Annotated in this window: 87 protein-coding genes, 2 tRNA genes and 1 CRISPR repeat array; of the genes, 47 read left to right on the top strand and 42 right to left on the bottom strand. The window is 44.0% G+C overall.

The genetic code is table 11. The features are described 5' to 3' along the window. Positions 1–229: 229 nt before the first annotated feature. From yghU to arsB, 3 genes are all read right to left on the bottom strand, one after another. Entirely contained in the window at positions 230–1,078 is an 849-nt protein-coding gene (yghU, locus tag HJG39_RS15100) for a glutathione-dependent disulfide-bond oxidoreductase (protein WP_268410251.1), read from the bottom strand. A gap of 162 nt (positions 1,079–1,240) precedes the next feature. Then, the gene (locus HJG39_RS15095; RefSeq protein ID WP_268410249.1) at positions 1,241–3,841 is read right to left on the bottom strand and encodes a M1 family metallopeptidase; all 2,601 of its coding nucleotides are present in this window, start codon (positions 3,839–3,841) and stop codon (positions 1,241–1,243) included. A gap of 90 nt (positions 3,842–3,931) precedes the next feature. Next, entirely contained in the window at positions 3,932–4,963 is a 1,032-nt protein-coding gene (gene arsB, locus HJG39_RS15090) for an ACR3 family arsenite efflux transporter (protein WP_268410247.1), read from the bottom strand. Between the two features lie 674 nt (positions 4,964–5,637). On the opposite strand from arsB, the gene HJG39_RS15085 reads away from it, so the two are divergent. After that, the gene (locus HJG39_RS15085; RefSeq protein ID WP_268410245.1) at positions 5,638–6,534 is read left to right on the top strand and encodes a hypothetical protein; all 897 of its coding nucleotides are present in this window, start codon (positions 5,638–5,640) and stop codon (positions 6,532–6,534) included. 9 nt (positions 6,535–6,543) lie between these two features. Then, complete coding sequence (locus HJG39_RS15080) at positions 6,544–8,493, top strand: methyl-accepting chemotaxis protein (RefSeq protein ID WP_268410243.1); 1,950 nt, start codon at positions 6,544–6,546, stop codon at positions 8,491–8,493. Between the two features lie 100 nt (positions 8,494–8,593). Here HJG39_RS15080 and HJG39_RS15075 read toward each other — a convergent pair whose 3' ends face one another. From HJG39_RS15075 to HJG39_RS15050, 6 genes are all read right to left on the bottom strand, one after another. Continuing rightward, positions 8,594–10,315, bottom strand: coding sequence for an LA2681 family HEPN domain-containing protein (locus tag HJG39_RS15075; protein ID WP_268410241.1), 1,722 nt, complete (start codon positions 10,313–10,315; stop codon positions 8,594–8,596). A gap of 640 nt (positions 10,316–10,955) precedes the next feature. Next, entirely contained in the window at positions 10,956–14,084 is a 3,129-nt protein-coding gene (locus HJG39_RS15070; RefSeq protein ID WP_268410239.1) for an efflux RND transporter permease subunit, read from the bottom strand. Beyond that, complete coding sequence (locus HJG39_RS15065) at positions 14,081–15,562, bottom strand: efflux RND transporter periplasmic adaptor subunit (RefSeq protein WP_268410237.1); 1,482 nt, start codon at positions 15,560–15,562, stop codon at positions 14,081–14,083. The genes HJG39_RS15070 and HJG39_RS15065 overlap by 4 nt, the downstream gene beginning before the upstream one ends. After that, the gene (locus tag HJG39_RS15060) at positions 15,559–16,974 is read right to left on the bottom strand and encodes a TolC family protein (RefSeq protein ID WP_268410235.1); all 1,416 of its coding nucleotides are present in this window, start codon (positions 16,972–16,974) and stop codon (positions 15,559–15,561) included. Before HJG39_RS15060 ends, HJG39_RS15065 begins: the two co-directional genes overlap by 4 nt. Before the next feature lie 131 nt (positions 16,975–17,105). Next, positions 17,106–17,513 (bottom strand): hypothetical protein, encoded by a 408-nt coding sequence (locus HJG39_RS15055; RefSeq protein ID WP_268410233.1) that lies wholly within the window; start codon positions 17,511–17,513, stop codon positions 17,106–17,108. A gap of 226 nt (positions 17,514–17,739) precedes the next feature. Then, on the bottom strand, positions 17,740–18,525 hold the full coding sequence (locus HJG39_RS15050; RefSeq protein WP_268410231.1) for a class I SAM-dependent methyltransferase: 786 nt from the start codon (positions 18,523–18,525) through the stop codon (positions 17,740–17,742). A gap of 231 nt (positions 18,526–18,756) precedes the next feature. Between HJG39_RS15050 and HJG39_RS15045 the strand changes: the two genes are divergently transcribed. Beyond that, on the top strand, positions 18,757–21,138 hold the full coding sequence (locus HJG39_RS15045; protein ID WP_268410229.1) for a zinc-dependent metalloprotease: 2,382 nt from the start codon (positions 18,757–18,759) through the stop codon (positions 21,136–21,138). A gap of 111 nt (positions 21,139–21,249) precedes the next feature. Here the strand turns inward: HJG39_RS15045 and HJG39_RS15040 are convergent, their stop codons facing one another. From HJG39_RS15040 to HJG39_RS15030, 3 genes are all read right to left on the bottom strand, one after another. Continuing rightward, complete coding sequence (locus tag HJG39_RS15040) at positions 21,250–22,122, bottom strand: DUF3037 domain-containing protein (protein ID WP_268410227.1); 873 nt, start codon at positions 22,120–22,122, stop codon at positions 21,250–21,252. Then, positions 22,119–22,778: a HipA family kinase gene (locus tag HJG39_RS15035; protein WP_268410226.1), complete on the bottom strand. Its 660-nt coding sequence runs from the start codon at positions 22,776–22,778 to the stop codon at positions 22,119–22,121. Before HJG39_RS15035 ends, HJG39_RS15040 begins: the two co-directional genes overlap by 4 nt. Before the next feature lie 303 nt (positions 22,779–23,081). Next, the gene (locus HJG39_RS15030; protein WP_268410225.1) at positions 23,082–23,576 is read right to left on the bottom strand and encodes a hypothetical protein; all 495 of its coding nucleotides are present in this window, start codon (positions 23,574–23,576) and stop codon (positions 23,082–23,084) included. Positions 23,577–23,901: 325 nt separating this feature from the next. On the opposite strand from HJG39_RS15030, the gene HJG39_RS15025 reads away from it, so the two are divergent. Continuing rightward, complete coding sequence (locus HJG39_RS15025) at positions 23,902–25,713, top strand: winged helix-turn-helix domain-containing protein (protein ID WP_268410224.1); 1,812 nt, start codon at positions 23,902–23,904, stop codon at positions 25,711–25,713. Positions 25,714–25,804: 91 nt separating this feature from the next. Continuing rightward, a tRNA-Thr gene (locus tag HJG39_RS15020) sits at positions 25,805–25,880 on the top strand. A 36-nt stretch (positions 25,881–25,916) separates the two neighbouring features. On the opposite strand, the gene HJG39_RS15015 is transcribed toward HJG39_RS15020, so the two are convergent. The 5 genes from HJG39_RS15015 to HJG39_RS14995 all read right to left on the bottom strand — a co-directional run bounded on the left by HJG39_RS15015 (position 25,917) and on the right by HJG39_RS14995 (position 31,396). Further along, positions 25,917–27,320, bottom strand: coding sequence for an MATE family efflux transporter (locus tag HJG39_RS15015; protein WP_268410223.1), 1,404 nt, complete (start codon positions 27,318–27,320; stop codon positions 25,917–25,919). After that, complete coding sequence (locus HJG39_RS15010) at positions 27,313–27,882, bottom strand: DUF2239 family protein (RefSeq protein WP_268410222.1); 570 nt, start codon at positions 27,880–27,882, stop codon at positions 27,313–27,315. The genes HJG39_RS15015 and HJG39_RS15010 overlap by 8 nt, the downstream gene beginning before the upstream one ends. A gap of 154 nt (positions 27,883–28,036) precedes the next feature. Next, entirely contained in the window at positions 28,037–29,716 is a 1,680-nt protein-coding gene (locus tag HJG39_RS15005) for a bifunctional protein tyrosine phosphatase family protein/NAD(P)/FAD-dependent oxidoreductase (RefSeq protein WP_268410221.1), read from the bottom strand. A 10-nt stretch (positions 29,717–29,726) separates the two neighbouring features. Further along, positions 29,727–30,581, bottom strand: a complete 855-nt coding sequence (locus HJG39_RS15000) for an MBL fold metallo-hydrolase (protein WP_268410220.1) — start codon at positions 30,579–30,581, stop codon at positions 29,727–29,729. An 11-nt stretch (positions 30,582–30,592) separates the two neighbouring features. Further along, a complete protein-coding gene (locus tag HJG39_RS14995; protein WP_268410219.1) occupies positions 30,593–31,396 on the bottom strand; it encodes a sulfite exporter TauE/SafE family protein in 804 nt (267 codons plus the stop codon). Between the two features lie 137 nt (positions 31,397–31,533). Between HJG39_RS14995 and HJG39_RS14990 the strand changes: the two genes are divergently transcribed. The 4 genes from HJG39_RS14990 to HJG39_RS14975 all read left to right on the top strand — a co-directional run bounded on the left by HJG39_RS14990 (position 31,534) and on the right by HJG39_RS14975 (position 35,418). Continuing rightward, positions 31,534–31,986: an RrF2 family transcriptional regulator gene (locus HJG39_RS14990; protein WP_268410218.1), complete on the top strand. Its 453-nt coding sequence runs from the start codon at positions 31,534–31,536 to the stop codon at positions 31,984–31,986. A 175-nt stretch (positions 31,987–32,161) separates the two neighbouring features. Continuing rightward, positions 32,162–32,626 (top strand): redoxin domain-containing protein, encoded by a 465-nt coding sequence (locus HJG39_RS14985; RefSeq protein WP_268410217.1) that lies wholly within the window; start codon positions 32,162–32,164, stop codon positions 32,624–32,626. 165 nt (positions 32,627–32,791) lie between these two features. Then, positions 32,792–34,243, top strand: coding sequence for a RimK family protein (locus HJG39_RS14980; protein WP_268410216.1), 1,452 nt, complete (start codon positions 32,792–32,794; stop codon positions 34,241–34,243). Between the two features lie 50 nt (positions 34,244–34,293). Further along, the gene (locus tag HJG39_RS14975) at positions 34,294–35,418 is read left to right on the top strand and encodes a GNAT family N-acetyltransferase/peptidase C39 family protein (protein WP_268410253.1); all 1,125 of its coding nucleotides are present in this window, start codon (positions 34,294–34,296) and stop codon (positions 35,416–35,418) included. Positions 35,419–35,552: 134 nt separating this feature from the next. Here HJG39_RS14975 and HJG39_RS14970 read toward each other — a convergent pair whose 3' ends face one another. After that, complete coding sequence (locus tag HJG39_RS14970) at positions 35,553–36,503, bottom strand: PfkB family carbohydrate kinase (RefSeq protein ID WP_268410215.1); 951 nt, start codon at positions 36,501–36,503, stop codon at positions 35,553–35,555. A gap of 83 nt (positions 36,504–36,586) precedes the next feature. Beyond that, complete coding sequence (locus HJG39_RS14965; protein ID WP_268410214.1) at positions 36,587–37,888, bottom strand: hypothetical protein; 1,302 nt, start codon at positions 37,886–37,888, stop codon at positions 36,587–36,589. Positions 37,889–38,174: 286 nt separating this feature from the next. Between HJG39_RS14965 and HJG39_RS14960 the strand changes: the two genes are divergently transcribed. From HJG39_RS14960 to HJG39_RS14935, 6 genes are all read left to right on the top strand, one after another. Continuing rightward, positions 38,175–39,074 carry an AraC family transcriptional regulator gene (locus tag HJG39_RS14960; protein ID WP_268410213.1) on the top strand — a complete coding sequence of 300 codons (900 nt, stop codon included), beginning with the start codon at positions 38,175–38,177 and terminating at the stop codon, positions 39,072–39,074. Positions 39,075–39,309: 235 nt separating this feature from the next. Beyond that, positions 39,310–40,629: an ABC transporter substrate-binding protein gene (locus tag HJG39_RS14955; RefSeq protein ID WP_268410212.1), complete on the top strand. Its 1,320-nt coding sequence runs from the start codon at positions 39,310–39,312 to the stop codon at positions 40,627–40,629. 91 nt (positions 40,630–40,720) lie between these two features. After that, complete coding sequence (locus HJG39_RS14950) at positions 40,721–41,620, top strand: carbohydrate ABC transporter permease (protein ID WP_268410211.1); 900 nt, start codon at positions 40,721–40,723, stop codon at positions 41,618–41,620. 10 nt (positions 41,621–41,630) lie between these two features. Next, positions 41,631–42,467, top strand: coding sequence for a carbohydrate ABC transporter permease (locus tag HJG39_RS14945; protein ID WP_268410210.1), 837 nt, complete (start codon positions 41,631–41,633; stop codon positions 42,465–42,467). A 10-nt stretch (positions 42,468–42,477) separates the two neighbouring features. Then, positions 42,478–43,581, top strand: a complete 1,104-nt coding sequence (locus HJG39_RS14940) for an ABC transporter ATP-binding protein (protein WP_268410209.1) — start codon at positions 42,478–42,480, stop codon at positions 43,579–43,581. A gap of 68 nt (positions 43,582–43,649) precedes the next feature. After that, positions 43,650–45,107 (top strand): mannitol dehydrogenase family protein, encoded by a 1,458-nt coding sequence (locus tag HJG39_RS14935; RefSeq protein ID WP_268410208.1) that lies wholly within the window; start codon positions 43,650–43,652, stop codon positions 45,105–45,107. A gap of 42 nt (positions 45,108–45,149) precedes the next feature. On the opposite strand, the gene HJG39_RS14930 is transcribed toward HJG39_RS14935, so the two are convergent. Both HJG39_RS14930 and HJG39_RS14925 read right to left on the bottom strand, forming a co-directional pair. Continuing rightward, positions 45,150–45,611, bottom strand: coding sequence for a response regulator (locus HJG39_RS14930; RefSeq protein WP_268410207.1), 462 nt, complete (start codon positions 45,609–45,611; stop codon positions 45,150–45,152). 6 nt (positions 45,612–45,617) lie between these two features. Then, positions 45,618–47,534, bottom strand: a complete 1,917-nt coding sequence (locus HJG39_RS14925) for a sensor histidine kinase (protein WP_268410206.1) — start codon at positions 47,532–47,534, stop codon at positions 45,618–45,620. A 191-nt stretch (positions 47,535–47,725) separates the two neighbouring features. Here HJG39_RS14925 and HJG39_RS14920 point away from each other — a divergent pair, with 191 nt between their 5' ends. The 3 genes from HJG39_RS14920 to HJG39_RS14910 all read left to right on the top strand — a co-directional run bounded on the left by HJG39_RS14920 (position 47,726) and on the right by HJG39_RS14910 (position 54,915). Then, positions 47,726–52,717: an EAL domain-containing protein gene (locus HJG39_RS14920; protein WP_268410205.1), complete on the top strand. Its 4,992-nt coding sequence runs from the start codon at positions 47,726–47,728 to the stop codon at positions 52,715–52,717. Next, positions 52,704–53,444, top strand: coding sequence for a response regulator (locus HJG39_RS14915; protein WP_268410204.1), 741 nt, complete (start codon positions 52,704–52,706; stop codon positions 53,442–53,444). The genes HJG39_RS14920 and HJG39_RS14915 overlap by 14 nt, the downstream gene beginning before the upstream one ends. Before the next feature lie 322 nt (positions 53,445–53,766). Then, positions 53,767–54,915, top strand: a complete 1,149-nt coding sequence (locus tag HJG39_RS14910) for a gamma-glutamyl-gamma-aminobutyrate hydrolase family protein (RefSeq protein WP_268410203.1) — start codon at positions 53,767–53,769, stop codon at positions 54,913–54,915. A gap of 31 nt (positions 54,916–54,946) precedes the next feature. Here the strand turns inward: HJG39_RS14910 and HJG39_RS14905 are convergent, their stop codons facing one another. Beyond that, positions 54,947–56,053: an EAL domain-containing protein gene (locus tag HJG39_RS14905; RefSeq protein ID WP_268410202.1), complete on the bottom strand. Its 1,107-nt coding sequence runs from the start codon at positions 56,051–56,053 to the stop codon at positions 54,947–54,949. A 353-nt stretch (positions 56,054–56,406) separates the two neighbouring features. Between HJG39_RS14905 and HJG39_RS14900 the strand changes: the two genes are divergently transcribed. Continuing rightward, positions 56,407–58,104, top strand: a complete 1,698-nt coding sequence (locus HJG39_RS14900; RefSeq protein WP_268410201.1) for an ABC transporter ATP-binding protein — start codon at positions 56,407–56,409, stop codon at positions 58,102–58,104. Positions 58,105–58,109: 5 nt separating this feature from the next. Here the strand turns inward: HJG39_RS14900 and HJG39_RS14895 are convergent, their stop codons facing one another. Together HJG39_RS14895 and HJG39_RS14890 are read right to left on the bottom strand one after the other, a co-directional pair. After that, the gene (locus HJG39_RS14895) at positions 58,110–59,357 is read right to left on the bottom strand and encodes a nucleotidyltransferase family protein (protein WP_268410200.1); all 1,248 of its coding nucleotides are present in this window, start codon (positions 59,355–59,357) and stop codon (positions 58,110–58,112) included. Positions 59,358–59,409: 52 nt separating this feature from the next. After that, on the bottom strand, positions 59,410–59,871 hold the full coding sequence (locus HJG39_RS14890; RefSeq protein ID WP_268410199.1) for a lasso peptide biosynthesis B2 protein: 462 nt from the start codon (positions 59,869–59,871) through the stop codon (positions 59,410–59,412). Positions 59,872–60,008: 137 nt separating this feature from the next. Between HJG39_RS14890 and HJG39_RS14885 the strand changes: the two genes are divergently transcribed. The 11 genes from HJG39_RS14885 to HJG39_RS14835 all read left to right on the top strand — a co-directional run bounded on the left by HJG39_RS14885 (position 60,009) and on the right by HJG39_RS14835 (position 69,687). Next, complete coding sequence (locus tag HJG39_RS14885) at positions 60,009–60,284, top strand: lasso peptide biosynthesis PqqD family chaperone (RefSeq protein WP_268410198.1); 276 nt, start codon at positions 60,009–60,011, stop codon at positions 60,282–60,284. Between the two features lie 50 nt (positions 60,285–60,334). Further along, positions 60,335–62,245 (top strand): asparagine synthase-related protein, encoded by a 1,911-nt coding sequence (locus HJG39_RS14880; RefSeq protein ID WP_268410197.1) that lies wholly within the window; start codon positions 60,335–60,337, stop codon positions 62,243–62,245. A 2-nt stretch (positions 62,246–62,247) separates the two neighbouring features. Then, positions 62,248–63,210 (top strand): hypothetical protein, encoded by a 963-nt coding sequence (locus tag HJG39_RS14875; protein ID WP_268410196.1) that lies wholly within the window; start codon positions 62,248–62,250, stop codon positions 63,208–63,210. Further along, positions 63,200–64,114, top strand: coding sequence for a 2OG-Fe(II) oxygenase (locus HJG39_RS14870; protein WP_268410195.1), 915 nt, complete (start codon positions 63,200–63,202; stop codon positions 64,112–64,114). Before HJG39_RS14875 ends, HJG39_RS14870 begins: the two co-directional genes overlap by 11 nt. After that, a complete protein-coding gene (locus tag HJG39_RS14865) occupies positions 64,114–64,962 on the top strand; it encodes a sulfotransferase (protein ID WP_268410194.1) in 849 nt (282 codons plus the stop codon). The genes HJG39_RS14870 and HJG39_RS14865 overlap by 1 nt, the downstream gene beginning before the upstream one ends. A gap of 13 nt (positions 64,963–64,975) precedes the next feature. Next, the gene (locus tag HJG39_RS14860; RefSeq protein ID WP_268410193.1) at positions 64,976–65,545 is read left to right on the top strand and encodes an aspartyl/asparaginyl beta-hydroxylase domain-containing protein; all 570 of its coding nucleotides are present in this window, start codon (positions 64,976–64,978) and stop codon (positions 65,543–65,545) included. Positions 65,546–65,547: 2 nt separating this feature from the next. Next, complete coding sequence (locus HJG39_RS14855) at positions 65,548–66,510, top strand: aspartyl/asparaginyl beta-hydroxylase domain-containing protein (protein ID WP_268410192.1); 963 nt, start codon at positions 65,548–65,550, stop codon at positions 66,508–66,510. 184 nt (positions 66,511–66,694) lie between these two features. Further along, complete coding sequence (locus HJG39_RS14850; RefSeq protein ID WP_268410191.1) at positions 66,695–66,868, top strand: hypothetical protein; 174 nt, start codon at positions 66,695–66,697, stop codon at positions 66,866–66,868. A gap of 67 nt (positions 66,869–66,935) precedes the next feature. Beyond that, the gene (locus tag HJG39_RS14845; protein ID WP_268410190.1) at positions 66,936–67,796 is read left to right on the top strand and encodes a sulfotransferase domain-containing protein; all 861 of its coding nucleotides are present in this window, start codon (positions 66,936–66,938) and stop codon (positions 67,794–67,796) included. A gap of 13 nt (positions 67,797–67,809) precedes the next feature. Then, a complete protein-coding gene (locus HJG39_RS14840) occupies positions 67,810–68,712 on the top strand; it encodes a hypothetical protein (RefSeq protein ID WP_268410189.1) in 903 nt (300 codons plus the stop codon). Between the two features lie 75 nt (positions 68,713–68,787). After that, a complete protein-coding gene (locus HJG39_RS14835; protein ID WP_268410188.1) occupies positions 68,788–69,687 on the top strand; it encodes a glycosyltransferase family 8 protein in 900 nt (299 codons plus the stop codon). Positions 69,688–69,985: 298 nt separating this feature from the next. Here HJG39_RS14835 and HJG39_RS14830 read toward each other — a convergent pair whose 3' ends face one another. Both HJG39_RS14830 and HJG39_RS14825 read right to left on the bottom strand, forming a co-directional pair. Next, positions 69,986–71,581, bottom strand: a complete 1,596-nt coding sequence (locus tag HJG39_RS14830; RefSeq protein ID WP_268410187.1) for an ABC-F family ATPase — start codon at positions 71,579–71,581, stop codon at positions 69,986–69,988. A 357-nt stretch (positions 71,582–71,938) separates the two neighbouring features. Continuing rightward, positions 71,939–72,025, bottom strand: a tRNA-Leu gene (locus tag HJG39_RS14825). Positions 72,026–72,267: 242 nt separating this feature from the next. Here HJG39_RS14825 and HJG39_RS14820 point away from each other — a divergent pair. From HJG39_RS14820 to HJG39_RS14810, 3 genes are all read left to right on the top strand, one after another. After that, positions 72,268–72,891: an RDD family protein gene (locus HJG39_RS14820; protein ID WP_268410186.1), complete on the top strand. Its 624-nt coding sequence runs from the start codon at positions 72,268–72,270 to the stop codon at positions 72,889–72,891. Positions 72,892–72,897: 6 nt separating this feature from the next. After that, a complete protein-coding gene (locus HJG39_RS14815; protein WP_268410185.1) occupies positions 72,898–73,755 on the top strand; it encodes a 3-deoxy-manno-octulosonate cytidylyltransferase family protein in 858 nt (285 codons plus the stop codon). Between the two features lie 198 nt (positions 73,756–73,953). Next, a complete protein-coding gene (locus HJG39_RS14810; protein ID WP_268410184.1) occupies positions 73,954–74,616 on the top strand; it encodes a histidine phosphatase family protein in 663 nt (220 codons plus the stop codon). 16 nt (positions 74,617–74,632) lie between these two features. Here HJG39_RS14810 and lptG read toward each other — a convergent pair whose 3' ends face one another. After that, positions 74,633–75,691 carry an LPS export ABC transporter permease LptG gene (lptG, locus tag HJG39_RS14805; protein ID WP_268410183.1) on the bottom strand — a complete coding sequence of 353 codons (1,059 nt, stop codon included), beginning with the start codon at positions 75,689–75,691 and terminating at the stop codon, positions 74,633–74,635. Beyond that, complete coding sequence (gene lptF, locus HJG39_RS14800) at positions 75,684–76,820, bottom strand: LPS export ABC transporter permease LptF (protein WP_268410182.1); 1,137 nt, start codon at positions 76,818–76,820, stop codon at positions 75,684–75,686. The genes lptG and lptF overlap by 8 nt, the downstream gene beginning before the upstream one ends. A 354-nt stretch (positions 76,821–77,174) precedes the next feature. Between lptF and pepA the strand changes: the two genes are divergently transcribed. The 3 genes from pepA to HJG39_RS14785 are packed head-to-tail and all read left to right on the top strand — an operon-like array spanning position 77,175 to position 81,924. Further along, the gene (pepA, locus tag HJG39_RS14795) at positions 77,175–78,680 is read left to right on the top strand and encodes a leucyl aminopeptidase (RefSeq protein ID WP_268410181.1); all 1,506 of its coding nucleotides are present in this window, start codon (positions 77,175–77,177) and stop codon (positions 78,678–78,680) included. Then, positions 78,680–79,144 carry a DNA polymerase III subunit chi gene (locus HJG39_RS14790; protein WP_268410180.1) on the top strand — a complete coding sequence of 155 codons (465 nt, stop codon included), beginning with the start codon at positions 78,680–78,682 and terminating at the stop codon, positions 79,142–79,144. Before pepA ends, HJG39_RS14790 begins: the two co-directional genes overlap by 1 nt. A gap of 11 nt (positions 79,145–79,155) precedes the next feature. Continuing rightward, on the top strand, positions 79,156–81,924 hold the full coding sequence (locus tag HJG39_RS14785; protein WP_268410179.1) for a valine--tRNA ligase: 2,769 nt from the start codon (positions 79,156–79,158) through the stop codon (positions 81,922–81,924). Between the two features lie 329 nt (positions 81,925–82,253). Here the strand turns inward: HJG39_RS14785 and HJG39_RS14780 are convergent, their stop codons facing one another. Further along, a complete protein-coding gene (locus tag HJG39_RS14780; RefSeq protein WP_268410178.1) occupies positions 82,254–82,655 on the bottom strand; it encodes a hypothetical protein in 402 nt (133 codons plus the stop codon). A gap of 134 nt (positions 82,656–82,789) precedes the next feature. On the opposite strand from HJG39_RS14780, the gene HJG39_RS14775 reads away from it, so the two are divergent. From HJG39_RS14775 to HJG39_RS14765, 3 genes are all read left to right on the top strand, one after another. Continuing rightward, positions 82,790–83,122, top strand: coding sequence for a zinc ribbon domain-containing protein YjdM (locus HJG39_RS14775; protein ID WP_268410177.1), 333 nt, complete (start codon positions 82,790–82,792; stop codon positions 83,120–83,122). Between the two features lie 8 nt (positions 83,123–83,130). Continuing rightward, entirely contained in the window at positions 83,131–83,946 is an 816-nt protein-coding gene (locus HJG39_RS14770; protein WP_268410176.1) for a HesA/MoeB/ThiF family protein, read from the top strand. Positions 83,947–84,160: 214 nt separating this feature from the next. Next, entirely contained in the window at positions 84,161–87,610 is a 3,450-nt protein-coding gene (locus tag HJG39_RS14765; protein WP_268410175.1) for an ExeM/NucH family extracellular endonuclease, read from the top strand. A 126-nt stretch (positions 87,611–87,736) separates the two neighbouring features. On the opposite strand, the gene hemN is transcribed toward HJG39_RS14765, so the two are convergent. Next, positions 87,737–89,122 carry an oxygen-independent coproporphyrinogen III oxidase gene (gene hemN, locus HJG39_RS14760; RefSeq protein WP_268410174.1) on the bottom strand — a complete coding sequence of 462 codons (1,386 nt, stop codon included), beginning with the start codon at positions 89,120–89,122 and terminating at the stop codon, positions 87,737–87,739. 145 nt (positions 89,123–89,267) lie between these two features. On the opposite strand from hemN, the gene nhaD reads away from it, so the two are divergent. After that, positions 89,268–90,587 carry a sodium:proton antiporter NhaD gene (gene nhaD / locus HJG39_RS14755; RefSeq protein WP_326849265.1) on the top strand — a complete coding sequence of 440 codons (1,320 nt, stop codon included), beginning with the start codon at positions 89,268–89,270 and terminating at the stop codon, positions 90,585–90,587. A gap of 207 nt (positions 90,588–90,794) precedes the next feature. Here nhaD and HJG39_RS14750 read toward each other — a convergent pair whose 3' ends face one another. Beyond that, entirely contained in the window at positions 90,795–91,019 is a 225-nt protein-coding gene (locus HJG39_RS14750; RefSeq protein WP_268410172.1) for a helix-turn-helix transcriptional regulator, read from the bottom strand. Between the two features lie 587 nt (positions 91,020–91,606). On the opposite strand from HJG39_RS14750, the gene HJG39_RS14745 reads away from it, so the two are divergent. Further along, positions 91,607–92,056, top strand: coding sequence for a helix-turn-helix domain-containing protein (locus tag HJG39_RS14745; protein ID WP_268410171.1), 450 nt, complete (start codon positions 91,607–91,609; stop codon positions 92,054–92,056). Between the two features lie 2 nt (positions 92,057–92,058). On the opposite strand, the gene HJG39_RS14740 is transcribed toward HJG39_RS14745, so the two are convergent. From HJG39_RS14740 to HJG39_RS14720, 5 genes are all read right to left on the bottom strand, one after another. After that, complete coding sequence (locus tag HJG39_RS14740; RefSeq protein WP_268410170.1) at positions 92,059–92,307, bottom strand: hypothetical protein; 249 nt, start codon at positions 92,305–92,307, stop codon at positions 92,059–92,061. Between the two features lie 31 nt (positions 92,308–92,338). After that, a complete protein-coding gene (locus tag HJG39_RS14735; protein WP_268410169.1) occupies positions 92,339–92,482 on the bottom strand; it encodes a hypothetical protein in 144 nt (47 codons plus the stop codon). A gap of 64 nt (positions 92,483–92,546) precedes the next feature. After that, positions 92,547–92,927 (bottom strand): hypothetical protein, encoded by a 381-nt coding sequence (locus HJG39_RS14730; RefSeq protein WP_268410168.1) that lies wholly within the window; start codon positions 92,925–92,927, stop codon positions 92,547–92,549. A 172-nt stretch (positions 92,928–93,099) separates the two neighbouring features. Beyond that, complete coding sequence (locus HJG39_RS14725) at positions 93,100–93,387, bottom strand: hypothetical protein (protein ID WP_268410167.1); 288 nt, start codon at positions 93,385–93,387, stop codon at positions 93,100–93,102. A 486-nt stretch (positions 93,388–93,873) separates the two neighbouring features. Then, positions 93,874–95,247 (bottom strand): hypothetical protein, encoded by a 1,374-nt coding sequence (locus HJG39_RS14720; RefSeq protein WP_268410165.1) that lies wholly within the window; start codon positions 95,245–95,247, stop codon positions 93,874–93,876. A 167-nt stretch (positions 95,248–95,414) separates the two neighbouring features. On the opposite strand from HJG39_RS14720, the gene dgt reads away from it, so the two are divergent. Both dgt and HJG39_RS14710 read left to right on the top strand, forming a co-directional pair. Further along, entirely contained in the window at positions 95,415–96,875 is a 1,461-nt protein-coding gene (dgt, locus tag HJG39_RS14715; RefSeq protein ID WP_268410164.1) for a dGTPase, read from the top strand. A gap of 132 nt (positions 96,876–97,007) precedes the next feature. Further along, a complete protein-coding gene (locus HJG39_RS14710) occupies positions 97,008–97,739 on the top strand; it encodes a sulfite exporter TauE/SafE family protein (RefSeq protein ID WP_268410163.1) in 732 nt (243 codons plus the stop codon). Positions 97,740–97,760: 21 nt separating this feature from the next. Here HJG39_RS14710 and HJG39_RS14705 read toward each other — a convergent pair whose 3' ends face one another. Then, the gene (locus HJG39_RS14705; RefSeq protein ID WP_268410161.1) at positions 97,761–99,467 is read right to left on the bottom strand and encodes an EAL domain-containing response regulator; all 1,707 of its coding nucleotides are present in this window, start codon (positions 99,465–99,467) and stop codon (positions 97,761–97,763) included. A gap of 308 nt (positions 99,468–99,775) precedes the next feature. Here HJG39_RS14705 and crp point away from each other — a divergent pair, with 308 nt between their 5' ends. After that, positions 99,776–100,435 (top strand): cAMP-activated global transcriptional regulator CRP, encoded by a 660-nt coding sequence (gene crp, locus HJG39_RS14700; RefSeq protein WP_268410160.1) that lies wholly within the window; start codon positions 99,776–99,778, stop codon positions 100,433–100,435. Here crp and HJG39_RS14695 read toward each other — a convergent pair. Beyond that, a complete protein-coding gene (locus tag HJG39_RS14695) occupies positions 100,432–100,869 on the bottom strand; it encodes an SRPBCC family protein (RefSeq protein ID WP_268410159.1) in 438 nt (145 codons plus the stop codon). The two genes, crp and HJG39_RS14695, sit on opposite strands and share 4 nt — an antisense overlap. A gap of 113 nt (positions 100,870–100,982) precedes the next feature. Here HJG39_RS14695 and rssA point away from each other — a divergent pair, with 113 nt between their 5' ends. Beyond that, a complete protein-coding gene (gene rssA / locus HJG39_RS14690; RefSeq protein WP_268410158.1) occupies positions 100,983–101,969 on the top strand; it encodes a patatin-like phospholipase RssA in 987 nt (328 codons plus the stop codon). A 72-nt stretch (positions 101,970–102,041) separates the two neighbouring features. Here the strand turns inward: rssA and hslU are convergent, their stop codons facing one another. The 4 genes from hslU to priA all read right to left on the bottom strand — a co-directional run bounded on the left by hslU (position 102,042) and on the right by priA (position 106,946). After that, positions 102,042–103,373: an HslU--HslV peptidase ATPase subunit gene (gene hslU, locus HJG39_RS14685; protein WP_268410156.1), complete on the bottom strand. Its 1,332-nt coding sequence runs from the start codon at positions 103,371–103,373 to the stop codon at positions 102,042–102,044. A gap of 14 nt (positions 103,374–103,387) precedes the next feature. Next, positions 103,388–103,912, bottom strand: a complete 525-nt coding sequence (hslV, locus tag HJG39_RS14680; protein ID WP_268410155.1) for an ATP-dependent protease subunit HslV — start codon at positions 103,910–103,912, stop codon at positions 103,388–103,390. 243 nt (positions 103,913–104,155) lie between these two features. Next, positions 104,156–104,683 (bottom strand): SPOR domain-containing protein, encoded by a 528-nt coding sequence (locus HJG39_RS14675; protein ID WP_268410153.1) that lies wholly within the window; start codon positions 104,681–104,683, stop codon positions 104,156–104,158. A 67-nt stretch (positions 104,684–104,750) separates the two neighbouring features. Then, positions 104,751–106,946: a primosomal protein N' gene (priA, locus tag HJG39_RS14670; RefSeq protein ID WP_268410152.1), complete on the bottom strand. Its 2,196-nt coding sequence runs from the start codon at positions 106,944–106,946 to the stop codon at positions 104,751–104,753. Between the two features lie 237 nt (positions 106,947–107,183). Here priA and rpmE point away from each other — a divergent pair, with 237 nt between their 5' ends. Continuing rightward, positions 107,184–107,396: a 50S ribosomal protein L31 gene (gene rpmE / locus HJG39_RS14665; protein ID WP_268410151.1), complete on the top strand. Its 213-nt coding sequence runs from the start codon at positions 107,184–107,186 to the stop codon at positions 107,394–107,396. Positions 107,397–107,845: 449 nt separating this feature from the next. After that, on the top strand, positions 107,846–109,099 hold the full coding sequence (locus tag HJG39_RS14660) for a malic enzyme-like NAD(P)-binding protein (RefSeq protein ID WP_268410150.1): 1,254 nt from the start codon (positions 107,846–107,848) through the stop codon (positions 109,097–109,099). A gap of 439 nt (positions 109,100–109,538) precedes the next feature. After that, positions 109,539–111,056: a CRISPR direct-repeat array (repeat unit 31 nt; unit sequence GTCGCTCCTTCACGGGAGCGTGGATTGAAAC). Positions 111,057–111,181: the final 125 nt, after the last annotated feature.

Raw genomic sequence — 111,181 nt, 5'->3', positions numbered from 1 at the left:
GTTTTAAAAGGGTATTCACTCAGCATGGCGCAGCTAGCTTAGAGTGAAATGCAGCTAGCTTAGAGTGAAATTTGGCACCTGTCATGAATGACGAAAGCGTGTTTTAAAAGGGTATTCACTCAGCATGGCGCAGCTAGCTTAGAGTAAAATTCAGCTAGCTTGCTTCAATCCTGCCCAATCCTTTGAGAAGCATTAACCATGCTGCCCGCTTCGACCAGTAAAGCGCCTACTAAACGCGACCATCCAAATCGCTGGCACTATGACGCTCAGGACATTGCTCAATATCCTCGCCCCAATTACGGTTCACCAACCTGCCACGCTTAACCGCTTCCCTTGAGCCCACTTCTTCCGTCCAGCGAACCAAATTCTTATACTCATGAACTTGTAAGAATTCCGCTGCGCCATACAAAGTGCCGTTCACCAGCGTGCCGTACCAAGGCCAAATAGCCATGTCAGCAATACCGTAATCGTCGCCAGCAATAAACTGATTCTCAGCAAGTTGCTTATCCAATACATCCAACTGACGCTTCACTTCCATCGCATAACGGTTGATTGGGTACTCATACTTTTCTGGTGCGTAATTATAGAAATGACCAAAACCGCCGCCAAGGAAAGGCGCGCTGCCCATTTGCCAGAACAACCAGTTAAGCGTTTCTGTTCTGCCAGCGGCATCTTTTGGCAAGAAAGCATCAAACTTTTCTGCCAGATAAAGCAAAATTGCGCCCGACTCAAACACACGCGTTGGCGGGTTCGTTGTCGTATCGATTAAAGCAGGGATTTTCGAATTTGGGTTAGCAGCAACAAAACCAGAACCAAATTGGTCGCCTTCCATAATATTCACAAGATACGCGTCGTATTCCGCGTCTTTAAAGCCTTTTGCTAATAGCTCTTCAAACATCACCGTGACTTTTACGCCGTTGGGTGTAGCTAAAGAATACAACTGAAAAGGATGTTTGCCTTGAGGAAGGTCTTTTTCGAATCTCGCGCCAGAATCGGGGCGATTAATATTAGCGAATTTGCCGCCGTTTTCTTCGTCAAAAGTCCAAATCTTGGGGGGAGTATAAGTTGGGTCCGACACGTTACACCTCTGTAAAAATGCGTTAATAGGTTGACCAGTGACTTCAAACGCCTTTCGATAAGCCTAACTCGGCGCCACAAACTGATACAAAGCAAAATGAGGTCTTACGATAACGTATTCAATGTTGTGCGTAAGATTGCTTCCTTCTTTTATATAACGCGCTTATTTAATGGCGCTGAATATGCGCTCGAGGCCCGCGTGTTGCTTTTCTGCCGTATCGGCACACAAACTAATTTGGGAGACAATCTCTGATTGCTTTTCTGCTAAGCCATCAATGTGTTGCCATTCTTTGAACAGAGCATTAATTTTATTGATGTCACTGTACTGGCACCCTGTCATGAAATTAAAGGGAAACCACTGCAAGCTGCTGCTCTCTATGCGTTGAGATATTCTGGCTTTATGTTGCTTCAAATAATCAAATACCGCGGATCGAAGTGTTGAGTTAAAGAAAGGAAATTGGAATCGATAATCAATGGATTCGCCTTGGGTATCGTCAGAAAGTAGAAAATCGTAATAAGCGCTGACTTTCTCTTTTGAGTCCACAAATCCAAGCGCATCTATTAAATGTTCTTTCATCAAGCCTTGTGCGTTTTTATAAGCTGCTTGCATGGCTGAGTAGGTTTGTTTATCGGCGATATACGCCAGCACTTTTAGTTGGGCATAGTGAGCAGAGTTTGAAGGTTGAGGCGTTAACAAGTCGGCTTTCTTTTCCCGCACTATTTTCTGTACATTTTCATATTGTAAGTGAATGCCCGCTAACTCCACCCATATATCATAGTTGGCAACTTCGTTTGGGGTTTCCCAATAAATTTCCTGCAATCGCGCTGTCAATTGCTGCGTTAAATAGCGACGAAATTTGGGCAAGAGTGACACTGGAATGGTGGTGTAAAAATGATCAATAAAGCCATTTAATAAGTGTCTTTCCAATTGTGGCTTATTGACGGCATCTTTGAGTAGCGAGACTTCTTGTTTGATGATTGAGGCCAGCGATAATTTGCCTAATTTAGCTAAATGCTGCTGATTATCGAGCCACATTTTTTGAGTAAATTCATCTTGGGATAAATAATAATTGGCTTGGTTTTGCTCAACTAAATAGCGGTAATAACCCTGATGTTCTGGATTCAAAATGAGCAAGGCGTTGTTTGGCAGGGAATTTAGTTGGCTTGTTACTTCAAGAGGCAAAGCCATGCTGCTTTTAGTCAGCAAAAACTGAAAGTTGTGCTCGGCACTTCCTGCTTTTACGCGCAAATGAATGGGGACATGCCACAGAGGAGCCTTTTCGTTGATGGCGTTAGCATTAATAGGAGACTGTGTGAGTGTCCAGATGTTGTTTTCTTTTGTGAGGGTAATCAACGGATAGGCTGGCAAGTTAATAAAACTGTTTATCATTGCAGCATAATCGGGGTTGGCTTTTTGGAAATACGACAATAGCGTTTGGCTTGTTACAGTGCCATCTGCACTCTCTTTTAGGTAAGTGTTTATTAGCGTTTTGAATTCATCCTCGCCAATAAAATGTTCGAACATGGTGAGAATAGCATAGCCTTTTTCATACACAATTTGCCCGTAAGCTTCTACATCGGCATGGTTTTGAATAGCTCGATGTAGCGGCGCTTGGGTTTCATCATCATTAAGTGAGTATATTTTCGCACTTTCACCACAATGCGGCTGAGACAGATACTCAGACGCCAATTTAATAGCAATCCAATCGGCGAACGACTCATTTAGCCAAAGGTCATCCCACCAATCTGGAGTGACATAGTTACCAAACCACATGTGGGCGATTTCATGGGCAATCAAAATCGCTGCGTGGCATTGGGTAGAAGAGCTGAAACGCGATGAAGTGAGCACAGTGTTATCGCCCAAATAAATCAATCCTACGTTTTCCATTCCAGCGTTGGGAAAGTTTGGGACGGCGATAAAGTCCATTTTTTGAAAAGGGATCTCAGTATCAATGTACTCATTGAGTAGGTGATACAAGTCAGTTGCCATTTTAGCTGCTGTTTTAGCTTGGTCGCCCTGACCGGGCATGGTGTAAAAGGAGGAAGGCATAGGTAATCCCTCCACTTTTACGTGATCGAAATGACCAATTGCAAACGCCAGAACATCCGCTGGAATGCGCGCGGTTTGGGCAAAGGTGAGAGTTTGTGTAGCATCGTCGTTTTGCAGTTCATGGGTTATTGGGGTGCTATGCACAACGTCATAACCTTGTGGCAGTGTTAGTCGGAATTGGAAGGATGTTTTTAATCCCGGCTCATCCAATAACGGGAAAAGCGTACGTGCTTGCATGGGTTGAAATTGGCTAAATAAATAGGTTTCATCGTTATTTTGGTAGCGATATAAGCCAGCGGAATCATCCCTTAAGTTCCCTGAAAAATGGATTTCTAGGTGAATCATGCCACTAAACTGATGTGCTTTGTTGTTAGCAAGAATGTGTGCAATATCAAATGTGTTTGCTTGGGAGAGCGATACCTCTATGGGTTTGCCTTGCTGTGATACGCTTATTCGATGTAGCGTCAGCCCTTTGCTATGAAATGAGAGATGCGAGAGGGGGTTTTCTAGCTGCAACTCTATTTGTGTTGAGCCCGAATAAGCATCTTGAGTAGGATCTAATTGCAAAAATACGCGCTGTTGAAGTGGTTTAAGTGCGCTGTTGATTCGGTAATCTTGAGAGAGGAGTGCTGAATTAGATTGAGCGTAAGCCGGGAGCGTGACGAGTACAGAAAGTATCGTAAGTAAAAGATACGAAAAAAGTCGCAGTAACATCCCTAGCCCTCTTTGCTCATGCAATGATGATTTATCTTAGAATAGCAGCAGGTTATCAATAAGTATTTAGCGAGTTCACCGTGTTGAACGTTACTGGAACCAATGCCGTGTTCTATTAGCAAAGTAAACCAACGATAGCATTACAGGGACTTCTACCAACACGCCTACCACAGTGGCTAGTGCCGCGCCGGAGTGCAGCCCAAACAATGAAATGGCGACAGCAACTGCGAGTTCAAAGAAGTTTGATGTACCAATCATACAGGCGGGCGCAGCGACATCATGAGGTAGCTTCAACTTCTTGGCGACAAAGTACGCGAGTGCAAAAATGCCATAAGTTTGCAGTAATAGCGGGATTGCAATGAGGAGGATGTTTTCCGGTTGCGCCAAAATTGTTTCGGCCTGAAAACCAAATAACAGTACAACCGTTAGCAATAAACCGAGTATTGAAAAGGGCTTTAGTTTGCTAGTAAATGCATCAACTTGGTTGTTATCTTGCTGGCTTTTGGCATTCTTTTTATTTAAAGACGCCCGTGTTAATACGCCTGCTATTAAAGGGAATACCACATATAACACCACTGAAAGCAGTAATGTGCTCCAAGGTACTTTGATGTCGGTTACACCAAGTAAAAATGCGGTGATGGGGGCAAAGGCAAAAATCATGATGATGTCGTTAATAGACACCTGTACTAGGGTGTAATTTGCGTTGCCTTTGGTTAAGTGACTCCACACAAATACCATGGCGGTGCAAGGAGCAACACCGAGTAAAATCATACCCGCGATGTATTCATTAGCAGTTTTAGGGTCAACCCAGTCGGCAAAAATGCCTTTAAAAAAGAGCCAGCCGAGCAATGCCATGCTAAAGGGTTTAATTAGCCAATTAATGACCAGGGTTAATATGATGCCTTTGGGTTTTTCGCCTACGCGTTTTATCGCTGAAAAATCCACTTGAATCATCATAGGGTAAATCATTAACCAGATAAGAACGGCAACAACAAGGTTAACGTGTGCGTATTCATATCCAGCGATGATTTTAAAAACGGAAGGAAAAAGCGTACCAAATAAAACGCCAGCACCAATGCTCAGCGCTACCCACACGGAAAGAAATCGTTCGAACAGTCCCATAACTTCTACTCTTTAATCAACAACAAAAATGACTAGGTTTTGACTCCTAACTTGATGAGTGCCTATTTTAATTGGTTCGGCGAAAGCGAGTCCTGCGCTAATGCATTAATAGGCCCTTTAATAGTATCAATGGTTTGACGAAATGCCTCAACTTTTGATGGATCAGCAAGCCCTCAATGCAACCCCAGCGCATTTTCGAAGAAGACTGGGCGTTTTTATCCTGCCGTTGCGTATTGAAGCGGTCATGATCCCCTTTCCCTTGCGTCAGGTCATAAACACATAACTCGCCTTCTGTTGTGAGCAAAACAATGACTTGAGGCGAGCTTCTTCTGATAAGCACTTATAAAACAAATTTGGTTCGGGAGAGGACATCGCATATTTGCAAAAACGAAGGAAAAATATTTCTCTTTGCATTTGTTTCTTTCAGTGATGATTTTTGAATTTTTATTTCTGTTATAAAATTTATATGTAGGTGTATTAAAGTTTCCAACACTTTATTTTATATGGCTTTGATATACTTCAAAAAAGTAACAAGTTTCCTTTTTAATCATGGTATTGCTGTAATTTTTATGTTGTAAGAAAGTTGTATTTTAATAGGTCCATAAAAAACGCATAATGCGGGTGTCTTTGGTTTACTCTTGAGAGTAATAAAGGTTTTGAGGGAGAAAGTAACTTTGAAAAATTATGGTAAAAAAATATCTTCATGGGGTGGTTGTCTTTGCTTTTTACTATTCTCAATAGGTGTTTCAGCTAACACGCCAAATCACGTTTATCAGGCGGTGGATAACCTCGCAAACAACATCGAGGCGATACGAGCTCACTTAAACGTTAACGACACGCCAAGATTGCCAGGTGTGCAAATTGCAAAAACGCCTCTTCATGCATATACCAAAGGGTTAGAAGTATTTGAGAAAGTCATTCGCTTCAAAAAAAGCAAAAACTTAGCGACCATTGTCTTGCCTGATTTTCCAGATAAAGCTATTAAGCCAAGTGATGTGTTAGTGCTGGTGGAAACCATTTCCAAAGAAATTCAACAAGCTTCGAAACAACTGGGTGTTAGCTATGCCGAGCGCGCTAAGCTGCCGACAGGAAAAACGCCCTCCGATGTATACGAAAATATGTGGCGAACGTCTTACTTATTAGATGGTTTAGCAGGCGCGATTAGCCCAAAATACGTTTATCGAAATACCCTAAGAATCGAAAAAGCGTTGGAGGTGATCGCGCAGGAATTAAATACAAAAGTCGATAAGGAAGTACCTGAATTACCCGCAAATAAGAAGCCTGTTGATGCCAATATTGAAGGCTACAAGGTGTTATACAAAATAGCACAGTTGGAAAAACGCCTTAATATGGACGCATTGCGTGTTCCCGGCTTTCCCGCTGGAGACATTTCCCCTTCCGATGTTTACGACACCACTAATAATATTCTTGCTGAGTTAACACGTATCAATTTGTCGTTATCTCTGTCTTCTCCTGATGTGGTTGAGTTAGACGCAGAAACCGTGACCCCTAGTCATGTTGTGCGTCAGTTCCAATCGATCCAACATCAACTCGATATGCTTATCAACTAAGGATTGTTTATGTTTCGCAATATGCGTATCAGCAAGAAAATTGTGCTGGGCATGGTCCCCATGATTCTTTTGCTACTGGCTTATCTGGCCTATTCCAGTGTTAAGTTATTGACTGCTACTGAGCAATTAACTCGCTTAAAAAGTCACATTGGTGAGCAAGCTTCTTACGGTACTTCACTGTTTTTATTGAACAATATCAGTCGACGTGAGCAGTTGAATCAGCAGTATCTGGCAGAACCTCAAAAGCAAACTATCGAGATTATCGGGCTACTTGAACAAGACTTTGCCTTGCTAACCAGTGAACTGGAAAAAAAGCCTGATAATGAGGCGATGGTGCAGGAGCTTGTGGCGGGTGAGCAAGCTTATACTGACCTTTTGAAAAACAAACTTTGGGTTAATGCGAATAAACTCAGCGCGTTATTGGAAGAATATAACAATTACATTGGGCCTGAATTTGAAGCCCAAGCTATTATCGTGCGCGATTTGGGGATAGTAGAAAACGACATCTTAATGACCGAGGTTGGTAGCCGCCTGTCCGCTTCTGCGCTATCTGCCCGTGCGTATTTTAATCAATATATTGCTAATGCAACGGATACCAGTTTGCAGCGAGCGTTACTAGAATTGCTTGCTGCGCGTTCTGCTCTTGAAGAGTTTACCCCGGTAATGCAAGCGGATCCGAAGTTAGGATTTAAACATTTAAGTGAATTACTGAACGATATTGAAGTCATTGTTAAGCAGGGTGAAAAGTACGCTACGAACGTTTCAGTGTATCGTAAAGAAGCAGAGAATCTCAGCAATCAAATTACTAAAAATATGCTCAGCCAGCAGATTTACCAATGGCGGGATTTAGACTATCAAGCCAGCGAAATTCTGTCTTTTGTTAACGCTTATCAAATTCAAAGCATGAGTGTTTTGTTAATCTCGATTGCGGTGGGTGTGGGCATTTTATTGTGGATCTCACGCAGTATTGTTCGAAGCTTACAAGTCTTGCTTCAACGAGTGTCGGAAATTAGCGAAGGCGAAGGAGATCTCACCAAACGAATTGAAATTCAAAGCCAAGATGAAACCGGCATGTTAGCGACATCGTTAAATCGGTTTATTGATACCATTCATGGGATTATCAAAAACGCTCAGCACTCTTCACATGAGATGATCGATAAGTCTACACAGAATTTGGCTTTGGCAACGGAATCGAGTAATCAGTTAGTTGAGCAGCAATCGAAGAACGAAATGATAGCCTCTGCAATTGAACAATTGGCGCAATCTTCCATTGATGTGGCGTCCAGCTCGGCTAATTCCAGCCAAGCGGTAGAACTTACATTCGATGCACTCCAGCGCGGAACGGGCATTGTTGAACAGTCGGTTTCTTCTATTCACCTGCTCAACAAAGAAATGCAAATGGCGTCAGAGGTGAGTCAAGCATTGGCGCGGGAAAGTGAAGAAATCAACAAAGTGCTCATGGTCATTAAAAACATGGCAGAACAAACGAATTTATTAGCACTGAACGCTGCAATCGAAGCCGCAAGAGCGGGTGAGGCCGGGCGCGGATTTGCAGTGGTTGCGGGCGAGGTGAGAACGCTTGCTAATCGCACACAAGAATCCGCTGCCGACATTGAATCGAGTATTGTTCGTTTGCAGACCGAATCTCAGCGCGTGGTGGAATCAGTTACTTTGTGCCATAAGCACGCTGAAATGGGCGCAAATGCTTCCGATCAAACCCAAGATATTTTCCATCAAGTGCGTTTGTCGGTAGAAGAAATGCAAGCGATGTCGATGTCTATTGCCTCGGCGTCGGAAGAACAGTCGCAAGTGACCGAGCAAATTAAGCAAGATATAGAAAACGTATTTCACTTCAGTGAAAACATTTCCAAGGCCGCAGGTGATAGCCAAAAAACCAGCCAGCAATCCAGCCAATCTGCTGAGGACTTGAATAAAGTGTTGAGCAAGTTTGTGGTTTGATGAATCTGTTAGGTTTAGTCGCTGGAAGTTGAAGGTCTATATTCGAATCATCTTCCAGTGATTGCCTCCTCTCCAAATATTCCTTTATTGGGAGTGAGTGTTATCGTAAAGGCACTTTTTTCGACATGATTAATGCATCATTCTTTGGTTTACCTTTTTCCTCTAAATGAATAGCCATTGATAGATACATGATTGAGTTTCGAGCAAGCTTCATCAGCGTCATTAGTCTTGATTTGAACTCGGATTCAGGAATCAAAAGAGAGTGAGTAGACAGTTTTTTCTTCTCATATATCTGTTCATTTGCATCCTTCAATTTACTTTCAAGATCAAGCATCTCAGCTTCCATCTCTGACCTCATAGCACAATTCTTTTCAGTCTTGATCTTTAAATTGAGCTTACGAATTTCTTCTTCATAGCTTAGTGCACTACTTTCAAGTTGTTCTAGCTCCGACTGTAAACGTTCTGCATCAAAATGCAGTAGTGAATAACCAAAATCGTCCGCAATTTTCAATGAACGATGTTCCATAGCATTTCTCATTTCTGAAAAAGCTTTCGCATCAGGATCTAACCATTTAGTTACGGAAGTTGAATCTTTTACATCTCGTATGTCTTTCAAGATATAAAATAGGGCATGAATGAAATAGTTATTACTACTCTTAAGCTTCTCGTGGGGTTCCCACTCTTTTCTGTTTTCTAGTTTCCTGAAAATGCTATCAAAGCTGATCTTATGGTCTTTCCCAATATCATTGAGATCAAAAAAACGGTTCAATAAATAGGCAATCTTGTCAAAGAGAGAATAGAGAGTTCTAAATGCACTTTTATAATGATGGGCTTTTAGATTACTTATAGTATAAGACATGTCGTTTACGTGAGGATATGTTTGATTGAAGAAGTGAGTTTCATCATTGGGAATATTGCGAGCTGAAAAAACAAGATAGCGGGCATAACAGAAGTCATTTTTTAGCTCATCAAAGTTCCCATGATACATAAGCTCTTCATGCATGGATAAAGATGAATTCAACTTTTGCATCACTGAAGGCATAGTCATTATATCTTGGTAAACGATTTGTGATTTGCAAACGTCATTCAAATCATTTAAGAAAAGAACGTTTTTACTACACCAATCGAGATAATCTTGTTGTTCTCTTGTCTCAAATTCATCCTCATGAGACTCAAAATAATCAAACTCCTTTTTTGTAAAATTGTCCTCAAACCAAGACTTGAAATTCATTAGCTCACCATCCTGTGCAAAAGCCTCTCTTTGTTCAGGATAAAGTCGGTCAATATTTTCAAGACCAAGATTGATGAGGTTGTAAGCCTTAAAATAGTGATAAGCACTATGACCCTGATCGTAAAGACTTTGAGCGATAAATAGCTCATTCCTTGCCTTAGCAGTAATCGCAACTGGATTATTTTTGCGTTCAATAGCTTGATCCCAAACAGGAATACAGCAAAAGGATCTACCTTGTGAACTTAAGCAATTTCCCAAGTTAGTTTCTACGCAGCTCAAGAGATATTGCTGCTCGTCAGTTAAATACTTTTCTTGTTGCAGAGCATGGAGAGCTTTGCGATAAAAAATAACTGATTTACTCAAGTCATCAGAAAACCACTCTTGATTTCGATAACTAAAAAGGGTGCTAGCACAATTTCCTAGTAAATAGTAGTAATGAGCTTTATCAATCAGATTTTCAAATTGATATTCAGTGTCATTATGCAGATCAAAAAACTTCCTCAAATCTTCCATATTAGAACTAAGTATTAGTTCATCAGCATGCATAGAAAGATCGATGAGTTTTGCTGCATCTAAGTGTTTTTCAGGCATATAAGATATTTGAAGCTAGTTAAGTATTAAAAAGCGGATTGAGGTAATGTACCTAGCCAAATGGAAGATAGTCCAACACCTGCAATATATAAAATAATATTCACTTAATTTGTATTGAAAGCCGTTCAATACGAATGTACTTTATCCATTACCTTTTGAATCTCCTCCCTATGATGGCAGACATAACGCATCGTTACCCGAATATCACTATGACCAAGTTGCTGTTGCATGATGAAAGGGGATACATTGCTCTGTGAGAGCCTTGTAGCATGCGCGTTATGATTCGTTTGAATTCCCTCGAATTGAGAGGCTTTCCCATTTTGCGTGAGAATAATAGGAATGAACCCATACTGTAAAACTTTTCTGATCAATGACACATTTTCAGTGTTTCATTAAATAAGTCATGCAACAGTGCGTGCACTCATCAGGGAAAAATCCACGGTGATCTAACCCCGATGACTACGTTTCTTTAATAGAAAACAAGGTTGGGCTTAAAAGAATTCAGGTTCAAACTAATCTGACAAGACACCTTGCCTGAACGGATACCTGTTAGATCAGGTTTGAACTTCTGCATGACGACTCACTCTTTAAAGACTGCGCAGTGCTGTTTCCTTTTTAATCCCAACCTCCATAGCGAACGCTAATCCGCACTACTCAACTGCTGGCGTTTCCATAAGAAGTACACCACGGGTATTACAATCAGCGACAGCGCTAACGCGCTCGCCATGCCGCCTACCAGCGGCGCTGCAATTCGGCTCATCACTTCTGAGCCCGTGCCTTCGTGGTACATTACCGGCAACAGACCAATCATAACGGTGGCAACGGTCATCATAACAGGACGAACTCGCAGCACTGCGCCGCTTAATACCGCTTGAATAAGTTCACCTGTGCTGGGTTTGCTGTGACTAGCTTGATGTTGCGCTAATAATTGTTGGTAAGATTGATTTAAGTAAACCAACATGATCACGCCAATTTCCACGGCAACCCCAGCCAAAGCGATAAAGCCAACGCCCACTGCCACCGACATATTGAAGCCTTCCAAGTACAACAACCAAATGCCGCCAATCAGTGCTAACGGTAACGTTCCCATAATGATGGCAACCTCAATAAAGCTGCGGAAGCTGAAGTAAAGCAGCACCAAAATCACGGCAATAGTTAGCGGCAACACATAGGTGAGTTTGTCCTTGGCGCGTTGCAATTGCTCGTATTGCCCCGCCCAGCGTAAGCTGTAACCAGCGGGTAATTTTAGCTGTTCATTCAAAACCTGTTTGGCTTCTTCAGTGTAGCTGCCAAGGTCGGTGTTTTGTACGTCGATGTAGGTCCAGCCGTTAATACGTGCGTTCTCACTTTTAATTCCCGGTGGGCCATCTTCTAAGTAAATCGATGCCACATCGCCCAAGGTAATGTGTTGACCGATTGGGGTGACAATGGGCAGTTGTTCCAGCGCTTCCGGTGAGTCTCGATAGTGCTGTGGATAGCGCATGTTGATGGGATAGCGCTCAAGTCCTTCAACGGATTGCGCGATATTCATACCACCTACCGCCGTGGAAATGACCTGTTGCACATCGGCGATATTTAACCCGTATTGGGCGGCGCGTTGGCGTTTAATGTCAACTTTAAGATAACGGCCTCCGGAAACACGTTCGGAATACACGGAGGCCGTATTGGGCAACTTGCCTAAAATCGCTTCAATATCTTCACCGATGCGTTGAATAACGTCTAATTCTGCACCAGCGACTTTAATCCCGAGCGGGGTTTTAATACCCGTCGCTAGCATGTCGATGCGGGTTTTAATGGGCATAACCCACGCATTGGTTAAACCGGGAATGTTAACTAAGGATTCAAACTCATCGCGCAGTTTTTTACTGGTCATGCCATCGCGCCATTCGGATTTTGGTTTGAGCTGAATGAAAGTTTCAATCATGGTCAGCGGCGCGGGGTCGGTGGCGGTATCAGCACGGCCAATTTTACCAAATACATGACGCACTTCCGGGACGGTGGCGATGAGTTTATCGGTTTGTTGCAATAGCTCGCGCGCTTTCCCAATCGACAGGCCCGGATAGGTGGTTGGCATGTACATCAAATCGCCTTCGTCTAACTCAGGAATAAACTCTGTGCCAATTTTGTTTAGCGGATAAAAGCCGATAACTGCAATGATTAATGCAAGTATTATGGTTACTTTAGGGTAAGTTAGTGCTCGCTCAAGAACAGGACGATACAACATGATTAACAAGCGATTAAGAGGATTTTTGTGCTCGCTTAACACCTTGCCTCGTATGAAATACCCCATCAGCACCGGAATCAACGTTACGGCGAGTCCTGCTGACGCCGCCATCGCATAGGTTTTGGTGTAGGCCAAAGGCGTGAACATGCGTCCCTCTTGTGCTTCTAAGATAAAAACAGGCAAGAAACTAGCGGTAATAATCAGCAAACTAAAAAACAATGCGGGGCCAACTTCAGCGGCGGATTCTGCCACTACTTGCCAACGGTTTTCATTGGTTAGTGGTGTTTTTTCCATGTGTTTATGCATGTTTTCTATCATTACGATGGCACCGTCTGTCATTGCGCCAATAGCAATGGCAATGCCACCTAACGACATAATGTTGGCGTTAATACCTTGCCAATACATGACAATAAACGACATTAAAATCCCAAGCGGCAAACTCACCACTGCGACAATGGATGAGCGAATGTGGAACAGGAAGACGGCGCACACTAATGCCACCACTAATAATTCTGCACCAATTTTCCCCCAGAAATGGTCGATGGCGCGCTGGATTAAGTCGGAGCGATCGTACACGGGCACAATTTCCACGCCTTCGGGCAAGCTGGATTTTAAGCTTTCTAACTTGGCTTTTACCCCATCAATCACCTTTTGCGCGTTCTCGCCAAAACGCATCACTACAATGCCGCCAGCGACTTCGCCTTTGCCATCAAGTTCAGCAATGCCTCGGCGCATTTGCGGGCCAAGTTGAATGTTGGCGACATCACTTAACAATAACGCTTTGCCATTATGTATTTTGCCTAATGGGATGGTGGCGAGATCGTCGATGGAATCAATGTAGCCTGTGGCGCTGATCATGTACTCGGCTTCGGCCATTTCTATCACAGAGGCGCCGACTTCTTGATTGCCGCGTTGTATTGCTTGCTGCACCAAGGATATGGGAATTTGATACGCGCGTAGCTTGTTGGGATCGATCTCCACCTGATATTGCTTCACCATGCCGCCAACCGAGGCAATTTCCGAGACGCCGGGTAAGGCTTGTAGTTCGAACTTTAGAAACCAATCTTGCAGGGACCGAAGTTGGCTAATGTCGTGTTTTCCGGTGGTGTCTTGCAAGGCATATACATAAACCCAGCCTACCCCGGTAGCATCAGGGCCGAGTTCAGGTTTGGCGGCAGTGGGCAGTTTAGGTGCAACTTGCGACAAATACTCCAATACGCGACTTCTAGCCCAATACATTTCGGTATCGTCATCAAAAATCACATACACATAGGAGTCGCCAAAGAAGGAGAATCCACGCACGGTTTTTGCGCCGGGTACGGACAACAGCGCTGTGGTAAGCGGATAGGTCACTTGATCTTCCACTACTTGTGGCGACTGCCCCGGATAGCTGGTTTTTACGATAACTTGCACATCGGATAGATCTGGAATGGCATCTACAGGCGTGTTCTTTAATGTGAAAATACCTAAGCCAAGCACCACAAGTGTTGCAAACAGCACTAAAACCCGATTATTGATTGACCACCGAATAACTTGTTCAATCATGTGCTTGCTCCGTTATCTTTGGAACCAGTAAAGCGGGCGAAGTTCACGATCACGAAGTCGCCATTACGAATCTCAAACACGAAGCGCAATTTGTCGCTTTCGTTTAGTTGGCTGGGGTCTAAGCCTTTATCAAAAACAAATTCGACTGTGGCCGGTGGGCGTCCCCACTTTTCTATCGCACCTCGGTGAATATTGGCCACGCGTTGCTCAATATCCAACGACACTATCTCGCCTTCGACTTCTGCGCTTTGCAGCGGTTCGGACAAATCCGGTCCGCCACTTGAGTGTGAGATCCGCATGAAATCGGAGCTAATGCTGCTTTCGGAATCCAATAAGAATTGAGCGCTGGTGACGACAGCATCGCCCGGCATTAAGCCTTCGTGAATTTCCGTAAATTCTGAAGTCCTGCGACCAACATTGACGGCGATGGATTTAAACACGCCATTGCCTTTGGCCAGCACCACACGATTCATGTGAGGTGTGCGAATAACCGCGCTGCTAGGAACTAATAACCGAGGTGTGGTGTCGTTATCAATAATGTTCACTTGCGTAAACATATTCGGTTGCAACTGATGGTCATGATTGGGGAAGGTGGCGCGTAAGCGTAAGGCGCGGTTTTTAGGGTTTAGCGCCGGATAAATAAAGTCGACTTTTCCGACCCAAATACGGCTGGGGTTGAAATCGGCGGTTAACTCAATGGATTGACCAAGGTGAATCATGCCAGCTTGTTGTTCGAATACTTCGGCTTCCACCCAAATATCGTTCAAATCGCCTAACGTCATCATTGCCGTGCCAGGTTTAACAAAAGCGCCTTCGCGGATGTTAAGCATATCCACGATGCCAGAAGTCGGGGCGTAAAAAATCACGCTACGTTGTACTTGCCGGGTTTCTTTCAGTTTATTGATATTATCCTGTGGCATCTTTAACGCTTTTAGTCGCCCTTGAGCTGCGCTGATGAGGGTTCGGCTGTTTTGATGCAGTGCCAGCAACAATTCTTCTTGCGCATTCACTAATTCTGGTGAATACAGTTCATATAAAGGATCGCCCTGTTTTACGCGTACACCTTCAGTTTTCACATAAAGTTTGTCTATCCAACCCTCAACGCGTGGGTGGATATGGGTGAGGTTATCTTCGTTGTATTTTACGTAACCCACGGTTTGCACTTGTTGAGGTAAACTTTGGGTTCTGGCGTAAGCTACTCGAACGCCGAGGGATTGGATGATATCTGGTGAAATACGTACCGTTCCCGGTTCATCGTTCGCGCCACTTTCTTCATATACGGGAACCAAATCCATTCCCATTGGCGATTTCCCCGGCCCATCACGACGAAAATTGGCGTCCATAGGTGCAACCCAGTAAAGCGGCTTTTTCTCGTCTGAATCGGTGCTATCTTCCCCAGAATGAAAGAGGTTGGAGTAAAGGCTGGTTAGCACGATACCAATGACAATGCCGATGCTGGTGGTTTTTAAAGTGCTCATAAAGTAGGTTCTCCCTGATCTGTATCCGCAAAGAAATAAGCCAATTCAGATTGGGCTTTCAAACGTTGAGTTCGTAACTGAATTAAGTCGATTTGAGCATTGAGGTGATCGATGTGAGCTTGTATCGCTACATCAAAAATACCATTCGCGTGGGTGTAAGAAGAGGTTGCGGCTTCTGAGCGATGGTGCAATTGTGGTAACACGTTTTCGCTGTAAATTCGCTCCCTTTCAAGGAATTGTTGTGTGCGCTGATGCAATGAAAGTGCTTTGGCGATCATCTGCTGTAAGATCAAACGCTTTTGCGTGAGCATGGCTTCTGTTTTCATTTTCGCTGCTGATACTTCAGCGTCTTGTCGAGTTAAATCAAAAACGGGCACATCCAAAGTCAAACCAATGGAAAAGAAATCCGCGCGACTGTTGCCGTTGTCAGTGTCATCGCGATAGGCGTAGCTTGCATTGACGCCCCACTGCGGTTCGTAAACTTGTTCGGCCAAATTCACCTGTGTGCGTGACACTTTCACTTGTTGATCAATTGACAATAATGACGGATGTGCCGCCATTAATTGCGCCAAGGCGGTTTGGTCTCGCTGTGTTAAAGCGCGTAACGCAGCATCGGTAAGGGTGGGAATACCGGTTAAGTCTGCTAGGAAGGTATCGTTTTGGGTTTGCAAATACTCCGGTGTATCGCTAAGCCATTCCCCAAGCCGAGCCCACGCCTCGCTGTACTGACTTTCCAGCGCAGTGAGTTTGTCATCGATACGGGAAATTTGCACCTTGGCATTCACCATGTCTTGTAAACGCGTTTTGCCTTGCGTGGACTCATATCGCGCTTCCGATAAGCGTAAAAGCTCAACGAATAAATGTCTGTGTCGTTGAATAAGGTCCCGTGAAAGGTGGGCTTGATACGCATCCAACCAAAATTGAATCACTTGCAGCTTAACTTGCTCTTGGCGTGTGGCACGCATAAAGCGGTGTTCATCTGCTTGTTGTGACAACTGACGATTTTTTAAAGCAAGGCTTTCACCTCGAGGCAGTATTTGGCTGACGCCAAGTTTGAGTTGTGTCATGTCTTCTTGATCAAAACTGAATCCTGAAGTGGGTAAGTTCAGCAGACTGATTGAGAAAACGGGATTGGGTAAACGATCCGCCGCAGTGGCTTGGAAACGTAGAGCCCTTTCTTGTTGTTGGCTTTGAGTGAGCCAATGATCGTGTTGAGCCGCAATTTCAATGGCTTTTGTCAGTGAGAGTGTGGCAGAAGTCGGAGCGCTAAATAAGCAAATGAACAAAGACAAACTCAAGGTAAGGCTAACCACTAACCACGAGTAATGATGCTGCGTGTATTTCTGTTTTGCATTGCCTTGATGTAAGGGAAACAGGCGTAACAATAGCGAGTGCTTTGAATATATTTTCATTAACATGACTGTTTTCATTTTTGTGTTTGGCGCGCTATCGCAGTCGCTAAAATGGGCGATAAGCGCAGTGACGCACGGTTAAAGTCAAAGGCGTTGGGTTTATCCCAGATTTTGGATAGATCTATCCCGCGTTAAGCAGCAATGGGGGGGCGTTTAGGCAAAATAGGGTCGGATTCGTTCATGGAGAAACGATACACCGAGGAAAATAACATAGGGGAAACTTGAAAATCAGCTAAATGTAGGCGGTTTAATGCGTAAGTTGCACAAGCGCCCGGCGGGCAGTTGCAATCGTCACAGCAATCCATCTTCATTCCTGCTTTTTCCATACCAGAAGCATCGTTTCCGGCTGAGTCTGGCATGGTATGCTCTGCGTGTAACTTGTGCTCCATTGGCATATTAGATGTCATGGAGTGGTTTTCCATCGTCGCCATATTTGAACCAAAACCCATATGCAAACAAGGCATAGAAGCATAGGCAAACGACTGGCTGATAAACAGAACCAGTAATGTTGCTAATGCGATAACCTTGTTAAATTTCAAATGACGGTCACTCTTGGTTGTATATACGTTTTAAGCTTAGTGTAAAGCTCGAACATTAGGCGTTGTATCACTACGCAGATTGGTTGAACTATATCACGCAGCTTTATGGGTACAAAGTGAGTACGGTTACTACTCAATTCTAGCTTACCCCTTATCCCTATATAGAAAGGGGCGTCATCAGATAAATTTCATGTACATTCGGGCGTATATGTTTATGATAAACGCTCTACTTTTTCCCGAATTTATAAATAAAACGGCTGGTTTTGCCTCTTAGTTCGGGGTCAAACACACTTTTGCTTAAATCATCATCTGGGTTGCGCAAATAAAACGCTTCTTCCAACAATTCAAAGCCCATTTGTTGCATTTGATATTTTACAATGTCGGGGTCGATACGGTGAACTGTGTTTGCCGCTTCGTAGCCAGAGCCGGGCTTGGCAAAGTGATCCACAATCACGAAAACTCCATCATCTTTCATCGCTTTTTTCACATGAGAAAGTGCGGCTTTGTAATCAACCACCTCATCTCTGACTTTGCTTGCTTTGCCATTACGCTTGGTTTCGGTGAAAAATAAGTCGTGGTAATTCAACGCGGTGAACACAATGTCGAGGCTGTTGTCAGGTACATCAATATCAACAATCGGCATACCATCGAAACGAGAAACATTGGCGAGGCGATTGTCTTCGGTGCGCTCAATTAGGCCATCTTTTGCGAAGCGCCAAATGACCTCGTCGTTTTGTGCATACACTTTTCCTTCTGCGCCAACGGCGTGGGAAAATAACTCGGTGTACCAGCCGCTACCCGCGAATAAATCGAGAATATGATCGCCTTTTTCAATACCTGTAAACGCCATGACTTTGGCTGGTTTTCTGGCGTAGTCGCGTTTGGCGTCTTCTGCTGGGCGATCTTGATGGCTCAGTAATTGCGTGAGCTGCTGCTCGGTATAAGGTGCAGCGGATAAGTAATTAGATGCCGCTAGAGCAACTGCTGCTACGAAAATTAAGCGCTTTTTCATACATCTTTCCTTTGAGTGGATAGTCGCAAATGGAGTGATACCGCTTAAAGCAGCGGCTCAGTTGTTGCAAAAGACCTGAACAATCGCATTTTGATTGATAATTTTTTCATCAAAGTTGTAACAAAAAAAGAGGCAAGCAGACATCAACATCGAAACTTCACGCCGCGCATGTCATTATGACAGCGCATAAAAATAAGTGTTGTGAAGCACAAGTTAGTATAGAGGATGCAAATGAGAGTATTTTTCGGATTGGTATTCGCGTTCATGTTAACGCCAGCTTTTGCGGATGATGCAAAAGTAAGTTTGTCGGAATATGTTGCTAAATTGCAGAAAAAATCCGGCTTTTACGATGTATTTTATCGAAATGATGACGGCAAGTTGTATTTGCAAATTGATGCAAAGCAGTTGAATCAGCCTTTCATTTTCCAAAGTAGCTTGCCGTTTGGTGTCGGCTCTAACGACATTGGGTTGGACCGTGGTCAACTTGGCGAAACTCGCCTTGTGCAGTTCGAACGATTTGGAAAACGCGTGTTACTTAAACAACTCAATACGGGGTATCGTGCAGCCAGCAGCAACCCAGATGAAGTACAGGCGGTTGACCAAGCATTTGCCAGTTCAGTAATTGCAGGTTTGGAAATTGTACAGGAAGAAGAGGGTAAGTTACTGGTGGACTACACCGCGTTTTTACTTTCGGATATTCACCGCATTAGCGACCGTTTAAAAACCGGTAAACAAGGTAATTATAAAGTTGATAGCAAGCGAAGTGGCGTGCATATCGATAGAAGTAAAGCCTTTCCTGATAATACCGAGCTAGAGTCAATTGTCACTTTTGTCGGCTCGGAAGCGGGTGAGTTTGTAAAACAAGTTACACCTTCGCACGACAGCATTACTGTGCATTTGCACCACTCTTTGATCCGTTTACCCGATGATGGTTATCAAACCCGGACTTTTCATCCCATGTCCGGGTTTTGGAGTGTTGAACATAAAGACTATGCCACAGCCATTGATGAACCATTGGTACAGCGCGTTATCCCTCGACATCGTTTAACCAAAAAAGACCCAAGCGCAAAAGTCAGCGAAGCAGTTGAACCTATCGTGTATTACCTCGATAGAGGTGCTCCCGAGCCAATCCGATCCGCGTTAATAGATGGTGCAATGTGGTGGAATGACGCTTTTACTGCCATTGGCTATAAGAATGCGTTTCAAGTAAAAATGCTGCCAGAAGGCGCAGACCCAATGGATGTGCGTTACAACACTATTCAATGGGTACATAGAGCCACGCGCGGCTGGTCCTACGGGTATTCTGTGATTGACCCTCGCACAGGTGAGATCTTGAAGGGCCATGTCACGCTCGGTTCATTGCGTGTGCGTCAAGACTTACTGATTGCGCTTGGCTTAACCAGCCCCTACGACAGCAAAGACGCAGACATTAGCGCACAGAAAAATATGGCATTAGCCAGAATTCGCCAACTATCGGCGCATGAAGTCGGTCATACATTGGGGATTGCCCATAACTTTGCTGCAAGCGAAAACGGCCGGGCATCGGTCATGGACTATCCACACCCAATGCTTGGGTTAACCCGTGGACAAGTTGATTTATCCAATGCCTACGATACCGGCATTGGTGAATGGGATAAACACGTTATTGCCTACGGTTACAGCGAATTTTCCTCTCCAGCATCCGAAGTAAAAGGCTTGATGGCGAACATTAAAGCCGTGCAGAAAAAAGGCTTGGCGTATATGTCGGACCCTGATGCCAGAAATGCTACCGCTGCGAATCATCAAGGGCATTTGTGGGATAACGGCGAAGACCCCGTTCTAGAGCTGGAAAACGTAATGGCTGTGCGTAAAAAGGCGCTGGCAGACTTTGGTTTAAGCAGTATTCCAGAAGGTGCGCCACTATCGCAGTTAGAAGAAAACATCGTGCCAATATACTTGCTGCATCGTTTTCAGTTAGAAGCGGTGGCGCGTCAAATTGGTGGTGTGGATTACCAATACGAAACCAAAGAGCAAGGCAAAACGCCACATGGCTTAAAAGCCACACCAGAAGCGCAGCAAAAACGCGCACTAATGACATTAATTCAAGCCTTACAGCACGATAATCTTGCCTTAAGCGACGAGTTGCTGGCGTTAATTCCACCACAAGCTTACGGCTTTAGCCGCACAAGAGAAGCATTCAAAGGACAAACTGGGCCGGTTTTTGATGCCTTAAGCGCGGCGGAATCTTTAAGTGCCTATATCGTTAATATGTTGTTAGAACCTTCGCGCTTAAACCGAATGAGTTTGAATCGTGGGGCGAGCTTTGATGCTGAAACCGTGGTGCAAACATTGCTCGATGCTACAGTTAATAAGCACTGGGACACTGACATCCAAAAGCGCGTGAATCATGTTGTTATTAACGCATTAGTCACAGCGTTAGACAAACCTGAACTTGGTACGGAGTCCAAGGGCATTATCTTTAAACAACTGTTGAAAGTAATGGAAGGCGCAGAAAAGCGCGAGCTAAATGGCACACAAATGCTCATTTACGGCTGGTTAGCCCAATATATGGAAAAAGGTGAATGGAAGGGCAAGTTAGCCACTGCACCGTTGCCACCGGGCTCGCCAATTTAATCGGTTTCTATCGATTGAGTTACGGATGGAGTGTATTAGCTAAGTTTGTGAATTGAGAAAGCAGGGCTGTTTTTATAGCCCTGCTTTTTATTGAATCAAATATGTTATGGGTTAGTGAGTAAGAGGTGGGTTGGTTATTTTTACTCTGCTCTTAGCAAAGTCCACAACATCGTTTAGTTCAGAAAAGCTTAAGGCTTTAACGCCGATGTGCTCTATTTCACCCACTATATCGTGGTAAACCTGTGTAAACTCGGTATTCTCTTGCGGTTTTTCAAGGGTGAACAACGCATGTTCCGGTTTGATAAGTTCGTATTTGATTAACTTATCAACACGTTTTATCCACGTTTCACCATGTTCAGCCGCTCTCAGCGCCGTTTGCTGTTCAAATGCGAGAGGTTTAATAATGCATGTGCTGCTCTTATTAAGTGAATTCGGGGTTTCGCAGGTTAGCGGCATTTTGATATCGTAAATACCCGCGTTAAAGGTTTTTTCAGTGAATTTAACGGGAAGCGCCTTTGATAGCTTTTCTTTGAGCACTTTGACCATTTGCTGTTCTCTGTAGTGCTTAGTGACAAAGCTGCGAGCAACAAACCTTTCATACAATGCTTCAAGCGTAGTTACGATTTCCTCGCCATAGGTAATACCCATTTCGCCAAAATGAATAACAGACTCTCTTTTTCGAATGAGTTCTTGGAATCGGGTTACGAGATCTTTGCCAAACAGGTGATGGCTGATGAAATACTCTTGAACTCTATTAAGTTCATTGGTGAACATTTCAATGCCGTTTTTATAGAGTTCGCCGTTCAAATCATCGAAAAACTGCGTCACACGACCAAATTTTTTAGGGGCTAGCTTGAATAGAAACTTGCCTGTTTTGGGCTCAATGATAACAACGCCGATATTGGCGAATTCACGGGTTTCAATGAAAGGCATAAAGCGCACGACTGCATAGTGAAAAACAGCTTTTTTAGTCGCTTTTTTCATACTAGAGCCTCCCAAAATTGATCATGATTGAATTCCTCCAATACTAACCGCAATCGTGCTAACTCACCAGCGGCATCTGGTATTTCGTCTAGCCACTCTCTTGGGAGAGAAGCAACAACATTGTCGAATTCAGCATAAACAGTGTTTAAGCGGGATTGATAGGATGTAATATCGAGCGTTTGTTCAAATAAATCCTGCTGACCTTTCATTAAAAAAGAGGAGACATGTGTGTTTTTAAATGTTGTCAGATCGAAGTCCGTGTCGAATGCTAAATTATGGTCAAACACAACAAGTTTTTTAGTGGTTATATCTTGGAAAAGATTTGGGTTTCCACCATTTTCGGTTAAGTTTCTATCATCGTTTTTAATCCAATAATCAAAAACAAAGAGATCCTGTAATGCAGATTTGTTGGCAATGGTTAGCTCATGATAATTCACTTCATTGAGTGAGCTATGGTATTTGGACGCAAAGGCAATACCAGCACCAAGCTCAATTTGTAAATCAGCATCATATTCAACGAGTTCATCATCGATATTAACAAGCTCAACATCTGGAATATTTAAGCCAAACAGTCGACCTAAATTGCCTGCAACCCATTCATAAACACAGCCTTTAAACCCTGCGTTTAATCTCTTTACAACATATTTTTTGCCCATTGTCACCAACGCAAAGTCTGGGCTTAGTCATACCTTGTTCAAGTGTGCGTTGAATTTCAAAGATGTTAATCAATAGCGTTTATCCTATGGCTATTTACATGGGCTTGTTGGGATTTAGGTTGTTATACAACAACTCGAAGTGGCTATTTTCTGTGCTTTTCGGGCTGTGTGCAAGTTCGAGCGTTAAGTAGGCGAGGGTATTAAAAAGAAAAAGAGATAGAAGTTGGATCGGCTTCTATCTCTTTGGTTAGAACACTTTAGCAAGAAATGTATTTAGCTCATCTTAGACAAAGTGATTCTGAACTATTGCTTAGCCACCCATTGGGATTTGCTGACTAAGGCTAAATTACGGTTAACCAGCCGATTATTGTAGCTTAAAGATTGTGCTGTTTCTAAATCCACCAAGCATGCTTCCGACTTACCGGTAATGCAATTCAGCACGGCACGGTTGTTAAAATTAATAGGGCTTCTTGCATTGGCTTTAACGGCTGCGTTGCAATAGTTTTCTGCTTTTTCGAGGTGATTGGTTGCAATGTGGGCGACACATAAATTGGTGAGTAGTGGCGCTTTCAAGCCAGATGCGGAAGCGCGTGCTAAAGCGGCTTCTGACTTTCGAATACCAGCGGCATAGTTGCCAGCTTCAATTTCTCGCACACCATTCACTTCTTTGGCACTGGTTTTTAACGCTAAATGTGAAGTGTTACTCGCTTGAGCAACGCCCATAAATGGAACAAGGCAACATGTAGTGATTGCTAGCGCTTTAGCGCTTCTTTTGGCGGTTTGAATTAGTAGTTTCATGGGCGTAACCTCAAAACGTAGTTTTAACTCTTTGCAATTAACAAAAAAGCAAGCTGTGCTTTCCGGTGCCAACATTGCTTTTTCCAGTGCCTTTCTTCCCAATCTTTTCAAAGCGGCTTCTTTGTTTGCTCATTAAATGATTAAAAGAGCAGTCACGGCGTTTTTACAAAGACTTAACATTGAGTCGAAAGCTTGAAATCAGTATGGTGATAGTTCTGTGGTTTATGCCTGATGGTTACGTGATGAAATACCAACTTATTTCTAATGAAAAACCAATGAACGGAGTTCACTTATCCAACGTTTAGATAACAAAACACGATTCCTTGTGGATGAATACTTTGTGGATGTGGGGGCTAATCGAATTAGCTATCAAGATAAAGTTCATCAGGTGGAACCGAAATCAATGCAGGTGCTATATCATTTAGCATTAAATGCTGGTGATACAGTAAACCGCCAAGACTTGCTCAATGATGTGTGGCAGGGGCGTATTGTTGTGGACGAAGCGCTAACGCGCACCATTTCCCAATTACGCATTGCCTTTAACGATAATAAATCTAAGCAGGTGATTCAAACCGTGCCCAAAAAGGGGTATCGGTTAGTGCCAAAAGTACAATGGGTGGGAGCGGATTACATACCCAAACCAGCAAATTCACCCAATGATTCGATGCCAACCTTGAAGACTGAGGCTCCCTTTTCCTTAACTAACCAGAGTTCAGAAAACAATATTTCTAAAATAGATACAGTTCATCAAGGGATAGACTCGAATAATCAGGCGTTGTACCAACATCAATGGAATCGGCGTTACTGGGTGTCGTTAATTGCCGTGATCATCGTGGCTTTGGTCATCCTGAATTTAGAATACGAACCGAATTCACCTATTGCGTTGGAGGCAGAACAACAAAAACCACTGACACAAAATAAGCCGAATGCACCCCAAGAACCTTTGTTGGAACGCAGGGATAATGTTGAAGCTAATCAGCATTTTTCACGTGGTAACTATTGGTTGATGAACGGTAAAACCAGTGAGTGGTTTTTTAAAGCAGAAGCTGCGCTGAAAAAGGCCATTGAAAATGACCCGGAATTAGCACCGGCTTATGGGCGCTTGGCTTATATTTACGCTCGTTACAATTATCACGATGTATATATGACCCGAAACGAAGCAGAGTCAAAGGCACAAGAGGCCATTGATCGGGCATTAGCGCTACAACCTAACGAAGAAAACGCCAAGCTTGCTCAAGCCATATTGTTCACATCTAACATGCAATTTGCGCAAGCTAAAGAGGCCCTTGATAGTGTGTTAAATAAAGATGAAGAAAACGAATCGGCGAAAACGAATCAAGGTAGCTATGCTGATGTTGAGGGAGCAAAAAACATTACGGCTTTGTATTTGTACTCTGAATGGGCTCTCGCACAAAATGATGTTGAAGCCGCGTTACGGTTTGCCGAACAGGCGAAAAACGCATCGCCACTTTCTCCTTGGGTAAATGTAAATTTAGCCATGGTGCATTATTGGCGAGGGGAGTTCTCACTCGCGTTGCAATCTGCTCACAAAGCGATTTCAGTTGACCCAAAATATACGTGGGCTTACGTGTGGCAGGCGAAAATCTATCAACAGCAGAATCAGCTTGAAAACGCCATTAATGCAATGCTTGCTTGCATGGAAATTGATAATGGGTCGAAAATTAACAGTGCGTATTTAGGACTTTTGTATTTACAAAACGATGAGCCATCGCAGGCAGAACATTGGTTTGAACATACGGCGTCTTTATATGGCGATTCGCTGGATGCGCGCTTTTGGCAGGGAGCGGTGCGCTTCATTCATGAGAATCAGGCTCCCGAGTTAGGAATGACTTTGTTGCAGTCGCTATCTTTGTTAGATACACCCTTATTTACTTTGTTGCCGAATCTGGCTGAGGCTTTCCAAGTGGCAGATAAACAGAAGGAAGGCATTGCTTTTATTGAAGCTCGTTACCCAGAATTATTTCATAGCACGGCAGTGGTTAATCACCGCAACGTAAGCGCTGCACAAGCTTTCCTGCGGTTAACGGAAAGCAGTACAAATCAGAAGCGACAACTACAAACCCAGTCCCTAAAAGCGAAATTAAAAAGCTTTATGGAATCAGCATTTTTTTATTGACATCTGATCGGCGATGAATAGAATACATCGCCGCTCTAGAGTGCTTTTAAGTGAAACGCTTATCAGTGAAATAGAGCGAAGAAATTCGTGTGCCGACTTAGCTCAGTTGGTAGAGCAACTGACTTGTAATCAGTAGGTCGCCAGTTCGACTCCGGCAGTCGGCACCATTTCTCTCCCCTGTTCTAAAATCCCCTTCGCCATTGTTACCCGTTTGCTTTCGACTCAAAATCTACGTTGTATAATAAGCCAAAAGGATAGCGGCCTTTTTCGGCACGCAAATATAGAAGCGTGAGGGTCAGAATTAAGCCTAAAAATTCAGCGAGTGGCGCAGCGTACCAAATTCCCCACTCCCCAAAGTACAACGGCAATGTGAGGATTAAAGGCAAAGCAAACAAGTAGGTTTTGGCAACGCTAAGGATGCCAGCTCGCTTGGCATCCCCAATACTTTGAAAGTAGAAGTTCACCATTAATAACGGCCCCAGCAAAAAGAGTGCGAGACTCATTATCGGTAATAAGCGGGCGATTTCATTGACGACGAGAGGGTCGCTGACAAACACCTGACCGATTTGGTCGTTAAGCAACCATAAAAATGCTTCTAGAAGCACGCCGTAGCCCAAAGCAAGGCTAATGGCGATGCAAATGCAGGAGTTGGAACGCTGATATAATCCCGCTCCCACATTGTTACCAACTATACTTTGCATGGCTAATCCAAGTCCCATCAAGGGCAGAAATATGAAGGTCATGATCCGAGTGATGACACCGTAAGCGCTCATGGTGACAGAGTAATTTTCTAACTGCCATTGTTGGATACTGAAAATGATTGCAGCAGAAGATAAGGCAACACCAATATAAGTCAGACTTGATGGCGCACCAAGAGACAAAAACTCACGCCAGCGGTTACGTTCCCACGTTAGCGCGAATATTGGTAAATCAATACTATTGTGGCGAGTTTTCCGATACAGCCAAACGATCACAAGAGCAATGAATTGAGCCATCACAGTGCCCCAAGCAGAACCCGCAACTCCCCAATTGAGCCAGACAATAAACACATAATTGAGCAAACCATTGAGCACTGTAGTCGATAATGACACAAGCGCCATAAACCCCGCTTTACCTTCACTTCTGAGGCTGTCGCTACAGATCGCTAAAACAAAGAATAGTGGTGAGCTATAAATAATAATGCTGATGTAGTCATTACTCATTTGCGCTAAAGCGGTGTTTCCTGCGTTTGCAGCCAGAGTTAATGAGCTTCCAACTAAGGTAAACATTGTCATTAACAGGCTGCTTATCACAAATACCAAGGTAATTGCTTGACGGTAAGCCTGCCTTGCTTCCTCGTGTTTTTGCGCGCCAATCAAACGCGCCATCACGCTGGCAAAGCCCGCCGCTGCCCAACTTGATAATGCGACCATCATCATAAAGAGAGGGAACATTGCGGTAACAGATGCCAAAGCTTGTGGGCCAACAAACACACCAATGAAATAAGCATCCACCAGATTCAAAGAGCCACTCACCACCATCATAATAATGATAGGCAAAGCGGTTTTAAGGAAAACGCCAGCAATGGGTTGAGTCAAATACGGATTATTCAATGTTTGCTTAGTCATGAGACTCTGCCTCTTGTAAGGCTAGCATTTCGTGGAATTTCTGGATAAGGATGTCGCGAACCTCTGTTGACCAACGATGGCTGGCTTCGTCAAATGCTGCTAAGTCACATCGATATAATGCTCTGGAAGCCGCTTCAAAACCGCTATCGTCGGAAAACGGAGTCATGAGGTTATAAATCTGATTTTGTTTTATACGCATTTTTTCTTGGATGCTGACGTTTTGCATGGCGTTATCAATGAGTCGTCTTAGCGTGATGGAGGCCCCTCCGCGTTGCACAGACAACCACTCCCAATGTTCGGGTAACAACGTAACTTCTTTTGATTTCACTCCCAATTTTGGACGCCCTCGCTTTTTCTCTTTTGGGGACAGCGAGTCGGATAGCTTACTAATTACCTCTTCTTCTGTGCCGTGCCAATCAATATCAACACGTTTGCAAGCACTTAGCTCAAAAAGATACGGTTCTATCGTGTCGTTAAAAGCTTTCACCTTACGAATAACGCTGATGATGTCTCCTTTAGCGAGCAATGATTGTTTGTAGATCGCAAGATATTCGTGATGCATATTTAATCCTTTATTATTTTACCCGGGTAAAATAGAACAAATATGGCCCAAAGTAAATATTACCCGGGTAAAAAAGAGGAAGGATGTCGATATTGGTTATAATTTGGGGCAGAAAGTAAAAAGGCTCAAATAGAAACTTGAGCCTTTATGGCGTTTACTGAGTGTCTGTTTTCGGCATTTTTTCGGGTTTTGCCATCCATTCCCGACCTTTTAACATACCTTCCCAATATATTGGCGGGAGCAGTTTTTCTTTCAGATACCATGCAAGTCGAGAAGGGCGTGTCCCATCAAGTATCCAAGTAGGAATGCTGGGGAGGATTTTACCGCCATAGCCAAACTCTGCGAGCACCACTTTGCCACGCTCTACCGTAAGCGGACAGCTACCATAACCGTTGTAAATGGCTTTGTCCGTTTGTTCTCCGCGCTCATATAACAAGTTGTTGGCGACAATAGGCGCTTGAATTCTAGCCGCTGCCGCCGTTTTGGCATTCGGTGCATTAATCACATCGCCAAGCGCAAAAACATTTTCATATGTTTTGTGCTGAAGTGTGGATTGATCCACATCGATCCAACCATCCTTATCTACCAAAGGACTGACTTTTATGAAGTCCGGTGGTGATTGAGGTGGGACCGCATGTAACATATCAAACTCTTTTTCTACCAAAGCGGCATTCGGACTATTCACCTGCTTGAATTTTGCCACCTTATGCTTTCCGTCTACGGCAACCAACTGCTGTTCAAAATTCAAACCAATGTTGTATCGATGGATATACTTCATAAGAGCGGGTACATACTCTTTCACACCAAATAACACGCCACCCGTATTGTAAAATTGCACATCAATGCTTTTGAGCTGGTTGTTTCTTAGCCAATGATCACACGACATATACATGGCTTTTTGTGGCGCTCCAGCACACTTAATTGGCATAGGCGGCTGAGAAAAAATAGCCTTTCCAGATTTTAAATTTTTCACTAATTCCCAAGTGTAAGGCGCTAGGTCAAAACGATAATTAGAGGTCACGCCGTTTTCACCCAGCGTTTCACTCAAACCTTCAATTTTTCCCCAATCTAGTTTTATCCCCGGACAAACAATTAAGTGTTCATATTTAACGGTTCGACACCCATCAACGACCACTAAATTGTCTTTTGGAATAAAGGCCGCTGCGCCTGCTTTGATCCAACGCACACCTTCAGGGATGACTGACGCAACCGTGCGTACCGTTTCGTTAGCGTTAAATACACCACCGCCAACGAGTGTCCAGCCCGGTTGATAGTAGTGAACTTCGTTCGGCTCAATAATGGCTACATCTAAATTAGGGACACGAGACTTCAAACTTGATGCTACGGCAATACCACCGGCACCGGCGCCTACTATCACTACCGCATGAGAATAGTCGGCATAGTCTGAAGGCGTGTCACCCCCGTTTTTTAGGCGTCTGATTACCCCGCTCAGGTCGTAACCCGCTTTTTGCGATAAGGCTAGAATTTCTTCAAAACTGTGGGTTTTAACTGCGGCCATTGCCCAAAGTGTGATTGAGCGGGTGCCAGTTCGACAATAAGCGAAAATAGGGCCGGGTAGTGACTGTAAATTGTCTTCAAAGGTTTTGGCGTCCTCTGCGGTGACTTTTCCGCTAACCACGGGTTGATATTCGCTCCTCATCCCTAACGCTTTTGCCTTACTTTCAATTTCTGAAAACGTTGGTTGATCAGGGCCTTCACCGTTTGGACGATTACAAACAATGGATTTAAACCCAGCGGCTTTAATGGCGTCGACATCATCAGGCGATATTTGCGCTGAGACAGCGAGATGTTGAGTGACTGTTGCGTATTGCATAGCTTTCTCCTCAAAGCGCATTAACAGGGATTTTGATAAATTGTCTGCCTTTGGTGGACTTCTCACCAAACTGACCATTGCGTAAATTAGCCTGAATTGAGGGCAGCAGTAATTTAGGCACAGCGAGCGTTGCATCTCGCGCTTCACGTTTTTCTACATATTCTTCAAGCGAAACCTCCGGGCGAATTTGCGTGTTGTTTTGCTTGGCTTCTTTAATTGTCAGATGAGAAAGTGGTTGCTCACCACTTTGAGGGTAATCGTGAGCCAAATAGACAGTGGTCTCATCGGGCAAGGTGTAAAAACGCTGGATGGTTTGATATAAATCTTTGGCGCTTCCCCCCGGAAAATCACAACGAGCTGTACCAAGATTGGGGGCGAATAAGGTATCGCCAACAAAGATTTTTCCATCAACAAGGTAACTTGCACAAGCAGGAGTATGCCCCGGTGTATGCCAAACGGTGACTTCATAATCACCAATAAAGAAGGTATCTCCTTCTTCAAAGAGCACATCGAATTGGCTGCCATCTGGTTGCGTGTCATTAGTGGTTTCGAAAACGTCTAACCACATATCAAGCACGGTTTTAATGCCAGAGCCCATACCAATTTTGCCACCAATGTGTTCCTGCAAATAATGCGCAGCAGTTATATGATCCGCGTGGACATGGGTTTCCAAAATCCATTGGTTGTTTAGCTGATTTTCTTTAATAAACGCAATGACAGCATCGGCACTGTGCGTTTCCACTTTTCCTGAAAATAAGTCGAAATCCATGACGGAATCAATAACTGCCGATTCCTTTGATTTTGGATCGAATAAAACGTAGGTAAATGTTGATGTATTCGTGTCGTAAAATGTTTCAACTCTCATGGGATTCCTCACTACATAAGCTCTTTAGACATAATGAAAACGGCAATAACTAAGGTGAACAAAGCAAAGAATTTTTGCAGTGCGGCACCATCTAGTTTTTCCGCTATCTTCGTGGAGACAGCCATCCCAATAAAAGTGGCTACCAGCATGAGTGGTAACAGAGGCATCTCCAATTCAATTCCAGATTGCAAATCGCCAACAAAACCCAGTAACGATTTCAGGCCGATAATAAATAAAGAAGCACCGACTGCATTTTTCATCGGCATTCCTAAAAACAGCACCAGCGCAGGGATAATAAGAAAACCACCTCCAGCACCTAATATCCCAGTAACGATGCCTACTACCGCACCTTCTATAACGATGAGGGCGATTTTAGGCGACGTTGGTTCAGAAGGAGGGGCTGCTGTTATTGCTGATTTGCCATAAGCTTTTTTCAGCATCATTGCGGCAGATACCAGCATCAAAGTGGCAAATAACACCATGATGGCGAGATTTTTGGTGATTTCGATAGGCGCGGTTGTCAGTACATCGGGAATACTTGGCATCAAATAAGCGCGCGACAGGTATACCGCAATAATGGACGGTATCGCAAACATGATAGAGGCTTTTACATCAACCAGCCCTTCTCGAAAATAACGCACCGCGCCAAAAGCGGCTGTTGCACCAACAATCAGTAGGGAGTATCCAGTTGCGACATCGGGCGTTACATCCATGAGATAAACCAAAATGGGCACAGTAAGAATGGAGCCTCCGCCGCCAATTACACCTAAAACCATCCCCATCAGTACTGCTGCAAGGTACCCCAACACTAACATAGCCCCTCCAAGGTTTATTTCTAAAAGATATATAATATTCCAAACAGAGATTTAAAGTATATTCTAAATATATATTTAATCCATCATTTATCTTAAAATGTACCGATTGAGCCAATCAGTTTTTCCAATTAACCATCATGAAAATAAATTCCTTCACTAACCTAACGTTTCGTGCGCTTATCTATATGGCATTGAAAAAGAAGGAAATTGTGAGAACAAATGAGATCGCAGATGCGTATCAGGTGTCTTACAATCACTTAAAAAAAGTGATGGGAATGTTGGCAGATAATCAATATGTGAAAGGCACAAAGGGGCGCGGCGGCGGTTTTCAACTGGCTCGTCCTGCTGAAGCGATTAATATAGGTGAGGTATTTCGATTAACGATAGAAGATGTGGCTTTAGCGGAATGTTTTGCTTCGCCCACTAACCAATGCGTGATCTCTCCTGACTGTAAATTGCGACACATTCTTCAAGATGCCACTTCGCGTTTTATTGCCGAATTAGACCAATACACATTGGCTGATTTGGTAAAGGGAAGAGAAGGCGCGCTCTCATTGCACCTCGCAATAGATTTCATCGAACTAACATAATTCATCACGCTGTTTCTTAACGTCTTAGTTTTCATTTAGTTAATCATCTTATTAGATTAGCTAAGCTATAATTGATTACTAAAATCGAAAAAAACGATTTGCTAATGTCTATACTAGATGTCCATTATTTAAATGCATATATGAAATGCCTATTTAAGTAATTTGGAGATTTAACATGACTACCGAAACAACCGTAACATTCCCACAATTAAATCAACCTGCTCCTGACTTCAATGCAAAAACAACACATGGTCAGAAGTCATTGGCTGATTACAAAGGAAAATGGCTTGTTCTATTTTCCCACCCAGCGGACTTCACGCCAGTGTGTACTACCGAATTTATCGGGTTCGCAAACGCAAGTGATACATCCGCTGTTCGTGCCACCTTCATTATCGACCCGGAAGGCGTGTTACGCGCCATGGTGTATTACCCCATGAGTAATGGTCGTTCTGTCGACGAATTTGTACGTTTAGTGGAAGCCTTGCAAACCAGTGACACCAACCATTGTGCGACGCCGGAAAATTGGAAAAAAGGCGAGGAAGTGATTGTGCCGCCGCCTCACACAATGGAAGACGCCAATATGCGAGAAGCCGAGGGTTATCATTGTGTTGATTGGTACTTCTGCAAGAAAACATTATAGAAACATCGGAGTGTAAGACTCACTAACGCCAGCTTGTGCTGGCGTTTTACTTTGAGTTTTCTTCAGTTGTGACTTTTTTGCTCACAGCGATGTCAATACGCCATACGTAATCTAATCGTCTTTATCCCGAGTACATCGCTCAACATTTTACGAAGAAAACGCAACATGGCAAAAACTCTGATCGTGGTCGACAACAAACTTAACTTCCCTGCAATTGACGCGGAAGTGATCGACTTTTCTCAATATCTGGCCGATTTCCCAAAACAAGGGGAAGGAAGAACTCGCATCATTAATTTATGCGATACCGAAGGCTATTTAAGTCAAGGTTACTACTGTTCTTTGCTGGCAGAAGCGCGACAACACAAAGTGATGCCAAGCGTCAGCACCATCAACGATTTAGCACAAGCATTGAATAACGATAAAGAGGTGGTGATTCCTATTCCAAATGGCATGTTGAAGCACACCCATAACATTCAAGCTGACAGCTTTTATGTGTATTTTGGTTCGTGTGAAGCAGAGGTATATCAAAAATTAGCGAAACACATTTTCTTGCGTTTCCCTACGCCAATTTTACATGTGAAATTTCGCGACATTAGTGGTCAATGGTTTGCCGAAATCGATCAAATGAGCATGAGTCAGTTAGATGCTGATCAACAACATGTGCTGTTTTCACACCTAAGCCGTTTTACTAACAAAGTATGGCGTAGCTTACGTCGTAAAAAATACCGTTGGGATATGGCCATTTTGGTGAACCCAAAAGAAGCCACGCCGTCGAGCAATAAACAAGCGCTAACGAAGTTTGTCAAAGCAGCGGAACAATTAGGCATTAATGCGGAATTGGTGAGCCACGATCAAATTAACATGCTCAACAAATACGATGCCTTATTCCTGCGTGAAACCACGTCTATTCGTCATCACACCTATGCGCTTGCCCGCAAAGCAGAGCAAGAAGGCTTAGTGGTGATCGACGATCCGACCTCGATTTTACGCTGTTGCAATAAGATCTTTTTACACGATGCCTTTACCTACAACCAAGTACCAACGTTGAAAACCCGTTTTGTGTCATGCTGCAACGACGAAACCCTAGAAGACATTGAAAAAACCTTTAGTTACCCAGTGGTGCTGAAATTGCCGGAAAGCTCGTTTTCCCTTGGTGTATTTAAGGCGAAAAACCGCGAAGAATTAGTGCAATTGCTCAGCAAACTATTGCAAGAATCGGCCTTGGTATTGGTACAAGAATACTTCAGTACCGATTTCGACTGGCGTATTGGCGTGTTAAATGGCAGAGCTTTGTATGCCTGTCGTTACTACATGGCGCGTAATCACTGGCAAATTTACAATCATGCCAGCAAACGTAACACCTCTGGTGGCTTCGACACCTTACCCACGTTTGAAGTACCGCACACCGTGTTGCAAGCGGCAATGAAAGCCTGCCGATTTATTGGTAACGGTTTGTATGGCGTGGACATTAAACAAGCGGACGACCGTGTGTGCGTGATTGAAGTTAACGACAACCCGAGCATTGAACACAAAGTGGAAGATGCATATTTAGGCGACGAGCTTTACATGCAAATTATGCAAGAATTTGCTGACCGCCTTGAAGCCAGAGGCCGATAATGCGCGCTTTATCGTCCTCGGGACAAGTAGAAGGTCAGGCAGTACAACCCATGTCAGAAAGCGAAACAAACGGGCTGGTTTTTCGTCAGGCACAAAGCAAGGATTTAACCGCCTTGGTTGAGCTTGAAGGCCGTTGCTTTAACACCGATCGCTTAAGCAAGAGGCAGTTTCAACACTGGCTAAAAGCCAGCAACAAAGTGTTGTTGGTCGCGGAAAATCACCAAGGCAACATGCTGGGTTATGGCTTGGTGATTATGCGCAAAGGCACACGTTTGGCAAGGCTCTACTCGCTAGCGGTAGACAGTGCCGCGCGCGGCATGGGTGTGGGCAGAGCACTATTAGAAGCGCTGGAAGATCACACCTTGGCATTCAACCGCTTATTTATGCGTTTGGAAGTGGCGAGCGCCAATGTTGCCGCAATTCGCTTGTATGAAAGCTTGGGTTATAAGTCGTTTGGGATTTATCAAGATTATTACGACGATCATTCCGATGCCTTGCGGATGCAAAAATCCATCAAGCAAGCGCACGCGAATAAACACTTAACGTCTTATCCTTGGTATCAGCAAACTACCGAATTTACCTGCGGTCCGTCATCGTTAATGATGGCAATGGCGAGCTTACATAACAACACACCGCTAACGCAGGACTTAGAGCTGGATTTGTGGCGAGAAGCAACCACCATTTATATGACTTCTGGTCATGGCGGTTGCCATCCTATTGGCCTTGCTATCGCAGCCCATAAACGTGAATTACACGCCGAAGTGTATATCAGCCAAGCGCCGCCACTGTTCGCAAATGGTGTAAGGAATATTCATAAAAAACAAATACTTGAAGTGGTAGAGCAACAGTTTGTCAATAAAGCCGAGCAAGCCGGTATTCCAATTCATTACCAAGCTTGCGAGCTAACGCAAATTGAACAAGCTTTAGCAGATGGCGGGCGGGTACTAATCCTTATCAGCACCTACCAATTTGATGGAAAGAAAGTGCCGCATTGGGTCACAGTAACCGCTGTGGATGCAGAATGCATTTACCTGCACGATCCAGACGTAGACCCAGAAAAAGAGTCACCGCTGGATTGCCAACATATTCCTATTGCCAAGCAAGATTTCTTGAAACTCTCGTGTTACGGCAAAACACGACTGCGCTCAACTGTTATCTTGCGTAAGCTCGAATAAAGCCTTTTCTTTCTTAACTTACCCTCGCCTTTGCTAAAAAAGCTCGAAACTGATCTGAACCATTAAAACTGGACACTGCATTCAGCTACACTTAGTGGTTCAAATTTCTCAGGGTTGAGATAGCCAAGAGTGCTTTAAGGCATCGATAACTCAGCTAACCTTTCGTTGACTTGTTCAAAACTCGGTGGATGGCAGCCGGTTTTCTCAACATTCATGGTGGCGGCTAATGAAGCAAACTTGAGTGCATCTGCGAAGATTTCTTCTGATGCTGTTGCTATCTCAAACGCTTGCGTACGTAAAAGTTGGGACAGCATGGCTGAAAAGAAGGTATCCCCAGCGCCCACGGCATCACCGAAGCATTCTGGTGGGTAGCTGTGTTGTTCAATGCAGATGTTTTCAGTCAACAAAAATGCGCCTTTTTCACCTAACGTCAGCACCACAATTCCATTGGTCATCATCGTTAACATCGACTTAGCCAATGTTAATGGATCGCCTTTTAGTCCCATCAGTAATAAGTCTTCATCACTCACTTTCACGATGTCAGCGAGGGCAACACATTGCATGATGGCATCAGTATACGCTTGATGATTTGGCTCTACCCCTAAACGCACATTTACATCCAGTGAAATGGGGGTCCTTTGTTGCTGCAATGTTTGAATGACGGGAAGCAACACTGGCAACATGTGTGGGACTAACGCTAACGAGCCGGTATGAAATAAGCTCAAGTTTTGAGGCAGTGTGGCCAAGAGTTTTTGCGCTGAAATGTCTAAGTCCGCTACGCTTTGCCGATACAAACGATAATCAGGATTGCCCTGTTGATTTCTGTACACCAGTGCCAGCGAAGTGGGTTTTTCTGAGCGATTATTTTCTGGTACAAAAATGCCTTCTTCTTGAATTGACTGATAAATCTGCTTACCAAAACGATCAGAAGAAATGGGCGACAAATAGTGGCTTTCTAAACCTTGTCTCACAAAGCCTCGGGCAACATTGTATGGCGAGCCGCCAATGAAGGGCATAAAGCTGCCGTTATCTTGCTCAATTAAATCGAACAGGGCTTCACCCAATACTGCTACTTTTTGCTTCATCGCATACTCTACTTAGTGGGTTAAATAACAAAGTCAGGCGGGGATGCCTGACTCTACTTAGGTTGAAAATTTTATATTGAAGTTTAGAACTTCACGGCGATCTCGGCAGAGAAACCATCAAAGCCGCCACCAATTTGACCACCTGAATTAGCATCTTCATTTTGGTCTACATATTCCACTTTAACTAAAGTGTTATCGTAGAACCAATATCCTGCGCTCACCTGTATACGATCCAGTGTATCTTCATCATTGACACCGGGTGAATTGTTAGTGGAATTTGCGTATCGCGCTGCCACATAAAACTTTTCTGGAATGATATATTGCGTTGCTTCTACAACGTAAAAGTCAATTTTACTTTCTTGTTTGATGATACCCACAGCCCCGCCGGTTGCACCTTGGAAAGCGGTAATATCACCGTTTACATCAACAAATGAATAATCGTCTTTTGCCGTACCAATACGACCAATCAATGTCGTATTTTCAGTTGGCTTATAACGCACGTTTAGCGCGATAACTTCCAGATCGAGGCCGGGGCTTAATCCCACGTGAGTTTCTCGGGAACTGGTTGCCGAAGCAGAAAAGTTATAGTTTTCACCATCACCAAAACGATAACCCGGTGTTACTAAGCCATCTAACGAAGCAATTTCATCACCAGTAATGTCAACCTGATCGCCTTGGTCTGCTTTTTGATAATTTAAACCAATATCTACACCATAAGATGTTTCGATCGTGCCGGTAACGAACAGGTTATAGCCACGATCTTTCTGGAAAGCTTCACCAAATGAGGATCCTGTCACTGCACCAGATACTCGCCAACTTTCAATGGTTTGGTTAGGTTGGATTTTTGTGTACGCCAACTGTGCGCCAGATTCCGCGGTGGCAAAATCTACAGGAGAGTTACCAATAACGGGGTTACTTTGAGAAACGGCGCCATCTTGGAATCCGGTAAATTGAAAGCTGGATTGCCCAATGTTACCTACACTCAAAATCAACGTTTCATTCTCGGTTTCGTAACCGTTCATCCCTAACAATTCAAAGTCGATACCACCAAAGTCTTGGTTAATGGTGAAGCCAACGTCATCAGGATTACCAAAGTCATTTGGTTCCTCTGCTAAGTCGACATAAGCTCGGATATGATCGGTGATCTGGAAGGATAAATCTAAGTTGGCACGCAAGCGAAGAAAGTTAGATTCTTGCTCACGATCTTCTGGTCGAAAAGCCTCATCTTTCGCTTCAATGGATTGAAACCCTTGTGCCACATAAAAGTTCACTTTTAGTCTATCGTCAAAAAGTGTTGTGTCTGCATTTGCACTGCTACTTGCAAGTAAAAGTGCTATGGCGGCGGCTATATTTTGTTTGTTGAAATTACCACTATTTTTGTTCATAACTTAACTCGGCTGTGTTGCTGAAATATCAAAGCAACATTTTTTAAACATATTGCTTACATTTACTTCATCACAACCTGAGCAAATCGAACAAATACGCATACAAGCTTGTTTCAATACTATTTTGCCAAATTAGGCTAAATATTCAGGAAATATACGGCATTTATGACAAGAAAATAAGTGTGTAAAAAAAAGCGCTTGACACTTACAAAATAGAACGGATATATTTTTACTCAAATTAAGATTCACAATCCTTTAACAAAGGGTTGAATAACAAACAAAAACGATGTTGACAAAACGCAAAATCAAACCAGAAGTCGAATGCGTTTCGCAGTTCTCAACCGATTCTATTCGTTACCTCCAGCATGGGTATCCAAGCGAACTGGTGCGTTGGCATTGTCATGAAGAATACGAATTGCACTATATCGTTGAAACCCGTGGAAAAGCCTTTATTGGCGACTACATTGGTAATTTCTCGCCGCACAGTTTGTTTCTGGTTGGTCCCAATCTTCCCCACAATTGGATAAGCGAAATCGACTCAGATAAACACGTTCCCGTACGCGATTTAGTGGTTAACTTTAGCCATGATTTTGTGCTCAATTGCGAATCGAATTTTCCAGAAATGCAGAGCCTTCGTGGGCTATGGGAAAATGCTAAATACGGCATTGAGTTTTTAGACCCTGTGGTTATTGACGCGGCGCACCAGTATTTTCGAGAAGTGGGGAAATACTCAGGCTTCAAACGTCTTACCCGCTTTTGGAGTTTAATGGAGCTGCTGTCTACGTGTTCACAAACTCGAATGCTCTCTCGCGCTTCGCGTCACTCCAGCATCGACAAAAAAGTATTGAAGCAAATTAGCCTAGCCATTACCTATATCACCGATAACCTCGACGCCAATATTACCCAAGAAGAAGTGGCCAAATTAGTGAATATGGGCACGACTTATTTTTCAAAAGTATTTAAGAAAACCACAGGACATGGGTTTGTCAGATTCGTAAATGGTTGTCGTATTGATATGGCATGTGAGCTGTTAACACATAGCGAAGAGCCAATAACCGAAATTTGTTTCAAAGTAGGATTTAACAACATCTCTAATTTTAATCGGCAGTTTTTTAGCTTGAAAGGCATGACACCTTCAGATTATCGAAAGTCTGCTTTAGAAGGCATTTACCAAACAGTGAATTAACTCTCTACCTTTTAATTGTCTATGTAGCAAGGGGTAACTTTTGTTATCACTGTATTTTTTTTGAATTTTTAATCCCGATTAGCCTGAGCTTTCCCGTAAAAATTGGCAAAAAAGTACATGTTATTTTTTTGTTATGTATTTGTTTCCATGTTGTATCTCCAGTTTAATGTAATCAAGAACGCGATGGCCCAATGTCAGTTTGCGGCCAAGCAAAATAATTAATGGAGATGTCACCATGAAAAAACTGATTAAAAATGTCGCGCTAGCTGCTGTTGCTGCGTCATTGTTCCCTCAGGCGCTTGCTGCCCAAGCTAAGGTAACAATCGGTACGGTAAATAACGCTGATATGATCCGTATGCAAAAGCTGTCGGAAGTGTTTGAAAAAGAAAATCCAGACATTGATTTAGACTGGGTTATTTTGGAAGAAAATACCTTGCGTCAGCGTTTAACCACGGATATTGCGACCCAAGGTGGCCAATTTGATGTGGTGACGATTGGCATGTATGAAACACCCATTTGGGGGGCAAAAGGCTGGTTGGAAAAGCTAGAAAATTTGCCAGCTAGCTACGACATAGATGATGTATTTCCATCGGTAAAAGAAGGTTTGTCTGTTGATGGAACCTTGTATGCATTGCCGTTTTACGGTGAAGGTTCCATGACCTATTACCGCACCGATCTCTTCGAGAAACACGCATTAACCATGCCGCAACAACCCTCTTGGGATCAAATGATGGACTTTGCCAAAAAGCTACACGATCCCGACAATGGCGTATACGGCATGTGCTTGCGTGGGAAAGCCGGTTGGGGCGAAAACATGGCATTAATGACAACCATCGCTAATGCCTTTGGCGCTCGTTGGTTTGACCAAAAATGGAAGCCGGAATTAGACCAAAAAGCGTGGAAAGAGGCGATGCAGTTTTACGTCGATTTACTGGGTCAATATGGGCCTCCTGGTGCGTCATCCAACGGTTTTAACGAAAACTTAGCGTTGTTCAATAGTGGTAAATGCGCCATGTGGGTGGATGCGACGGTTGCAGGTAGTTTCCTGACCGATTCATCACAAAGTGTTGTTGCCGACAAAGTGGGTTTCTCACTCGCGCCATCGCAAAAAACCCGACAGGGTGCTAGTTGGCTGTGGGCGTGGGGATTAGCCATTCCTAAAACCTCAGATGCGAAAACTGCGGCACAAAAATTCACTCTTTGGGCAACCTCAAAAAAGTACGCGCAACTTGTTGCTGAAACGCACGGTGTTGCAGCTATGCCGCCGGGGACGCGTCAATCGACTTACGCCAATGCAGAGTATTTGGAAAAAGCGCCGTTCGCCAAAATGACTTTGTTATCCATGGAAAAAGCCGATCCCAAAAAACCCTCAATGCATCCGGTTCCTTATGTCGGCATACAATTCGCTGCCATTCCAGAGTTTCAGTCTATTGCAACACAGGTGGGCAAATTCTTATCAGGGGCATTGGCCGGTTCGATGACCGTTGAGCAAGCGGCTAAAAGCTCGCAACGCGCTACAGAGCGTGTCATGAAACGTGCGCGTTATTATCGCTAACGCTGCATTGCACACTTAATAACTATCACTTTTCGCGCAAATGTCCGAGCCAGTATCAACCCGATATTGGCTCCCCAACAAGGTTACTGACATGAGCTCACACGTTTCTAATCACGCAAAAAATAGCACTCACTGGATGAGTCGTTTATTAGTGATGCCATCGGTCTCCATGCTCTTATTATGGATGATAATTCCACTGGCGATGACACTGTACTTTTCAACAATACAGTACAACTTGCTGTATCCAGAAGATAACGCATTCGTTGGCTTTGAGAATTACAGCTATTTTATTGAAGACCCAGGTTTTTGGCCGGGTATTAGCAATACACTGATTTTAGTCGGCTCGGTATTACTGATTACCGTTGTTTTAGGCACTCTTATTTCGGTTTTAGTTAATACGCCGTTTTGGGGACAAGGTATTGTTCGTATCTTGCTGATTTCTCCCTTTTTCATCATGCCAACGGTTAACGCATTGGTTTGGAAAAACCTGCTTTTGCATCCTGTTTCTGGCGTTTTCGCACACGTTTGGCGCTTTTTTGGAGCTGAACCTGTTGACTGGTTCGCCCAATATCCGCTGTTCTCCATCATTATGATTGTATCGTGGCAATGGTTGCCATTTGCCATCTTGTTGTTAATGACAGCGTTGCAATCGTTAGATCAAGAACAACAAGAAGCCGCCCGGCTTGACGGTGCCGGAATTTGGTCAATTTTCTATCATCTTACTTTGCCGCATTTGGCGCGTCCGATTACGGTTGTGATCATGATCGAAACCATTTTCTTACTGTCGTTGTTTGCCGAGATATTCACTACAACAGGGGGCGGTCCGGGTTATGAAACGACAAACTTAGCCTACCTGATTTATGACCAAGCCTTGCTGCAATACGACGTTGGAATGGCATCTGCTGGTGGCGTTGTTGCTGTTGTACTGGCTAACATCGCCGCGTTTTTCCTCATCCGTGCTGTAGGCAAAAGCCTCACCGATCACAAATAAGGATGTCGCTATGCATTTAACACTTCGTCATCAAAAACAACTTAAAACGCTGGTTATTGGGGCGCTCGCTTGGGGTATCGCATTGTTGCTGTTTTTTCCCATTTTTTGGATGTTGCTCACCAGCTTTAAAACAGAAATCGAAGCCTTTTCCACGCCGCCGAGCTTTTTGTTTACACCCACATTAGAAAACTATCTCACTATTAATGAGCGTAGCGACTATTTCCACTTTGCGTGGAACTCCGTGGTGGTTTCTGTGCTTTCTACTTTATTGGGGATGCTAGTAGCTGTCCCAGCGGCTTACTCCATGGCGTTCTTTGAAACCAAGCGCACAAAGTCGACCTTATTGTGGATGTTATCCACCAAAATGCTGCCACCTGTTGGGGTGCTTGTTCCCATCTATTTACTGGTTAAAGATGCAGGATTATTGGATACCAAAGCGGCGTTAATCGTAATTTACACCTTGATTAACCTGCCCATTATGGTGTGGATGATTTACACCTACTTTAAGGAAATTCCGAAAGACATTTTGGAAGCAGCACGCATGGATGGCGCAACCTTGTTGCAAGAGGTCACTTCGGTATTGCTTCCCATGAGTAAAGGCGGTTTAGCCTCGACCATTTTGCTGTCGTTAATTTTGTGTTGGAACGAAGCATTTTGGTCACTCAATTTAACGTCTTCAGAAGCTGCGCCACTGACCGCATTAGTCGCTTCCTATTCCAGCCCTGAAGGTTTGTTCTGGGCAAAACTGTCCGCCGTTTCCACGCTCGCTTGTGCGCCAATCATCATTATTGGTTGGTTCAGCCAAAAGCAGTTGGTACGTGGATTATCTTTCGGTGCAGTTAAGTAAGAGAATTATTATGGCAAATTTAAAAATTACCCAATTACGCAAGGCTTATGGCGATGTTGAAATACTAAAAGGCATCGACTTAGACATTAACGATCACGAATTCGTAGTTTTTGTTGGTCCTTCTGGTTGTGGCAAATCTACATTGCTACGCACTATCGCTGGGCTAGAAGATGTCAACAGTGGTCACATTTACCTTGATGAACACGAGATCACCGAGCTAGCGCCAGCTAAGCGTGACCTTGCGATGGTGTTCCAAAGCTATGCCTTGTATCCGCACATGACCGTAAGAAAGAACATGTCATTTGCGCTCGATTTAGCTGGTGTCGACAAACACAGTATCGATGAAAAAGTGAAAGCCGCCGCTGACATTTTAGAGCTAACGCTCTTGCTCGACCGTAAACCCAAAGACTTATCCGGTGGGCAACGTCAACGTGTCGCGATTGGTCGCAGTATTGTACGTAACCCAAAAATATTCTTATTTGATGAACCATTATCAAACCTTGATGCTGCGTTAAGAGTACAAATGCGTTTGGAGCTCGCGCGTTTGCATCGCGACCTACGTGCCACCATGATTTACGTGACTCATGACCAAGTTGAAGCCATGACTCTTGCCGACAAAGTGGTGGTACTGAACCAAGGTCAGATAGAGCAAGTTGGCGCCCCTATTGAGCTTTATGAGCGCCCGAAAAATATGTTTGTAGCAGGCTTTTTAGGCATGCCTCGAATGAGCTTTTTAGATGCTAAAGTGAAGGATGTGCATAGCCAATCTGTTGATATTGAGCTGAATAACGGTACATCGCTGTCTTTACCAATAGCCACGCAAAACCTGAAAAGCCAAAGTCATGTCACCCTTGGCATCCGCCCGGAACACATCAATTTATGTGAAAAAGAGAGCGGTGATATGCAAGTAACCTTTGATGTTGCCGAGCACCTAGGGAGCGATACTTATTGCTATGCCAAAACCCATTCAGGGGAAAGCCTAACCATTCGAGAAAACAGTGAAACCAATGTGTCTGCTGGTGAGTCTCTTGGTGTGCGTATTAACACCGCGAAGTGTCACCTGTTTGATCAGCAAGGTAATGCTGTGGGTTATGCCGTAGACACTGAGCAATAGTCTCAAACGTTTGAGCTTAATGAATACGCTTTTCTCTCTTTAACTATGCACCTAATGAAAAGACCAGAATGAAACTTAATCGCAAAAATTTACCGTACATAGCCCAGCAGCAGGTTGCAGTTCCTCAATACAACGCGCCAACAAATAAGCCTGCGATTGTACATATTGGCGTAGGGGGGTTTCATCGTGCTCACATGGCAAGATATTGTGATCAGTTACTCAATAATAATGCTGAAACTGAATGGCATATTTGTGGTGTAGGAGTGATGCCGCAAGATAAAGTCCTACAGGAAAAATTACTCGGACAAGATTGCCTATACAGTTTGATGGAATTATCCGCTACGCCCCGTGTGTCTGTTATTGGGGCTATCAGCGATTTTATCCTTGCTCCCGAAAACCCAGAAAGCGTTGTCGCTAAGCTCAGTGAGCCAACCACCAAAATTGTCTCCTTGACCATCACCGAAGGAGGGTATCCTTACAACCGAGCAACGCAAACACTGATGCGGAATAATCCTGATGTAGCACATGATCTTGCCCATCCAACGCAACCCAAAACCGCTTTTGGTTACATTCTTTATGGGCTAATGCAGAGAATGCAAAAGGGCTTAAATGGGTTTACTGTGTTGTCGTGCGACAACCTTCCTCACAATGGTGATATTGCGCGAGCGGTGTTGTTAGCTTTTGCACGTCATCAATCTGAGGCGCTAGCCGAATGGATTCAAGATAACGTGACCTTTCCAAACTCAATGGTCGACAGAATTACGCCTGTTACAACCCCTGAGCATGTCACTCAGTTGGCAAGTCAGCTTGATATTGAAGATAGCTGTCCAGTTGTATGTGAACCCTTCAGCATGTGGGTCATGGAAGACAACTTTTGTGCGGGACGCCCAAATTGGGAAGCAGTGGGTGTGACCTTTACCGACAACGTTATTCCTTTTGAAAGCATGAAGTTGAGTTTGCTAAACGCAACTCATACCGCGATGGCTTATTTAGGAATAATGGGCGGTTTTACCTATACCTATGCCGTTATTGAGAACTCGGCGTTCCGCACCTTTTTACAGCAATTTATGGATGAAGATGTCACACCGATATTAGCGAGTGTTCCTGGCGTGGATTTAACAGCTTACAAGGCACAATTATTAGAGCGATTTGGTAATCGGCATTGTGCTGATCCTATTTCGCGCTTGTGCTTTGATGGTTCGGGGAAAATTCCGCAATTCTTGGTTCCGAGCATTGATGCTATGTTACGTGAAAAAATGGACTTAAATCGGGTTGCGTTGATTGTTGCCAGTTGGAGCTATTACTTAAAAACGCGCTCATTAGAGCATATTGCCGACCCAAGAGCGGAGGAACTTTGGCACCTTGCTCAGCAGCCTGATTTTTTCCATCGAATCATTGAGAAAACCGACATTTTCGGTAATCAGTTGGGCAAATCGCCCGCATTCAAAACCTCCTATTTATATTGGCTTGATTCGTTAGAACATAACAGCATCGAAGCTATTTTGGACAAAGTTAATCTGGGGTAACTTTATACGGTATCGTTCTCCTTCGGCTTATGAAAAAAGCCCTTACAATATTGGCTTGTTAGATGGCTGCTGAGAATGGGTTGAAGGATAACGTACGGTAAGTGAAAACTGGTCAACTAGGCTTACCAACGATAAAAAGTCATCGAGAACGTTTTGTTTGAGCAAATAGCCTGCGATGTTTTTCTCATAGGCTGAGACCATGTCTTTTTCGTCGTCGGAGGTTGTTAATACAAAGACGACGGCTTTTTTGAGTTCTTCGTCTTGTCTTAACTCTTCTAAAAATTGCAGCCCATTCATTCTTGGCATGTTGATGTCGAGCAAAATTAAATAAGGCCACACCACCTGCTTTCCTTCCCGCAGAATTTCTAACGCTTCTACTCCATCATGGGCAACAAATATTGGATTATCGAGTTTGCATTTTTTCAACGCCCTTTTAATGCTAAGAATATCGCCTTCATCGTCTTCTACGATAAGAATCGTAAGGTTTTTTTTGCTTTGTTGCATATGTTTTCACCTGTAGTCGTTTTCTAGATTATCAGGTATGGGAAACGTGATGTTAAAGCTCGCACCGCCGAGTTCACTTTCTGTTACCGAAATATCACCGTGAATGGTTTGCATAACTTTGTGAATCACCGCTAATCCCATACCGCTTCCTTCAACTTTATCTTTGGGTTTTAATGTGGAGAACATTTGGAAGACTCTCTCTCGAAATTCTTCTGGAATACCGGGGCCGTCATCTTCAACATGAACAATTAACCAACAGTTATTTTGTTCTGCCCAAACTCGAATATTGCCCTCCGCTTTATCATGGTGCTTTACCGCGTTCATGATCAGGTTTCGCAACACCAACTGGAGTAGAGTCTGGGGCAAATAGACTTTGGGTAAATCTGGTTCAATCTGAACATGGAAGCGATTGCTAGGTACATACAAATCGCAAATGTCTTTTAGGTTGGTATTGAGATCGAGCCATTCCGGCTTGGATTCCTTACGTCCAACACGCGAGTAATCCAATAAATCGACCAGCAGTTTTTCCAAACGATCAATACGCTGGCGTAGCAAATCCATAAACTTTTTTGTTTCCCCTTGGAGATGCTCGCTAATATCTTCTTCAATAAATTTCGCCATATTAGCCATTGTTCGCAAAGGTGAGCGTAGGTCGTGGGAGGCAACATAAGCAAATTGCTCTAGTTCTTTATTGCTGCGTTCTAGCTCCTTCATTTGTAATTGCAGTTGTGTTCGGTCCTGTAAAGCTGCAATAACGCGTTTACCCTCTGCGGTATTAATACGTACTAAGCCAATTTCGACTGGTATCTCGCGCCCTTTTTTTGAGAGCACATTGACTAATCGCCCACCATTCATAGCACGTTTTTCTTGCTCTGATGCATTATGTATAAAGCTATTTCGCTGTTCGATATGTGATTCCCGAATGGATTGCGGAATCAGTTTTTCAATAGTGAAACCATCTAGATCCTGCTCCGAATATCCGAGCAAATTTTTTAGCGCAGCGTTAGCCATCACAATTCTCCCTTTGTCATCAACCATGAGTTTTGGGATGGTGGAGAAGTTAAAGATATTTTTGAATTTGCTCTCATTCAGCATAGCGCGGTTTAACGCTGCTAGTGTTGATGCTTCTTGTTTGTTTAGCATCATTGCGGTAATGCATATTAGCGTTACCACAAACCAGGTGAAGGTCATTGTTGATATAGCCACTGAAAGGTCATGAAGTGCCATGTTAAAGCCGAACCTACCGGAAGCGAATTGAAACACCATAGGAAAGATAAATACGCTGATAATTTGGTACCGGGCAATTTGCCCACTTTTAGAATTCCCGAATAGCACTTTCACGATCCAGTGATTTGCTGATAAAAGTAAGGAGCCTACTGTTAATAGTATCCCCGAAACGCTGGTTAAAACGGCCATTTGCCCATAAAACGATTCGAGTCCTAAAACATGGCCTTTCAAGGAAAGAAAAGGCAGGAATATCGTTATGTAGGCAATGAGTTGTGAAGCTTTATAAGCGTGTTGTTGGTAAAGCAGACAGGACAAGGCAGTGCAGAAAAACATAAACGCGGTGTTTGTGCCCATTGATATAGTTAACGAGCCTTTTTGTCCCACATGTTCACTTTTTCCTACCAACGTCATGATGAAAATATCAAGCTGGTTGAAACCTAAGTCGGTCATTCGAAGTAAACACAATGTCATGACAAGCGAAGAGGTGATGATTATTACTCTTTGCTTCCGATAGTAAGCACCAATTAATGTTATACCAAGCAAGAAAATACACAGTGCTGTAATAGGGTGCGTTGCCGGACCGTTGGGCGTTAATCGGTACAGGATCTCTAAATTCAGTGGGTAGCTGATGAGTACCATAAGCGCAAAACTAACACCAAGTGCACCAATAACGGCTACAACTTTTTCCGATCTCAACTCGTCACCACTTAAATTTCGTTAAAAAAAACGTACTTAAATAATAAAGTCGTTGGAGAATTTGTTTTTTCTCATTTTTTGACAATGCTTATTTACACGTACCGAATAACAACGTAACCGATGTATGGGGGGGAAAGTCGGCTTACGTTCATAACCTATAGTTGGCTTTTAGTGCTCTTTCAAGGAAGCTTATGAACGAAACCTCGCAAATTGACCTCGAAAATACGTATTGTCCAGTTGTCGGCATTGGGGCTAGTGCAGGCGGTTTAAGTCCACTGCGGGAGTTGGTCCGGCATATTCCTCAGGATTGCGGTCTCGCATTTATTGTTGCCCAGCATTTGTCCCCAAGTCATAACAGTTTGCTTGTGGAGTTGTTGAGAAAAGAAGCGAAACTTCCGGTTGATGACGTAAATGAAGTTATGGTGATTGAAACGGGACGGATCTATGTTTGTCCTCCTAATTTTCATATTACGGTAAGCAAGGGACATGTTCACCCGGAGCCTATCGACTGTGATGTGGGTCCGAAACCGTCTATCGATAAGCTTTTCTTGAGCATGGCCGCGCACCAAGGGAAAAACTGTTGCGGCGTTGTTTTATCTGGCAGCGGTAGCGATGGTGCGCAGGGTTGCAGGGCCATTCGTGCTGCGGGAGGGTTGACCATCATTCAAGAGCCGGAAACGGCAGAATATCCTTCTATGCCAGCGGCAGCAATCGCACTGAGTGGTGCCGACTATCAAATGCAGCCGCACGAAGTGGGTGCCACGATTGAGGCACTACTACAAACTTCCCATCAACTCGACGCCAAAAGAGAAAGCACTGAAAATGAAGACGATGTGATTGCTAAAATCTTGGCAATTGTCTCGGAAAAAGGGAATTTGGATTTTAGTCGCTATAAAGTGGACACGCTTCAGCGTCAGATTGAACGCAGAGCCAGCGCTTCTCAGATGCAAGGGCTTAATCAATATGCCACGTTTTTGGAAAATAACGAGGACGAGGCAAGCCTATTAACGCAGAGCTTTTTCATCTCTGTAACCAACTTCTTCCGAGATCCCGAGGCGTTTGAAACTCTGAAAACCAGTTTGCAAGCGTGCATTGAAAGCAAGCCGAAGGAAGCTGAAATTCGCATTTGGGTTCCCGGATGTGCAACCGGTGAAGAAGCGTATAGCCTAGCGATGATTTTATGTGAGTTATTGGAACCTATTAATGCTTTAGAACGCTCACGCATTTTTGCCACTGATATTGACGAAAAGGCGTTGGATTTTGCTCGAAAAGGCGTGTACTCCACCGCTATTGCCAAAGATATAGATGAAACTCGATTAACGCGTTTCTTTACCAGTTGCAAAGAGGGGTTTCGGGTAAATAAAAACATCAGGGATAGAGTGATGTTTTCACCTCAAAATTTAACCAATAGCCCACCTTTTTTAAAGCTCGATTTGGTGTCATGTCGCAATGTGATGATTTATTTCAAACGAGACCTTCAAAAGCAATTGATTAGCTTGTTCCATTACGTGTTAAATCCCGGTGGTTTGTTATTTCTCGGGGAGTCGGAGTCTATAAACAATAGTGAGCTGTTTAAAAAACAAGGGAAATATCGGCTCTTTAAGCGCAACGACATAGCGAAAACATCGCACTTAGGCACGTTGAATAGGACAACATTAACAATGCCTAAGCTAAGAAATGCAGGTCACTACGGAAAAAGCGAATGTATTTCGTATCGACAAATTTTGCGCGACAACTTGCTAAAAACTTACGCGCCACCAACGGCGTTGATCAACGCTAACTTCAAAGTTCAAGAGCTGTTTGGTGATACGCAATCGTTCTTCCAGATAGGTGAAGGCAGTATCGACTTAGATATCACCAAAATGATACGCGAAGAATTCCGTTCCGGTTTGCGTATGTTATTGCATCGTGTTGGAGAAGTAAGTGAATCAGAGCCATGTTGTTTGTCGGTGGTCTGCGCCGAGGATAGTCATACACGTTATAAATTGCAGGTAACACCAATAAACAAAAAAGATGAACGCTTGTTTTTAGTGAGTATCTCTGTAGAAGCCAATGAGATAGACGCTGTTAGCATTGTGCCAGCTACGGACGAACATGCGTCTAGAGAAGGAGAGATCAATCAATTACAAGACGAGCTCAATATCACCAAAGAGCATTTAAATATTGTGATGCAGGACTTGGAAGCGACGCATGAAGAATTGCAGTCATTAAATGAAGAAATGCAGGCGTCAAGTGAAGAGCTGCAAGCGTCTAATGAGGAGTTGGCGACGTCAAATGAGGAGTTACAAGCTACAAATGAGGAACTGCGTACCGTTAATGATGAGCTGCATGAGAAGACGCAAGAACTGACTAGCGTTAATGCCGATCTAAATAACATTCAAGATGCGTCAGGCACGGGGCTGGTGGTGGTGAATCGCGATATGCTGATTCGCACTTTTAACTCGCAAGCGGTACGTGTTTTGGGATTAACCAAACACGACATTGGTCGAAACTTTACCTCACTACGCATTCGTGTTCCGGTATCGACATTGATGCAAGAAATGCAGAATGTGCTTTTAGACTCAACTCAGCGCCAATTTGAGTGGGAAATAAATGAGTATTATTACCGCGTTGAGCTCAAGCCTTATGAAAATGCACAGGGTGATACAGATGGTATTGTCATTGGTCTGGTGGATATTACCGAAATTGAGCGACAAAAACGGGTTCTGAAAAAAACCAATGAATTGTTTAACCTGTTTATCGATAACCCACATATTGTTTTTTGGGTGCAAGAGCCAAACTTTGGGAAGTTTACTTACGTCAGCAAGGGGTTTCGTAATGTGTTTGGCCTTGATCCCCAGCTTGCGTTACGTGACCCTCGTTACTTATTAAAAGTTATGGATGAGAAGTCTTCTGCGGCGCTGTTCAAGCGTTATTCGGAGGACAAGCAAGAAGGTTGGGTTCAAGAAATCAATATTGTGCACCCCGTTACCGGCCGACCACATGTTTTGAAAACGATGTCTTTTCCCATCAAACAAGATGGCGTGACTCAATATGTCACAGGACTGACTTACGATAACACTAGCAACATCGCCAAAGATGTACCGCATTCCGGTGCCACATTAAGTAATTTGTTATCCACTATGTTGCAGACCACACTTGATGCAATGGTCATAATTGACAAAAAACGCAACATTGTGTTTGCAAATCTGGCTATGGAAAAGCTGTTCAATAAAAAATTATCCAACTTGGTTGGGCATTCTGTGGACCGATACCTGAACGATGAAGAAATCAAATCGTTGTCCTTGATATTGGAATCCGACACGAACCAGCACAAGAACATCAAACGAGACACGACAAAAAGTAGTAAGAGTAAGGTGGTGGAAGTGCTACTGGCGAGTTGCCAATTTTTGAATGAACCTGACTCTCAGGCGGTGGTGGTGTTCCGTGAAGAATTCAGCCAAAGCAAAGCCTATAGAAAACTGCAACTTCAAGCGAGTGTATTTAATGCGACTCATGAAGGGGTGTTGTTATTGGATGCACAAACTCGATGCATTGCGGTTAATCCCGTGCTAATGGAAATGTTGGAAGTAGAAGAAAGTCAGGTTATTGGCAAGGTATTAGACATATTCCCTCTTCATCCACCACACCATGCTTTCAACGATGAGATCTCCAATTCTTTAGAAGAAAATGGTTTTTGGAATGGTGAGTTACATCTTACGGCAGGTAAAGATGGCCTTGTCGTGTTAGAGGCAGAAGTGCGCACAATGGAACTGGGGGGCTCATACAGTGAAGCTTCCTATATCATCATGCTGCGTAATATTACCGAGCGTCACGAATTTGAAACCACTATTCAGCGTCAAGCAAACTACGACCCGCTAACTGGACTCCCCAATAGAGTGCTTCTGCTGGATAGGCTTAATCAAGAAGTTCGCTTTGCTCGACGAGAAGATGCGTCCGTAGCGGTTATGTTCATTGACCTTGATCATTTCAAAGAAGTGAATGATTCAATGGGTCATGAGGCCGGGGATAAATTACTGATTGAAGTCGCCAGTAGAGTCAGTCGGCTCATTCGTAATTCAGATACATTTAGCCGGTTTGGTGGTGATGAGTTCGTTCTGTTGATGCCAAATTTCCATCGGGATCAAGCGCCAGAAAAGGTGGCGACTAATCTGATTAAAGCATTAGAGGAACCCATTATTATTGATGGTCAACAAATCTTCATTTCCGCTTCGGTGGGCATTGCGTTGTACCCGGATGATGGCGTTTCTTCATCAGAGTTACTCTCCAATTGTGATGCCGCCATGTATGACGTTAAAAAAACCGGCAGGAGTGGCTTTGCTTTCCATCGCAAGAATATGAATGTGGAAGCACGTCAACGATTGCAGCTAGAAGTGGATCTTCGTGAAGCTATCGAACACAACTGTATTGTGCCGTATTACCAGCCAATTATTGATGCTGAAACCGATAAGGTGGCAGGATGTGAGGCGCTAGCACGTTGGGAACATGAAGACCTTGGGATTCTAGGACCCAATGATTTCATTCCCCACGCGGAAAATAGCGGTTTGATCAGTGCTATTACCAAAAGTATGGCTTCTCTTGCCACGATTGATTTGATGCACTTTCGCACGGTGTGTGGTGCCAATTTCCGCGTGTCGATTAACCTCAGTGCTCGTAATTTATCTCGGGATAACATCAAAGACATCATTACAATGGATTCAAAAGGTCGCCACCTTGGTGATGTTATTGATCCCAATGACGCGGATTTAACGGGGCTAACCTTTGAGGTCACTGAATCGATTTTCTTGAAAAGTCACAATAACCGAGCGTTTAGTAACATTGAATGGTTACGGGAACGGGGCGCAAAAATAGCGTTGGATGATTTCGGCACGGGCTATTCGGCATTGAGTTATTTACGTACATTCCCGATAGACATCATCAAAATTGACCGCTCTTTTGTGTCTGAAATTGTTAATAACTCTACCGATAGAGCCGTTATAAAGGCGGCAATTGAAATGGCAATTGGAATTGGGGCGACTGTGGTCGCAGAAGGCGTAGAAACACTAGAGCAGAAAAAGCTGTTACGTCAGCTAGGCGTGCAATATTTACAGGGGTATTACTTTGGGCGTCCGATGTCGGAAGATACATTTTCGCACTTTCTGAAGATGTCGGTAAGGCAAGGAGTGGAGAATGTTGGAACATAATGCGCTATCAAATAAGACGTTATCGGTGTTACATGTTGAAGATGATTTGGCTGATGCCGCTGTGGTGCGGCGGTTAATTGGCAAAAAGTTTGAATTGACTCAAGCAGGTTCATTGGAAGAAGCAATAGATAAGCTCTCTGAAAATACTTATGACGTTTTGTTGGTTGATTTGAACTTGCCAGATAGTACCGGCCTTAATTCATTGCATAAGGTACTTGCCAAAGCACCTTCTTCTCCTGTGGTGGTGTTAACCGGAAATGATAACGAAGAATTTGGCTTACAAGCGGTTAATGATGGTGCCGAAGATTATGTTGTGAAATCGTATATTTCATCGGGCAATCTGCTGACAAATACATTGATGTACGCTGTGGGGCGTCACCAACGTCACAAGGAAGCTTCGCCCACATCCCCTCCAGAAGAAGAAGGCAGTTTATTTTCATCAAGTAATAGTTCGAATTTTAAAGAAATGCACCCAAATGAATACGATGATCTTGTTCAACGTTATCAAGCATTTTTGGTGGATAGCTGTCGTAATGAAGCTAATATGGATATGCTCGCTCAAGATACCACTTCGATGTTGAAAAATGCGGGGGCTCAAATAACCGATACCGTCGAGATACACAGCCAAGTGGTGCATCAATGTAAACATTCTTTTGAACTACGAGCTATTGTTACTGATGAAGTTGAGCACCGGTTTTTACTGAATGTCCTCACCTTTTTCTCCTAAATATCGATGTTTAATTGTCAGTCACCTCACAGATATTTATTGCAAACTCGCCGTGGATACTCCCTGTAAGCTCCACAGCCGCTTCCCTGTGGCTAAGGGGTGGCTCCTAACTCTCACAGGTGACTGATAGTTTGGAACAGGTATGTAGTACGTAGTCCGACACATTCCTGCTATCAATACGACTTAAACCTGTACAAGATGACATTAAATAGTGTTTGTATTTTGTACAAAAAAGTTGATATAAATCGATTTGGTCAAAAAATTTTTGTTGTATTTACTAAGGCAAGTTCGTAGTGAGTATAGTGAAGCCAAGGGATAAAATATGAAAGGGTACAAAGGCGATTCACCATCTTCCCCTAAACTGCAACAAAGCGCTCCTAAGAATACTGGCAGAGCGCAGCCTGCTAATGATTTACGCTCGCGAAAAGCGTTAGGTTTGGTCAGCAATGTGCTGAAAACTCCTGCTCCAAAAGCTACGCAAACTCGCGCGGTTAACATTGGTGTAAGTTTCCGAAATGATAGTCGAGGCAAGGTTCATGTGGAGCATGACAGAGAAGCCATTGCGAACATAGGAAAAGTAAAAGGAGTGACAGCGCCTAACCCACAAACACTGCCCAAAGGTGCAAGTGGGCCATCGACACCCGATAGAACTTTCGGTGCTGATACGTTAAAGGACATTGATATGCTCTATATTCCCGGTGGTCCTTACCGTAACGACACACAGACCGCCAGAGACCCGTCAGATAAGTTAGACCGAGATCTCAATCTACCAAGAAAAGCCTACCAAGTAGATGAGCATGAAAGCCGTGCAGCTTACGAAAAGCAGATGATTCAAAAAGCCAAGACATTAGGTATGCCGGTCATGGCTGTTTGTGCGGGTACTTGGCGTTTACTCGAAGCTTATGGCGGAGAAGTGGAAACACTGCCAGAAGACGAAAGAAGCTTCCATAAGGCAGAAGATCGAAGTGAAACTTGGTCGTTGAGCCATGATGTAGGTACACGACGAGGAACTTTGTTAGACAGTATCTCTAGAGGCAAAGAGGATTCTTCTTCGAATCGCGGCAACCGTAGAGCGCATACAGTACATGATGTGAACTCTACGCATTGGGCAGTTGCTAAAACCACGGGGAAAAGTAGTGGAGAGCGCTTGAGTCAAGCGCCTAACCAACCTTTGAACCCGAACGATTCTTTAGAAATTAGCGCAAAAGCGAAATCAAGAGATAAACGTGTCCCTGAAACGGTTGAAGGTGTGAGTTCCAAGCATGGCGCACCGGTTTTGGGTGTTCAGTGGCATCCCGAATCATATTTGCCGGGTATGCCGGGTCAGGATAAGGGGATGGGGAAAAAGGCGCAGGAAAGAACCGAAAACGCCAAGCGTATTTTCACGGCCATGGTGCAATCGGCAGAAACCTATCGAAATAGGAAGTCTGTCGTTGCTGAAATTAAGTCCCGTGTACCTAAAAGGGATTAAAGTCGTTGGGCATAAACGCTATTGATAAATGCTATTGAACACCGGTCAAAATAGCCTTTATACGCTGCTGTTCTTGCACGGTACACTGAGCTTCAAAAAATGATGGTTTAGCAAAATAATAACCTTGGTAATAATCTGGCTTGTACTGTTTTAACACTGCCAATTCGTCTTCGGTTTCAATGCCTTCTGCCACCACTTTTGCGCCATTAGCATGGGCAATTTGCACTAAGTGTTTAACAATGGCTTGCTTGTAGCTGTCGATATGAATATTCCGCACTAATTCCATATCGATTTTTACGTAATCGGGGCGCAATTTATGCAGCATGTTCAAACCAGACCAACCTGAGCCAATGTCATCCAGCGCCACACCAAAGCCCGCATTACGGTAAAAATTCAAAATCCCTTTCATCACTGATTCGTTGGTTACATTGTGGGTTTCGGTAATTTCAAAAACGACATTAGAGGGGGGGATGCCAAGTGCACTAATGGCAGAAGCCGTAGCTCGTAAACAATAGGATGGGTCGTAAATACTGGAAGGGTTAAAGTTGATAAACAACTTTCCGTTTAGCTTTGCCATGGCGTAGTGCGATACCGCTGAACGTCGTGCAGCTAAGTCCAATGAAAATAAAAGGTCGGAATGTTCAGCCAATTGGAAAGCCAAGCCCGGCGGCACAATGACATTGTTGTTATCGCGAATGCGGAACAAACCTTCCTGCCCATAAGCATGATGTTGACCTTGGTCATCGAGAGTGAAAATAGGCTGAAAGTGCGTTTCGTAGCGATGCTCGGTAATGGAGTCAATCATCCATGCGCTATTAAAGCGATTGACTAACACTTCCGCCGATACCATCCGCCCCATGTCTTCAAGGTTAGGTGCTGCGCCGGCGGTGGTCGTCACTTTGGTATTCGCGACTTCTGGCGGCTCAAACTCGCCATAAATTCCAAGCAGGAAGTGTTGAATTTGGGCGCGTGACACTTCAACACTCAAACAGTGAGATGATTGTTTTGTAACTGGATAGTTGCTCGACTGACAATAGGTTAGTGCTTTCCCAACGCTGTCTAATGTCGGCAAAAATAGCCAGAACGTTGTATTATCAAAAAAGTAATTTTCTAACTTCTCACAATCTGCACAGTACATTCCCACCTCGTTTTTATTTCAAGTTGAACACCGCTTACATTAAACGTATGAGTAGAGAAAAGGATCGAATATTATGATTGAGCGAACTAAGCGTCGCTACGGGAAGGTATCAGGTATGCCTAAATTAATCACCAAGTTTTCCATTCCGCGCATCAATCCGTCGATTAAATAGCTGGCTTATTTTGTCATTAGCGTGACAATCTAGATAGGTTGCTATGCTGCCAACTTCCCCACTATTGAATCTTTTATTTATATCTTATTGGTCTCTACAACGCGACTAAGTGCTACTATGGACGGGTTAATGTTTGCTTTAATATTCTGAGGCTGATGTAAGGATTAACAGAGGAGGGGAGTTGATTTTTCAATCGGTTAATGCATTGCTGGAAGGGTTTCGGCAATTTTATAGATATAACCCAAAAGAGCTGGTGAAAATCTTTTGTTTAATGCTTACTCAGAAAGTGACATCTGGTATCGGATTACTGCTGATTTTGCCTTTGTTACAAGTTATGGGCCTCACCACGTCGAATAGCCAAGAGCCTATTTCTCAATATATTGTAAAGTTCACTGGCACCTTGGGGATCGAAGTTAATTTTTTCAGTGTTGTCAGCATTTTTCTGGGGTTGATGTTGCTTGTAAGCCTCATTGATTATGTTGTGGAAGTGAATGGGGCGGCGTTAAGGCATTTTTATACTCATACCCTGCGAACTCAGCTTTATCGACAAGTCTTATACAGCCAATGGCAATTCCTAAGTGATCGTCGACTGTCAGAAATCAATCACACTTTAGCGTTACAAGTTAAGTCGATGGGGAATGCGACCAACTTGATGTTGGTGTGTTTGGCATCTTCGATTTCGTTAGTGGTGCTTATCTCGCTATCTTTCTTCATTTCGTGGTCGATGACGCTATTTACAATCGTCACCGGTTTGGCATTTATTGCTTTATTGTGGCCTTACTTTCGCCGCAGTCATCACAGCGGTGCCGCAGAGCTTAGCAGTTATCGGCAAATATTTAATGGTTTGTCAGACCAATTAAGGTTCTTAAAAACCATCAAGAGTCACCAATATGAAGAGCGCTTTTTAGGCGATATTCGAAACAGCAGTGAAAAGTTAGAAAAGCAAAGCGTTATGGCCGTTACCTTGCTTAGCCGAACAAAGTGGGTTTATAAAATGGGGGCGGCTGTTGTTTTTGTCACCGTCTTAACGGTTAGTCAAATTTGGCTGCACATTCCCATCGAACAGTTGATAGTTCTGTTGCTTATCTATTCAAGATTACTCCCCCAGCTATCCATGTTAAACAGTGCGGCACAACAGCTCACTCGAATGGTGCCGGTGTACTCCGATATTCAACGTTTACAGGCAGAATGCCTAGCCGTACAAGAACCTCCTGAAACAGGTAAATGTATCCGGTTTGAAGACGCAATATCACTAAAGCATATTGGGTTTACGTATCCCAACGCTGAAGTCCCCGTTTTGAGCAACATGAATCTGACATTAAAAAGGGGGCAGACTCTGTTAATTCGAGGGAAGTCGGGCATTGGTAAAAGCACTCTAGTCGATATTATATCGGGGTTATTACCGGCAACAGAAGGTCAGTTATTTTGTGACAATACGTTGATAACTTCTAAGAATATGAGGCAATGGAGAGGCAGTATCAGCTATGTTGCCCAAGAAACCTACTTGCTTAACGACACCCTTTATCGCAACTTAAACCCTAAGCATGAATCAATGGATGAAAGTGACATTTGGCAAGCCCTTGAACTTGCCTGTGCCAGTGATTTTGTTCGCGCACTTCCTCAGCAATTACATACAACAATTGGCGAACATGGCGTGTCGCTGTCAGGAGGAGAAAAGCAACGCATTGCTTTGGCTCGGGCGTTTTTAATGCGCTCACAACTTATGGTTTTGGATGAAGCAACCAGTGCTTTGGATAGGCAAACCGAAAACAAAGTGCATGAATCATTGGCGCGTTTACGAGGCCAACAAACGATGGTGATTATTAGTCATCGACCCAATGAAAAAGTTCTTGCCGATATGGTATTGGAGTTGGATTGAACTCACTACTTATTGAGCCAGCGGTAAAGCGCTGTCAGTTCATGAGTGGTTTTTGTATTCGTGTCTCCTCCCAAAAACTGTGTGCTCAGTAGCTTAAGTAAAAAAAGCCACCATACAGGCAAAAGTAGCCAATAATAACGCGATGAATTCAGGCCGAGATGTTGGTTCATTTTTTCTTTGCTAGGCAGAAGTAGCTTGGTTAAATGCGTGAATTTGTCTTTAATGCTCTTGCTTTGCAAGGCTGACGAAAGCCTTTCATATTGCTTTTGCTCAAGATCGCACAACATCAAATGCTTACAGGCGTTAATGAGTGTTGCGTCTGGAGTAATCGTAAATGATTTATTTTCATCCTTGCTCGCATTCAAACCCGTGCCAATTTCAATCTCGGGATAAAAGTAAAGTAGTAATGAAAAGGCAATTGCTGCTTCTTTGTGCAAATCCATATAGCCACAATAATCATGGAACTTATCCCAGCGAATAGGGTTATTCGTCATTAAAAAATAAAGATCAAAGATAAATACGGGACCATTGTTAAATGCATTTTCCCTCACTGAGTGATGGATAATGTGAGTCAACAGCATTTCTGGAGATTCGCATGGTAGTGACTGGTTGCCCACAGTGACAAGGTCGGATTCTTGCCAAAAATCTGGGTGCGCGGAGAGTTCACCCTTTACGGGTTTTAGATTCGGCCTGCAAAGCCTATGGTGCACTTCAATTATGATATTGAAATCCGGGTGGATTAAATGAGGAGCGTGTTTTGCCGAGGCAATATACGTGTCGTAGTTAATGTGTTGTGCGTTATTCCCGAAAACGTAACCATGCTCAAGCAGTAGTGTACAAGCCTGACTGAAGCACTGAGGTTTAACAATAATGTCAATATCTCGCATTCGCCTTATCGTGGCATTTGGGTAATATTTAAAAGCGAGAATTGATCCTTTAAGCACTTGATAGTCAATCTTGTTTTCACTCAATATTTTATGCAAATGCAATAAATTGGCTTGTATTTTTAACTGCCTGAGTGGCGCTTTATTGGCTTTGTTTTCAAGCTGTTCCAAATGGCTATTATGAAGCTTGGAATAAACCGCGTTTGATTGTTTTACTTTGTGTATAAACACATAAGTGAGACGATGTTCTTTGCACCATTTTACGATTGTCTGCCACTCATTTTCCGACAGCTTTTCGTCAAATAGTCGAGTATCCCCCCGTACTATAAAGTCTAAGAATATCTCTCTTAGTACATTGATGTTATTCATATCATCTCATTATTGCAGCAACTTAAAAGGCTACGCCCCAGAGTAATAAACCCTAGTAAAATGTTTTTAGTACCGTAAACTTTTTGTGGCCTACTTTGCCTGTGATAATCGTGTCTTCTACTTTTAACCACGCATGGGCCTTTATTGATGTTGGTTTGCTAAACATGGCATTTACAGCGTGTTCAGAAGGGGATGGCGCTGTATTTTTGGCAACACCCAAGTACATTACACTTTTAATATTTCGTCTTTGGCACATCCATTTCGCTGCGATGGCTTGCGGTAAACAGACGGTGTTCCACGGCATATTGTTGGCCGCGCGTGATATTGCTTTGCGAATAAGTAAGGCGTTATGAGTGCTAGCACTGTTAGAACGGTTATCCTGCGCTAACACATCAGGCGTGTCCGAACCCAACTTATCAACATACCATTTCAAGGGCAGAAAATAGATGCAGAATCGGGCCACAGCTAAATAAATAATGGCTTCAAATAGGAAGACAAATTCATGCCAATCCATTTTGAAAACTGCAATTATTTTTGTTCTTAGGGAAGTCAGCAAGGCACTACCATTTCATTTCAAATTAAGACTTTCTGATTCGTGACTTAAAGCGCTAACCATGCCATCCTACCTAGAGTTTTATCAGGGGGTATTGAATGAATTTAAGCTCTATAATACAGCAAACTGAAAATGCAGTTTCCTGTGAGATTGAGGATCAGACTGTATTACTTAATATAGAAGCTGGCAAGTATCATGGATTTAATGAAGTTGCCTCAAGGATTTGGCAAATTATTGAAGCTCCGATGAAAATAAGCCAAATATGCGATCAGCTTATGCAAGAATTCGACATATCAGAAGCACAATGTAAATCGGAAGTCTTAGGGTTTTTAAAACAGCTTAATGATGCGGGTTTGATAACAATAAACGACTAATCATTACGGTTAATGACGCCGATTCTTCCATTTTAAAATAAGCTGTTTATATGAGTATTATTGCTGGTAGTGTTGGTTTCTCTTATTGCACTCCCCATCGCTCCTCAGATGTTGTTCACCCATTTCGCCATGCCTTTGATGGGTTTAAGCATGATCATTATCGAGAATGGAATGATCACACCATCACATTAAGTTATTGGCATCGAATCATTTCACCTGAGTCGGTGTCCGACATGCAACCGATAGATGCTCACGACCTCGTACTCGTTGCCGATTTAAGGCTGGATAATCGCGCTGCACTTCTGGGTCAACTCAATGGTATCAGTGACCGCTCACCAGATAGCGAATTTGTATTGGCTGCGTATAAAAAGTGGGGAGAAGATTGTGTCAATTACATGTTGGGCGGGTTCGCGATTGCGATATGGAATAAGCAAACAGAAACGCTGTTTTGTGCGAGAGATCAGGTTGGAAACAAGCCTCTGTATTATGCCGATGTTCATCACGCGACTGAGCGTACTTTTATTTTCTGTACATCGCCCACAGGCATTCTAAATCATCCTAAATCAAGTAAAGATATCGACCCCGAGGGAGTATTTAACATTCTCATGGGGAATGTCTGTAATGAAGAAACCGCAACGTTGTTTTCCGGGGTAAAAAGGTTGGCAGCGGGCTTTTGCCTAAAAGTGAATAAACAGGGAATAAAGCTTTGGCGGTATTGGGAGCCTAAGCCGGGGAATCCGGTTCGATTTGCGAACGATAATGATTATGTGGACGGGTTTAATGAAAAGCTCGAACAAGCCATACAAGCCTGCATTAATACCGAATTACCGGTCAGTTCATTCCTAAGTGGTGGATTAGATTCCAGTACCGTTTCTTGTATGGCACATAAGCTGCTGCGTTGCTCTGATAAACGCCTGATCACCTCGTCATTTGTGCTTCCAGAGAATGAAGATGGCGTTGATGAAAGGCCATTTATCGACGAGATTTTACAAGACAATGATTTTGAACATTTCTATGTTACCCGGGAAAATGTCAGTTTTCGCGACTGTTTAACCGAGAGTTTCGATAAATATGGCGGTTTTCCATACAATAGTCATGTATTTTTGGCCAAGCTGTTGCCTAACCTGCATCAACGGAATGTAGGCGTTCATCTTTGTGGTTACGGAGGCGATCAGGTGGCGTCTTACCATAGCCAGTGGGTTTTAGAACAATTACTGCTAGAAGGACGCTGGGCGACATTATGGAAGCAAGTGAATTCAATTCGTCGTGGCAATTTAGGTGGAGCGGCCAAATTACTGTTAAGGACATTGCGTAATGTTGCAAAAATGGCAATGCCCAGTCGCCGACATTGGAATCAAAATTGGTACGCTAACAAAGTCGCCCAAAAAATGATCTCGCCTGCATTGGCTAACCGTCCGGGGTATCGTGAAAAAACTTTATTTGCCCCCTCCTTTGATGTACAGCCCTTTCCCCGCAAGGCTACCGACATCATGAAGCGCTTTGTTCAATACGATAAAACCTCGGTTAGGCTAGAGGAGCTAAACAGTGTATTTTTGCCTTATGGCATCGAATACAGAACCCCGCTACTCGATACTCGCTTGATTGAGTATTGTATGTCAGTGCCACCAGAGCAGCTTTATCTTCAGCGAAAACGCAGTTTGATGCGTCGAGCAACGAAAGGCTTAATTCCAGAGAATATTCGTAATGGACACAATAAGCATCTAGGCTCCCTCCCCAATCGTTTTCTGTCTCTTTGGGAGGAAAAACAAAAACTCATTGATGATTTAAAAAACTGTTCAAAAATGGCAGAAGTTTCTTCATTGTTGGATATTTCTGGTTTGGAAAAGCATTTGGCAAAAAGTCATGTTGATGAAAACATTAAGCCCAAGATCTATAGAAACATGGAATTGGCGCTTTATATCGCATGGTTTAAAAATCACTTCCGAGAGGCAGACGCCTAAAAATGACAAAAATTGAATCATTGCTCGGAGCCAGTTGTTACCCCACCCAATATCGATATCATGCATTCGGTCTTAACATCCAATCTGATATTCCTTTTCCAGAATTGCTTGAGCAACCTGCCAATACCCAAGATAGCGAGGCTGATATTCAGATTGTATTGAGTGAAAAAGACAGCCAGATTAACGCTCCTGTTAGCGAATCCAAGCACTTTGCCATTAACCATAATGAAGCACTTCTGAAAGGCGACGGGTTTTCGCTAACGGTTGTTGATGGTAAGCAAATAACCGTTCACTGCAATCAGATCGATCAATATCGGGCGCTGATTAGGCTTCGGATTCTCGGCGCTGGAATAGGGTTACTGCTGCAACAACGTGGTTACTTAGTGTTGCACGGCGCAACCGTTGTCGGCGAAAAAGGGGCTGCCGTGATTCTAGGAAATAGTGGAGACGGGAAATCGACTCTTTGTGCGCAATTAGTACAGCGAGGTTATCGTTTATTAGGCGACGATAAATGTGCTTTGAGATTCGACGGTAAGGCCATTTACGCTTTGCCTAGCCTCCCGTATATCAAGCTCAGCAAGCATGTTATAGAACAGCTTGGATTCTCCCTTCACGAAACCATGCCTATTGGAGCCTCACACAACAAGGTTTATGTTAATTTGAGCGCTGCATTTGAGGCTAAAGATGTGCCTATGACCACTGCGATTGTGTTGGGACGGGCAGATCAAGTGAGCTTGTCTGCATTAACGCAAATGCACACGTTTGATACGTTTATCCAACATTCCTATCGTCGGCAGAAGCTTATTGGCGCTGGATTGCACAAAACGCACTTTACTCAGTGTCACCAAATGGCGCAATCGATAACAATGTCTCAATATCTAAGGCCGTTATCTGAAAAAGGTATGAGTCATCTGAGTCCCGTGTTTTTGAAACACATTGAGGAGTTAATTGGCTGTGGTAAGTAAACCGCTGTTGAATTTTGAACAAATCGTCGCGAATCCTCAAATATTGCAATTGGCGGAAATGCAGCTATTAAAGTCGCTTGAGGCGCGCCCAAAAGCGCCTGAGATTTTGTGGCAACTTGCCGAAACGTATCGTAAACAGGGGCGGCTGGATAAAGCCGCAGTGCTTTACCAAAGATTGTCAGGACTATTGGACATAGGCGAACAAAGGCAATTGGCGCAGGACTTGTACGCCATCATGAGTGGCAAACTGGCGAACTTTGTGGGTCAGGATAAATGCTATCCTGTGCCCTTTGTGTTGAAGCATGACTATTTAACACAAGCAGACCTTTCCACTTTGCGTCACTATATTCACACCGAAGCGTGGGACAACCACCGTCGATCAGAAGTAGGTAAAGGTGAATACGATGAACAGATTCGACAGTCTTTTGATCTTCCGTTACCGCAATGGCTTAAGCAAAAAATGCTTATTGATGTTTCAATCAGCTTGCCTGAGCTAAGTCGCGCATTGCAAATCCCTCAAGTTGATTTTGGGCGTATTGACCTCTTTCTTCGAGGTTATGGAAATGGGCAATTCTTTAGTATTCATACGGATAAGCTTCCTAATGTTAACCGACATCTGAGTATGACGTATTTCTTCTATTTCGAACCACAGCAATTCACCGGCGGGGATTTACTGATATTTGACACGCACTTGAGTCAAAATGAAAAAAGAGAGTTCTCGGAGAGTTTTACCCGTTTGAATGCGGTTCAAAATACATTAGCTGTTTTTCCAAGTGCTTCTTATCATGCGGTGTCTACCGTTAATACCTGCATCGAAGATAGAGCCGCGTATCGTTATGCCATTAATGCCCATGTATGGGAAAAGGACAACAAGGAAGAGAATACCCATGGGAAAGAACAATAATGAGTAAAACCGATACGGCAACCACGAATTCAAATAACACCCTTTATCCCGGTGCGATGTACGACTTACATAAAAAAGTCAAAACCAACCTGTTTCTTATTTGTCCTAATAATAGTGGTTCTACCTTTTTGAAGGGGATTATGGCTCATTCGCGAAACACGTGGAATTTAAAACGGGAAGGGCAGCACATGGCAGGCTTTCAAGGTAATTCTACCAGTGGCATTGGTGCCGAGCTGTTATGGGCAACGGATAAATGGTTAAGCTATTTTACTGATGAAACGGCCTATAATTGGCCTAAAACCCAAAAGGCTTGGTATTTCACTGCCACCGCATTACACCCCGATGCATCCGTATTCTTCACTAAATCACCACCGGCAATTGTATGGGTAGAACAACTCAAGCAACATTTTTTCAACAGCCAATTCATTTTTATGGTGCGTAATCCTTATGCGGTGGTCGAGGGCATTGCCAGACGTAAGCGAGATAAGTTTCCGCGTCAGGAGATTCTTGGCATGGCTGCGGATCACATCATGAAATGCTTTGAATTACAGATCAAAAATATTGAAAAGCATCAGGACGCATTATTTTTTACCTACGAAGAGATGTGCTCAGCACCCGATAAAATTGCTGAGCAACTGGCGTCTTTTGTACCTGAGTTAAACGACTTAAATATGGATGTCGCAATTCCCGTAAAAGGTAATTACTGTGAATCGCTGCGAAATATGAATGACCAGCAAATTAGCAATTTAAGTCAGCATGATTTGAGCGAAATTAACCGAGTATTTGATAGATACCCAGAATACTTAGGTTATTTTGGGTATCAGCGAATAAGTTCATTTAATCAATAGCTGGGCAAAATGTATGAGTGATTTCCCGGGGCAAGTTAAGCAACTGATAACAATAGATAACAGTGATATTGATGCACTGTTAAACGCGTTGCATCAGCAAAGTCATCTTTGGGAACAGTGGGATGCGCTTAAGCCTAACAAGTTTAATGTGTTCGAAAACTGCGCACAGCATATTGTATTCAAATACCCTGTGGACTTACGTCATCATGATCTGTCTGTAACCTTCCCTCTTTGGCGGGAATGGCAACACCTGATTCAACCCCTTATCGACCAAGCCATTGTTTGTTACGGATATGAGAACGCCGGCATTGCTCGCATTATGCTTGCCAAACTGTTGCCCCAAAACACGATTCCAATGCATATAGACGCTTCTCCGTCTGCGGTCATGCCTCATAAAATACATATTCCATTGCAAACATCCGAAGAAGTTGTAATGAATTTTGCAGACAAAAACTGCCATTTGGCCGTTGGTTTTGCCTATGAAGTCAATAACAGAGTCCAGCATGGCGTGAGTAATCCAACAAACAGCGATAGAATTCACCTGATTTTTGATTACTTCGATAAGCCAGTAAGCGAGCAATGAAGATGAAGGCACAAACGCTTCCCCAATTCGCAACGCCCTTCGTGAGGCTTCCCTTTGCGTTGGATCTTGAGCAATTGCAAAGCGAAGTCAGCAACTTGATGGATATGGATTGGTTGGAGCATCCACAAGGCTTTGCGGGTAATTTAACCTTGCCTCTTGTTTCTGTTAATGGTCAGTACAATCATGACTTTGCAATATCGGGCCAAATGTTACCGACACCTGCTTTACATCATTGCCCTTATATCAGGCAAGTTTTAACGAGTTTGCAGGTGCCTATTTCGCGCACACGACTAATGTTGCTGGCCCCTGAGGCAGAAGTTCCCAAACATTTTGATGCCGGCTATCATTGGTATCGTCGCGTAAGAATTCACATTCCGGTATGGACGCATCCTGAAGTGATTTTTGGCTGTGCAGACCAAGAGATGCATATGCAAGCAGGAGAAGTCTGGTGTTTTGATCACAGGCAATGGCACTGGGTGAAAAACAACGCCTCCTTTCCAAGAATTCATTTAGTCATTGATACAAAAGGTTCTCCTGACTTTTTCGCTTATTTCTCACCCCAAAACGGTCATGCCGATAATTCATCGAGCCACGATGTGAGAAATACGAAATCCATTCAATTAGAGCCTTATCGTTTTGAAGTGCTGGACGCCGATGAAATCGCGCTTTTGCTCAACAGCATAATTGAACAATTTGAGCCGTTAAATGAGCCCCAAGTCATCGTTAACCTGAAAACACTCAGGCATAAATGGCAAACTGCGTTTAATCGGTACGGGCACAGTATTGAAGGTGAAAAAGCCTATGATGAGCTCATCAAAACATTGGCACAGAGTGTTGAAGAGGCAAAACTCATTAATCATCAAGCCTTGATGGCCTATGGCACCCTAGTCACCATGTTGAATAGAAATAACGGTATGCCGATAACGACCAACGCACCGATAGCAGAAAGACCTTGCTATCGGTGAAATTGAGAAAGAATGGATTGGCTTCGAGCTTGTTTTATTGAGGTTAGAATAGTAGGGTCAATGGCTAAAGCTAGAAGTGTGTGGTTAACACGTCACCTATTTGTCGTTGGTAAATGGAACTATAACGGAGTATGTTGACACTGGTTTAATTTCGAAATTTGCCCTTAATGAAGTAGAGATAAATATGAATAACAGTAAAGCGACTACAGAAAACTTACAAAACACACCTAGTGAAAATACTAAAAAAACGTGGTCGACACCGGAAATTGTTGATTATGATTACGCCAGTCTAACGCAAGGCGGTACTAACTTGAGAACCACTGACGATGTAGTTGGAGACAACTACCGAGCGAGCTAAGCTGTCGCGAGTGCTTCAGATTAGTTGCCTTAATTTACAACCCTTATTTGGGTGAACTTTCGTATCAATGAAGAATATTGTCTGGCTCGCCTCATTTCCAAGGTCAGGTAACACGTGGTTGCGTTATGTTATTTGCAGCTTACTCGATGAAGTGAATGAGGCACGAATAGATACGAATCCCACCTTGCACTGTGCTAACCGAAAGGCCATTGAGGAAACCCTCAGCTTTTCTGTTAGCCTTTTGTCTGTTGAAGAAGTTAATAACGTGCGGCCAGCGATCTACCGCCAATGGTCAAGAGAATGGACCCAAGAATCCCCCTTATTGATAAAAGTGCATGACTGCTATGCTACCAATAAAAATGGTCGGCACATTTTCCCGTCAAATGTAACGCAAGCGGCAATTTACTTAGTCAGAAATCCGCTAGATATTTGCGTTTCATACGCTCATTTTTGGGGGCTTGATAACTATGATGAAGCGGCTGACTTACTCTGTAATAAGACACACTCATTGCCTGCCAGTAACACAGACCTATTTGGTCAAATCTATCAACATATTGCCGATTGGAGCACGAATGTTGATAGTTGGTGTAATCAATCGGCAATACCTGTGAAAGTGGTCAAATATGAGGATATGAAGCACGCTCCCCTCGATACCTTTTCCAGCATTGTAAAATATCTCAACCTCCCTTATGCCGAAGACGAAATACAAGCAGCATTGCAGCATTGCGATATTAGCAAATTGCAGCAACAAGAAGCCGACATTGGATTTAGGGATCGCCCCTATGGTGGTGATAAATTCTTTCGTCAAGGGAAGACAAATACATGGCGAGACAAACTTGCTCAGTCGACAGCCGATAAAATCGTTAATTGCCATAATGTGATGATGCGACAATTTGGCTATTTAAATGATGATGGCCAGCCTATTTAGTGACCCATATAAAATGCAGACATATCATTACAATATTTGTGGTTTAACGGTCGAATTCCCATGGAAAATAGACGCGTTTCCACCGTCTACGCAAGCGCCGGATGCGCATATTCGATTTGGTCAAACTTCCCCGCCATCACAAGAAAACACGCGCTATCATGGCCCTTACTGTCAGGTTGCCCCTGAGCATTTTTTTCTGAAAATAGACAATGTTGCCCATTTCATGGTGCGTGACGGCAACCTCATTACCATAGAGCCACAAGGCAGCATTGATAGCGATTCACTGAAAACATTTGTGATGAGTGCTTGTCTCGGGGTCTTGCTAATTCAACGAAAGCAACTTGTATTACATGCCGCAGTGCTGAAAAAAAATGCAAAAACGGTGGCATTTGGGGGAGGCCCAGGATGCGGTAAATCCACATTATCTGCATTGTTGCTAAAAGCTGGCGCAAGTGTGTTGACAGACAATATTGCGGCAATACGCTTTGACAATAAAGCAACGGCAATGGCGTTGCCTTCATTTCCCAATATCCATCTTTGGCAGTCATCGTTAGATAAACTCGCGTTGGCTGGGTACACTCCTAAAAAGCTTCGGCCGACACTCAATAAATATGCGATAGACGTAAGCACGGATTTTATCGGTAGTCCTCAACCTTTAAGCTCACTATGCATTCTCTCTCCTTGGAATAAGAAAGAAATACAATTAGAGACAATCACCGGAGCAGAGAAAATATTCCAACTAACAAATGTTAGCTTTCGGACAAAAATTACCAGAGGCTTGGGCTTGGATAAGTTGCACTTTAAGCATATTAGTACGCTTTCACAGACGATAAATATCGTTCGGCTTTCGTATCCACAAGATTGGACATTCAATCACACGGTAATCAATTACATTGATGAATACCTATTCAACTAACGGTATTTAGAACCTCTGTAGTTATTATCTCTATCTAAATAAGAAGAAATCCGATTCAATGGAGCATTACCATTAATGAAACCTTTTATGTCTCCTCATTACTGTTTGGCAACGGTTACTACATTCTCCTTCTTGCCCGGAACCATGGTGCTGTTGTCCTCATTCCTAGAAACAAATCCTTGGTTTCATGGGGATGTTGTTATCTTCGTTGAAGCGCAGGCATTAGCACCGCAAGAATTGAATTTACTTAACACGTTCAAGAACCTAAAAATTGTTCATATCAAGCCAGAGTTACTTAAAAACATAAAGCAACTGACATCCTTAAATCCGGCAGTGAAAGGCAAATCATCGCACTTTTACTCTTTGGAAGTGTTTGGGCTGGTGGGCTACGACAAAGTGCTGTTTTGCGACAGTGACTTACTATTTTTGGGTTCAGTTGAACCGTTGTTTTCACAAGAACAGCCGCTCATTTGTTGCGGTGATGGAGCATATTATCAAGGATTAACTCGTCATAAGCAGTCGTTCGTCGTTGGCAAGCCCAGCACTCCCGAAGAAGAGCTTACCAATACGTTTAATGCAGGATTCATGTTGATCGACAAGTCTCTTATAAATAGCAACACTTACGCTGATTTGGTAGAGTTAACTCACTCAAAACACTGGATGGATAAAACCACTCCGCATACCGATCAGCGTATCTTTAACCAGTATTTTGCTGGGAAACAACACATTATCAGCCCAGTATATAATTACTTGTTAACACACAAGAATTCTATTGAAGCCATGTACCCATGTGATTTTAAGGACATCAATGTTTTGCACTTTAATGGGCCTAACAAACCGTGGCGGCTTACCCATACTTTATGTGCTATCACCCAAAGCCCCTTTCTACATTTGGCTTTTCAGCATTGGCATAAGCGGTATGGACAGTTAATGACTAAACTGCATCTTAATGGTTTGATTTCGAAGGAAAACTAGCAATGTGCCGCACAATGGCAACATTCTTTTAAAACCCGAATTCAAGAACATGGTATAGGCACAAAGCTGATGGTAATCGCTTTGGTGGGATGATGGACTTGAATCAAGTTAAAGATGTGTTGCCTCTTGAACAAAGAAAGTTTTACGTCTGCGGGCCTGCTGCTTTTATGGCGTATATTTGAGGACAACTTACGACCCTAGGCGTTTCATAAACACCGATGGTATTTGAAATCTTTGGGCCACATAAAGATATCTAAGTTGCAATCCGATGCCTTCAATAAACGTGGATAGAAACCAATTAGGCTTCTATCCCTTTTCTCGTCAGGTATTCGTCGTATGTGCCACGGAAATCTGTGATGTTGCCATCTTTGATTTCTAAGATACGAGTCGCCAAAGAAGAAACAAATTCCCTATCGTGCGATATAAAAAACAGTGTGCCTTCGTAGGCTTCTAGCGCCATATTTAAGGATTCGATAGATTCCATATCCAAGTGATTGGTGGGCTCATCCATTAAAAGAATGTTAGGCATCGCCATCATGATTTTGCCGAATAACATACGTCCTTGCTCGCCGCCGGATAAAACATCAACGGTTTTTTTGATGTCGTCAGCAGAGAACAACATGCGACCTAGAAAGCTGCGAATCGTTTGTTCATCATCGCCTTCACGACGCCACTGGCTCATCCAGTCAAATAGGGTTAACTCAGACTCAAAGTCACTGGAATGATCCTGAGCATAATAACCAATCTTGCTATTTTCAGACCACTTTACTTCGCCCGAATCCGGTTCAAGATCGCCCTGTAAACAGCGCATTAATGTGGTTTTACCGGCACCATTTTCACCGATGATAGCGACACGTTCCCCCACTTCGAATATACCATTGAGGTCTTTAAACAAAGGACCTTCGTCAAAGCCTTTGCTTAAGTTAGTAATTTCAAGCGCGTTTCTAAACAACTTCTTTTCTTGTTCAAAGCGAATGAAAGGATTAACTCGGCTGGATGCCTTCACCTCTTCTAATTTGATCTTTTCCATTTGCTTTTGTCGTGACGTTGCCTGTCGTGCTTTAGATGCATTGGCTGAGAAACGTGCTACAAAGGTTTTTAATTCGTCTATTTGCGCTTTTTTCTTGGCATTGTCAGCGAGCATTCTGGCTCTTGCCTGCGTGGCGGCAAGCATATACTCATCATAGTTGCCCGGATAAATTCTCAGCTCGCCGTAATCAAGGTCGGCCATATGCGTACAGACCGAATTTAGGAAGTGACGGTCATGGGAAATGATGATCATGGTGGATTCACGTTGATTGAGTATGGTTTCTAACCAGCGGATGGTGTCTATATCGAGGTTATTGGTTGGTTCGTCCAGCAATAAAAAGTCAGGGTCGGAAAACAATGCTTGTGCCAGCAATACTCGCAGCTTCCAGCCGGGGGCCACTTCACTCATCAAGCCGTAGTGTTGTTCCGTAGGAATCCCAACGCCAAGCAGTAATTCACCGGCAGCAGAATCGGCTTCGTATCCACCCATTTCAGCGAATTCGGTTTCTAAATTAGCGACTTTCATGCCATCTTCTTCACTCATTTCAGGTAAAGAGTAGATGCGGTCGCGCTCTTTTTTGATGTCCCACAGTTCTGTGTGACCCATAATAACCGTGTCGATGACGGTAAAATCTTCAAAGGCAAATTGGTCCTGATTCAGGATGCCCAAACGCTCATCCGGCCCATAGCTGACATTACCCGAACTCGGTGTAAGCTTGCCGCTTAGGATTTTCATAAAGGTGGATTTTCCGCAACCATTGGCACCAATCAAACCATAACGGTTGCCATTACCAAATTTTACAGAGATGTTTTCGAATAAAGGAGCAGAACCAAATTGCATGGTGATGTTTGCGGTTGTAATCACAGAGCGTATTTCCGAGTTAAATTAAAAATGACGGCGCGATTGTACAGGACATGCGCTTTCCTCGAAATCAATACTCAACTTTTGATGAGAATTTCCAAGTATTGGGTCAACTTATGGTTCACTGAAATGAATAGGTTATCTTTTCGATAAACTTGGTGAGTAGCCTGTTGGATTGCGTGATAATTTTTGCATCACCACTTAAAATTGTGTCGTTGCTGATACTCATGAAGATATTTTTGATATAAAAAAATGGTGTTATTTTGGGAGTTCGTTGGAATTGGCTCTTCACCATTAACAATAGGCACAAAAAAACCGACTTTCGTCGGTTTTGTCATGCTTAAAACCTGTGTTTAAGCATGGTACCAGAGGGCGGACTTGAACCGCCACGCCCGTGAAGGCAACGGATTTTGAATCCGTCGTGTCTACCAATTTCACCACTCTGGCATCAAATTTTAGCTGTTGCTACGGATGGGAATCCGTTGAAGCGGTGCATATTAAATGGATTCAGAGTCGTTAAGTCAACCTTTTTTTGTGTATTTTGACGTTTAAGTGACAGACTGCTGATAAAAGCATCATTTTCAGTGTAAAACGCTGGCAAATTGTGAATGTCATGCAAACTTGGTTCTCTTTAAATCGCGTTTCTTGCTAGAATTTGCGCAGTTTCAGTTTTTAAATTTGGTTACGCAATGCCCTCCCATAAAAGCGCCCACAAAGCTGCTAAAAAATCGTCTCGCAAGCCCTCTCATGCTGGTAATGCTCACGGCGCGCTTTCAAATAAAGACGCATTATCGAATGAAAATGAATCGCCTTTGTTTCCTCGGGCGGGATTTTTACGGCGTTTAGCGGCAATGATTTACGACTTACTGGTGGCGGTAGCTGTTGGCATGGTTGCGGCGATGGTGATGATTTTAACGCTGGTGGTGCTGTTTCAAACGCAAGTGCTCGACATGGGCCAATATCAGCATTTAAGTGAGCTTATTCAAGGTTCGCTGTTGTATCGCAGCGTGATTCAGGTTTGGGTTGCGATTTGGGTGCTGGGCTTTTTCTTGTGGTTTTGGCGCAACGGCGGGCAAACTATTGGCATGAGAGCATGGCGTATGCGTTTGTTCAGCACAGATGACCAACCTTTCACCTACAAGCGCGCCTTGTTCCGTGTTATTTGCTCACTTGGTGGCATAGGAACCTTGCTGGTGTTGTTCGACTTTAAAAACAAGCAATCGCTGCAAGACCGGCTCGCACATACCGAAATGTTGGTGTTAACCAAATCCGCAAATGACCACAAATCATGGAAAGAGATTCAACAGGATTAATCAAACATGGCAGACGTTCTTATTGTAATTCCCGCACGCTATGCAAGCACTCGCTTACCGGGTAAGCCTTTAATACCAATTGCGGGTATCGAAATGCTCAAGCGTGTCGCGCAAATTGCGGACTACGTGAGCCGCAAATTAGCCCATTGCGAATACGTTGTGGCCACCGATCATCCCGATATAGAAGCCTTTTGCGTACAGGAAAGTATTCCGTCGGTGATGACCAGCGAACAGTGCCAGAGTGGTACAGAGCGTTGTTGGGATGCGGTACAAACGCTAAAAGCAAAAGGCAACGCGCCTAAATTTATTGTTAATTTACAAGGCGATAACCCGTTGTGTCCGCCGTGGTTTTTAGAGCGTCTTATTTTGGATTGGCAAGCGCAACAAAAGACCGATTCCAGCAATAACAGCGCTTCAAGCTCTCAAGTATTCACGCCGTTTGTGCATTTGTCGTGGGATGAGTTAGATGCACTGCGTGAAGCGAAGAAGGTAACGCCTTATAGCGGCACAACGGTGCAAATCGACAAACAAAACTACGCATTAACATTCAGCAAAATTATCCTTCCGGCCATGCGCAAAGAAGACAAGCTTCGTGAGCAACTCGATAAGCCGCCAGTGCGCCGACACATTGGTTTATACGCTTATACTTACGATGCCCTTGAGCAGTATTTTAATTTGGATGCAGGGCAATACGAAGAACCTGAAGGCTTGGAACAAATGCGCTTTTTGGAGCACGGCATTCCGGTGAAAATGGTGCTAGTGGATTACCAAGGTCGTAAAGGTATGAGCGGCGTCGATAGCCCTGAGGATATTGCTCGCGCGGAAGCGGTTATCGCGGAGTGTGGTGAATTCGATTTGGGCTAAGTTAGCAGCGCTGTGAGTAAACATCTGAGGCAATTCAAGTTAACAACTGCCTATGGATAATTCTCGCAGACTCGTTGTGAATCCATCCGTGGAAACTCCGCAGCCGCTTCCCTGCGGCTGAGGGTCTGCTTCAAATTATCCATAGGCATTTGCTGGCGAGATACCGTATTAAACCTATTTCAGACAAGAGTCTTTACAATGACAACACGACTCATCATTGCCCGTCACGGCAATACCTTTACGCCCGAACAAACGCCAACGCGTGTGGGGGCCAAAACCGACTTGCCTTTGGTTGAACATGCGCGTGGCCGCAACATTGGGCGTTACTTGTTACAACACGGCTTGCCTGTTGATGTGGTGATGAGTGGCCCATTGCAACGTCATTTGCAAACTGCGTCCCTTGTGTGTGAAGCCATGGGGTTGGACGCAAGTCAGATTCAAACTCGTCACGACTTTAACGAGATAGATTACGGCCCAGACGAAGACAAAACCGAAGATGAAGTCATGTGTCGCTTAGGTAAAGGCGACTTAACGTTAGGGAAAAACATCATTGAAAAATGGAATCAGCAGGCAATAGTGCCACAAGGCTGGTTGGTGGATGTTGAAGGACTAAAACAAGCGTGGCTGGAGTTAGCGCAAACACTTTGTACAACGCATAAAGACCAAACCACCTTGCTGGTTTCCAGTAACGGCACAATGCGCTTTGCACCTGTGATTACCGGCGATTTCGACGGTTTTGTGCAACGTCACGATATTAAAGTGGCGACAGGCGGTGTTTGTCTTTTTGAAAAGGACGAAGACGACATGCATTGGCGCTGCACAGGGTGGGCGCTTAAGCCATCAAAGCTTCTTGACTGCTAAATAATGGCTCACCTTTTTAGCGTTTAAGCATTTGCACCGCAATAAAGGCAATCAATAAGCTCGGGGCCACAGCTCCAATGGCTGGTGGTAAATTGTACACCATACTCAGTGGCCCAAAGACTTCATTGACGATAAAGAAGCCAAACCCAGTCAATACGCCCATGATCACACGAGCCCCGGTGGTTACGCTCCTTAGCGGGCCAAATATAAACGACAACGCTAGTAGTAACATGACACCAACCGAAATGGGTTGCAAAATTTTGCGCCACAGCGCCAGTTGATAGCGGCCAGAATCCTGACTGTTGTTTTTCAGGTATTGGATATACTCAAATAAACCAACAATCGATAACGCTTCAGGTTTAACAATGGCAACACCGAGTTTGTCGGGCGTCAGTGTTGAAGGCCATTGTGCGGCACCATTTTTGCTGTAACCAACTTGCTCGCCAATACTGGTGTTACTTACGTCTTTTAACTGCCACTGTTCGCCTACGAAGCGCGCTGATTGGGCGGTGGTAATATGGCGTAAAGTCAGCTCATCGGAGAAGTGATAGATGGTAATGTCGCGTAGTTCATCGCGATTAACCACCTCGCCAATACTGACAAATTTGTCGCCGTCTTTGGCCCACGTTAGTCTATCGGATGCAAACAAATTACCGCCCGAAATGGCCTGCGCGCGGATCTCTTTAGCTTTAGTTTCAGTGATAGGGGCAACCCATTCACCCAGTGCCATAACAAATAGCACCATGAGCAATGCACTTTTCATAGCGGCACTGATAATTTGTAACCGGCTCATGCCAGAGGCTTGCATCACGGTTAATTCGCTAGTGCTAGCCAGCATGCCCATGCCAATTAACCCGCCGAGTAGCGTCGCCATAGGGAAAAATAGCTCGATTTCCCTCGGTAAACTTAGCAATACATACACAGCGGCTACCGTCATATCGTAGCTACCACGACCAACGTATCTAAGTTGGTCGATAAATTTAATTAAGCCGCTTAAACCAATGAGTACCGACAAGCTTAATAGCGTGGTGGAAAGCAGTGTTCGCGCGAGATACATCTCGATTAAATTAAACATGAGAGGCTCCCGAAGCATTATTTTTGGCATTGCCACGGGAGCGCCACCGTGCTCGAATCTTCACACCGAAGGTGCGATCTCGCATGATAAGTGTCGCCCCAATTATCAATATCACGATGTGGACCCACCAAAGTCCAAGTGCGGGTGGGATTTTGCCGTCTTCTAATACTTTACGACTTGCCATTAGCAGTAAGAAATAACCCAAATACAGCAGTAGTCCCGGCAGGATTTTGCCAAAACGCCCTTGCCTTGGGTCGACCGCACTAAGTGGCACGGCTATAAGAACCAAAAAAGGAATAGAAAGAGGAATGGCCAAGCGCCATTGGAATTCCGCGATAGCTGCTGTGGAATCGTCGTCCCACAGCTGAGAAGTTGAGAAGGCCGTCATTTTGCGACGTTGTTGTTCGGCTTGCTCCTCAGCAATTTGAATTTGGTATTCTTCAAACTCAACAACATGAAAATTAGTTTGACCAATTTCTCCCTCATATTGGTTGCCATTACTCAGTACAAGCTTCTGAGAGCCATCACTATTTTCCAACACGGAACCGCCTTGGGCATACACAATTTGAATTCGGTCATCGGAAGATTCGGCGTCGTGTTGTGCTAGGAACACTTTACTTAGCTTATTGTCGCTGGTGATATCGTGTACAAACATCACTGCTTGCTTATTGGCTGTTTCTTCAAAGCGTCCGGGGATGAGGCTGGCAAGGCCCGCTTCGGCAGCGACTTTATCTTCCATTTGATATTCAGTTTCAACGGCAAGAGGGGCGAGCCAAAAGGTGAGGGCTGCGGTAATGGTAGCGAAAAATAACCCGAGAATAAGCATAACTCGGGTGACATACCATTCACTTACGCCACAAGCTCGCATCACGGTCATTTCACTGTCTACGTAAAAACGGCCATGAGCCAACATCATGCCAAGAAAAAAGCTTAAAGGCAGAATAAGCGCGGCTAATACCGGCATTTTTAAGGCAAGAAAGTTGATGACAAGGCTGGCCGGAATATCGCCGTCAGATGCATCAGCAAGAACCCGAACAAAACGTTGCGTTACGAAAATTGCCATTAAAACCAAAAACACAGCAATTTGTGATTTTATGGTTTCTCTTAAAAGATAACGCAGTAATAGCACTTTGTTTCCTGACCTCTGAGATTTCGCGTTATTGGCAGTTAAAATTAGGTCGCTCGGAAAATAAGAAAACTTGGTTTTTTAGTGGAATACCGAGAGATTTTAAGTAAACTTACCGTTTTTGCATATTTCTATGGTGACACTTAGCCGTTGGAACGCTTATTCACCATAGATAAAATAAGGCTGCGGCACACCAAGCGAGGGAGATTATCTCTACCTGTTTAACGCATTGCAAATATAAATTCGACGTGTTGCGTACTCCAACGGCTAAGAAAACAAATAGTGACTAGAATACAGTTGTAATCTGTGTTTTCACGGTTTTCAAATGAATGACGCAGAAAATTTGAGGAATCCAGTATGGAATTCAGTGTAAAAAGTGGTAGTCCCGAAAAACAACGTAGCGCCTGTATTGTTGTTGGGGTATTTGAACCAAGACGGTTTACATCTGTTGCTGAGCAACTAGATAACATCAGTGATGGTTACTTGAGCAACTTATTGCGTCGAGGAGATTTAGAAGGCAAAGCAGGCCAAATGCTACTTTTGCACCATGTTCCCAATGTATTAAGCGAGCGCGTTTTATTGGTTGGATGTGGTAAAGAGCGCGAGCTTGATGAACGTCAGTATCGCCAAATTATTCGCAAAACAATCAATACACTGAATGAAACTGGCTCAATGGAAGCGGTATGTTTTCTCACTGAATTGCACGTAAAAGGGCGCGATACCTATTGGAAAGTGCGTCATGCAGTGGAAACCACAAACGACACGCTTTATAGCTTCACAACAATGAAGTCGAAAAAGGACGAAGCGCGTCGTCCACTGCGTAAAATGGTATTCAACGTACCTACCCGCCGAGAATTAACCACAGGTGAAAAAGCGATTGAACACGGATTGGCAATTTCAGCGGGTATCAAAACCGCGAAAGATGTCTCCAATATGCCGCCAAACGTGTGTAACCCTGCCTACCTTTATGAACAAGCTAAATCCTTAGAAACCGAATACCAGAACTTGTCTGTTGAAGCCGTGGATGAAGCCCAAATGGCTGAGCTAGGTATGAACTCGTATTTGTCTGTTGGTCGAGGCTCTGCCAATGAGTCCATCATGACTGTGATGAATTATAAAGGTGGTGTACCGGGGCAAAACCCTATTGTACTTGTTGGTAAAGGGCTAACGTTCGATTCTGGGGGTATTTCCATTAAACCGGGTGAAGCCATGGACGAAATGAAGTACGACATGTGTGGTGCTTCCGGTGTATTAGGCACTATGCATGCTATTGTGCAAATGCAGTTGCCCATTAACGTAGTGGGTGTATTAGCTGGGTGTGAAAACATGCCAGATGCCAACGCTTATCGTCCGGGCGATATTTTAACAACGATGTCTGGGCAAACAGTAGAAGTGCTTAACACAGATGCTGAAGGCCGACTGGTGCTTTGCGACGCATTAACTTTTGTTGAACGATTCGAGCCAGAAGCGGTTATTGATGTAGCAACACTTACCGGCGCGTGTGTTGTTGCTTTAGGTAAGCATGCTTCCGGTGTGATGAGCAATCATAACCCGCTGGCGCATGAGCTGATTAACGCTTCTGAACAGAGCAGTGACAAGGCATGGCGCTTGCCATTGTGGGATGAGTACCAAGAGCAAATTGAAAGCCCGTTTGCGGATATTGCAAACTTAGGTGGACGCGACGCTGGCACAATCACTGCCGCGTGCTTTTTATCTCGCTTCACCAAGAAGTATCATTGGGCGCACATGGATATTGCCGGCACAGCATGGGTTGGTGGTAAGCAAAAAGGTGCAACGGGGCGTCCGGTTGCCATGCTTTCCCAATACCTAATGAATAAAGCCGGTGTAGAAACAGAAGACTAATGCCTACAGCGACTTTCTTCCTGCTCTCTGAGCAAACCGATTCCGAGCAATCGGACAATACTCAAATGCGTGCCGATCCTTTGTTGATCGGCGCTTGCGATTTGGCGACACAGAGTTTCCGTCGTCGTCAGCGAGTTTGGGTGCATTGTGCCAACAAAACACAGGCAGAAGCCTTCGATGAGCTTTTGTGGCAGCGCCCTGTGGAGGCATTTGTGCCCCACAATCTTGCTGGCGAAGGTGCAGGCGGTTCGCCAGTTGAAATTGGCTGGCAGCAACCCACGCACAGCAATAGCCATTTGCTGATCAATTTAGCGGATGACTATCCCGAATTTGCACGTCGTTTTGGTCTAGCTTACGACTTCGTTCCAAGTGACGAAGCACGAAAACAACAAGCGCGCATCCGATACAAACATTTTAGAATGGCTGGGTTTGAACTGACAACGCAGCCCCTATCCAAGATTTAATGAGATTGACCATGGATAAAACCTTCAACCCCGAGAATATCGAAAAAGCTCGCTACAAAGAGTGGGAAGACAAAGGCTATTTTGAGGCCAGTGGCAGTGGCGACCCGTACTGCATTTTATTGCCGCCGCCAAATGTAACAGGAAGCTTGCACATGGGGCATGCATTCCAGCACACCATTATGGATGCGTTAACGCGTTATCATCGCATGAAAGGTGACAACACCCTTTGGCAAACGGGAACAGATCACGCAGGTATTGCCACGCAAATGGTCGTGGAACGACAACTGAACGCAGAAGATAAAACTCGCCACGATTTAGGTCGAGAAGCCTTCGTTGAGAAAATTTGGGAATGGAAAGCGCACTCAGGCGGCACTATCACACAGCAAATGCGCCGTTTGGGCGATTCATGCGACTGGAAGCGCGAAGCCTTCACTATGAATGAAGACTTGTCTAAAGCTGTTACCGAAGTATTCGTAAAGCTACACGAAGAAGGCTTAATTTACCGTGGTCAGCGCCTTGTAAACTGGGATCCAGTGCTGCACACCGCCGTTTCCGACTTGGAAGTGCTTAACGAAGAAGAAGCCGGATTCATGTGGCACATGCGCTATCCATTGGCGGATGGCAGTGGTGAAATGATTGTAGCAACCACGCGTCCTGAAACCATGATTGGTGATACCGGCGTAGCTGTTAATCCAGAAGATGAACGTTACAAGCACTTAATCGGCAAAGAAATCAAGCTGCCGTTAACCGGACGCTTAATCCCGATTGTGGGTGATGAACACGCCGACCCAGAATTCGGAACCGGTTGTGTAAAAGTGACTCCCGCGCACGATTTCAACGACTACGAAATTGGTAAGCGTCACAACTTACCTATGATCAATATCTTCACTGCCGACGCCAAAATGAACAACGAGGTACCAGAAAAGTACCGTGGTTTGGATCGCTTTGAAGCGCGTAAATTGATTGTTGCCGACCTTGAAGAGCAAGGCGTGTTAGTCAAAGTTGAAGATCACAAACTGAAAGTGCCAAGAGGTGATCGCACCGGCGCGGTTATTGAGCCATATTTAACTGATCAGTGGTACGTAAAAGTTGAGCCACTAGCCAAGCCTGCTATTGAAGCGGTTGAAAAAGGCGACATCAAGTTTGTGCCTGAAAACTGGAACAAAACGTACTATCAATGGATGTACAACATTCAAGATTGGTGTATTTCGCGTCAGCTATGGTGGGGACACCGTATTCCAGCGTGGTACGACGACAACGGCAATATCTATGTTGGTCGTGATGAAGCCGAAGTACGCAGTAAACACGGCTTAGCCGACGATGTGGCATTGCGCCAAGATGACGACGTGCTCGACACATGGTTTTCATCGGCATTGTGGCCGTTCGCGACGATGGGCTGGCCAGAAGAAACGCCAGAACTGAACACCTTTGTGCCATCTTCGGTATTGGTAACAGGCTTCGACATCATCTTCTTCTGGGTTGCCCGAATGATTATGATGACCCTGAAGTTCACAGGCAAAATCCCCTTCAAAGAAGTGTACATCACGGGGCTCATTCGTGACGAACATGGCGACAAAATGTCGAAGTCCAAAGGTAACGTGCTTGATCCAATTGATTTGATCGACGGTATTGAACTTGAAACCCTTGTAGAAAAACGTACCGCTGGCATGATGCAGCCGCAAAAAGCACAGAAAATTGCCAAGCGCACGCGTTCACAGTTCCCAGAAGGCATTGCTTCTTACGGCACCGATGCCTTGCGTTTCACCTTCTTGGCGATGGCATCAACCAGCCGCGACATCAATTTCGACATGGGCCGTGTTGAAGGTTATCGCAACTTCTGTAACAAGCTTTGGAATGCATCGCGTTTCGTGTTGATGAACACCGAAGAAGCGGATACAGGCAAAAACGGTGGTGACATTGAATTAAGCCTTGCCGATAAATGGATTTTGGCGAAATTCCAAAACACGCTAAAAGACTTTGAAAAGGCCGTTTCTGAATATCGCTTCGACATAGCGGCACAAGCCGTTTACGAGTTTACGTGGAACCAATTCTGCGACTGGTATTTAGAGCTTACCAAGCCAGTATTGAATAACGATGCTAGCTCTGAAGCGCAAAAGCGCGGCACACGTCACACCTTGGTGAATGTGCTTGAGCAACTTCTACGCTTGATGCATCCCTTCATGCCTTTCATCACCGAAGAAATTTGGCAGCGTGTTGCACCATTAACCGATGTAAAAGATGTGACCAGCATCATGATTCAACAATTCCCGCAGCAAAGCGCAGACATGCTAGACGAAAAAGCACTGCAAGATGTTGAGTGGATGAAGAGCTTCATTGTTGGTATTCGTAATATTCGTGGTGAAATGGACATCTCGCCAAACAAACCTGTGCCGGTGCTGTTGAAAAACGCCAGTGACGAAGACAAACGCCGCATGAAAGATTGCGATTTGTTCCTTGCCACAATGGCCCGCTTAGAAAGCGTTACCGTGTTGGCCGCAGATGAAAAAGCACCAGCTTCAGCCACTGCGCTTGTGGGCGAAATGGAAGTGCTGATCCCAATGGCAGGATTAATCGACAAAGACGCAGAGCTGGCGCGTATTAACAAAGCGCTAGAGAAAATCGAAAAAGATTACGCTCGCACAGAGGGTAAGCTTTCAAACGAAAGCTTTGTAAGCAAGGCTCCTGAAGCGGTTATCGCCAAAGAAAAAGCCAAGCTCGATGAGTTCAAAATGCAAATGGACAAGCTAAAAGAACAGCAAGCGAGCATCGCTGCGCTGTAGTCAACGCATTATGTAGATTGCCAGCAAAGCTGCTGAGCATCTAGGTAAAGCTAACAAAAACGGGAGTGTCGTCATGGCCTCCCGTTTTTTGTTTTAGAATAATAAAGTAGAAGTAAGTTGTTGAATAACTTAGTTAAGGTAACCAGGGCGAAATTTTTCGCTGATATATGGAATAAAAAGGTAATATTATTCAAAACAAATAATTAGTAGTTATCCAAACTAATTATGTAATTATTGAATTTTATAAAGATTTTATCTTATTGGCATAGAGGCTTTATTTTATGCAGCAAAGTACCAACTGAGCACTCTCTTTAAAAACAGTCATTGCTTTAATGATAAAGACTCAGTGAATTCTGCGAGAAAATGACTCTGTCTTCTTTCGTGGCAGATTCATTGCATTCTCCACGAATTTCGAAAATGCCGCGCTCTACATAGCTGCCTAGCGGGATGTAGCCTGTGCGGCAAAAGCCTGTCGACTCCAGTTTTTGTTCTAATCCTGCTTCCAATACAGACATCATATATTCGCGTCGGTCTCTTTGTAATTGTCGTCTGGAAGGCGAAGGAAGGGCGCCTAAACCCGGCACTTGTTGGCCTCTCCCAGAGGTAAAAACAAATAATTTTGTGCCATCGGGGCGGATGTTGGTGAGTAGGTTGCCGTAAACTTCTGGCGCGGAACGGGATACGCAAGCTGACAGGGCGATTAACAATAGTGGGGTTAAGCGTCTCAACATGAACATTTTCCTAAAATATCAGCGTTAAATGTGTCACTAAAACAATAGCTTCGCAAATGTTTTTTGCCCGCAGCTTTGGGAACGGCGAGGCTTGTGGCACAATTCATGTCCTCATTATTTTTAAGGAATAGGAAATGGCTGATTTACCCAATTGTCCGAATTGTGGCTCTGAGTATACGTATGAAGATGGCCCTTCTTTTGTGTGTCCAGAGTGTGCTCATGAATGGGCAAAAGATGGTACAGACGATAGCGACAACGTGATTAAAGACTCAAACGGTAACATTCTTCAAGATGGCGATACCGTTACCGTAATAAAAGACCTAAAAATCAAAGGTTCTTCTTCTGTGGTAAAAGTGGGTACAAAAGTGAAAAATATCCGCTTAGTGGATGGCGATCACGACATCGATTGTAAAATTGACGGGATTGGTGCAATGAAGCTCAAGTCGCAATTTGTGAAGAAAGTATAAGTCCTAATATGTCCTCCGACCTACCCAAACACTTAATGCACGAACAACCAAAAGAGCTAACGCGAGAACAAGCGAAACGCTACAGCAGGCATATTTTGCTGCCAGAAATGGACTGGGAGGGGCAAGAGCGACTATTGAATAGTCATGCTTTGGTGTTAGGTTTGGGTGGGCTGGGGTGTGCGGTTGCGCAGTACCTTGCCGCTTCTGGAGTCGGTACATTGACGTTGGTCGATCACGATAACGTGGAGTTATCTAACTTACAGCGTCAAGTGCTACATAATGAAGAACGGCTTGCTCAGAATAAAGCCGTTTCTGCAAAAATAGCGCTGGCGCAACTTAATTCTGATATTCAAATTCAAGCCATCCCTCGTAAACTTAATAAAGCCGAATTGCTTGAACTGGCTAATCACGTTGATGTGTTAGTAGATTGCACAGATAACTTACAGAGCCGGAATTTATTGAATGCGGTGAGTGTTGAAACGCAAACGGCTCTCATTACGGGCGCGGCGATTCGTTTTGAAGGGCAAGTTTGCTGCTTTTTTCCTAATGGTAACGGCCGCTCACCCGAGCCTTCACCTTGTTATGCCTGCTTAAGTTCGCTCTTTGGTGAGCAAGAATTATCCTGTATGGAGGCGGGAGTTTTGGCTCCGTTAGTCGGTATTATTGGTTCAATGCAAGCATTACATGTGGTCAAATACTTGTCTCAAATTGGGCATTTTGCTGTTGGTAAACTCTGTTTATTTGATGCTATGACGGCTCAATGGCAAGAAATGAAAATACGAATTAACCCACAGTGTCCGACTTGCTCATCAAAAGTCGAATGAAAAACTTACCAGATGGTCAATTCAATTTACCCTTTATTTATTACCTGTCGCCTTGAGTAAGCTTATTTGTTGTTTGTAACCATTTGTAATCAAAGTATTAATAACGAAATATTATGAATTTTGTTATGCCCTTTCTGACTTAACTGACCTCGTTAACAATAAGTAATCGAATTTGTTCGATAACGAGTGTTTTGGTGAGATAAAGGGTAATATAATGAAAAGACAATTAAATGTCATTGCGCTATCTGTGTTAGCAGCAACGCAAGCACATGCGGTAACCGCAAACTTTGGATGGGAAGATGGCAGTACCGTATTAGGTCAATTCGGCGCAGCGCATATCCAACATGGCAATAGCTTAGTGCAAGCAAGAACGGGTAGTTATTCACTGTCTGTTGAAGACATCGATCCTATTAACAATGGTACGCCACAAAGCTTCCTCGCTTGGGTGAATGGGCTAACAGATGGCGACGTTGTTACGGTGAATTTCTGGGTTTACGATGATGCAGCAGAGCGTCCCGCAGGTCGCGTCTGGGGTCATTACACCGATGATGTTACAGACATCAACGCCTATGCAGGCTCAGCTGGCGGTAATAGTGCCTACACTGACGGCAGTGGTTGGCAGGAAGTTTCTCATTCTTGGACATTCGACTCTAATTCAAATAGCCGCGATGGCCTAGTTGTTGAGTTTCGTTTATATGATGATTCAACTAATACAACGGGCGGTCTTTTCGTAGACGACATTGAAATCACCTCAACAGGTGGTTCAATTACATTGCCTTCCGGTGAAGTGGTGACCGATAACACGGGTGGCGATACCGGTGGTGGTGACTCAGGCAATACAGGCGGCACTGGCGCAGAGATCTACATTTCAGAATACATTGAAGGCAGCTCAAACAATAAAGCGATTGAGTTGTATAACCCCACTGGCGCGAGCATCGAATTAGGCGCTGGAAATTACGTACTCAGTCGTTACTCTAACGGTGGTACAAGTCCTTCAAATATTACACTTTCGGGTTCAGTTGCTGCGGGTGATGTGTTTGTTATTGCTAACTCTTCAGCGAATGCAACCATCCTTGCACAAGCAGACCAAACCACCGGTTCCATTAGCCATAATGGCGATGATGCCTATGTTCTGACAAAAGGCGGTGTGGTTATCGACTCGTTCGGTCAAGTCGGCAACGACCCCGGTTCTGCTTGGGGAAGTGGTTCAACTACCACAGCAAACAATACTTTACGTCGTTTAAGCTCTGTAACAAGCGGCGACACAGTTATTGATGATGCTTTCGACCCAGCACAAGAATGGGCTGGCTTTGGTAATGATCAATTTAATGACTTAGGTACTTACAATGGCTCAACGGGGGGCGACAACGGTGGTGGTGACAACGGTGGCGGTACTAGCCCTGTTGTTTGTGCGACGAGTTTCACGCCAATTCACGCCGTTCAAGGTTCTGGTGCGAGTACACCAATAACGGGCGAAATTGAAGTTGAAGGTATCGTTACGGGTGACTTCCAGTCCGCGCTTGATGGTTTCTATATCCAAAGCGCGCCGGGTGAAGAAGATGCAGACGCACTGACTTCTGAAGGTGTGTTTGTTTACACGAACGCTTCTCCTCAAACGGTTAATGTGGGCGATCGCGTTCGTGTTCGTGCCAGTGCCGCAGAATTCAATGGGTTAACACAATTAACCGCAGTAAATGGTTTTGAAGTGTGTGCATCAGGGCAAACATTACCAGCGCCTACAAATGTAACGCTACCCTTCGCCACAGCAGATAGCGCAGAAGCGGTAGAAGGCATGTTGATTAGCTTTAACGGCTTAATGGTGAACGACGTATTCAACCTTGCACGTTTTGGTTCAGCAGGTTTATCTAACGGTCGTCGTATGACACCAACGCAAGTTGCCACACCGGGCGATGAAGCGAATGCAGTGGCAGCGGCAAATGCATTAAATCTCCTTATTTTAGATGATGCATCTAACGCGCAAAACCCAGAAGTTGTGCCATATCCAACGGGCGGTTTGTCGGCGTTAAATACATTACGTACTGGCGACACCGTGTCACTATCAAGCGGTGTTATGCATTACTCTTTTGGTGATTACCGTGTGTTCCCTGTTGATGCGCCGCAGTTTACGGCAACTAATCCACGAACTCCTGCTCCTGAATTAGTCGCAGAAGGCAACGTGAATATTTCTAGTTTCAATGTATTGAATTACTTCAATACGTTAAACCTACGTGGTGCGGATACCGCAGAAGAATTCGAGCGTCAGGAAGCCAAAATCGTATCTGCTTTGGCTGCGTTAGATGCAGACATCATTGGTTTGATGGAAATTGAAAATGATGGTTATGGCACGGATAGCTCTATCAGCGACTTAGTAAATGCTTTGAATCAGGTTGATCCCGGCTCGGAGTGGCGCTTTGTTGACCCAGGTTTGAACCAAGTAGGTACAGACCAAATCTCCGTTGGAATGTTGTACAAAAGCATCGTTGTGGCACCATCTGGCGCGACTCGTATCTTAGATAGCAGTAATTCAGCAGTAGATGAAAACGGCAATCCGTTATTTATCGATACTAAGAACCGCCCAACAATGGCGCAAGAGTTTTCACTTCTTGAAAATGGTGAGTCGGTTGTTGTTGCGGTAAATCATCTTAAATCTAAAGGCTCTAGCTGTGCATCGGATGGCGACCCAGATTTAGGCGATGGTCAAGGTAACTGTAACTTAACACGTACTAAAGCCGCTCAAGCACTAGGATTGTGGCTGAATCAAGAGTTTGCTGATAAGCCTGTATTGGTTATTGGTGATATGAATGCTTACGCAAAAGAAGATCCAATCATAGCTCTTGCTAACGCTGGTTTTGCTGAATTGTTCGAGCACCTAAACAAAGAAGGTGCTTATAGCTACACGTTCCAAGGTGAGTTTGGTCAGTTAGATCATGCGTTAGGGAATGCGGCGTTATTGAGCAAGATTGTTGATGCAACTGAGTGGCACATCAACTCAGATGAGCCGCGTGCGTTGGATTACAACACAGAGTTTAAATCCGCTAGCCAAATAGACAGTCTCTACTCAGTTGACCCTTACCGTTCATCTGACCACGATCCGGTTGTGGTTTCGTTGAACTTAGACGTGCCAATTGATCCTAACCTGACTGAAATCACAGTTGTTTCACAAGACAATCTATCAAGGCTTGATAGTTTTGGCTTCAAAGTCAGAGCGAAGGCATGGGAATTCCAAGTGTCGATTTGGGAAAGACGCATGGCTCGTTTAGAAGCCATCATTGCCTCAATGGATCCAGTAACCCAAGCTGATGAAATTGCGAGCAAGCAAGCGGTATTAGCAAATACTCAAGCGAAGCGCGTCATTTTCATTAACTTGATGGAGACGGTAAAAGCTGCGGTAAGCGGCAGCGGCGAGCGAGTATTGGAAGTGGCGCGTCAATTAGCGCTTTCTGATGATGCAGAAACTTTCTTGCTACGTAAGCAAATGCGTTATGAAAATCGTGCGGACTCCGAACGTGCTGCTCGATATGAAGCGCGTGCAGCAGAATTTGAGGCAAGAGGAAAAACCCGCCAAGCACAACGATTCATGCAAAAAGCACTTGAGTTACGTGCCAGAGCGCAAGTTTACGGTTATTTAGCCGAGGTATTGAATGCCTCATTGGTGGCTGAGTAAGCGTGGAATATTGAGCGTTAACTGGTTTAGCGTTTAATTTGTTTCAAACAAAGCGCCCGATGTTATGCACTTTTATGTGGCAGCATCGGGCTTTTTTGTGCGTGTTAGTTTGAACAGAATTCAGCGTTAAATCACTTTAGAGAACGTTAAGTTGCGTTGATATTTGGGGAGATACTTATCGAAAGTCATGCAAATGGTGCGTGAAAACTGTCGACCTTGCTCCGCAACTTCGATGGCGTTGTCTGTGATACTCAATAAACCATCTTGCATCATAGGTTCAAGCATATTCAATTCTTCTGCGAAATACGCCGTAAAGTGAATGCCAAATTCCGCTTCAATGGATTGCATGTCTAAATGACAGTGGCAGATTAACTGCTTAATTACCGCAGCACGAATCAAATCATCAGTGGAAAGCCTAATGCCTCGTTCAACCACACTGGCTGTTTCGCCAACGTCTAACTTATCTAGTTCGCGATAGTAGTCGTGTAAAGTTTTGCAATTCTGTGTAATCACGTTGCCTACTTGGCTGATAGAGGTGATACCAAAGCCCAGCAGATCGGCGTCTGACAATTCGGTGTAACCTTGGAAGTTACGATGTAAGCGGCCTTCGCGCTGAGCAACACTCAAACTATCATTGGCTTTAGCGAAATGATCCATGCCAATGTGTTGATAACCGATAGCGAGTAAACGGGCTTTTGCCGCATCTTGCATCGCGGTTTTCATGTTGGCTGAGGGCAACCACTCATCCTTAATTTTGCGCTGTGCAGCGAAGCGGTCCGGCATATGAGCGTAGTTGAAAAGTGAGACTCTATCCGGTTGCAGCGTGGCAATGCAGTCTAGGGTGTATTCAGTGGTTTCAACAGATTGATGCGGCAAGCCGTAAATCAGGTCCATATTGACAGAATCGAAACCAATGCGCCGTGCGTCCTGCATAATTTGTTCAACATCTTCAACTGTTTGCACTCGATTAATGGCCGTTTGAACCTGATTATCGAAGTCCTGTATGCCCATGCTGATGCGGTTGAATCCGATGTGGTGTAGTGCGTCAAGATCCCCTTTTTCTACTAAACGCGGGTCAAGCTCAATGCTAATCTCCGCATCGTCTTTTAGCGTGTAATGAGCGCGAATGGTGTCTATCAGAATGTTGAGTTGATTTGGGCGTAAGTAGTTTGGTGTGCCGCCACCTAGATGAATCTGACACACTTTTTGAGACGAAAATACGCTGCTTCGTTGCGCAATTTCTTTGAAAAGATAATCTAAATAACGGCTGACCTTTTGTGCTTGTCGTGTCACCATTTTGTTGCAGGCACAGTAATAGCAAAGTTGATGACAAAAGGGGATATGGATGTACAAGGAAAGCTCGTTATAGCGGGAATGTTGCACGGCATCAAAAAGATCGGAATCATAGGTTCCTTCAGCCAATTCCATTGCCGTAGGATAGGAAGTATAGCGAGGGCCGCTTCGGTTATATTTTTGGATTAAGTCTGCTGTGTTATTTACGGGCCCATTCATTTCTATCACTCCGGTCAATTTTTTAGGAATTAATTTTACCCCTTTACTTCGTGGTAGGGGTTGACGTACATCAAGAAAAAGAGGATTTCAGGTATTCATGGTTAAATTTGAGACGAATGCAAGCATGGCTCAAGGAGGGGAGCTAATGATTGATTTAACACATCATTGGGTGGGAATTCTGTGCTTGATTGTCTTCACTGCTAGCTATTTATTGGTTTTTTTGGAAGACAAGATAAACCTCCGCAAATCCAAACCTATGTTGCTTGCGGCAGGTATTATTTGGGGCTGTATTGCCGTGTATTATACCGCTACAGGCAATAATGAAGCCGTGGCAGAAGGAATGCGCCACAGTTTCTTGGAATATGCTGAGCTATTTTTCTTCCTACTCGTCACTATGACGTACATTAATGCCTTGATGGAACGAGGCGTATTCGACGCCCTTCGATTGTGGCTTGTGGCCAGAGGTTTCACCTATCGGCAGTTGTTTTGGGTCACAGGGGGATTGGCATTTTTACTATCACCTGTTGCTGACAATCTGACCACCGCTTTAATTTTATGCGCGGTTATTTTAGCGGTGGCGAATGGGCACAAGCAATTTGTTCTTGCATCCTGTGTCAATATTGTTGTTGCGGCTAATGCTGGAGGGGCTTTTAGTCCGTTTGGTGATATTACGACCTTGATGATTTGGCAAAAAGGCATGGTCCCGTTCTGGGAGTTTTTCCAGCTGTTTTTGCCTGCACTCGTGAACTTTCTAGTACCTGCTTTGATTATGCAGTTTTCAGTATCAAAAGAAGTGCCACCGCAGCATGGCTTGTTAGATATTCAGGTAAAAATTGGCGGGCGTTTTATGGTGGTGTTGTTTGTGTCAACCATCATCACCGCAATCTTGTTTCATACCATATTAGGGATACCGCCAGTATTTGGCATGTTAACCGGGTTAGCTTACTTGAAATTGTATGGTTTTTTCCTCAATCGCCGAGCGCGCCACTGGCAACATAAAAATGACAACCCACCAGTAGGTGAAGATGCAAATGAGTTTGATGTCTTTTCCCGCGTTGCTCATGTTGAATGGGATACCTTGTTTTTCTTCTACGGTGTGATCATGGCGGTTGGAGGGCTGGGCTTTGTGGGGTATCTAGCACTTACATCGGAACTGATCTATAACCAATATGGGTTTACCGCAGCGAATACGGTAATAGGAATGGTTTCGGCAATTATTGATAATATTCCTGTTGTCTATGCCATTTTAACGATGAACCCTCAGATGCCCCATGAGCAGTGGTTGCTGATTACCCTAACCGCTGGGGTAGGGGGAAGCTTATTATCGATAGGCTCTGCCGCTGGCGTGGCGTTAATGGGGCAAGCGAAAGAGCATTACACCTTTATGGGGCATTTAAAATGGACGCCGGTTATTGCGTTAGGATATTTTGCGAGTGTTGGTGTTCATTTAATGATAAATGGCTAACGAAGAAGCTGCTGAAAAGTGGTAATTGTGTTGAGATGAGTAAAGGTTGAGATCAGGAAATGCGCTTCCTCGACATTTCCTGAGCATTGCGTAGTAGAGTCACTGCATACGGCTTACATCTATTTTTTTCCGTAATGCAGTTTGTAAAAGCCACTCTTGCATAACGCTAGAGTTCGCTCTTTCAAGATCTCCTTCTACGCGGGACTTTCAAGCAGCGCTGCTCAACTCGATATGAGAAATTAAGTCTGCCGCACTTAGACCACACGCTTGAGCCATTGAGATAAACTGGTTAACACTAGGCGTTCCAATATTTTTTTCCCAGTTTTCGTAAGTTTTTCTCGTTTTTACCCCTGCTGCAGATGCCATATCTAACGTCCGAAGCCCTGCAACCATTCTCATAGCGCGTAGATCACTTCCTTTCACTAATCTCATGATTCACCCCTAAGTTGATTTTTTGATTTTAATAATTTCGAAAATTTAACCAGGTGATCGATATCTCCTGTCAGCCAGCAATCTTTATTTGTAATGCGGCTGAAAAGCATAAATTAAGAGGCATAAAGAATCCTCTGAAAAAATGCGCGGTGAATTTACTTATTATTTTTGTATAGATCAAGCTGAATTTTCGAAAATATATAAGTTAATTGTTTGTTAAGGTAAATAAATGGTTTGTGTGTTTAATGCTGCCCATAATTCAAGTAAGTGACTATAAAACAGCTAGTTATAGGTTTTCTCTTCTTTTGCTGTGTGAAGTTAATAACTCTGTATTATTAAATATTTACCTTTATAAATTTTCGATATTTGTAATGCTATTAAGGTTGGAATTTGTCATTTCCTTTCTTAGGTTGCCTTCTTCTGCTTTCAGCTTGTATTTGAGTGGGTAAAGCGATTATTTATTTCAATTTTTTGCAACTTTGTTCAGGTAACAATCTTACTCCTCTCTAAGAAGTGTAAAAATTTATTGTTTAATCGGTGTATTAGGGCGAAAATTCGTAAATATTTTGACTCAAAGGCAGGCAGGTATGACTGAATTCGATGTAACCGCAATTTTTCAGCGAATGCATAAAGCATGTGGTGTAAAAAACGATTATCAGTTGAGTAAGTTCTTAGCGGTAAAAGCGAGCACTGTGAAGGGATGGAAGGACGCAAAACATCCACCCTATAAAGCATGTTATGAGATTTACGAAAGAACCGGGGTATCGGTTGAATGGTTGTTATCGGGAAAAACGGTTAATGAGCCAATGATTGCCAGTAAGAGTAATGGAAAGAATCAAGGCGCTGACGCATTACCCGACTTCGAGGCTTTCGCATCAAAATACCTTAAATCTATTGAAGCTGGACTGATTTCAGGGTTTATCCGTTTAGAGTCCCAAACCACACAAGATGAGATTATTATTATGGCCCGCCAGCTGTATGCAGAGCTGGTACAAGATGAGTTAATTCCAAAGGGAAAGAGCCGAAAGGCATCTTAACGTTAAACTTCCCTTAAGCCATTTTTTCGTCCTTTAATTTTCTTAACGTACTGGCACCATTTTTCATCTTCTTGCACGCGTTCAACAATATCCTCTATCGCTATAATTTCTTGTTGCCAGCGCGCTGCCCGTTCGTACATAGCTTCCGGGGACTCTTGGACTTGCACTGGTTTTTGCGCGATCTTGAAGATGGCAACGCCTAGCAAGATGAACAGAAAAGCGATGCTATGTGTTAACAAAAGTATAAGCATGTAAGTTCCTGTAATGTCGGCTTTCAATGAGTTACTTAAGTAGCTTCAAGCGAGATTGTTGCTTATCCGGTAACGCTTTAATGAATGTTTTCCATTCTTCTAACTGACGGCATTTTTCAATAAAGTCGTCCATTTGTTGGATTTCCATACGCCAGTTAACAACGCGTTCGTACACAGATTCGGGAATATCTTCTCGCTTAATAGAGCGATTCGCGAGGAAACATATCAGTAGTCCTACGCTAAAAAAGATCCCGGCGAAGAGAAATTTTAATATTAAAGTTAACATCAACGGTTCCTTTTAAAAGAGTGGCTAATAGGCTGATACCAATACAAATATTTAAAGCGGGAATACCGTATTGATAGGCTTCACGGATCACAGGTGATTGAACCGTAATCGCGCTGATATATCGTAGGATTTGTAGGCTAGACAGCGCGCATAAGAACCATAATACGCGCTGTGTACTTGGGGTTTTGCTGATGTTACTCCAAAGGTGTAATTGCGTGATGGCAAACACCATCATTAGATAACAGAGCAGCCAAGTGCCCGTCCAATAGATAACGCCTACAACTCTGTCCCCATTGAGCGCGAGCTCTAAGAGGGGATTTCTAATATCATTCATTATATATTCTCCAAACCCTATCACCGATGTGGTGATAAGGATGGAGCTTATCCGCTGGTAAATGCCTAAACTGATAAAGAAAATCAGCGTATAAATATACGGAAGGCAATTGTCCAAGGTGAATAAATATTCAATCAAAAGCGTTTTCTCTATTCACTTTCTATTTTCTTGCTTATGGCAAAGTTACGGTCAAACAAAAACCTGCCACACAGAACGTTTTAACGTTAGAAGCGCTTGCTAAAGATGGGTCTGGTGGGAATACACCGCCGCCGCCACCTTGTGCAACGTAAGTTCTACTGCTAGTTGATGAATCTTGATTCGATGTTGCTTTTGTAGAACTAATACTACTGCTTTCAACTAAGGTGTTCACATTTGCGCTATTGCTTTCTGTGGCATGTGCTAAGAAAGATAGAAAAAAGGTGGTTACAATGATGGATAATATTTTATGCGATAATTTCATTTTTTCAACTCCTAAAGGTAAATTAAGGCACAATTAAATGTGCTAATCGGCATTATACACATAAGGTAATATTGTTGTCACAAATATGAATGCTTATTAAGACAGTCGTTAAAGTCAATTTTACGTATATGTGAAATTGATTACTCTGGTTTTTTCAAGACGTTGAGTCTATGCGGAATATAGATTCTCAATGGGGTAAAATGGTTTTACTTATTAAGGTTTCATTAGTAACTAAAAGTTCTTTACAAAAAAAATTATTCATAAGAAAGAAGCAAATTAGTTATGTTTTGTTAAAAGTGCAGGTAAGTTTTGGGGTAGTAAAAGCCTTATAAATCGAGTTGAACAAGAGTTTTTGTGCAATATTATTTACGTTTACGGAGAAATAAATTCGGTAAAGCCTCGTTAATACGCCTCTTTTTCAAGAGTGGTTGTCACTTATGTGATACTAAAAAACTCAGGCAAATGTTCGTATAAAGGAAAAGTGGGTTATCCTTTGGTTAACGCTACTTTACCTGTTGTAAAAATAGCGTCGAGTCGTTCTTTTTGATTTAAATTTAACGCTGCCTCATGAGGTTTTGATAAAGGGAACTGGCGCAAAGATGCTTCTTTCTTTAAGAGTTGTGTGAAGACGGTGGTATTGGAAAGTGTGTCTAGCTGTTTAGCGACTCTTTGAGGGGACCATCGCTCAAAACTGGGCAAACAGCAACGACTAAACGCCTCAAGTACCTTATCAAGGGAGCTGCCCTGCTTTCGTAATGCAATGTCAGCCAATAAAAAATATGCCGCCCCTCCCCAATAAACATGCATGGTCTTATTGGCGCGGATAAGTGCTCTTTGATTAAAGTCCCTTCTGCCACGTTCAAACCCCTGTGTCAGCTTACGCCATGCGGTGTGAGGTGTAATAAGCCCTGTTCGTGCGCGCGCGACATATTGATAATAGCTGGCAATGCCTTCAGACATCCAACGAGCACCTGGAATCAACTTAGGCAGAAATAAATGGCTGAGTTCGTGGCTTCCCGTCCAGTCGGCGATGAATTCTTCGAGTGGGCGGGTTTGGTCAATAAAAAAGTGAACAGAAGGATAACCACCTCGTTGAACCTCTCCCCAAGGAGTTGGCCCAGAGCGTTTACCTATGGGGATGATTAACACTTTTACATTGGTCTGAGGGAAGCGACCATATACCGATTCAATGGCCTGCGCGGTCACGTTTAACCACGATAACCAATCGTTGGATCGTGATGTAGCGGAACCCGCAATAGCGACATCTAACGACGTATTATGTAGGTGTAGTGTTTCAGTTTTGATCTCACCTAAAAGCGTTCGACTATCCCATTCCAAGCCCGTCTCGGAAATTTGATAATGCATCCCCACTTTTTTAAACGGCAGGAACGCCTGAATACGCTCTCCCGTTTTGTCGGTGATAGTGAATTCAGCGTGACGGAAAGCCGGGTCGAACCAAAACCAGCGTTTTGTATTTAGTACAATCGCGCCATGACTTTTGAGCGTGTTGCGCCAATCGCTCGTTGTGCTTACATCAACTTCGTAATACACACATTCATTGGGTGACGCTTTTCCATGAGTTGTAACTTGAGACCCATGAATGTTTAAGGTTGTTCCTGCTTGGATAAATGAGCGGGTGTAAGCCGATTGTTTAGTGCTGTGATTGGTTAAGGTTATTGCAGCAAGACCTCGATAACATAGCGCAACTTGCAGAGTATCGTTGGCTTTGTCCCACATGAGATGGTAGTGCGCATCCACTGACTCACTGGGCAAAATGGCTTGATGTTTTGCGCCATAAGCAGGATTCGCTGAAATAAACAACGCGAACAAAATAAAAAGGAAGCAGTGATGTTTAAGCATAAGTGAGTTGACGAATTAAGCACTAATATTACCGAACGGTACCGTTGGTAGGTTATTTCACTTGGATATGTTTCCGATTGTTGCGAGAATCCTTACCAGACAATCAACACATTAATGAAGACTATCCAAAACACTAAGCTGCATGAATTTGGAAGCGGGATAACTGAATGATTGATTTTAAAACTAAAATAAACCCGAAAAGGCCAGAGAATACCAAAGAGTGCAAAGATGCTGATGCGCTTCTCAGGCAGTTTGAAAGCGATCGTGGGCGAATTATCAATTCTGCTGCGGTGCGGCGTTTGCAGCAAAAAACACAAGTTTTCCCGTTAGAGCGCAATGCAGCGGTGCGCTCCCGACTAACGCATTCGTTGGAAGTGCAGCAAGTTGGGCGTTTTATCGTACAAAGTATTTTTCGAGCGCTCAGTCAAGAAGACGTTAAAAGCTATGGTTTAGAAGGGTTAGAGCGCCATGTGGAATCCGTAGTTGAAATGTCCTGTTTGATGCACGATATTGGCAATCCGCCTTTTGGGCATTTTGGTGAGCAGGCGATTAATGATTGGTTTCAGCGTAATCTTCACGACTCATTACCCGCTGCAACGGACAGTAACGAGAAACCGCGTTTGAGCGAAGAGTTGGAACGCGACATTTGCCATTTCGAAGGCAACGCGCAAGCAATTCGCTTAGTCCACACTTTGCTTAACTTGAATCTCACCTACACTCAAACCGCAGGGATTCTGAAATACACTCGCTGTGGCAGTGAGGAGAAACCCGACAAAGAAGATGAAGGTGCGTATATTCGAAAAAAAGTAGGATATTACGACAGTGAAAAAGTCTTTGTTGAAGAGCTATGTAATGCGCTTGATATGCAGATAGGCAACCGTCATCCATTGAGCTATATCATGGAAGCAGCAGACGACATTTCTTATTGTATTGCTGATTTAGAGGATGCGGTAGAAAAACACATTATTGATTTAGAACGTTTGAGTGAAGAGCTCAGCAAAGCGTTTGCAAAACAACTTAAAGACTTTAGGTTATCGGAGGAAGTGTCTTCGGCACATGACCTAAATAAAATGCTGAAAAAGGCAAAAGAGCAGGCAAATTCAGACCCTATCGCTCCATCTAGTCAGTTTTTTGTGAGCTTACGCGTTAGTGTTATCCACCCTCTAGTGAAGCATGCGGTGAAGCGCTTTATCTCCAATATTGATGCTGTATACAACGGCCATTTCAACCAAGCGTTGTTAGAAGATAAAAGTGAAGCTCATGCGATTACGGAAACCTTAAAAATAGTGGCAAGAGAATTTGCGTTTTGCCATCGAGAAGTGGAATCCATGGAACTGAAAGGCTACAAGGTTATTTCCGGTTTATTAAATGCGTATCAGCCTCTGCTGAAGCTTTCACGAGCGCAATTTGAAGCGGTTGCTAAAAACGAGAAATCGGCGAAGCTGCTTGAGTCTCGATTGTACAAAAAGCTCTCCAATAAGCATGTAAGAGCGTACCAACAAGCAATAGAAGGGCAGAGCGACACCACAGAGTTTTATTATCGTTGCCGATTGTTACAGGACTATATTAGCGGCATGACGGACCAATTCGCTTTGGATGAATACCGTGCGCTAATGGTCATTGATTAGCTTTGGTCGTTTAAAAACGCGTTTACCAGTAGGCGTTTATCGGGATAAATCAGCGTTATGTCGTGAATTGAAAGCATAAGCTGGCTGTCTGCCTTTCTTTAAAGGATAATCGCGACTTTTTGAGGGCAATGCGTGGACTTTCTTTCCGTTATTGATTCAACCTGGTACTGGGCCGCACTCGCGTTGTTAGCTGGTTGCACCATACAAACTGCTGTTGGTTTTGGTATGGCGTTAATTGCCGCACCTATTATTGTGATGGTGAATCCGCTTTGGGTTCCTTATGTATTAACCGTAACTGCCCTAGTATTAAGTGTCAGTAACGCATGGAATCAGCGTCATGATATTCAGTGGCAGCAGCTTGTTCCCCCAATGATTACACGTATTCCCGGCACTGTTTTTGGAACGTGGATTCTGGCGTTGATTGCGATGCAATGGTTACAGGTAATTGTTGCCGGTATGGTGTTGCTGACTATCTTTGTCACTATGCGTATAAAACCCTTTGCTTCTACGCCTGTGAATATGGGTATTGCCGGTTTTGTTTCTGGTATCACCGGTACAACAACTAGCATTGGTGGACCGCCAATGGCGTTGGTTATGCAGCACAGTGAGGGTAAACATGCCCGAGCCAATCTTTCCATTTACTTTGTTTTTAGCTGCATTATGTCGCTAATAGGCTATATGTGGGCAGGATTAATGTCTCAAGAGCAATGGGTAGTTTCCCTGACGATGGTGCCCGTTGCCTATTTAGGTTTCTATTTAGGAAAATTGTTGCGTCCGTGGGTGGATAACCGATTCCGTCCGGTACTGTTGTTAACTTGCGGAGGGTCAGCAGTGGTCGCCTTGCTAAATGTGTTTTTGTGGTAGTAAACCGTGGCCTTACTACCGCTATACCGTTTCGGCATCAAACTCTAACGAAGCTAAAACATCACTGGGAACAGGTTTACTAAAGTAATAACCTTGTAACCGTTCAACCCCTATTTTCTGACAAAACACCATGTTTTCTTGCGTTTCGATCCCTTCTGCAACAATGGAAAGGTGCATCGACTTCAGCATTGAAACTAACCCTTCGAGTAACGAAATGGATTTTTTCGAGCTGTTTTTATGTGGCATCAGGCTTTTATCAATTTTAACCGTTGATATTGGGAAAGAATGTAAATGCTGAATGGAAGAAAAGCCGGTACCAAAATCATCTAGCGCAATCTTATACCCTTGTGAAGAAAGCGCGTTGAGTGTTCTCATCACATCAGTAGTATTTTTCAGTAGTACGGTTTCTGTTATTTCAATTTCAATTTGTGATGGCAGTAAGCTGTATTGCTGACGTTTGCTATTTAAAAATTGAACGAGATGGGGGTCGTGCAACTGCCGAGGCGAAATGTTAATCGACATAACGAGGTTGTCGTCGAGTAGGCTTTGCCACTGGTAAAGTTGATGTAATGCTTCTTCTATAATCCAGCGCCCTAACTCCAAGATTAACCCTGACTCTTCCGCCTCATGAACAAATTGGTCTGGAAAAAGCAGTCCTTGGGTGGGATGCTGCCAGCGTACAAGGGCTTCACAACTGAGTAAGTGGCCTGTTTTCGCAGAAATCATGGGTTGATAATGCAAAACAAACTCACGTCTTTCCAAGCCCAGTTTGATGTCTTCTTCAATTTGGTAACGACGCATAAATTGCTCTTTAATATCGTCGTCAACAAAGCAAATCGTATTGCTCCCGGTTTGTTTAGAGCAATATTCTGCAATACCTGCACTACGTAACAGCTCTGCTGCGTTACGAGCATTTTGAGGGTAAAAGGCCACGCCCATAGTGACATTGATTTTGAGCTTTTGATTCCCCACTTGTAACGGCTTTTTAAGCTTTTCAAGTATGCGCTGTCCGATGTCATCAATATGTGCATAGAGTAAGCCCGTTAAGAGGATGGCAAATTCATCTCCTCCTAAGCGAAAAACTTCTTCGTTATCCTGTGCTAAATGACGGAGTGTTTGTGCAAGGTGCTGAAGAACTTGATTACCAACCTCATGACCATAGGCATCATTAACCCATTTGAAATGTTCAATATTAACCATGACTAAGCCAATACAAAAATGTTGGCCTTGGCTTTGTTCAACGGCAGTGCGTAAAGCATTATCGAATTTGTATCGATTCCCTACATTGGTTAGTGAGTCGTGCTCTGAAATGTGTCGCATTTTTTCATAACTTCTCCTTAGCTTACTGTCTAGGTCGCAGTGCGCTTGAGCTTGCACAATTGCATGACTCATGATTTTGGCATCCAATTCCTCTTTTGCTACCACACTGTGTGCGCCTGCGTGAATACACTTGAGGATGTACTCTTTGTCCGAGCTATCGCTCATCAGAATAAGCGTTACCTGTAGGTTGGCAAGTTGCTCTTTTATTTTCGAAATAAGCAAAAAACCATTTAAATGCGATGTGCCGTCAGACACCAAAACAACGTCAAATTGCAGTTCATTAAGTAGGGCAATAGCGGATTCGAGTCCTATAGCGCTTTCAACATAAGCAGTGGGGTAGGTTTGCTTGATTAGTGCCTCAATGGTTTGGCAATAGTCTACTGACTCATCAATGACTAATAGATTCATAAATTCATCATCCTTACACAACCTGTGGTAGCCTTTGTCTTGATGTCACTATCACTGCTGCAAACACAGACAATACTTGGCTGTATAATGACCTTAGTCTAACTCAATAGAAATTTCCCGCTACCGACGAAAATTCAAGCAGTTTGGGTTGTACGTGGTTGTCATGGCGTGTTTTTTTTTGGCAAATTGTTGACGAAGGAATACACTGGTTTGGGGCGCGAGGTGTTACGGTGTCGTTATGTTGTTGCGTTACCAAACCAATTTCAAACCAAGTAATTGTTGTACTTAACTCAAAGAGTGAGAGAGAAATGGGTCCAGAATCGCCCTCTTATTTTGAATCAGAAATCGATATTGAAGACTTTTTATCCCACTGTACGATAAAAGATTACCGTCGACAGAGTATTGTTGTCAGACAAGGTGAAAAGACGGATCGTTTGTTCTTCCTATTGAAAGGTTCAGTGTCTGTTATCCGTCAACATGAAAACGACAAAGATATTGTTCTTGCGTATCTGACTCAGGGAGCTTTTTTTGGTGAAATGGGATTGTTTGACAAAGGTCAGTTGAGAAGCGCAACGATACGCGCCCGTACAGCATGTCAAATTGCCGAAATTAGCTATACAAAGTTCACTGAGTTGAGCACAACGCGTCCGGGATTGATGTTTACGTTGTCCCAACAGCTAACTCGTCGTTTGCAATCAACATCGAAAAAAGTGTCAGATTTAGCTTTCTTAGATGTCACGGGTCGGGTGGCTGCGTGTTTGCTTGAGTTATGCAATCAACCCGATGTGGTAACACATCCTGAAGGTGTGTTACTGAAAGTAACGCGTCAAGAATTGAGCATGGTTGTAGGTTGTACTCGAGAAATGGTTGGGAAAGTTATCAAAAGTCTTGAAGAACAAGGGCTTGTGGCAACAGTCGGTCATAGTATCGTTGTATTACACCAAGACGAAGACAATACTAATACCTAATGCTGGGCTGATAAGCCGCCTAGCACGACGGAAAGTTCCTCTAAACACATAATCCAAGCTTGGTAATGCAGGTTATAATCTTCTTCGTCGTCGAAGTTACTGTGTTTAAGCTGGATTTGTGTGGTGCCTTCATTGATTTCTGTAAAGTTAATCTCCACTTGGCTTTTGTGATCTTCATCCAGCCAGTGCCAAGTAAATTGCAGGCGTTGGTTTGGTATCACTTTTAAATAGTAGCCTTCTAGGGTATGAATATTATTCATGTCGTCGGACAAGCGTAGAACGAATTTACCTTCTTCTGTGGGGTTCGACATGGCTTGCTGAACCGTCATTCCAAGTGGGCGAAACCACTGTTGTAGTAATTCTGGTGAGATGAAGGCATCATAAACCGTTTGTAGAGGGATGCTAAGTGTGACGTCCAGGATTAATGGGCGCATAGGATTCCTTGTTTAACCGTTGGGTGTCGTATCGGAACAACCCCCCACGTTCTTTGGTCAGATATTTAAGCATTTTATAGCGTTATGTATCGATTATCTATCGGAACTCTAAGATGAAGTTAGGAATTGTATTCGGAAGTGGCGCTGCTCGTGGTTGGGCGCACATCGGTATCATGAATGAACTGCACAAAATGGGCATTAAACCCCATGTGGTTACAGGGACTTCTATCGGTTCACTTGTTGGAGCCGCTTTGGCTGCTGGTCGACTTGAAGAATTAGAATCGTGGGTGCGAGGCTTAACTAATTGGCAAGTGTTAGGCTTGTTAGATTGGGGGTTGGGAAAAGGGGGCCTTGTGAGCGGTCAGCGGGTATTTGATAAGGTCGCACAAACCATTGGTGGCTTAACCTTCGACCAGCTTGATATTCCATTTGGAGCCGTGGCGACAAATCTAGAAACTGGTCGTGAAGCGTGGTTAACACAAGGGGAAGTGAAATCCGCCATCCGCTGCTCTTGCGCTATTCCGGGATTGTTAGCACCTGCTAGGCATCAAGACCAATGGTTAGTCGATGGAGCAACGGTAAACCCCATTCCGGTTTCATTGTGCCGAGCATTGGGCGCGGATTTTGTAATTGCTGTTGACTTAAACTCGGATAAGTCCCACAAAGTGGTGCGCCGTATTGAAAATGAAGCTCGAAACAGGAAAGCCAAAGAACAGCGCCTACAAGAAATTGAAAAAGAGCAAAACGAGCTTGAAGAAGAAAACCAACAACGAAACGCATTCGCACGCCTGTTATCGTCAAGTAAAGAATATTTACATCAAGTAGCAGAAAGGCCAAAAGAAGATAAAGCCCCCGGCGTATTTGCAGTGATGGCGGGCTGTATCGACATTATGCAAGATAAGATCACACGCTCACGATTAGCGGGGGAGCCGCCCGATATTTTGTTACAACCCAAAGTCGGAAGTTTCGGGATCATGGAGTTCCACCGAGCAAGTGAAATTATTGCTGAAGGTGAGCGTTGCGTGGCAGTATCAAGGAATATGCTTGAATATGAGCTTGAGCATTTCTCTCATACCTTGAGTGAGTTTGCAGATGAATAATCAAAAGAAAACCCCGAAGAGTCGGGGTTTTTTTAGCGTGTTCTTGGAATGAGGTTAAAACTCAGTTCACATTTACAGAATAAAGCGACTAAGATCTTCGTTGTCGACTAAGGCATCAAGGTGATCGTCAACGTATTTCGCATCCACGACCAATTTCTCGCCATCTTTTTCAGAGGCATCAAAAGAAATATCCTCCATTAAACGCTCCATCACCGTATGCAAGCGACGAGCACCAATATTTTCAACTTTTTCATTCACTTGCCATGCAGCATGAGCAATACGATCGATGCCACCTTCAGTGAAACTAACGTCCACACCTTCGGTTGCTAGTAATGCCTCATATTGCTCGGTTAAGGAAGCATTGGGCTCTGTAAGAATGCGTTTAAAGTCTTCCGTAGTCAGTGGTGATAACTCTACACGAATGGGTAGTCGCCCCTGTAGCTCTGGAATCAAGTCGGATGGCTTTGACATTTGGAAGGCGCCGGAGGCGATAAACAGAATATGATCTGTTTTTACCATGCCATGTTTGGTACTCACGCTTGATCCTTCGACTAAGGGAAGTAAGTCGCGCTGTACGCCTTCGCGCGAAACATCCGCACTTGTCGTGCCTTCTCGCTTACAAATTTTGTCGATTTCATCAACAAAAACAATGCCATTTTGTTCAAGCGATTCAATGGCTTTATCTTTTAGCTCTTCTTGGTTAACTAATCTTGCAGCTTCTTCTTCAATTAACAGCTTCATCGCTTCTTTAATTTTAAGCTTCTTCTTTTTCTTTTGAGAGCCACTTAGATTCTGGAACATGCCTTGAAGCTGATTGGTCATTTCTTCCATGCCCGGAGGGGCCATGATTTCAACGCCTACCTGTGGTAATGCCACATCAATTTCAATTTCTTTGTCGTCTAGGCTACCTTCTCGTAACTTCTTACGAAAAACCTGACGCGTACTGGATGAGGTGTCCGAACCTTCTTTTTCACCCCAAACATTTTCTGCTGGTGGAATAAGCGCATCTAACACGCGATCTTCTGCTGCTTCCTCAGCACGGAAACGCACTTTTTGCATTTCCTGTTCTTTGGTCATTTTCACGGCAATGTCGGCAAGATCGCGGATGATAGTCTCGACTTCTTTACCTACATAACCTACTTCGGTGAATTTGGTCGCTTCAACTTTAATGAAAGGCGCATTGGCAAGTTTTGCCAAACGACGAGCAATTTCGGTTTTACCCACGCCTGTTGGGCCAATCATTAGGATGTTCTTTGGGGTTACTTCTTGACGTAAATCTTCGTTTAGCTGCATGCGGCGCCAACGGTTACGAAGTGCAATGGCAACAGCGCGCTTGGCGTCTTGTTGGCCGATAATATGGTTGTCCAACTCGTGAACAATTTCTCTAGGAGTCATTTCAGACATGTAATTGTTCCTACTTAGTAATCTAGAATTTCAACGGTTTGACTGTGGTTGGTATACACACAAATATCACCGGCAATGGTTAGCGCTTTTTCAGCAATTGTTTTTGCATCTAGGTCAGTGTTTTCTAACATCGCTGTAGCTGCTGCTTGGGCGTATGGACCCCCTGAACCGATAGCAATAAGATCGTGCTCAGGCTGAATCACATCGCCGTTACCTGTGATAATCAGCGATGCTGTGGAGTCGGCTACGGCTAACAGCGCTTCAAGTTTTCTTAACATTCGGTCGGTACGCCAATCTTTAGCGAGTTCTACCGCCGCTTTAGTTAAATGCCCCTGATGCTGCTCAAGTTTAGATTCAAAGCGCTCAAATAAGGTAAAGGCATCAGCTGTGCCACCAGCAAAACCGGCAACCACTTGCTCTTTGTACAAGCGTCTGACTTTGCGAGCATTGCCTTTCATTACCGTGTTGCCAAGTGATACCTGACCATCACCAGCCATGACAACCTGATTGCCTCGACGAACGGATACGATAGTAGTCACGTTAATTCCTGTTTTCTGGGTAAGTGAGCGAAAAACACACTTACTAACTAAAGATGATTTTTCTCAAGTGGGGATGATTTGTGGCTTTTCAACCCTAACAACCCGCAATACCGGTTGTATTTGAGTGCATTGATTGTTGAGGTCTCAGGAAGTGGAAATACCCCCCTACAAGAAGAAAAACGCCCGAGTTTATCGAGCGTTTTAGTTACTATTTCTAGTTGTGATAACTTATGGCGTTTGTATTTAGTTATCCAACCAAATTTGGCATGTGGTGATGGATGCGCGTCGTAATTTATGACGATCGCGTTCTCCGTCACGTTTGCTTGAATATGGACCCAACACGACACGGTGCCATACACCATTTTTGCCGTCTGTGGTTTTTACCTTAGATTCTAAACCTTGGAACGCAATAGTGGCGCGCATTGCCTCGGCCTGTGCAAGTTTGCGGAAAGAACCACACTGCATGATGTAGGTTTTATTGCTTTCTGGCTGATCCGGCACTTCCACTTCTACGGTGGTATTCGGGTCAGGTAGGATTTTCATAAACTCCCACTTTTCTTTTGGCTTTTCCGGCAGAGGGTCTTTTTTCTGCGTTGGCGTAGCACGTTGCTTCTCAACGACATCTGCCTGTTTATCTTGGATATACCAAAGAAACGCCACAAACCCGATGATCAAAATCAGGGTAATGCTTAGTCTGATCCAGGGAAAAGGCTGGCGTGGTGGAGGCTGTTTTTTAGACTGCCCGCGACTAACGTAATCTTTAGGGGCCATATCTCATCGTTTGCGGTTAGAATTTGGTTAGCCATTCTACTGCTTGAATTTCGAAGGTAAACACTCGTTAGTAAAATTCTTGTGGATCAACATCTAACGACCAACGCACTTTCGCTGCCAAGGTATGCGACTCAATAACCGGCAAAGTATGATGTATAGCCGCATGAAGGTTAGCGCGTGACGGACTTTGTACCACAAGTTGGAAACGATAACGCCCTTGTCGCTTTTCTAAAATCGCGGGTACTGGGCCAATGGCTATTACTCCATGAGTTTGGCGTAAAGGAGCGAGTTGAGCTTGTAAAAAGCTGTAGGCATCTTCTGCATGCTTTGCTTCTGCTCGCAATAACGCTTGATACGAGAACGGCGGAAGGCTAGCGTATTGGCGCTCCATCAGCAGTAAACGTGAAAAATGTGCATAACCGTTGTGAATGAGATCTTCGATGAGTGGATGCCCGGGGTGATGTGACTGTAACCACACTGTACCGGGTTTACTTGCGCGTCCTGCGCGTCCAGCAATCTGCGTTATCAACTGTGCTAACTGTTCTGCGCCACGAAAATCGGCACTAAATAGGGCGCTATCAATATCAACCACCACCACCAATGTGACGTTGGGGAAATGGTGGCCTTTAGCAAGAATTTGTGTGCCTAATAACAATTGATGTTTGCCACTATGAATCGATTCCAGCGTTTGATTCAAATTCTGCTTTCCGCGCATGGTGTCGCTATCAATACGCACGGAAGAATATTGTGGGAATAGCGTTTGCAGCCCTTGTTCTAATTGCTCCGTCCCCATACCTTGAGGCGAAATATCGTGACTTTGGCAATCCTGACATTGATTTGGCAAATAGCGGTGATGTCCGCAGTGATGACAGTGTAACTGCTGAGATTGCCGATGAACGGTGTACGGCCGTTCACAATGACGACAAGTTTCGACGTGACCACAGTCATGACAAATTAGCGCAGGTGCATAACCGCGTCGATTCAGAAAAACCAACACCTGATTGCCTTGTTGTAAATGATGCAGCATTTGCTTGATGGTCTCAGGCGCCAGCCCAAATTGCAGCGGCTGTTGGCGTAAATCCAGCACATGATAATTGGCTTTAACTGCATTGCCTGCACGCTCATGCAATTGATAGTGCTGATAACGTTTGCTTAGTGCATTATGCAGGCTTTCTAAAGAGGGCGTGGCAGAGCCTAACAGTAGCGGAATATTTTCTTGCTTGGCTCGCATAATGGCAAGGTCGCGGGCATGGTAGCGAAAAGTATCATTCTGCTTATATGAGCTGTCGTGCTCCTCATCAATGATGATCATGCCTAGCCCATTAAATGCGGTAAAAACCGATGAACGGGTGCCAATAATTAAACCTAGTTCGCCATTTTGAGCCCGCTGCCAAACAGACAAACGCTCGTTGTCGGTCATGCCTGAATGTAAAACGCCTACTTCTATCTGAAAGCGATCTTGAAAGCGGGACACAGTTTGAGGCGTCAAACCAATTTCCGGCACCATAACCAACACTTGTCGGCCTGCACTAAGCACGGGCTCAATGGCTTGCAAGTACACTTCGGTTTTGCCGCTTCCGGTTACGCCTTCTATTAAACTGACACTAAATTGCGAAAGCTGTTGTTTAATCGCACTAATAATCACTGCTTGAGCCGGCGAAGCGAAGGGTTTGTCTCCAATACTGAGCTGGCTTTGCCATTGCGTATTGGGCTTAGGAATAATGTCTTCGGATTCAATAAGCGCCTTTTTACCAAGCTGCTTTAACACTGCGGTATTAAATTGCTCACGCAGTTGTAGTTCTGTTGTTGCGCCTTTTTGTAACGCCAACAACACCTGTTGCTGTTTTGGGGCGCGTTTTAAGCTTGAGACTTCAGTTTGCTCACCGAGTTCGGTTAGCTTCCAATAAGTAATGCTGGGGCGAGTATTGGTATCGCCTTTACGTAATTTGGCCGGTAAAGCTGTGCTAAAAACCTCACCAATTGGGTGTTGATAATAACCTGATGCCCAATGCAACAAAGTGCGTTGTTCTTCATTTAGCACCGGTGTTTCATCTAAACATTCTCGTACCGCTTTTAGTTTGGCTCTATCCCATTCGCTGGTGTCTTTCACTTGCAATATCACACCAATTAATTGCCGAGAACCAAACGGGACAATAACCCGCATTCCGGGGGATGGCTGCACTTCAGCAGTGGTTAACCAGAGATAATCGAATCGTCTACGGAGGGGGACTGGCAGGGCAACTTCAACGATAGGGCGGTACATGCATTCCTCAAATGAAAGTTGATCAAAAAAGCACCTTAAAAGCTTGAACAACTGAGGCTGATACATTAATATGCGCGCCTCTTTGCGGCAAGCCTAATTCTTAGTTTGTTAGGTTGTGCAAGCACGAATTTATTAAAAACGGTGCGCTATGTTGTTCCAGCGAACCTTTGAACTTAACAACGTATGGTGGCCAGCTTCGGGTTGGTTGGCGATGCGGCCTGATTATTGAGGTTATCCATGAAAGAAGGTATTCATCCTGAATATAACGAAATTACTGCTAACTGTTCTTGCGGTAATTCTATGAAAATCCGTTCTACTTTGAACAAAGATTTGAACCTAGACGTTTGCTCTGCTTGCCACCCTTTCTACACAGGTAAGCAAAAAATTGTTGATACAGGGGGTCGTGTTGACCGCTTCAATAAACGTTTTGGTGCGCTTAAGTCTAAGTAAGCAAAACCATTGCTTAGAAAAAGCATCCTTCGGGATGCTTTTTTTATGTCTGCTATTTCCTTCATGTCGCTTCGATATTCCCAGAATAGAGTCACTTCTAAAAATAAATGAGCATCACTACGATTCTCCGCAGAACATCATTGATTCAACTCCAGTAAAGCGATACCAACTGTTTGCTTTTATTAAACGATTAAGCTTTTTGATAGGTAAATATTGGTCTAAGTTGGTGCAAAAATTTATATTCTGCATACATTAAATAAATGGATCTTTTACACATATCCCATTAGATTTATGAACATAACGAAGTAAATAATCGAGAACCTATTGGGAGTATAAAAAAGGGCAAAAGACTCTTCGCAACTGGTAGGACATTGGTTCGCTAATTAACTGTTATTATTCGTTATTTGTCACCCTCATAAACACACATTGTAACACCTATAGGCACATTTATGTCCGATAAAAGAGCAGAAGCGTTACGCTATCATGCGGAACCCGTACCAGGAAAAATTGGTATTTCCATCACTAAACCTGCTGAGAGTGCCCAAGATCTAGCCCTAGCATACAGCCCCGGCGTAGCCGAGCCCGTTAGAGAAATCGCAAGCGATCCAGAAAATGCATATAAATACACAGCAAAGGGCAACTTAGTCGCTGTTATCTCTAATGGCACAGCGATTTTAGGGCTAGGCGATTTAGGCCCTCTTGCTTCTAAGCCGGTTATGGAGGGCAAAGCACTGCTATTCAAACGTTTTGCAGGGCTAGATTCCGTCGACATTGAAGTGACCCATAAAACCACAGAAGAGTTTATCGACACGGTTGCGAATATTGCTGATACTTTTGGTGGTATTAATTTAGAAGATATTAAAGCGCCCGAGTGCTTCGAAATCGAAAAAGCGCTAATTGAACGCTGTAATATTCCCGTTTTCCATGACGATCAGCACGGCACGGCAATTGTAACCGCCGCGGGCTTGTTAAATGCATTGCAAATTCAAGGCAAACGCATCGGTGAATCTGTGATTGTTTGTTTGGGAGCCGGCGCAGCCGCGGTTGCTTGTATGGAAATGTTGGTGAAGTGTGGTGCGCAGCGTGAACATATTTATATGCTCGATCGTCAAGGCGTGATTAACACTCGTAGGGACGAGTTGCCAGCGCACAAACGCCTATTCGCTAACAACACAGACAAACGTACGCTGGAAGATGCATTAGAAGGCGCAGACGTCTTTGTTGGCGTTTCTGGCCCGAATTTGTTGCCAGTTGAAGCCCTATCAAAAATGGCGCCAAACCCCGTTATTTTCGCGTGCTCGAACCCAGACCCAGAAATTAAACCTGAGTTAGCGAAAGGCGCTCGTGATGATTTAATTATGGCTACGGGCCGCTCGGATTACCCTAATCAGGTTAATAATGTATTGTGTTTTCCGTTTATTTTCCGTGGCGCAATGGACGTCCGAGCATCGGTCATTAACGATGAAATGAAGCTAGCGGCTGTTGAAGCGATCCGTGCATTGGCGCAAGAAGAGGTTCCGGCATCCGTTTTGACTGCGGCGCAAGTGGAAAGCTTATCTTTTGGTAAGGACTACATTATTCCAAAACCAATGGATCCACGTTTATGTTCACGTGTTGCAACCGCAGTTGCAAAGGCAGCAATTGAAACGGGGGTCGCCGCAATTACCTCGTTACCGGATGATTACCTAAACGATTTAGCTTAATACTTGTCAGTTAAATGAGTGATTTGTGGATAGCGAGTGAAAACTGGCTATCCATTTTCATTTTGATTTTCTAGTCCGTTCTAACCTCCAAAAGTCGTAGCTTTGAAAGGGCGTTCACTTAACGCAATGCTGCTAGATTTTGTGCGAGGCTTTGAAAGGTTAAAGCAAGCCAAAGTCGCTTTCGCATCCCTGCGCGCTCAGACTTTTCATCCCTGAAAAATATGCTTTGCCTTGCTCCAATCCTTCCAAATCTTTTCAGATCTGCGCTAACCCTTGGTTCACATGAAAACCCTAGGGGTCTAGCGCATACTAAATTCATATTAAAAACAGTAAGTTATAATTTTTGGCTAAATTTTGAACGCTGAAAAAGTGCGTAAAATTCGAGGTTAGCGCAAAATGCCATTTCGCCCCCTGCCAGTTCTGGCTTGCAGAAGGGGCAGTCGCTCCTTCACGGGAGCGTGGATTGAAACACAAGCAATGCAAATCATGTAACGGTGGTGGCGGGTCGCTCCTTCACGGGAGCGTGGATTGAAACTGTGCCTTGGGCAAGGATGGCCCCAGCACGGGTAGTCGCTCCTTCACGGGAGCGTGGATTGAAACATCTCACCGTCAAACAGCCTGTAATCAAGCTGTTGTCGCTCCTTCACGGGAGCGTGGATTGAAACTACGGCTTGCGAAAGCTGTGAAATTTGCTGCTTCGTCGCTCCTTCACGGGAGCGTGGATTGAAACCAAATGATTTTTTGAGGATGTCGCCAAGCATGACGTCGCTCCTTCACGGGAGCGTGGATTGAAACAAATCAATGTTTCTTAACTTTAAAATGTCTCCGTCGCTCCTTCACGGGAGCGTGGATTGAAACAGGGGACATATATTCACTTATAAATCGACCAGTTGTCGCTCCTTCACGGGAGCGTGGATTGAAACATAGCCGTACTGATATAGCTAAAGGTGCTTAAATGTCGCTCCTTCACGGGAGCGTGGATTGAAACCAAAGGTTGTAAGCGTCATGATCAGTTGTCGAAGGTCGCTCCTTCACGGGAGCGTGGATTGAAACAAGGTTTGTTAACATTAACCAATAAAACCGCGCAAGTCGCTCCTTCACGGGAGCGTGGATTGAAACAAGCAAATGAGTTGCCAAATACTTAACGGCCCCGTCGCTCCTTCACGGGAGCGTGGATTGAAACCTGATTATCATCAGCAATCTTGCGCTTGCTGATGTCGCTCCTTCACGGGAGCGTGGATTGAAACCCGCTGATTGAGCAAAAAAAGAAGCGCTTTATGCGTCGCTCCTTCACGGGAGCGTGGATTGAAACCGGTATTGGCGGCATAGTCGCCGTTATATTCCGTGTCGCTCCTTCACGGGAGCGTGGATTGAAACATCCCCTGACAAACCCTCAAAGCTGACATCACCAGTCGCTCCTTCACGGGAGCGTGGATTGAAACAAAAGATCTCGCTAAGGTGGGCAACACCGGAAGGTCGCTCCTTCGCGGGAGCGTGGATTGAAACGGGTAAATCGCCTTTTTGAGCTTTTTAAGGTCCGTCGCTCCTTCGCGGGAGCGTGGATTGAAACTTAAACCGCGCAAAAGCGCATTAACCAAACGGTGGTCGCTCCTTCGCGGGAGCGTGGATTGAAACATCAAAAAACGAAAATCGGGAAGAAGATGAAGGGTCGCTCCTTCGCGGGAGCGTGGATTGAAACAAATTTAGGATGTCCCCACTCCTGCAACATGTCGTCGCTCCTTCGCGGGAGCGTGGATTGAAACAAAAATGCGCAAATTGAGCGACCACGAAGCATTGTCGCTCCTTCGCGGGAGCGTGGATTGAAACGTAGGCGTCTACCTCATTGTAGATTGCCATATTAGTCGCTCCTTCGCGGGAGCGTGGATTGAAACGTCTCTTTGATGTTTTCCGGCTTTGCGGCTGGTTGTCGCTCCTTCGCGGGAGCGTGGATTTATCACTAGAAGCGATGAGTGATATGCCCTTTTAAAACGCTCCGAGACAGGACGTCGAGGTGCAGCGGTCATGGATGACGAAAAGCGTGTTTTAAAAGGGTATTCACTTAGCGCAGAAGCACCACTTAGC

Source organism: Alteromonas sp. a30 (assembly GCF_026788005.1).
Taxonomy (GTDB): domain Bacteria; phylum Pseudomonadota; class Gammaproteobacteria; order Enterobacterales; family Alteromonadaceae; genus Paraneptunicella.
Note: the sequence above shows the minus strand (reverse complement) of the source record. Positions and strands in the feature narration are given on the sequence as shown.

Excerpts from the sequence above, each read along its gene's own strand:
- HJG39_RS15095 (WP_268410249.1), bottom strand. The coding sequence starts at position 3,841 with ATGTTACTGCGACTTTTTTCGTATCTTTTACTTACGATACTTTCTGTA.
- arsB (WP_268410247.1), bottom strand. The coding sequence starts at position 4,963 with ATGGGACTGTTCGAACGATTTCTTTCCGTGTGGGTAGCGCTGAGCATT.
- HJG39_RS15080 (WP_268410243.1), top strand. The coding sequence starts at position 6,544 with ATGTTTCGCAATATGCGTATCAGCAAGAAAATTGTGCTGGGCATGGTC.
- HJG39_RS15075 (WP_268410241.1), bottom strand. The coding sequence starts at position 10,315 with ATGCCTGAAAAACACTTAGATGCAGCAAAACTCATCGATCTTTCTATG.
- HJG39_RS15070 (WP_268410239.1), bottom strand. The coding sequence starts at position 14,084 with ATGATTGAACAAGTTATTCGGTGGTCAATCAATAATCGGGTTTTAGTG.
- HJG39_RS15065 (WP_268410237.1), bottom strand. The coding sequence starts at position 15,562 with ATGAGCACTTTAAAAACCACCAGCATCGGCATTGTCATTGGTATCGTG.
- HJG39_RS15060 (WP_268410235.1), bottom strand. The coding sequence starts at position 16,974 with ATGAAAATATATTCAAAGCACTCGCTATTGTTACGCCTGTTTCCCTTA.
- HJG39_RS15050 (WP_268410231.1), bottom strand. The coding sequence starts at position 18,525 with ATGAAAAAGCGCTTAATTTTCGTAGCAGCAGTTGCTCTAGCGGCATCT.
- HJG39_RS15045 (WP_268410229.1), top strand. The coding sequence starts at position 18,757 with ATGAGAGTATTTTTCGGATTGGTATTCGCGTTCATGTTAACGCCAGCT.
- HJG39_RS15040 (WP_268410227.1), bottom strand. The coding sequence starts at position 22,122 with ATGAAAAAAGCGACTAAAAAAGCTGTTTTTCACTATGCAGTCGTGCGC.
- HJG39_RS15035 (WP_268410226.1), bottom strand. The coding sequence starts at position 22,778 with ATGGGCAAAAAATATGTTGTAAAGAGATTAAACGCAGGGTTTAAAGGC.
- HJG39_RS15030 (WP_268410225.1), bottom strand. The coding sequence starts at position 23,576 with ATGAAACTACTAATTCAAACCGCCAAAAGAAGCGCTAAAGCGCTAGCA.
- HJG39_RS15015 (WP_268410223.1), bottom strand. The coding sequence starts at position 27,320 with ATGACTAAGCAAACATTGAATAATCCGTATTTGACTCAACCCATTGCT.
- HJG39_RS15010 (WP_268410222.1), bottom strand. The coding sequence starts at position 27,882 with ATGCATCACGAATATCTTGCGATCTACAAACAATCATTGCTCGCTAAA.
- HJG39_RS15005 (WP_268410221.1), bottom strand. The coding sequence starts at position 29,716 with ATGCAATACGCAACAGTCACTCAACATCTCGCTGTCTCAGCGCAAATA.
- HJG39_RS15000 (WP_268410220.1), bottom strand. The coding sequence starts at position 30,581 with ATGAGAGTTGAAACATTTTACGACACGAATACATCAACATTTACCTAC.
- HJG39_RS14995 (WP_268410219.1), bottom strand. The coding sequence starts at position 31,396 with ATGTTAGTGTTGGGGTACCTTGCAGCAGTACTGATGGGGATGGTTTTA.
- HJG39_RS14990 (WP_268410218.1), top strand. The coding sequence starts at position 31,534 with ATGAAAATAAATTCCTTCACTAACCTAACGTTTCGTGCGCTTATCTAT.
- HJG39_RS14985 (WP_268410217.1), top strand. The coding sequence starts at position 32,162 with ATGACTACCGAAACAACCGTAACATTCCCACAATTAAATCAACCTGCT.
- HJG39_RS14980 (WP_268410216.1), top strand. The coding sequence starts at position 32,792 with ATGGCAAAAACTCTGATCGTGGTCGACAACAAACTTAACTTCCCTGCA.
- HJG39_RS14975 (WP_268410253.1), top strand. The coding sequence starts at position 34,294 with ATGTCAGAAAGCGAAACAAACGGGCTGGTTTTTCGTCAGGCACAAAGC.
- HJG39_RS14970 (WP_268410215.1), bottom strand. The coding sequence starts at position 36,503 with ATGAAGCAAAAAGTAGCAGTATTGGGTGAAGCCCTGTTCGATTTAATT.
- HJG39_RS14965 (WP_268410214.1), bottom strand. The coding sequence starts at position 37,888 with ATGAACAAAAATAGTGGTAATTTCAACAAACAAAATATAGCCGCCGCC.
- HJG39_RS14960 (WP_268410213.1), top strand. The coding sequence starts at position 38,175 with ATGTTGACAAAACGCAAAATCAAACCAGAAGTCGAATGCGTTTCGCAG.
- HJG39_RS14955 (WP_268410212.1), top strand. The coding sequence starts at position 39,310 with ATGAAAAAACTGATTAAAAATGTCGCGCTAGCTGCTGTTGCTGCGTCA.
- HJG39_RS14950 (WP_268410211.1), top strand. The coding sequence starts at position 40,721 with ATGAGCTCACACGTTTCTAATCACGCAAAAAATAGCACTCACTGGATG.
- HJG39_RS14945 (WP_268410210.1), top strand. The coding sequence starts at position 41,631 with ATGCATTTAACACTTCGTCATCAAAAACAACTTAAAACGCTGGTTATT.
- HJG39_RS14940 (WP_268410209.1), top strand. The coding sequence starts at position 42,478 with ATGGCAAATTTAAAAATTACCCAATTACGCAAGGCTTATGGCGATGTT.
- HJG39_RS14935 (WP_268410208.1), top strand. The coding sequence starts at position 43,650 with ATGAAACTTAATCGCAAAAATTTACCGTACATAGCCCAGCAGCAGGTT.
- HJG39_RS14930 (WP_268410207.1), bottom strand. The coding sequence starts at position 45,611 with ATGCAACAAAGCAAAAAAAACCTTACGATTCTTATCGTAGAAGACGAT.
- HJG39_RS14920 (WP_268410205.1), top strand. The coding sequence starts at position 47,726 with ATGAACGAAACCTCGCAAATTGACCTCGAAAATACGTATTGTCCAGTT.
- HJG39_RS14915 (WP_268410204.1), top strand. The coding sequence starts at position 52,704 with ATGTTGGAACATAATGCGCTATCAAATAAGACGTTATCGGTGTTACAT.
- HJG39_RS14910 (WP_268410203.1), top strand. The coding sequence starts at position 53,767 with ATGAAAGGGTACAAAGGCGATTCACCATCTTCCCCTAAACTGCAACAA.
- HJG39_RS14905 (WP_268410202.1), bottom strand. The coding sequence starts at position 56,053 with ATGTACTGTGCAGATTGTGAGAAGTTAGAAAATTACTTTTTTGATAAT.
- HJG39_RS14895 (WP_268410200.1), bottom strand. The coding sequence starts at position 59,357 with ATGAATAACATCAATGTACTAAGAGAGATATTCTTAGACTTTATAGTA.
- HJG39_RS14890 (WP_268410199.1), bottom strand. The coding sequence starts at position 59,871 with ATGGATTGGCATGAATTTGTCTTCCTATTTGAAGCCATTATTTATTTA.
- HJG39_RS14885 (WP_268410198.1), top strand. The coding sequence starts at position 60,009 with ATGAATTTAAGCTCTATAATACAGCAAACTGAAAATGCAGTTTCCTGT.
- HJG39_RS14880 (WP_268410197.1), top strand. The coding sequence starts at position 60,335 with ATGAGTATTATTGCTGGTAGTGTTGGTTTCTCTTATTGCACTCCCCAT.
- HJG39_RS14875 (WP_268410196.1), top strand. The coding sequence starts at position 62,248 with ATGACAAAAATTGAATCATTGCTCGGAGCCAGTTGTTACCCCACCCAA.
- HJG39_RS14865 (WP_268410194.1), top strand. The coding sequence starts at position 64,114 with ATGAGTAAAACCGATACGGCAACCACGAATTCAAATAACACCCTTTAT.
- HJG39_RS14860 (WP_268410193.1), top strand. The coding sequence starts at position 64,976 with ATGAGTGATTTCCCGGGGCAAGTTAAGCAACTGATAACAATAGATAAC.
- HJG39_RS14855 (WP_268410192.1), top strand. The coding sequence starts at position 65,548 with ATGAAGGCACAAACGCTTCCCCAATTCGCAACGCCCTTCGTGAGGCTT.
- HJG39_RS14850 (WP_268410191.1), top strand. The coding sequence starts at position 66,695 with ATGAATAACAGTAAAGCGACTACAGAAAACTTACAAAACACACCTAGT.
- HJG39_RS14845 (WP_268410190.1), top strand. The coding sequence starts at position 66,936 with ATGAAGAATATTGTCTGGCTCGCCTCATTTCCAAGGTCAGGTAACACG.
- HJG39_RS14840 (WP_268410189.1), top strand. The coding sequence starts at position 67,810 with ATGCAGACATATCATTACAATATTTGTGGTTTAACGGTCGAATTCCCA.
- HJG39_RS14835 (WP_268410188.1), top strand. The coding sequence starts at position 68,788 with ATGAAACCTTTTATGTCTCCTCATTACTGTTTGGCAACGGTTACTACA.
- HJG39_RS14820 (WP_268410186.1), top strand. The coding sequence starts at position 72,268 with ATGCCCTCCCATAAAAGCGCCCACAAAGCTGCTAAAAAATCGTCTCGC.
- HJG39_RS14815 (WP_268410185.1), top strand. The coding sequence starts at position 72,898 with ATGGCAGACGTTCTTATTGTAATTCCCGCACGCTATGCAAGCACTCGC.
- HJG39_RS14810 (WP_268410184.1), top strand. The coding sequence starts at position 73,954 with ATGACAACACGACTCATCATTGCCCGTCACGGCAATACCTTTACGCCC.
- lptG (WP_268410183.1), bottom strand. The coding sequence starts at position 75,691 with ATGTTTAATTTAATCGAGATGTATCTCGCGCGAACACTGCTTTCCACC.
- pepA (WP_268410181.1), top strand. The coding sequence starts at position 77,175 with ATGGAATTCAGTGTAAAAAGTGGTAGTCCCGAAAAACAACGTAGCGCC.
- HJG39_RS14790 (WP_268410180.1), top strand. The coding sequence starts at position 78,680 with ATGCCTACAGCGACTTTCTTCCTGCTCTCTGAGCAAACCGATTCCGAG.
- HJG39_RS14785 (WP_268410179.1), top strand. The coding sequence starts at position 79,156 with ATGGATAAAACCTTCAACCCCGAGAATATCGAAAAAGCTCGCTACAAA.
- HJG39_RS14780 (WP_268410178.1), bottom strand. The coding sequence starts at position 82,655 with ATGTTGAGACGCTTAACCCCACTATTGTTAATCGCCCTGTCAGCTTGC.
- HJG39_RS14775 (WP_268410177.1), top strand. The coding sequence starts at position 82,790 with ATGGCTGATTTACCCAATTGTCCGAATTGTGGCTCTGAGTATACGTAT.
- HJG39_RS14770 (WP_268410176.1), top strand. The coding sequence starts at position 83,131 with ATGTCCTCCGACCTACCCAAACACTTAATGCACGAACAACCAAAAGAG.
- HJG39_RS14765 (WP_268410175.1), top strand. The coding sequence starts at position 84,161 with ATGAAAAGACAATTAAATGTCATTGCGCTATCTGTGTTAGCAGCAACG.
- hemN (WP_268410174.1), bottom strand. The coding sequence starts at position 89,122 with ATGAATGGGCCCGTAAATAACACAGCAGACTTAATCCAAAAATATAAC.
- nhaD (WP_326849265.1), top strand. The coding sequence starts at position 89,268 with ATGATTGATTTAACACATCATTGGGTGGGAATTCTGTGCTTGATTGTC.
- HJG39_RS14750 (WP_268410172.1), bottom strand. The coding sequence starts at position 91,019 with ATGAGATTAGTGAAAGGAAGTGATCTACGCGCTATGAGAATGGTTGCA.
- HJG39_RS14745 (WP_268410171.1), top strand. The coding sequence starts at position 91,607 with ATGACTGAATTCGATGTAACCGCAATTTTTCAGCGAATGCATAAAGCA.
- HJG39_RS14740 (WP_268410170.1), bottom strand. The coding sequence starts at position 92,307 with ATGCTTATACTTTTGTTAACACATAGCATCGCTTTTCTGTTCATCTTG.
- HJG39_RS14730 (WP_268410168.1), bottom strand. The coding sequence starts at position 92,927 with ATGAATGATATTAGAAATCCCCTCTTAGAGCTCGCGCTCAATGGGGAC.
- HJG39_RS14725 (WP_268410167.1), bottom strand. The coding sequence starts at position 93,387 with ATGAAATTATCGCATAAAATATTATCCATCATTGTAACCACCTTTTTT.
- HJG39_RS14720 (WP_268410165.1), bottom strand. The coding sequence starts at position 95,247 with ATGCTTAAACATCACTGCTTCCTTTTTATTTTGTTCGCGTTGTTTATT.
- dgt (WP_268410164.1), top strand. The coding sequence starts at position 95,415 with ATGATTGATTTTAAAACTAAAATAAACCCGAAAAGGCCAGAGAATACC.
- HJG39_RS14705 (WP_268410161.1), bottom strand. The coding sequence starts at position 99,467 with ATGAATCTATTAGTCATTGATGAGTCAGTAGACTATTGCCAAACCATT.
- crp (WP_268410160.1), top strand. The coding sequence starts at position 99,776 with ATGGGTCCAGAATCGCCCTCTTATTTTGAATCAGAAATCGATATTGAA.
- HJG39_RS14695 (WP_268410159.1), bottom strand. The coding sequence starts at position 100,869 with ATGCGCCCATTAATCCTGGACGTCACACTTAGCATCCCTCTACAAACG.
- rssA (WP_268410158.1), top strand. The coding sequence starts at position 100,983 with ATGAAGTTAGGAATTGTATTCGGAAGTGGCGCTGCTCGTGGTTGGGCG.
- hslU (WP_268410156.1), bottom strand. The coding sequence starts at position 103,373 with ATGTCTGAAATGACTCCTAGAGAAATTGTTCACGAGTTGGACAACCAT.
- HJG39_RS14675 (WP_268410153.1), bottom strand. The coding sequence starts at position 104,683 with ATGGCCCCTAAAGATTACGTTAGTCGCGGGCAGTCTAAAAAACAGCCT.
- priA (WP_268410152.1), bottom strand. The coding sequence starts at position 106,946 with ATGTACCGCCCTATCGTTGAAGTTGCCCTGCCAGTCCCCCTCCGTAGA.
- rpmE (WP_268410151.1), top strand. The coding sequence starts at position 107,184 with ATGAAAGAAGGTATTCATCCTGAATATAACGAAATTACTGCTAACTGT.
- HJG39_RS14660 (WP_268410150.1), top strand. The coding sequence starts at position 107,846 with ATGTCCGATAAAAGAGCAGAAGCGTTACGCTATCATGCGGAACCCGTA.